Source organism: Couchioplanes caeruleus, assembly GCF_003751945.1.
In the GTDB taxonomy this organism is placed as follows: Bacteria; Actinomycetota; Actinomycetes; order Mycobacteriales; family Micromonosporaceae; genus Actinoplanes; species Actinoplanes caeruleus.
Genome location: NZ_RJKL01000001.1, coordinates 5,078,772 through 5,192,213, shown reverse-complemented (window position 1 = coordinate 5,192,213; position 113,442 = coordinate 5,078,772). Strand labels below are relative to the sequence as shown.

Sequence of the window (113,442 nt, the reverse complement as noted above, 5' to 3'; positions counted from 1 at the left end):
CCGGCCGAACCCGACGACCCCGTCGACGCAGCCCCGCTCTTCCCGCCCGGAGCCGGGCCTGAAGACGAAGCCGACCCCGGCCCCGAGCCGGCCGCCGGCCCCGAGCCAGCCGCCGGCCTGGAGGCGGAGGCGGAATCGGAGGCGGAGGCGGAGGCGGAGGCGGAATCGGAATCGGAGGCGGAATCGGAATCGGAGGCGGAATCAGCGCCGGAGGAGGAAGCGGCGCCGGAGGCCGGGTCCGAAGCGGGGGCCTCACTCGAGGACGAGGTCGATGCCGAGCCAGAAGCGGAAGACGAAGCCGCACCTGAAGCGGCAGGCGAGGCCGGGCCGGAAGCCGATGAATCCGCTGGCGAAACGGCGGAAGCAGGCTCAGCACCCTCCGCGGCCGGATCATCGGGAACCGGGTCCGGCGGCGGCGGTGGCGCCACGGCCGCCTCCCGGGCGCGCTTCAGCACGTCGGCGTCCGCCGTCCGCCCCTCGCGCAGCGCGGTGACCTCCGCCTCCAGGACCCCGATCAGCTCACTCTTGTAACCGATGTCGTAGGCCGCGCGCTGCAGCGCCTGATCGACCTGCGACATCCGGTAGCCGCGGAACGCGGTGTCGAAGCGGGTCCGGACCATGTCCTCCTCGGCCAACGGCCGGTCACTCGGCAGGGGCAGCGCGCGCCCGTCCGGCTCCACCGGCGTCAACCCGGAGTCTCCGCCGCTCACCATCACGGTCACGCCGAAGACGATGGCCGCCACCACGAGCGCGACGACCACGAAGAGCAGAAGCTGACCCATGGGCACGATCGTGGCACGAGCGCTACGGCGTGGCGAGCTCGCCACCCCGCCTGTGGACAAACCTCGGAACCCGTAACCCTGCCTGGTGGGCGGGCGGAGTGCCCGCCACCCCGCCCGGTGGACAAGCTTTCCGGTCCGCAACCCTGCCTGTGGACAACGCCGGCCTGTCACCCCGTCTGTGGACAAACCTCGACGATCAGGTCCAGGTGAGTATCTTCTTACGCCATGCGTACACGATTCCGAGGGCGAGAACCCCTACGAATATGCCCATCTCAGCCACGGTCACCGCACCGAACCCCGGACGGTCGAAGACGACCGCCCATGGGAAGAGGAAGACCGCCTCCACGGCGAAGAGCACATACAGGTACGCGTACACGTAATAGCGAATCTGTGCCTGTGCCCAGTCGGTGCCGACCGGGTCGATGCCACTCTCGTACGCGATGCGCTTGCCCGCCGGCTCCGCAGGATTTGCCGGACGGAGCAACTTGTTCGCCCCGAAGGCACCGACGAAGACGAGGACGCCGGCGGCCAGCACCAGGCCCAGCGTGGCGTACGAACCCAGATACCCGTCCACGGGCGCAGCGTAGCGAACCATCACAGGAACTGGGGTGGCTCAGGCAAGCCTTGCCTGGCTACTGTGGTCGTCGGTCTGTGATCGGACAGCAACCCTTACCGACGGCGGTAAGGGGCGCCGACGTAGGCTGGAAGTGACGAATGCGGGCCGGCTCATTGACGTGCGTACCCGCCGGCCGGCTCCCTCAGGAGGTTGGAACGTGGCCGCTCCCGCGAAGCGTGTCGAGCAGCTAGACCGCGTGGTCATCCGGTTCGCCGGCGACTCCGGTGACGGTATGCAGCTCACCGGCGATCGGTTCACGTCGGAGACCGCTCAACTCGGCAACGACATCTCGACGTTACCCAACTTCCCGGCTGAGATCCGGGCACCCGCAGGCACCCTGCCGGGCGTGTCGAGCTTCCAGGTGCACTTCGCCGACTACGACATCCTCACGCCCGGCGACGCGCCGAACGTGCTGGTCGCGATGAACCCGGCCGCGCTCAAGGCCAACCTCGCCGACCTGCCGGCCGGCGCGGACATCATCGTGAACACCGACGAGTTCTCCAAGCGCAACCTGGCCAAGGTCGGGTATGCGGTGAGTCCGCTCGAGGACGGCTCGCTGGACGAGTGGTCGGTGCACCCGGTGGCCCTGACATCGATGACGGTGGCGGCGCTCGCGGACTCCGGCGTACCGAAGAAAGACGCCGAGCGCGCCAAGAACATGTTCGCTCTGGGCCTGCTGAGCTGGATGTATTCTCGGCCTCATCAGTCGACGCTGCGGTTCCTGGAGCGCAAGTTCGCCAAGCGGCCCGAGCTGGTGGCGGCCAACAAGGCCGCCTTCCAGGCGGGGTGGAACTTCGGCGAGACCACCGAGACCTTCTCGGTCCGGTACGAGGTCAAGCCCGCGAAGATGGCCGCCGGCACCTACCGCAACATCACCGGCAACGCCGCGCTCGCCCTCGGTCTCGTGGCGGCCGGTGTACGCGCGAAGCTGCCGGTGTTCCTGGGCGCGTACCCGATCACCCCGGCCTCGGACATCCTGCACGAGCTGAGCAAGCACAAGCGGTTCGGCATCACCACCATGCAGGCAGAGGACGAGATCGCCGCGATCGGCGCCGCTCTCGGTGCCTCGTACGGTGGCGCGCTCGGCGTGACCACCACCTCCGGCCCGGGCGTGGCGCTCAAGGGAGAGACGATCTCCCTGGCCGTCGCGCTGGAGCTGCCGCTGGTCATCGTCGACGTGCAGCGCGCGGGCCCGTCGACGGGCATGCCGACCAAGACCGAGCAGGCCGACCTCAACATGGCGCTGTACGGCCGCCACGGCGAGGCCCCGCTGGCCGTCATCGCGCCGAAGTCACCCTCGGACTGCTTCCACGCGGCGATCGAGGCGGCCCGGATCGCGCTGACCTACCGCACGCCGGTGATCCTGCTCTCGGACAACTACGTGGCGAACGGCTCGGAGCCGTGGCTGCTGCCGGAGGTTTCCGAGCTGCCGGATCTGCGCGTCGAGTTCGCCACCGCGCCGAACGGCGAGGACGGGCGCTTCCTGCCGTACCTGCGCGATCCGCACACCATGGCCCGCCCGTGGGCGGTGCCCGGCACGCCGGGCCTGGAGCACCGGATCGGCGGCCTGGAGAAGGCCGACAAGACCGGTGACATCTCCTACGACCCGGCCAATCACGAGTTCATGGTCCGCACCCGAGCGGCGCGGATCGAGGCTATCCCCGTGCCCGACATCGACGTCGAGGACCCGGACGAGAACGCACGCGTGCTCGTGCTGGGCTGGGGTTCGACGTACGGACCGATCGGAGCCGCCTGCCGGGCCCTGCGCCAGCGCGGCCTGCCGATCGCCCAGGCGCACCTGCGGCACCTGGCGCCGTTGCCGGCGAATCTCGGCGAGGTGCTGAAGGCGTACGACAAGGTGATCGTCCCGGAGATGAACCTGGGCCAGCTTGCCCATGTGATCCGGGCCCGCTACCTGGTCGACGCCGTTCCCTTCAACCAGGTCAGCGGCCTGCCGTTCACGGCCGCCACGCTGGAGAACATGCTCGAGGACGTGGTCAAGAATGGCTAGCCCGACGATCCCCCTGAAGCTGACGGCCAAGGACTTCAAGTCCGACCAGGAGGTCCGCTGGTGCCCGGGCTGCGGTGACTACGCGATCCTCGCGGCCGTGCAGGGCTTCATGCCCGAGCTCGGCATCCCGCGGGAGAACATCGTCTTCGTCTCCGGCATCGGATGCTCGTCGCGCTTCCCGTACTACATGAACACGTACGGGATGCACTCGATCCACGGCCGCGCCCCGGCGATCGCCTCGGGCCTGTCGGCCTCGCGCCCCGACCTGTCGGTGTGGGTGGTGACCGGCGACGGCGACGCGCTCTCGATCGGCGGCAACCACCTGATCCACGCGCTGCGGCGCAACGTCAACCTGAAGATCCTGCTCTTCAACAACCGGATCTACGGGCTGACCAAGGGCCAGTACAGCCCGACCTCGGAGCTCGGCAAGATCACGAAGTCGACGCCGGCGGGCTCGGCGGACTCGCCGTTCAACCCGCTGTCGTTGGCGCTGGGCGCGGAGGCGACCTTCGTGGCCCGCACCATCGACTCGGACCGCAAGCACCTGCAGTCGGTGCTGCGCGCGGCGGCCGAGCACGAGGGTTCGGCCTTCGTGGAGATCTACCAGAACTGCAACATCTTCAACGACGGCGCCTTCGAGCTGATCAAGGACCCGTCCACCCGGGACGACCACCTCATCCGCCTCGAACAGGGTCAGCCGATCACCTTCGGTCCGGAGGGCCGCTTCTCGGTCGTGCACCCCGAAGGCAGCTTCGGCCTGCAGGTGCAGGAGGGCGGCACGCCGATCGTGCACGATGCGACCGTCGACGACCCGGCGTACGCGTTCGCTCTGACCCGGCTGTCCGGATCGGACCTCGGCACGACCCCGATCGGGGTGTTCCGCAACGTCCGGCGTCCGTCCTACGACGAGCTCATCCAGAAGCAGTTGCAGGACGCGCAGGCTCAGACGACGGGTACGCCCGAGGAGATGCTCGGCGACCTGCTCAATGCCGGGGACACCTGGACGATCATGTAACCGCCGGCGGCGCTCAGTGCACCGCGACGCTGTTGTTCTCGTCGCGGATGTAGATGAGCATGTCGCCGGTCTCGATGGTCTCCGCGTGCTCGCCACCAAGCGCGACCACCTTGCCGCGCCGGATCAGGGCCACCACGAGCGTGTGCAGCTCGCGCGGGTTCCGGCCGACCTCGGCGCGTTCGGCCGACCGCATGGCCAGCGCCATGCCCTGACCGGGCGTGAGGAGATCCTCGACCACGTCGATCAGCGGCGGCGTCGTGGTGGTGAGCCCGAGCAGGCGGCCGGCGGTCGAGGACGAGACGATGACGTGGTGGGCGCCGCTCTGCTTGAGCAGCGCGGCGTTCTCCTGTTCGCGGACGGCGGCGATGATGCGCACCTGGCCGGCGGTGAGCTGCCGTACGGTCAATGAGATCAGGACCGACGCCTCGTCGCTGTCGGTGGCGATGATGACCGACTTGCAGTTCTTGACGTCGGCTTGCAGCAGCACGGCCGAGCGGGTGGCGTTGCCCTCGATGGCGACCAGCCCGTTGGCCGCTGCCTGCCGCAGGGCGACCTCGCGGCTCTCCACCACGACGATCCGCGACTTGTCGTAGCCGGTCTCGAGCAGGGCGCTGATCGCCGCGCGGCCCTTGGTGCCGTAGCCGCAGACGATGATGTGGTCCTTCAACTTTCGCCTCCACCGGCTCACCCGCAGGCTGTTGCGGTACTGATCGGTCAGCACCTCAAGGGTCGTGCCGACCAGAATGATCAGGAAGAGCACCCGCGCCGGGGTGATGAACAGGATGTTGATCAGACGCGCGTCCGGCGTGACCGGGGTGATGTCGCCGTAGCCGGTGGTCGACAGCGACACGACCGCGTAATAGAAGCAGTCGAGCATCGTCAGACCGTCCTCGTTGACGTCCCGGTAACCGTCCCGGTCCGCGTAGATCACGAAGGCGGCGAGCAGCACGAGGACGACCGCGGCCACCATCCGGACGGCGAGGGCACGCAGCGGTCCCTGCCGGACCAGCGGTAGATGGATCACGGGACGTCCGCCTGCACGTTCACACCATAGCGGCCTGAAACCACCGTCCTTTCCAGGACGTGGCAGCCGGGCCGGGCTTTCTGTCCCGCGCGGACCGCGGCGGCGCCAGACGCTCGGCTCCGGCCCGACTTTCCGACGTCGGGCGCTCAGCTCAGCGTCTGGGCGAAGCGGGCCGAGCCGTGTTCGAGGTCCGGGTGCTCGACGGCCAGCGCGGCCGCGACGGCCCGGGTGAACCCCATCTCGGCGCCGTCCGCATAGGCCGCGTCGAAGGTCGCGTCGCCTAGCCGACGCCGCAGGACGGCCTGCTGGGCGGACCAGAACCCGCCGAACTGCGCGGCCCGCCGCGCCCCCCGCACCGACTCCGCACCGCCGAACAGCACCGCCCCGGTGATCGGATCGTCGCCCTGCACGCAACGCACCGCGATGGCCGCCACGGCGTCGGCGGCTGCGCCCCGGAACCCGTGCCGCAGCCGGGACCGCAGGGCGACCACGAGATGGTCGTGCGCGGCGACCAGGTCGCCGCGGCGAAGCGCGACCATCCCGAGAAGCCAGTCGACGGTACGGCGGCCACGTTCGTCCGGGCGTCCCGCCTCGATGAGCCGCGCCCCGCCGAGCAGCTCGGCCGCCTCGTCCAGGGCGTCGCGGTGCCAGAGCAGCTCCGCCAGCGCGACGATCGCGGACAGGGCCGCGGCCGGCACGCCATTTCGCTCCGCGCGAGCGATGACCTCCCGGCAGATCTCCTCCGCCTCCCCGTTGCGCCCGGCCTCGATCAACGACACCCGGTGCCCGGCCAGCGCGCGAACGAGCAGAGACGGATCGCCGGCCCGCCGCGCGATCGCCTCGGCCCGTCCCAGGAACCGCGTCCGCTCGTCCCGATCGGCCGACAACCCCGCGTGCACCAGATAGGCGGATGCCATGTCGGCGGGCGGGACGCGTACGGACTCAAGGCTGCCGTAGAGCCGGTACAGCAGTTCCCGGCCTTCCCGGTCACCGCCGTGCTCCCGCCACCACGGGTCGAGGGCGCCGGCCAACCGCAGCCCGGCACGCGGATCGCCGTCGGAGACGGACCAACGCAGGGCCGACTCCCACTCCTTCACGTACGGGGAGAGCTCGGTGAGCGACACGGTCCGCGGCTGGCCATCGGTGTCGACGGCGACCCCGTCCAGGGTGTGCAGCGACCAGGCGACGTGCCGGTCCCGCGCCTGCCGCTCCTCCCCCGCGGCGGCGAGCCGGCGCGCGGCGTACGCCTTGACCTGCTCGGACATCCGGTATCGCGGCCCGGGCACGACCTCGACGAGCGACCGATCGGCAAGCTCGGAGAGCGCGCCGAAGGCGTCGTCGCCGGACCACTCGACGGTGGCCAGCTCGACCGGCCCGGCGAAGACGGCGAGGCGGCGCAGGAGAGCGGCGGCCGCCGGGCTGAGGCCGCGATAGGACCAGTCGAGATTGCGGGTCAGGCTGCTGTGCCGGTCCCTGGCGTCGACCACCGTGAAGCCGGCGGCGACCAGGCCGAGCCCGCCGGAGAACCCACCGGCGAACATGTCGGCGAAGCCGCGGGTGGCGAGTGTCGTGCGGCCCCCCGCTTCGAGACCGACGGCCTCCCGCCCGAAGCCACCGCCGACGGCGGCTCCGTCACCGGGGCCTCCGCCGCACCACGCATCGCCCCCCAAGACCCGGCTGCCCGGAGCTGCACCGCCCATACCTCCGTTGGCCGCTCCGCCCACGCCCCCGATGGCCAGGAGGTGACTGGCCAGGACCTGGTTGGCCAGGGCTACCTCGACCAAGGCCTGCGCGGCCGGGACTCTCCCGTCGGAGACTTCGCGGCCGGGGTCGAGGGCGGCGACCGGGTCGTCGAGGCGGGCGGCGAGCTGGTCGGCGGAGACGAGGCGGAGCCGGTCGGCGGCGAGTTCGACGGCCAGCGGATGACCGTCCAGCTTCGACGCCACCCGCCCGAGATCGGCGGCCTCACCGTCCGCGACGGGCCGCCCGCCACGTGCCGCGACCACCCGATCCGCGAGCAGGGCGTAGGCATCGCCCGGCGCCATCGGCGGCAGCCGCCAGACCAGCTCGCCCGGCAACCCCAGCGGCGCCCGCGACGTCGCGAGCACGTCCAGCCGCGGGCACACGGTCAGCAACCGCCGGACGAAATGCTTGGCCTCGCCGGGAAGGGCGTCGCACGTGTCGAGGAGCAGCAGCATGCGACCGTGCCGGCAACGGTCGACAATCGATTCCAGGATCGGTCGGCCCGGCTCGGTGCGCACCCCCATCGCGGCGGCCAGCGCCGTCTCGGGCCGCCCCTCGGCAAGATCGGCAACCCAGATCCCTTCCGGGTACGACGGCAGCACCTGCTCCGCGACCGCGAGGGCGATCCGCGTCTTGCCGCATCCGCCGGAGCCGGCCACCGTGACGATCCGATGGCTGCCGACCAGTTCCCGCAGCTCGGCGGCCTCGCTCTGCCTGCCGACGAAGGGCGTCACGGGGGCGGGAAGGTTGTGCGAGGGTGCCTCCGCGGTGCGCGGCGGCGGAAAGGAGTGTTCCAGCCCGGGAACGACGATCTGGAAGAGCCGCTCCGCGTCGTCGAAGCCACGAAGCCGGTGCAGCCCGAGGTCGATCAGGTCGAGCCCCGCCAGGGTCTCGCCCAGATCAGGCCGTACGTCGTCGGCGTCGGCGTCGGCGTCTTCGGTCGTGGCGAGAGCGGTGGCCCCGGAGCACAGAATCTGGCCACCGTGGGCAGCGGCGGCCACCCGGGCGGCCCGGTGCACTTCCGTGCTCGTGTACTCGCCGCCGACCGGCGTGGCCCATCCCGTGTGGAGTCCCATGCGGACCCGAGGTGCGGCCTCCTGGCTCGGCCACGGATGTGCGGCGAGTGCGCGCTGTGACGCGACGCACGCCGCCACGGCGGCCGCGGCGTCGCCGAAAGCAACGAAGAAGGAATCACCCTCTGTAAATAGCTCGATGCCCGAGTGATTACGCAACGCACGGCGAACCAACTCACGGTGAGCGTTCAATACACTGCGATACGTCTCGCCGAGCATGCGGGCCAACCGCGTCGAGCCTTCGATGTCGGTGAACACGAAGGTCACCAGCCCACTCGGCAGCTCGGCCCGTCCCGACACGGTAAGAACCTCCGCCCCCTTGGGAAGTCGCGATCCATGCTGCCGCACCGCGATCACTCGGCACATCGTAGAAACGGTCGGTAACCGTCCACCCGCCACGGACGACCCCGGAAGGACGACCCCCGGAGGAGTCATTGACGCCTTCGCGCGGCACTACGGGTGACGTAACGACGCGGTTCATGTTCGGGTCACGCGGTGAATGGTCATTTCCACCGAGCCGAACGGACGTACCCGCAAGAGTCACCCTGTGCGATAAGCAGTGCGACTCCATCAAGTAAGCGCCCGACCACCAGCCGACACCCCTCATCGGACGGTCGCCCGTCGCCGCAGCTCATGGACATCCCAGCCACCGGCGCCGCACCTCGCCGGAGCCTGTCGCATCCGCGCGCCACTCTCCGGCCACGGTCAACGCCGGCGTGGATGCGGACGCGAACGTGTCGCCCGCGCGCCCCCTAGCCGCCATCGACTCTCCCGTGAGCTAACGGATCCGCCCCGCCCACGGTGGCGGCCATTTCCACCCCGATACCGATGGCGGCGGACCTTGGGCTGCGAGACCCTCGTCGCCGTCGAACTGGATGCACACCTCGGTCGCCACGCGCCCGGCTGATCGCCCGGCCCGGGAGCTGATCCACCGCCACGCCCCCGGGCACGGCCGAGCCGGGGCCGTGGCGGCACCGCGCAAGGCGGCCACGGTCGTCTCCGGGTTGCGGTGCCCACGCCGATCGTCATCCCCAGGCGATCAACAGCCACACCCTCCGCCGCAGCACCCGCCGGCACCGGCCCCGCTGGGCGGCATCGAGAGCGTCGCGCCACCTCGGCCGGTGAAGGCGACCGTGGAGAGAAGCTTCACGGTGTCCGTATGACCCTGAGGGCAGGTCGCCGGGGCCGAGGCCTCGGCCATCGGACGGTTCAGTTCGAACGTGTCACCGCACGCGCGGCATCGAAAGTCGTATCGCGGCATCCGCACAGGGTAGGGGCAGGACGGCCCGGTTCGCTGCATCGCAGGTGCGTGGTTGTGGCACGTGCCATCGGCCCGGGCACATGGGTCCGACGGTGGCCCACGCCCGGTAATCTCTTGCGGGTGGTAGACGGGCAAGAGACACCTTCGAAGCGTCCGGCGGCACCGCACCTCGGTGACCCACTCGGCGGCTCGGGTGCGGCGCCCGAGGAGGCTGCTGCGGCCGTCGGGACAAAGCCATCCGGATCGGCCACGCCGGCGGAGGAGAAGACGCCCTCCCGGGCGGAGAAGCCCGACCAGGCCGAGAAGTCCATCCGAACGGAAAACACCGGCCGAGTCGACAAGCCCACCAAGACGGAGGCGGGCCCGGCCGACGACTTGAAGGACAAGGACGCCGAAGGGTCGGCGAAAGAAGAGGCCGGGAAGCAGGGCAAGGACAAGACCGGCCCGAGGCCGGCCGAGGAAAAGACCGGCAAGAAGGAAGCAGACCAGGGCGACAAGCCCTCCGCTGCGGCAGGCGACAAGGAGCCGGCAGGCGACAAGGCGGCGCCGGCCGACAGCAAGACGCAGCCGGCCGACGGCGAGGCGGAGTCGGCCGACGGCGAGGCGGAGTCGGCGACCCGTACGAAGGCTGCCGACTCGGACGGCTTGCCGGCGCCGTCGCCGACCGCCGTCGCACTCGCTTCTCGCACTCGCGCCGGCCGTGCCCTCCGCAAGGCCAGTCCCGCTCGCATGGCCCGCAGCACCTTCGACTGGGCCCGGCGCCCCTCCGGCCGGGTCATCCTGCCGGCGATCGTCGCCGTGCTGCTGCTCGGCGCCGCCGGGACGGCCGGGGCCTACCTCGTACCCCAGGCCCTCGAGGCGAAGCCGGCGCCCAGCGCGACGCCCGCGTTCGGCGTCGAATCCGGGGCGCCGGTGGCGCCGCTGCCGAACGTCAGCCTGCCGCCGACCCTGCCCGGCACAAGTTCCGCGCCGGCGGTGGGAGGCGGCTTGCCCGCGGCACCCGTCGGCGTTCCCGGAAACCGGCCCGCCGATGTGCTGTCCGGCTGGGCGCAACAGGCCGGCACCCGCGTCGGCATCCCCGTGGTCGCCGTCCAGGCATACGGGTACGCGGAACTGGTCGTCGCCAGAACGGCCCCGAGCTGCCATCTGAGCTGGACGACGATCGCCGCCATCGCGAAGGTCGAGTCGGCGCACGGCAGCGCGAACGGCGCGGTGCTCGGCGTGGACGGTTCCGTGTCGCCGGCGATCTTCGGGTTGCCGCTCGACGGCAAGGGCGGCCGTCAGCTCATCCGCGACACCGATCAGGGCGTGCTCGACAAGGACACTCAGTACGACCGGGCGATGGGACCGCTGCAGTTCATCCCCACGACCTGGAACGAGATCTCGGTCGGCAACGCGGTGGACGCCGACAACAACGGGGTGTCGGATCCGAACGACATTGATGACGCGTCCCTCGCCGCGGCCGTCTACCTGTGCAAGGGTGGCCGGGACCTGTCCAAGGCGGACGCCTGGTGGGACGCCATCCTCACCTACAACGCCGTCCGCCCGTATGCGCAGAAGGTCTTCGACGCGGCCAACGAGTACGGCGTGCGCAGCCGGACCTGAGCAACAACCCACAGTGACGGGCCGCATACATTTGTGGACCCAAGGCTTCCCTGAAGGTCGAGATACCGGCAAGCTGTACGCGTGAGGGTGCGTGAGTGGGATCCCCGGTCCGCGTCGGACGCGGAGATCCGGTCGCTCGTGGAGACGCTGAACCACGTGCTGGCCGCGGACGTCCCGAACGATCCACCATGGCAGGACGTGCAGGTCAGAGAGTATTTCGCCGAGACGATGCCGGGTGAGCGCCGGATTAGCTGGGTCGTCGAGGACGATCGGCTTCCCGACGGCGAGAGCACGGTGTTCGGCCACGTCACCCTGCTGCTGCTCGGCGACATCGGCGTGCTCGAAGTGGCCGTTCACCCCAAGCTGCGCCGTCGCGGCCTGGGTCAGCAGCTCGTCGCCGTCGCCGCCCGGCGGGCCTACCTGGAGGGTTTCTCGTCGCTGGGCGTCGAGGCGATCGGCGACACCCCCGCCATCGCGTTCTACGAGTCCCTCGGCTTCGAGCGGGAGTATGTGGAGACCCGCAGCGTGCTGACGCTGTCCAGCGTGGATTGGAGCGCCCTCGGCACGATGGCGAACGGCATCAGCGCGGGCTACCGGGTCGAGTACCACCCGGGCGGTCCGCCGGAGGTGCTGCTGGAGGCCTACGCGCAGGCGAAGCTCGTGGGCCAGGACGGCGACGACAACGACCTGGACCTGCGGCCGAGCTCGTCCGATCCGCAGCGGCTGCGGGACAGCCTCGACACGCTGCACCGGCGCGGCCTCAAGCCGTACATCGTGCTGGCCATCCACGAGGCGAGCGGCGCGGTCGCCGGCCTCACCGAGGTCGTCGTCCCGGCGCAGCATCCCGAGCGCGCCGATCAGTACGACACCATCGTCGTGCGGGAGCATCGCGGCTACGGGATCGACCGGGCGATCAAAGCCCGGATGCTATTCGAACTGCGCCAGGCGGAGCCCGGCCTGCGCGAGGTGCAGACGTGGAATGCGCAACATAACGAATCGATGCTCAAGGTTAACGCCGAATTAGGGTTCCAATCCGACCGAGACTGGTATGAATACGGCGCCGACGTTGCGCAACTGGTACAGAGGCTGGAACCCACCGATTGACCTGGGGCTTTAGGGTCGGCGTACCCCTTATTCAGCTCCGCTGTGGAGGCTTTGTGCGCACCACCCGAATATTGAACATACTTGCCATTTCCGCATTGACGGCAGCCCTTCTGCCCGGAGTCGCGCACGCGGCCGACGAGCCGCTGTCCGTTGGTGCGGTGCAGGGCAACACCGAATCCGCGCCGCGAACCCACCGATCGCCGCTGGCGAATACGTCGGGTAACGGCGCAAGCACCGCCCAGTACGAGGTGCGTGGCGTCGTCACGCAGCGCACGCTCGCGCGGACGGCCGCCGGCGCGGACCAGCACGGCTTCTTCCTGCAGAGCCGCAAGGGCACCGAGGACGGCAACCCGGCGAGCTCGGACGGCATCTTCGTCTTCATGGGCACCTTCACCTCGTTGATCGGCGGCTACGTGCCCACCGTGGGCGACGAGATCGTGATCAAGGCCAAGGTCGTCGAGTACTTCTCGATGACCCAGCTCTCCAGCGCCTCGCTGGTCACCAAGCTCGCCTCGGATGTGCCGATGAACGAGGTCCAGATCGACGAGGCGGCCCCGCCGGCCAACGCGGCCGAGGCCGACCTGTTCTGGGAGCGTCACGAGGGCATGCAACTGCGGGTGCCCACCGGTGCCGGCGTCGTGTCGGGACGCAACGTGTTCAGCGGCACCGCCGACTCGGAGATCTGGGTCGTGGACGCCGACGACGCGCTGCTCGACCGCGCCGACCCGTACGCACGGCGGCTCTTCCGCGACTCGCACCCGCTGGACGACGACCCGGCGCGCTTCGACAACGGCAACGGCAACCGCATCCTGATCGGCCCGATGGGTGTGAAGGCGGCCGCCGCCGACAACAGCGCCCTGCTCCCTGCCGCGAAGACCTTCGACACGCTGTCCACCGACGCGGTCGGTGGCGTCTCCTACGGCTTCAACAAGTACAGCGTCCAGCCCGCCGCGGCGGCCTTCACGGCGGGCGCCGACCCGTCGAAGAACAACCCGCCGAAGCCCGCGAAGCGCAGCACCGAGTTCGCCGTGTCGACGTACAACGTGGAGAACCTCTACGACTTCCGCGACGACCCGTTCGACGGCTGTGACTTCACCGGCAACTCCGGATGTCCCGGCGTGCGGCCGCCGTTCGACTACGTGCCGGCGAGTGAGGCGGAGTACACCGGGAAGCTCGGCAACCTCGCCGACCAGATCGTGAACAGCCTGCACTCCCCGGATGTCATCCTCGCCCAAGAGGCCGAGGACCAGGACATCTGCACGATCTCGGGTGACGCGCTGAGCTGCGGCTCCACCGACAACGCCGACGGCCAGCCGGACACGCTGCAGGACCTGGCGCTGACGGTCAAGAAGGCCGGCGGCCCTGCCTACGCGGCCGCCTACGACCGCACCGGCGCCGACGCCCGCGGCATCACGGCGGCCTTCCTCTACCGCACGGACCGGCTGTCGCTGGCCACGGCGGCGGCCGACCACCCGATCCTGGGCTCGGCCCCGCAGGTCGAATACCGTGGCGCCGCGCTGGCGGGCAACGCCGACGTCTCCAACCCGAAGGCGCTGAACGCGGTGCTGCCGGCCGACGTCGACCGCTCCACCGGCGTCGACGGCTCCAACGTCTACACCCGGGCGCCGCAGGTCGCGCTCTTCGACGTGAAGGTCGCCCCCGGCGCCACGGACCACTTCCGGCTCTGGGCGATCAGCAACCACTTCAGCTCCGGCCCGGACGGCCGCGTGGGCCAGCGCCGGGAGCAGGCCGCCTACGGTGCCGCGATCGCCACCGCGATCGAGAAGAGCGACGAGCACGCCCGCATCGCCCTCGGCGGTGACCTGAACGTGTTCCCCCGGCCCGACGAGCCGACCCCGGCGAAGCCCGCCGACCAGCTCGGCCCGCTCTACGACGCCGGTCTGCACAGCCTGTGGGACAACCTGGTGGCGGACGCCCCGGCCTCGGCCTACTCCTACGTCTTCGACGGACAGGCGCAGACGCTGGACCACCTCTTCGTCAACGACGCGCTGCACGGCGACCTGATCGAGATGCGCGCCGCGCACATCAACGCGGACTGGGCGGCCGATGACGAGGCCAACGGCTCGAAGGGCTCGAGCGACCACGACCCGCAGGTCGCCCGCTTCCAGTCGAAGGCGGCTCTGACGCTGGCCGACGCGAGCGTGGCCGAGGGCAACAGCGGCACCACGGCGCTGGCCTTCCCGGTCAAGCTGTCGCGCCCGCTGAGCCAGCCGCTCACCGTCTGCGCCACGGCGGTGCCGGGCACGGCGTGGCCGATCATCGACTTCGACCCCTACCTGGGTTGCAAGACGATCGCCGCGGGCGCGAGCGGCGTCAAGTTCACGGTGAAGGTTCGCGGCGACCGCATCAAGGAAGCCAACGAGGCCTTCACGCTCGTGTTCGCGGGCCTGGGCGACGTGCGGCAGGCCGACCTGTCGGCCACGGGCACGATCAAGAACGACGACTGATCGGCACGGTTCCTCGCTGCCGGGTCCGCGTTGCGCGGGCCCGGCAGTTCCCTTTTCCGGTACGGCTGAGAGCACGCGGCCAGAGTGCCGAAAACCGCCGACGGGCGGGCGGCCCCTGTGGATAAGCACGCATTGTGGATAACCCGATTCGGACCCGGAAGCCGGGGTAGGTTCGCCGCATGACAGACGAACCGATCGAAGTCGAGGAGCCCGGCGAGAAGTCGGGCGAGCGGGAGAACAAGGGCTCGGCGGATCAGCCGTGGGAGCCGGGCGAGCAGCGCTACAGCGACCGACCGGAGCAGGGCGGGGAAGCACCCGGCCCGGTCAATGTCGAGCCACCGGACTGATCAGCGGCCGCGCCGACGCCCAAGCAGTCGAGGCCGGGCACGTCCGGGCGGACCGGGCGAGCCGGGGCCGGGGCCGGGCCAGGACGGCCAGGACCGGCGCCGACGGGCCGGGCTCGAGTCGCGGCCAGGGCCAGGCCAGGGCTAAGGCGCCACGGCTGCGGCCAGGGCTGAGGCGCCAGGGCTGAGGCGCCAGGGCTGAGGCGCCAGGGCTGAGGCGGGGCCGGGGCGGAGAAGGCGCTCAGTACCGGTCGCGGAGGAGCTGGGCGGCTTCGGTCGCCCAGTAGGTCAGGATGATCTGGGCGCCCGCACGCTTGATCGACGTCAGGGTCTCCAGCATCACGCCCTGCCGGTCGAGCCAGCCGTTGGCCGCGGCGGCCTCCACCATCGCGTACTCGCCGGAGACCTGGTAGGCGGCGACCGGGACGTCCACCCGCTCCCGGACCGCGGCCACCACGTCGAGGTAGGGCAGGGCCGGCTTCACCATGACCATGTCCGCCCCCTCGGCCACGTCCAGGTCCACCTCACGCAGCGCCTCGCGGATGTTGCCGGGGCTCTGCTGGTAGGTGCGGCGGTCGCCCTGCAACGTCGATTCCACGGCCTCGCGGAACGGGCCGTAGAAGGCGCCGGCGTACTTTGCCGCGTACGCGAGGACCGCGACGTCGGAGTGCCCGGCCTGGTCGAGGGCTCGGCGGATGACGCCGACCTGGCCGTCCATCATTCCGGACGGGCCGACGACGTGAGCTCCGGCCTCGGCCTGGGCGACGCCCATCCGGGCGTAGAGGGCGAGCGTCGCGTCGTTGTCCACCGTGCCGTCGGCGGCGAGCACGCCGCAGTGACCGTGGGAGGTGAACTCGTCCAGGCACAGGTCGCCCATGACGACCGTCGAGTCGCCTACCTCGGCGATGACGTCCCGGATCGCGACGTTGAGGATGCCGTCAGGGTCGATACCGCCGGAGCCGGTCTCGTCCTTGTGCTCGCTCGTGGGTACGCCGAAGAGCATGAGACCGCCGACGCCCGCGCGGACCGCCTCGTGGGCGGCCTTGCGCAGCGACTCCCGGGAGTGCTGCACCACGCCCGGCAGCGACGAGATCGGCCGCGGGTCGGTCAGCCCTTCCTTGACGAACAGGGGCAGCACCAGTTCGGCGGGCGCCACCCTGGTCTCCTCGACCAACCGGCGCATGGCGGCCGAGCGCCGCAGCCTACGCGGGCGGATGTCGGGGTACGCCATGCTCACTCCCTGAGCCGGGCCGGCCCCCACCGGGCCGGCGAACGAGAACCAGGCGAACGGTAACCCACAGCGATCCGGTACGGCCGCCCGAAGGCACCCGGCCCGAAAGGCGATCCAGCCCGGCCGCACAAGGCACCCGGCCCGGAAAGCGCTCCGGGCCGGTCACCTTGAGGCGTCCGGCCCGGAAAGACCTGCTAGCGGAACCGCAGAGCCGTCGGTCCCTGCACCTTCGACCCGCGCCGCTGCTTCGCGGGCATTGCGGCCAGCTTCTCGCGGAGCTCGACCGCGTAGGACGCGAGCGCCTCGACGAGGTCCGGTACCGAGGCGTGCTGCGGCTGGACGTCGACCCGGAGGCCGAACTCCGTCGCCGTCTCGGCCGTCTTGGGGCCGATCACCGCGACCACCGTGCGGGCGTGCGGCTTGCCCGCGATGCCCACCAGGTTGCGGACCGTCGAGGACGAGGTGAACAGCACCGCGTCGAAGCCGCCCGACTTGATCGCGTCGCGGATCTCGGCCGGCGGCGGGGCCGCGCGGACGGTCCGGTAGGCCGTGACGTCGTCGACCTCCCAGCCACGCTCGATGAGGCCGGCGGCCAGCGTCTCGGTGGCGATGTCGGCGCGCGGCAGCAGCACCCGGCCGACCGGGTCGAGGATCTCGTCGTGCGGCGAGAACTCCGCCAGCAGGCCCTCGCTGGACTGGTCGCCCGCCGGGATCAGCTCGGGCTGGATGCCGAAGGCGCGGACCGCGTCGGCCGTCGCCTCGCCGATGCAGGCGATCTTCACGCCGCCGAAGTGGCGGGCGTCGAGGCCGTGCTCGGCGAACTTCTCCCAGACCGCGCGGACCGCGTTGACCGAGGTGAAGACCACCCAGGCGTAGCGGCCGTCGACGAGGCCCTTGACCGCCCGTTCCATCTGGGCCGGGGTGCGCGGGGGCTCGACGGCGATCGTGGGGACCTCGCACGGGATGGCCCCGTACGCCCGCAGCCGGGCGCTCATCGCCCCGGCCTGTTCCTTGGTCCGCGGCACGAGGACCTTCCAGCCGTACAGCGGGCGGTTCTCCCACCAGCTCAGCTTGTCGCGTTCGGCGACGTCCGCGCCGACCGTGAGCACGACGCGCCCGGTGAAGCCCAGCGCCGCCGCGACGAAGCTGTCGACGGTCGACGTGGTCGTGTACTGCGTCTCGCCGGTGCCGTCGCCGGTCACGCCGACGGCGGTGCCCGGCTCGACGCCCGCGGCCAGCAGGCCGTCTCGGACCGCGGCCAGGTCGCCGGCGTCGACCGCCACGGCGAACGAGCCCTTCTTGGCCGCGCCGGCGAGCGCGTCGAAGTCCACCGCGGTCACGTCGTCGATGTCGGCGACCGTGCGGACGCCGGGCAGCGGGACGCCCGCGTACGTGGCGACGCCCTCCGCCTGGCCGAGACCGGGCACGACCTCGAAGTGCACCGCCGTGCGCGCCACGGCCTGCACCTCGCGAACCACGACCTCGTGCCCGAACGGGTCGCCGGCCACGAGATGCACGGCGGACAGGCCGGACTTGGCGGCGGAGAGCAGCACCTTGGCGACGTCGCCGGGCGCGCCCTCGGCCGGGCTGAACTGGGTGTCTTCCTTGGCCTCCGCCTTGATCGCCGCAAGCAGCGACTCGGGGACGCCGCGGTCGTAGACGACCTGGTCGGCGTCGGCGAGGGTGTCGTGGGCCCGGCGCGTCAGCAGCCCCGGGTCGCCGGGTCCGGCGCCGACGAACGCGATGCGTCCCGCGCTCTTGCGGGCGGTGCGGGTGGTCATTCTGTGCTCCCCATCAGGGTGTCGGCGCCGGCTTCGAGGAGATCGGCGGCTAGCGCTTTGCCGATCTCCGCCGCGTCGGCGGGCGTTCCGGTGCGCGACAGCCGGACAGCTCGGGCCCCGTCCGGGCTGATCACCGCACCGCGCAGGTAGATCTCGTCGCCGTCGTCGCCTTCGGCGAGTTCGGCATGTGCCGCAACCGGGGCGGAGCACCCGGCCTCGAGCGTGGCAAGCATCGCCCGTTCCGCCGTGACGGCGGCGCGGGACGGTGCATGATCGAGTGCTCCCAGCAGCTCGACCAGGTCTGCGTCGCCGGACCGGCACTCCACCGCCAGCGCGCCCTGGGCCGGGGCGGGCAGCATGAGCATCGGGTCCAGCGTCTCCGTGATCTCGGCGGTCCGGCCGAGACGCGCCACGCCGGCCCGCGCGAGGACGACCGCGTCGAGGTCGGCCTCGGGGCCGAGCACCCGCGCGATGCGGCTGTCGACGTTGCCGCGAATCGGCGTGACCTGCAACTGTAGGCCCAAAGCATGCAGTTGCGCGATTCGGCGCACCGCGCCCGTGCCGATGGTGGCACCCGGCGGCAGCTCCGCGAGGGTCTTCCCGTCGCGGGCGACGAGCGCGTCGCGCGGGTCCTCGCGCTGGGGCACGGCGGCGATGTGCAACCCGCCATGCGAACCGGTGGGCAGGTCCTTATACGAGTGCACCGCAAAGTCGATCTCGTCCGCCAGCAGCGCGTCGCGCAGTGCGGAGACGAAAACGCCGACGCCGAGCTGGGTGACGGGGGCGGCCGAACGGTCTCCCGGGGTCACGATACGAACGAGCTCGACCGGCACGCCACAAGAGGCGGTCAGCGAGTCGGCGACCATCCGGGACTGGGCGAGCGCCAGCGCGCTGCCGCGGGTGCCGAGGCGCAGCGGACTCCTCACGCTTGTCCTCCGATCTCGGGCACGGCGTCGGCCTGGGTGGCGTGCGGAACGTCGAGGTCGAAGAGTTCGCGCAACAGGGCCGCATACTGGTCGCCGCCGGGCTCCGCCGCAAGTTGGCGAACCCGTACGGTGGGCGAATGCAGCAGTTGCTGCACGACCCGGTGCAGGGTACGGGAAATGTCCGCCCGCTGCTCCTCGCTGAATTCCGGCCGCCGGGCGGAGAGTTTGCGCAGCTCAGCCGTGACGACCTCGTCCGCGCGCGTGCGCAGGGCCGCGACCGTCGGGGCGATGTCGGCGCCGCGCAACCAGCCCAGGAAGTTTTCGACCTCGGTGGCGACGATCTGCTCGACGGCGGCGGTCTCCGCGGCGGCCGGCATGGTGCGCCGGCTCGTGGCCAGACCGTCGATGTCGACGACCGTGACGTTCGGCAGGCCGGCGACGTCGGGGGCGACATCGCGCGGGACGGCCAGATCGAGCACGACCAGCGGGCGCTCGCGGCCGGCCAGCCGGGCGGCGGTGAGCACGGGCTCGGTCGAGGCGGTGGCGCAGACCACCACGTCGGCGTCGCGCAGGGCGGCGTCGAGGTCGGCGAACTCGACCGCGGTGGCCCCGTACGCCTCGGCGAGCCGGGCGGCCCGCTCGGCGCCGCGGTTGGTGATGCGTAGCGGCCCGACGCCGGTGCGGGTGAGGGTGGCCACGGAGAGCGCGCCCATCGCACCGGCGCCGATCACCAGGCCCGGCCGTCCGCTGAGGTCGCCGCCGAACGCGTCGGCCGCGACGTCGAGGGCGGCGGAAACCACGCTCTGCCCGGCGCGGTCGATGCCGGTCTCGGCGTGTGCGCGCTTGCCGACCCGCAGCGCCTGCTGCATCAGCTCGTGCAGGAGGCGGCCGGCCGAGTCGGCCTCCGTGGCGGCGTGGTACGCATCACGGAGCTGCCCGAGGATCTGCGCCTCGCCCACGACCATCGAGTCGAGACCCGAGGACACCCGGAACGAGTGACGCACGGCCGCCTCGTCGTAGTGCACGTAGAGATGGCCGGCGAGCTCGTTGGCCCCGATGCCGGACTGCTCGGCTAGCACGTTGCAGACGTCGCCGAGGCCGCCGTGGAAGCCGGAGACCGCCGCGTACACCTCGACGCGGTTGCAGGTGGAGAGGACGACCGCCTCGCCGATGTACGGCTGGGCTACGAGCTTGTGGAGCACGGCGGGAATGTCGGGGCCGGCGATGGTGAGGCGCTCGAGGGTGCCGACCCCGGCGGTGCGGTACGACGCGCCGACGCTGAGCAGGTTCACGACCCGACCGCCTCCTGGTTACCGCCCACGCGCCCGCCGGGCAAGGCCGTCAGGGAGGCCTTGCGGTGCTCGTGGAAGGAGAGGATCTGCAACTCGATGGCGAGGTCGACCTTGCGGACGTCGACGCCGGCCGGCACCGACAGCACGCAGGGCGCGAAGTTGAGGATGCTGGTGACACCCGCGGCCACGAGCTCGTCGGCGACGCCCTGGGCGGCGCCGGCCGGGGTGGCGATCACGCCGATGGTGATGCCCTCCTCGACGACGGCGCGGCCGAGCTCGTCGATGTGCCGCACCGGCAGGCCGTTTATCGTCTTGCCGACCCGCTCGACGTCGGCGTCGAAGAGGCCGACGATGCGGAATCCGCGGCTGGCGAAGCCGTCGTATCCGGCGAGGGCGTGGCCGAGGTTACCGACACCCACCAGCGCGACGGCGCGGCGCTGGTCGAGGCCCAGGATGTACTCGATCTGGTCGATGAGCAGGGCGACGTCGTAGCCGACGCCGCGGGTGCCGTACGAGCCGAGGTGGGAGAGGTCCTTGCGGAGCTTGGCGGAGTTGACCCCGGCCGCGGTGGCGAGGCCTTCGCTGGAGACCGTCTCCGAGCCGGACTCGGCGAGGTGGTGCAGGGCGCGAAGGTATTCCGGTAGCCGCGCGATCGTCGCTTCCGGGAGGTCCGGGAAGGCGGGCACCGCACCGGCGTTGCCGGGCGTGTTTCCTTGACGCTGCTGACTCATCTGACTCCGTGCCGACAAGGTGGCGAACCTGCGGTGAGCCCTCTGTGGCCTGGATGGACCGGCTGTGGTAGCAGGGCTCGTCGGAGTCACAGAGTAGGCGCTTGTGAAGGCGTGCACAAATCGCGATCTTGATAGCGGAACTGGACAAAGATCGAGTCAACGTGCTATCCGCACGCCGACACCCGTCCGAGTATTACCGGTTCGACCCCCTGCCGGCCACCACCGTCGAAATACCGACGAGCGTCACAGGGACTTGGCGAGGGCCACCGCGTCGAGGAGGGTGTCGGCAACCGGCGTACCGGAGGCGCGGAGCCGGGCCGGATCGGTGAAGCCGCCGCTGTAGAGCACGCAGCGGGCACCGACCGAGGCGGCCGCGTCGGCGTCGTCGATCGAGTCGCCGATCAGCACGGCCTGCTCGCCACCGATGCCGAGCTCGGCGAGGTGCCGGGCCAGGTGGCCGGCCTTGAGGCCGCCGTCGATCTCGGTGGGCCGGCCGTCGATGCGGGCGAAGACGCCGGCCAGGCCGCGGGACTCCACCGCCGGGATGAGCTCGTCGTGGAACCACATGGAGAGCAGCGACTGGGTGCCGGACCAGGACTTGATGGCGGCCTCGGCGTCGGCGACGAGCGGGATGGTGGTCAGGCCCATCCGGTACGCCTCGTGGAAGATCCGGTCGAGCTCCTCGAACTCCTCCTCGGTGATCGCCCGCTCGAGGATTTCCGCATAGAAATCCGACACCGGGCGCCGGAAGCGCTGCCGGTGCTCGTCGGAGTCCACGCTGCGCCCGCCGACCGAGGCGAACGTGTGGTTCGAGGAGGAGACGACGAGCGAGAGGTCGTCGAGAAGGGTGCCGTTCCAGTCCCAGACAAGATGAGTACGCGCCACGGCCGAGAGGCTACAGGCGAGGGGCCCCCGGCGGTCGAGCCATATCCCGCAGCAGTCGCTCCTCCTCGACCCGCCAGTAGCCGTGCTCCTTGCCGTCGAGGATGACCACCGGCACCCGATCGCCGTAGTCACGCTCCAGTTCCACCGAGTCGGAGACCTCCACCCGCGTCCACTGGCCGGCGGCGATGCGGTCCAGCACCTGCTCGGCCTCCTCGCACAGATGGCAGCCGGTGCGGCTGATCAGGGTCAGGCGGGTCATCGGAGGGCTCCCTTGCGTACCTTGCCGATCGCGGAGTGCGGCAGCTCGCCGACCAGCTCGATGCCGGCCGGCAGTTTGAAGCGGGCAAGCTGCGCGGCGCAGAAGACCTGCAGCTCGGCGGGGGTCGGGGCGGGGTCGAGGGCGGGAACCACGAATGCGTACGGCGCCTGGCCGGTCTGCGCGTCCGGCACGGCGATCACGGCCGACTCGGCGACGCCGGGATGCGCATCAAGCACCCGCTCGATCTCGGCCGGATAGACGTTGAACCCGTTGACCAGGATCAGCTCGCCGATCCGGTCGACCAGCACCAGGTCTCCGGCGGCGTCGGCGTAGGCGACGTCACCGGTGCCCCACCAGCCGTCCGCGTCCGGGCCACCGTGCCCGTCGGGCCAGTATCCCGAGAACAGGTTGTCCCCGCGGACGACGATCTCGCCCGGATCGGTCCCGTCGGCCTCTTCCAGGTCGATCTCGAGGTCGTCGGCGGGCGCGGCGGTGGGAGCGCCGTCGCGCCACAGCACGGTCCCGTCCGCGGCGCGCAGGAGCAGCGAGACGCCGGGCAGCGGACGACCGATCGAGCCGACCTTGTCGCGGTCACTCACCGCAGTCGTGGTGACGACGGGTGCGGCTTCGGTGAGGCCGTATCCGATCAGCAGCGTCCGGCCGGTGGCAGCGGCGAAGCGGGCGGCGGTGTCGGGGTCCAGCGGCGCCGCGCCGCACACCGCGGTGCACACCGAGGCGAAGCCGGGCCGCTCTTCCCGCGACCACGCGGTATACATCGACGGCACGCCGACCACGGTGGTGACCTGGTGTTCCGCGATCAAGGCAAGGGTCTCGGCCGGGTCGAACCGGTCGACGAGCACGCCGCACGCGCCGTGATGGGCGACGGCACCGAGGCCGGTGTTGAGCCCGTACGCGTGGAAGAACGGTATCGCCAGCAGCACGACGTCGTCGGGCCCGAGCACCGGCGGATCGATTCGCTGCAACTGCTCGTGATTGGCTGCGAGAGCACGGTGCGTGAGCATGGCGCCCTTCGGCCGCCCGCTCGTCCCCGACGTGTAGAGCAGGACCGCGAGCTCCGTCGCGGCCGGCGGATCTGCCGCGGCTTCCGGGCCGTCATCGACGAGAAGCGACGGCGACGGTACGGCTACCCCCTCGGCCAACCGCAACCGACCCAGCACCTCGTCGTCGGCGACCACCCGCACCGCCCCACTGTCGGCCAGCGCGAACGTCACCTCGTCCGGGGTGTAGCCGGGGTTGAGTGGCACGGCGACGCGACCCGCCCGCAGCGCCCCGAAGTAGGCGGCGGCGAAGTCCGGCGTGTTGCCGAGAATGATCGCCACCCGGTCACCCGGCCTGGTGCCGGCGGCGAGCCGGCGCGCCGCCCGCTCGACCCGGCGGTCCAGGTCGGACCAGGTCAGCACGGTGTCGCCGGCGATCAGAGCGGCGGCGCCGGGACGTTGCCGCGCGGCCTCGCGCACCGGGTCACGGGCCGGCTCCTCGGTGAGATCTCCCACGAGGCCCGAGTCTGACACAAAGGACACCCGAACGGGTGGGCGCGGACAGCCTGTCCGCGCCCGATGCGAGGGTGCCCTACATCGTGGCAGAAGTAACCGATGTCGCGTCTGCGCCACTTCGGCATAATTTCGCGCGGCGCACACAGTGTGCGACTCGCTGTGTGCGGACTCCGCAATACTTCCGATCTGTGTAACGGAGTCCACATCTGTGGGTGAGGTCGGCCACTCCACTGGGGCCGCTTCACCCCGTTTTGTTGTGGACCCCTTTCGGGACCTCTACTCATCGACGGCCCGCCGGGTCAAGGAGGCGCAGTGAGTCATGTGTACGCCGGCGACCCGTACGGCCGCGACATCTTCGCGGCATACGCACACGTGCCGCAGAGGCTGAACGCCCTGCGCGAGGGCGTCGCCAACGCGATCCGTGGCGACGGACCCAAGCGGACCCGGAACCGGCCGCACATCAATGAGTCGCCGAGCCGGCACCTCCCCCCGACCGGGAACGTCAAGGGGGGCCGGGTCGTCGTACCCGGCCGGCCGCAGCCTCCGCAGCAGGCCGGCCCCGAGCGCCGGACCGGCGCGGCGGACGGTGACCAGGCCGTGGTGGTGCCGACCCAGAGCACCACCGGCCCGCCCAGCGAGTCCGAGCCGCCCAAATATCCGGCGCGCCCCGACCCGGGCGACGCCGCCGCCGAGGTCTGGGCGCTGGTCGAGCGCGCGCAGGGCGGCGACTCCGCCGCCTTCGGCCTGATCTACGACCGGTACGTGGACACCGTCTTCCGCTTCGTCTACTTCCGCGTCGGCAACCGCCAGCTCGCCGAGGATCTGACCTCCGACACGTTCCTGCGCGCCCTCAAGCGCATCGGCAGCTTCACCTGGCAGGGCCGCGACCTGGGCGCCTGGCTCGTGACGATCGCCCGCAACCTGGTCGCCGACCACTTCAAGTCGGGCCGCTACCGGCTCGAGGTCACCACCGGCGACGTCCTCGACGCCGACCGCGAGGACCGCGGCCCCGAGGGCAGTCCCGAGGCCGCCGTGGTGGATCACATCACCAACGTCGCGCTGCTGACCGCGGTCAAGCAGCTCAACCCAGAGCAGCAGGAATGCATCGTTCTCCGCTTCCTGCAGGGCTTCTCCGTCGCCGAGACCGCCAGGACCATGGGCAAGAACGAGGGCGCGATCAAGGCCCTCCAGTACCGGGCCGTCCGGGCCCTCGCCCGGCTCCTGCCCGAAGGCTTCCAGTGGTGACGGCAATTTCCCCTATGTCGATCTCTCCCACCGCTGTGGCGCAGGTCGCACCCGTAACCGGCCCCGCCCGTCAAGCGTTTGTCCGGGTGCGACCCGTGGTGGACCAACGGTCCGCCGGTTCCGTCGCGCTCGCCGGCACAGCCGCCGGCGAGTCACTCACGAGCGAAGGGAGGTGCCCGCGATGAAGTTCGACTTCTTCGATCGCCGGAGCGCCGAGCGCTTCGCGGAGCTCCTCGACGAGACCCACCGTCGCCACCACGTCCGGGGCCAGGTCGACGACGAGCAACTCGCCGAGCTGGTCGCCATCGGGCACAGCCTCTCCGCGGCACGGACCGGCGCTCACGTCGACCCCGAGTTCCGGATGGGGCTACGGGCGATGCTCGTCGCCACCGCCGAGCGCGACGGCATCGGATCGACGGCCACCGCGCCCGAACCGGAGCCGGACATCACCGAGCCCGCCCGCAAGCTGTTCGGCCAGGCCGGCCGGCGGATCCGCGCCCGCGGCGCCATCGTCATCGGCGTCGCCGCCGGCGCGATGGCGGTCTCCGGGATCTCCGCGGCGAGCGAGAACGCCGCACCGGGCGACGCCCTCTACGGGGTCAAGCGCTCGACCGAGCGCGCCCAGCTCGCCATGGCCGGATCCGACGTCACCCGCGGGCAGCTCTCGCTGACGTTCGCCCGCAACCGCCTCACCGAGGCGGCGGAGATGGACGGCGACGACCCCAAGTTCCGCGACGCGCTGGACGACATGGACGCCGACACCAAGCAGGGCGTCAAGCTGCTGCACTCGGCGGCGGTCACCCGCCGCGAGGCGGCCGGTCTGGCCTCCGTCGACTCGTTCGTCGACCGCCAGCGCCGGGTCCTGACCTCGGCCCAGGGGCGGCTCGACCCGGCCAACCGGGCGCGCGCCACGGAGTCACTGACTCTGCTCGACGCGGTGGAGCAGCGCACCGAGAACCTGCGCGACGGGCTGGCCTGCGACTCGGTCACCCCGTCGGGCAGCGACGCGCTCGGCCCCAAGCTGAAGTCCTGCCGGGCGGGCGCCTCGGCCTCGGAGCGTCGGCAGGGCCAGGCGCAGGGCGACAAGACGCCGGACTCCGATGACAAGAAGTCGGCGAAGTCCCAGTCCGGCGACGAAACGCCGGCGACGCCGGGATCAGGCGACAAGGTCGGCGTGCCGAGCACCGGCGGCCCGTCCGCCCCGTCCGGAAACGGCGTCCTGGTCGACCCGGCGCCGGTGATCTCCGACGACCCGCTGAACCCGGCCACCGGGGACAAGGGGCTGCTCGGCGGCCTGCTCGGCGGCATCTTCGACAACGACTGATCCCGGGCCACGAGGCTTCATACATGGCGAGGGGCGGTGCCGACTCAAGAGTCGGGGCCGCCCCTCACCGCGTACTGTAGCGTCTGTCTGTCCGGTTCTCTGTCGGCCTTCGTCACCGCATCTCCGGGCCGAGACTCACCGCTTCTCCGGACCGAGAGTCAGCGGCCGAACGGGTCCGGACGCTTCTCCAGCAGCGAGTAGAGCGTTACCTGAATGGTCTCGCGCACCTGGTCGGCGAGGTTGTAGACCACCATCGGATCGTCCGCGTACTCGGTGAGGTGCGCCGTCGGGATGGGCGGGCAGAACTCGATCATCCACTTGCTCGGCAACGGCACCAGGCCGAGCGGGCCCAGCCACGGGAAGGTCGGCGTCACCGGGAAGTACGGGATGCCGAGCAGCCGGGCGAGCGGCTTGAGATCGGCCAGGATCGGATAGATCTCCTCGGCGCCGACGATCGCCACGGGCACGATGGGGGTGCCGGTCCGCAGGGCCGCCGACACGAACCCGCCTCTGCCGAACCGTTGCAGTTTGTAACGCTCCGAGTAGCGCTTGCCGATTCCCTTGAAGCCCTCGGGGAAGACGCCCACCAGCTCGCCACTGCTCATCAGCCGCTCGGCATCCGGATTGCAGGCGACGGTCGCACCGGCCTTGCGGGCGAGTTCGGACAGCACCGGCATCCGGAACACAAGGTCCGCCCCGAGCAGGCGCAGGTGCCGCACCACCGGATGCTTGTCCCGCAACGCCGTGGTGAGCATCAGGGCGTCCAGCGCCACGGTGCCGGAGTGGTTGCCGACGACGAGACCGCCACCGGCCTCCGGAACGTTCTCGATGCCGAAGACCTCGGTGCGGAACCAATCGCGGTAGAGCACGCGCAGCATCGGGTGGAAGAGCGCATCGGTCAGCTCGGGGTCGAACCCGAACTCGTCGATCTCGTAGGCACCCGCGAGCCGGCGCCGCAGGAACGAGAGCCCCCGGGCGATCCGCTGGTCCCACACATCCACCGTGCTCCGGGGCTCGGTCGCGCGAGGCCCGGGCGAGCCGGACCCGGAGATCTCCGTTCCGGCCGTGGCGACCGGCGCGGGTGGGACAGCACTTTCCCGAGAGGGCGTCTCTGGCGGATTCGGCGACCTGGGCGGCCGGGCCGCTGGGCGGCGGCCGGACGTGCCGCTCGCGGGTTTGCCGCTGGCGGATGCGCCACTGGCGGATGCGCCACTGGCGGGCGCGCCACTAGCGGGCCTGCCGGTGGCGGGAGTGCCGGTGGCGGGAGTGCCGGTGGCGGGCGTGCCGGTGGCGGGTTTGCCACGTCCACCAGGCGCCTTGCGCCTCCGCGGCTTCGGACCGGCGTCCTGTCCGTCGTCGCCGGCCGGCTCCGCGGTCTCGTGATTCTCTGACTTTTCAGCCGCCGAAGCGGTCGAAGCCGCCGAAGCGGCAGTGGGCCGGCGACGGGAGCGGCGGGCCGCCGGTGGCGGGTCCGGAATCGGGATGGGCCGCTTGCCGTTCACCGGCTTGGGCGGGGACGCCTGCGGCAGCGTGAAGTCGGCGTGGCCCGGCAGCGACGCGTGGTATTCGTCCTGGCTCATGATGTGACGGCCTCACGGTGATCGACCGGTGCACCGGCCCTGGCACGGTCGTCGCCCGACCCGCCGGTGGCGTCCGAGTCATCGACCGGCCCGCCGGCGGCGTCCGAGTCGTCGGCCGGCTCTCCGGCAGCGGCGGCGCGGACCCGGCGGATCCCGTCGAGGATGGCCCGCTCGGCCGCGGCCAGCCGGTCCGCCGTGAGCGAGGAACCGTCGCGGTGGCCCTTGATGAAGTCGTCGAACGCGGCCGCCGTGCTTCGCGGCGTGAACCCGAACTCCTTGACCAGCCGGGCGGTGTCCACCACGCGGCCGTGCACGAAGAGGTCGATCTGGTCCAGGCCGATCTCGCCGACACCCACGTTGCGCGCCAGGGCGGCGACGGCGGACAGCGTCCCCTCCGGCAACGGTACGGCGACCCGACCGGCCCTCCGCACGGCCTGCGAGAGCATCAGCACCCCCGCGCCGGCCACGTTGAAGGTGCCGGGATGGTCCTCGACCACCGAGCGGTGCAGGATCTCCAGCGCGTCGTCGACGTGCACGAACTGGAGGCGGGCGTCGCGGCCCAGCACGGTCGGCACCACGGGCTGGGCGAAGTAGCGGGTCAGCGACGTCTCGGCGGTCTCGCTGAGGAACGGCGCGAAGCGCAGCACGGTCGCCGACACCCCGGGACGACGGCGGCGGAAGCCCCGCACGTAGCCCTCGATGTCGAGGATGTCACGAGCGAAGGAGCCTCGCGGGACGGCGCGGGGCTCGGTGTCCTCGGTGAAGACGGCCGGGTCGCGGAACGAGGCGCCGTACGCCGCCGTGGACGAGCGCACCACGAGCTTGCGCAGCCGGCCGGCGCCCTGGGCGGCGGCCAGGAGCTGCATCGTCCCGATGACGTTCTGCTCTTTCATCGCCGCGCGGCCGCCATGGTGCGGGTCCGGCGCGCTGGTGATCGCGAGGTGGACGACCGCCTCGGCGCCGAGTTCGGCGATGGCGCCGGTGGCCGCACGCGCGTCGGCCCGGATCAGCTCGACGTCCGTCAGCAGGCCCGTGAGGGCCGGCGGCGGATCATGCGGATCCAGGCCGATGACACGCTCGATCCGGGGATCGGAGGCGAGGCGGGACGCCACCCGGGCGCCGAGGAAGCGGCTCACCCCGGTGACCACGACGACCCGCGGTGGGGCCGCGGCTTCGGACGACACCACAGGCGCGCCTCTCACGTGCGGCTTGGGGGGAAGGCAGGTGAGCGGGCCGGGTCAGTGACCCGGCCGGGCGTCACTTGCCGAGACGGCGACGCTGGACGCGGGTCTTGCGCAGCAGCTTACGGTGCTTCTTCTTCGCCATACGCTTGCGGCGCTTCTTGACCACGGAGCCCATACGTCATGCCTCTCGAACCATGTGGGCCGGTCGCTGCGCACGCAGTGGCGCGCCGACCGGACTGACAACGGTTTGCCCCTCGGCCGTGGCGCCCAAACGCACACGGGTATCACGGGGCGAACCGCTCCAGCGTAGCGGCCCGGCCTCCGGGGGACCAACACGGCCCCTCGCGCGAACGCCCGGACCGCACCGGCCCGGACGCCCACGGCCGGCCGTCACCAGCTCCGCCGAACCCTCCGCTCCGTCACGCGGTCTGCGAGAAGGCTCCTCGCAGATAGGTGTGCACGGCGTGCTCGGGCACCCGGAACGAGCGGCCCACCCGTACGGCGCTCAGCTCGCCGCCGTGCACCAGCCGGTAGACGGTCATCTTGGAGACCCGCATGAGCGCGGCAACCTCGGCCACGGTCAGGAAGCGCACCTCGGCAAGGCGCTCCTCCGTCTGGGCTGCTGGACCCGTCATCTCCTCGCACCGATCCTTTCGCAGGCGCCTCCGCCGCGGCCGGACAGGCCTTGCGCCGCGGCGGTGGGCGCGCGTGTCATCAGTACGGTATCGAGACGTCTGTTACCAGGGCGATGCGTTCCGTGAAATGGCTACAAAAAGTCAAGGCGACACGCGGGTTTTATCCCGGAAGGTGACCTACTTCTTGCTCGTGAGTGCTTTGCCGAAGAACGCCAGGTTTGCCGGGCGCTCGGCGATGCGGCGCATCAGGTAGCCGTACCACTCGTCGCCGTACGGGACGTAGACGCGCACGGTGTGGCCGGCGGCCGCCAGCCGGGCCTGCTCCTCCGGGCGGATGCCGTAGAGCATCTGGAACTCGAACTCGTCGGGGCGCCGGTCGAACCAGCGGGCCCGGTCCTCGGCGATGGCGATGATCCGCGGGTCGTGCGAGGCGATCATCGGATAGCCCTCGCCCGACATCAGGATGTTGAGGCAGCGCACGTATGCCTTGTCCACGTCGAGCGCAGACTGGTACGCAACCGACTCCGGCTCGGCGTACGCGCCCTTGCAGAGGCGCACCCGCGACCCGGCGGCGGACAGCTCCCGGCAGTCGCCCTCGGTGCGCCGCAGGTAGGCCTGCAGCACCGCACCCGTGCTCGGGTAGTCCTTGCGCAGCTCGGCGAGGATCTCCAGCGTCGAGTCCGTGGTGGTGTGGTCCTCCATGTCGAGGGTCACCGTGGTGCCCGCCTCGACCGCCGCGGCGCAGATCGCGCGCGCGTGCTCGTACGCCATCCGGTCGTCGATCTTCTGACCCATGGCCGAGAGCTTCAGGCTGACCTCGGCCGCCGGCGTCAGCCCGGCGCCCTTGAGCTCCTTGAGCAGGGTGAGGTACTGATCCTTGGTGGCCGTCGCCTGCTCCGCCGTCAGCGTGTCCTCGCCGAGGTAGTCCAGAGTGATTGCCAGGCCGTCGCCGGCCAGCGTGCTAGTGACGCGCAGAGCGTCGTCGACACCCGTGCCGGCGACGAACCGCGTGACGATCCCCTTGGTGACGGGGGCGGTCGAAATCAGCCGCTCCATCCGGGATGACCGGGCGGCGGCGAGGAAGACGGATCGGAGCATGAGGCGAGCGTATCGCCCGTGTCCCAGCAGGATGCGGCGGAGCCGCCACCGCCAATGGTGCCCGGCCCGGCACGCCGACCATGTCGGTCCGGGACCCGGGCGGTTACCGTTGTCGGGTGAACTTCGATGCGTACGCACGCACGGCGGTGGAGCTTGTCAACGCGAGGCTCGACGACCTCGCCGGGTTGCGGGCGCTCTTCGGCGGCGAGCTCGGCTGGATGGGCGACGAGGTCACCGAGAAGGATCTCGCGGCATTCCGCCGTGCCCAGCGCCGGCTCCGCGAAGTCTTCGAGTACGGCACCTCCGGCCGCGACACGGACGCCGTCGCCGAGCTGAACGCGCTCCTGGAGGTGCATCCGGTGCAGCCGCGCATCTCCGGCCACGACGCCAACGACTGGCACATGCACGTCACCAGCCGGGGAGCGTCGGTGAGCGCCGAGTTCCTGGCGGGCGCGGTCTGGGGCCTGTCGGTCTGGCTGTGCGAGTACGGCAGCGCGCGCTTCGGCATCTGCGCCGACGAGCGCTGCGGCAACGTCTACCTGGACACGTCGTCGAACAACTGCCGCCGCTTCTGCTCCGAGCGCTGCGCCACCCGCTCGCATGTGGCGGCACACCGCGCCCGCAAGCGCGCCGCCACCCTCACCCCCGCCTGACGTCGGAGGTGACGGCCGGGGCCGCCGAGCCTGCCGGGGCGAGGTGACGGCGGGCGAACTCCAGCGACTCCCGCAGGTCCTGCACCCGCTTCTCGCGGCTGGTCACCTTGCGGGTCGACACCTCCAGCGCGACGGAACCCCGGAATCCGCGGCTGGACAGTGACCGCAGCAGCTCGGCGCACGGCTGGTTGCCCCGGCCGGGCACTAGATGCTCGTCCCGGCCCTCCCCGGTGCCGTCGCCCAGATGGACGTGCTTGAGCCCGGAACCCATCCGGTCGGCCATCTCCAGCGAGTCGGTCCGCGCGGCCGCGCAATGCGAAAGATCCAGCGTGTACGCGTCGTAGCCGGCCTCGGTCGGGTCCCACCCCGGCACGTACGGGACGAAGGTGCGCCCCGCCATCCGCACCGGGTACATGTTCTCGATCGCGAAGGTCGTGTCCGGATGCCGGGCCTGCACCTTGGCCAGCCCCTGGGCGAAGTTGCGGGCGTAGTCGCGCTGCCAGGTGAACGGCGGATGCACGACCACGGTCGGCGCGCCGAGCGCCTCGGCGAGCTGGGCGGCCCGGCCGAGCCGCTCCCACGGGTCGGGGCTCCACACCCGCTGGGTCACCAGCAGGCACGGCGCGTGCACCGACAGGACCGGCACGCCGTAGTGCTTCGCCAGGCCCTGCAAAGCGCCGGCGTCCTGGCTGACGGCGTCCGTCCAGACCATGACCTCGACGCCGTCGTAGCCCACCGTCGCCGCCATCTCGAACGTGGCCGCGGTGGGCTCGGGAAAGACGGAGGAGCTGGAAAGGATCACGGGGACATGGGAAGCCACGCGTCAAGGGTAGACCCGTCCGGCACGGCTGCCAGTTCCTCGGTCGGTATACATGAGGACAAACCGGCCCGCTGAGCGCGGTTGGCCGGCGGGCGCGCGTACGCTGTCGCAGGTGAGTCGCCGCACCCAGCTCCGCATCATCATGGACGACGCGGCAGCAGCCCGCGCCCGCGAGGTCGAGCCCGATTTCCCTCGCGAGTGGATCGAGTTCGTCGACCCCGCCGACGGGCAGCACGTCGTCCGCGCCGACCTGACCTGGCTGTTGTCCCGGTGGACGTGCGTGTTCGGCTCCGCCTGCCACGGCATCATCGCCGGGCGCGCGCAGGACGGATGCTGTTCGCACGGCGCGTTCTTCACCGACGCCGACGACGAGAACAGGACCAAGCAGGCGGCTGCCAAGCTGACGCCCGAGAACTGGCAGCACTACCGGCGCGGGTTCAAGAACTACACGGAGATGGACACCATCGACGGCGCCAAGCCGGCCCGACGTACGGCCACCCAGCCCGACGACGGCCCCTGCGTCTTCCTCAACGACGCCGGCTTCCCGGGCGGCGGCGGTTGCGCCCTGCACGCCCAGGCGCTGCGCGACGGCGTCCACCCGCTGACCTACAAGCCCGACGTGTGCTGGCAACTGCCGGTACGCCGGGAACAGGACTGGACCAAGCGCGCGGACGGCACCAAGTATCTGCTCTCCACGCTGACCGAGTTCGACCGCCGCGGCTGGGGCCCGGGCGGCCACGACCTGGACTGGTGGTGCACCTCCTCGCCGGACGCGCACGTGGGCACCGAGCCGATGTACCGCTCGTACGGTCCGGAGCTGGCCGCGCTCATCGGCCAGGAGGCTTACACCGAGCTGGCCCGGCTCTGCGACGCCCGGGTCGCCTCACGCATGGTCGCGCCGCACCCGGCCACCGTCGCCGCGGAGGCGTCCCGGGCCCCGAAGAAGCGCGGCGGGCGCGAACCCGCGACACCCCCCGCCGCCGAGACGCAGTAGTAGCGGTGGCAGCCGGGCGCAGCCGGGCCGGAGCATGCCCGCGCAGAGCGACCACAACGGCTTCGGGGAAGGGGATGGCCCGCGCAGGGATCAAGCCTGACCGCCCGGAGTGGGTCGTCCCCAGCCCCGAAGCCCCACGGTGACCAACCCGAAACCGTCACGGCTCGAACTTGTAGCCGAGGCCCCGCACGGTGACGATGTAGCGCGGCGCGCTCGGCTCCGGCTCCACCTTCGACCGCAACCGCTTCACGTGCACGTCCAGGGTCTTGGTGTCGCCTACGTAGTCCGCGCCCCAGACCCGGTCGATGAGCTGGCCGCGGGTCAGCACCCGGCCGGCGTTGCGCAGCAGCAGCTCGAGCAGCTCGAACTCCTTCAGCGGCAACTGGACCCCGGCCCCGTCGACCGTCACGACGTGGCGTTCCACGTCCATCCGGACCGGACCGGCCGCCAGCGTCGGCGTCGTCACCTCGGCCGCCTCGGCGCCCTGGCGCCGCAGCACGGCGCGGATGCGGGCGACCAGCTCACGCGGCGAGTACGGCTTGGTGACGTAGTCGTCGGCGCCGATCTCCAGGCCGACCACCTTGTCGATCTCGCTGTCCCGGGCGGTGACCATGATGATGGGTACGGCGGAGCGCTGCCGCAGTTGCCGGCACACCTCCGTGCCGGACATCTCGGGCAACATGAGGTCGAGCAGGACGATGTCGGCGCCGGTCCGGTCGAACTGGGTCAGCGCCGAGGTGCCGGTCGGTGCGACCGAGACCTCGAAGCCCTCCTTGCGGAGCATGTACGACAGGGCGTCGGAGAACGACTCCTCATCCTCGACCACGAGCACGCGAGCCAATGGGGATTCCTTTCCTACTCCGCCGGCCGTCAGGCCGAGGGGAGCCCGGCCGCGCCGGACTCGATCTCAATCGCCGCCGGTAACGGCAGCGGGGACTCCGGGGGTCGCGCCGGTAGGCGCAGGGTGAACGTCGAACCACCGCCGAGCGTGCTGGACACGTCGACGCGGCCACCGTGGTTCGTGGCGATGTGTTTGACGATCGCCAGGCCCAGGCCGGTGCCGCCGGTGGACCGGGAACGGGCCTGGTCGGCACGGTAGAACCGCTCGAAGATCCGGTCGACGTCGTGCGGGGCGATCCCGATGCCCTGGTCGGTGACGTCGATCTCGATCCAGTCGTCGTCCTGGCGCATGCTCAGCGCGACGCGGGTGTTCTCGCCCGAGTAGGCGATCGCGTTCTCCACGAGGTTGGTCACCGCGGTGGCGACCTGGCTGTCGCTGCCGTACACCGTGGCGCCCTTGGGCCCGGTGTAGACGACCTCGATGTGCTTCGCCGCCGCCGTCGTCCGGGTCCGGTCGACGACCTCGGCGATGACCCAGTCGACGGCGACCGGCTCCGGCGTGGGCAGCGGCTCGGCGCCCTGCAGGCGGGTGAGCTCGAGCAGTTCGTTGACGAGCCGGCCCATCCGGGCGGACTCGTGGTGGATGCGTTCGGCGAAGCGGCGGGCGGCGATCAAGTCCTCGGACTGCGCCTCCGGGGAGGTCTCGGGCATGGCGGTCGCGTCGAGCAGCGCCTCGGCGAGCAGTTGCAGCGCACCGATGGGGGTCTTGAGCTCATGGCTCACGTTGGCGACGAAGTCGCGCCGCACCCGGGCGAGGCGGTGCGACTCGGTGACGTCGGCGGCCTCGATCGCGACGTGGGTGGAGTTGAGCGCCACCGCGCGCAGGTGCAGGCCCAGAGGCGCGTGGGCACTGCCGGCGCGTCCTCGGGGCAGATCGAGCTCGACCTCCCGGCGTACGCCCGTACGGCGCACCTGACCGGCCAGCGTGCGCAGGATCGGATGCGCCGCGAGGGTGCCGGGGGCGCCACCGGAGCGGAGCAGCCCCATCGCCCGCGCCGCCGGGTTGACGAGTGCGGGGTGGTCCTCCGCGTCCAGCACCACCACGCCCACCCGCAGCGAGTCGAGGCTCTTGCGGCCGAGACCCTTGAGACCGTGCTTGCCGCTCGGCTCCTCGTCGGTGTCGATCTTTCGTCCCCCCTTGGTCGGGACGGCCGGAAGGTCGGCCGTCCTCGGCGCGGCCTGGCCGGGCCTGCGGGCGCGGGACAGCAGCCACCCGGCCGCCCCGCCGCCGGCGAGCGCGGCCAGGAGGAGAGCGATGCCGTTTGCCGTGTCCACGCAGCGATCGTAGGGTCATTGTTTACCTGGACCGCGCGGATAATCGGACAAATCCGGCGCGCTTCGAGGAATGTTCACCATCCGGCCCGGCGTCGTTCACCGCCGTTCATGTCCGCGCAGCCGGATCCTCTTAGCGTTGCTCCGGCAAGCCCTGCACACCCGGCTCTCCGGCCTCTGAGGCCGAGGCAGCCCACGAACATCGGGACGGAACATGCGCGAGGAGTTTCAAGCCGACCTCAACGAGGTCAGTCGCCTGCTGGTGACGATGGCGGAGGCCGTACGCGCCGCGCTGCGGAAGGCGACCACCGCCCTGCTGACCGCCGACCGCGAAGCCGCCGAGTCCGTCGTGACCCGCGACGCCGAGGTCGACGAGATCTACCGCCAGGTCGAGACGAAGGTCGCCGACACCATCGCCCGGCAGGCGCCGGTCGCCTCCGACCTGCGCATGGTGATCACCGCCCTGCACATCTCCGCCGACCTCGAACGCATGGGCGACCTGGCCGAGCACGTGGCCAAGACCGCGCTGCGCCGCCACCCCTCGCCGGCCGTACCGGCGGAGCTGCGCCCGGTCTTTCGGCAGATGGCCGAGGTGGCCGACCGCATGGCCGACAAGATCACCAACGTTCTCGCCAATCCCGACGCCGACCTCGCGGCCGAGCTCGAGAAGGACGACGACGCCATGGACGACCTGGAGCGTGACCTGTTCAAGGTCCTGCTCCACGACGACTGGCCCTACGGCGCGGAGACGGCGATCGACGGCGCCCTGCTCGGCCGCTTCTACGAGCGCTACGCCGACCACGCGGTCAACTCGGGCCAGCACATGATCTACCTGATCACCGGCGAGCAGGCCCAGGACTGACCTTTCATCGGCGAGGCCGGGGCATGCGCCCCGGCCTCGAGCCAGTTCGGGACCGCCCACCAGGTGCGTGACCGACCCACGCGGAGCGGCCACGACGGCTTCGCCGGGAGGCATGGCCCACGCAGGGATCAAGCCTGACCGCCCGGAGTGGGTCATCCCCTCCCCCGAGCCCACCGTGACGTGATCACCCGCGGCGGGCCACCACCGGAGGGGGAATCAGCGACCCTGGTTCGCGACGGCGGCGGCCGCCTCCTTCGCGGTTTCCGGGTCGAGGTAGGCGCCGCCGGCCGTGACCGGGCGCAGCGTGTCGTCCAGGTCGTAGCGCAGCGGGATGCCGGTGGGGATGTTGAGCTTGGCGATCGCCTCGTCGGAGATCTGGTCGAGGTGCTTCACGATGGCGCGCAGCGAGTTGCCGTGCGCGGCGACGAGCACCGTCTTGCCCGCCCGCAGGTCCGGGACGACCGCGTCGTACCAGTACGGCAGGGCGCGCAGCAGCACGTCCTTCAGGCACTCGGAGCGTGGCTTCAGCTCCGGCGGCAGGTCCGCGTAGCGCGGGTCGGCGATCTGCGAATACTCGTCGCCGTCCTCGATCGGGGGCGGCGGGACGTCGTACGACCGGCGCCAGAGCATGAACTGCTCCTCGCCGTACGCCTCCAGGGTCTGCTTCTTGTCCTTGCCCTGCAGCGCGCCGTAGTGCCGCTCGTTGAGCCGCCAGTGGCGCTTCACCGGGATCCAATGCCGGTCCGCCGTGTGCAGGGCGATCTCGCTGGTGCGGATCGCGCGGCGCAGCACGCTGGTGTGCACCACGTCGGGCAGCAGCCCGTGCTCCTTCAGCAACTCGCCGCCACGGCGGGCCTCGGTCTCACCCTTGGCGTTCAGGTCGACGTCGACCCAGCCGGTGAAGAGGTTCTTGGCGTTCCACTCGCTCTCGCCGTGGCGCAGCAGCACAAGGGTCCCAGTCATGCCCTCCATCCTGCCGCAGGCCGGGCGACGATGTGACGCCACCCTCAGTGGCGACCACCACGTGGAAATCGTGCTGCGCGGGCCGTGGGAGATCACTAAGTTGTAAGTCCTGAGGTCTCTTACCGGTGCTTACATGGGGGGTACGAAGCGTGCGCGGGTGGTTGCGGGAAGCGGCGGGTGGGCTGCCCCGGCAGTTCTGGTTCCTCTGGACCGGCACACTGATCAACCGGCTGGGCGCCTTCGCCGTCATCTACCTCGCCATCTACCTCACCCAGGAGCAGCACTTCACGCAGAGCCAGGCCGGGCTCGTGCTGGGCGCCTACGGCGTCGGCGGCGGGATCGGCACCATGACCGGCGGCGTGCTCACCGACCGCTGGGGCCGGCGCCCCACGATGCTGACCGCCCAGTTCGGCACCGCCGCGCTGATGCTCGCCCTCGGCTTCGCCGACGGCTTCTGGCAGCTCATGCTCGGCGCGTGGTTGCTGGGCCTGTTCGCCGAGGGGGTACGGCCCGCGTTCCAGGCGATGATGGTCGACGTCGTGCCGGACAAGGACCGCGTACGGGCGTACTCGCTGAACTACTGGGCGGTCAACCTGGGCTTCGCCGGCGCCGCGATCCTGGCCGGTTTCGCCGCCAAGTTCGACTACCTGCTGCTCTTCGTGGTCGATGCGGGAACCACCCTCGTCACGGCCCTGATCAGCCTGATCTTCCTGGCCGAGACCCGGCCGGCGCGCGCGGCGACCCGCCGGACCGGGGGCGGCCCCGGGCTCGGCACGGTGTTCCGCGACCGGGTCTTCCTGGTCTTCCTCGGGCTCAACTTCGTCGTCGTGCTGGTGATCATGCAGCACATGTCGACGCTGCCGATCGCGATGAGCGCGGACGGGCTGAGCCCGGCCACGTTCGGCTGGGTGATCGCGGCGAACGGCATCATGATCGTCGCCGGCCAGCTCTTCGTGCCGAAGCTGATCGACGGCCGCAACCGCTCCCGGGTACTGGCCCTCGCCACCGTCATCATGGGCGTCGGGTTCGGCCTGACCGCCTTCGCGGGCTCGCCCGCCTTCTACGCGGTCACGGTGGTCATCTGGACGCTGGGCGAGATGCTGCAGAGCCCCTCGAACTCCGCCCTGGTCGCGGAGCTGTCGCCGTCCCTGCTGCGCGGGCGCTACCAGGGCGTCAGCTCGCTCTCGTGGTCGGCGGGCTCCGCGCTGGCGCCGGTAGTCGGCGGCTTCGTCCAGCAGCACGCGGGCAACACGGTGCTGTGGCTGAGCTGCGCGGTGATCGGCGTGCTGGTGGCGGCCGGTCAGATTTTCTCCGGGCCGGCCCGGGAACGCCGCGCCGCGGAACTCCGGGTCTCCGAGCACCGGCCGGCGGGTCCCTCGCCTGCCGGACCTTCGCCTGCCGGACCTTCGCCTGCCGGCCCCTCGCCTGCCGGACCTTCGCCTGCCGGCCCCTCGCCGGCCGCGACGGAGACCCCGCACGCGGAGGACGTCACCCCGCCTCAGGCGGTCCGGGTCCCGGCCGACGGCTGAGCCGGGTCGCGGGCAAGGCTCGAACCGGGCCGTGGGCAATTGGCCTTCCGGGCGAGTCGGCCATCATCCGTGAGGGCGAAGTTGCCACGTGTGACCGTCCCGACAGATGGCGGAGCGCCAACTCGCTTGTGAGCCTTGCCCAGCCCAACTAGCGTGGTCGATGGACGCCGAGCCGTCAGTTCGGGGAACGGGTCGACCTTTCGGGGTCACCGCGGTGCGGCGTTCGGGGACGGGTGGCATCAGCCGTTGGGGGACGGCGCGACCCGAGACCGGCGGTTAGTGCGGGCGACGCCTATGGGGATGGGTGTCGTCCGCCGCCGCCGGCGCCATCAACAAGAGGTCATCAAAAGGGGTCGGAGCCCGGTCAGCTCTTCTTGGCGTCCGGGTCGGCGAAGTGGGCGAAGGCCTGCAGGTTGGCCAGCGACTCGCCGCGCTTGACGCGCCACTCCCACTCGCGGCGGATGGCCGTGCCGAAGCCGATCTCCAGCATCGAGTCGAAGGACTCGTCCGCGTAGGTGAGCACCGCGCCCAGCAACCGGTCCAGCTCGTCCTCGTCGATGCCGTGCAGACTCGTCCGGCCGGTCAGATAGACGTCGCCGGCCTGGTCGATGGAGAAGGCGACACCGTACATCCGGGCGTTGCGGCGCAGCAGCCAGGCCCACAACTGCTCGTGGTTCTCGTCGGGGTGCCGCATGACGAAGGCCTCGATGCGCAGGGCGTGCTCCCCCACGATCAGGTTGCAGGCGGTCTTGAGCTTGTGCGTCCCCGGCATCGTGACGACCCACGACGATTCGCCGGTCGGCTCGCACGGCAGCTCGCGCTCCGCGCACACGCGCTCGATGAGGGCCCCGATGTCGTTCACCACGACAGTGAGCCTGCCAGACGGGCGGCGATCAGCGCACGGTGCTCCGCCACCGCCTCGCGGTAGACCCGAAGCAGTCCGTTGGCCGTACGGTCCCAGGAGAAGTTCGACGCGTGCCGCACCGCGCCCATCGACAGCCGCAGGCGCCGCGCGGGCTCCCGCAGCAGGCCGCCCAGCACGCCCGACCAGGCGGCCGGCTCGTGCCCGTCGACGAGGACGCCGCTGACGCCGTCGGTGACCGCGGTGACCAGGCCTCCGACGGCCGCCGCGACCACCGGCGTGCCACAGGCCTGCGCCTCCAGGGCGACGAGGCCGAACGACTCGTTGTGGGAGGGCACCGCGACCAGATCGGCCGCCCGGTAGAGGGCGGCGAGCGCCTCCCCCGTCTGCGGCGCCAGGAAGCGCACCTTGTGCGAGACGCCGAGCCTGGCGGCCAGCTCGATCAGCGAGGTCGGCCGGTCGAGGCCGCTACCGCTGGGGCCGCCGCAGATGACGACGGTGAGTTCCTGGTCCCGCAGCGGTTGCTGGGCCAGCGCCCGGATGAGGACCTCGGGACCCTTGAGCGGCTGGATGCGGCCGACGAAGGCCACCACGTGCCCCCGCTCGGGCAGGCCGAGGCGGCGGCGGTCGGCCGCCTGGTCGCCGGGGCGGAACCGGGCCAGGTCGACGCCCGGCTGCACCACGCTGAGCCGGGTGGGCTCGGCGTCGTAGCAGGTCACCAGGTCCTGGGCCTCGAAGCGGGTGTTGGCCACCAGCCGGTCGGACTCGGCGATGACCTGCTCCTCGCCGATCACCCGGGCCTTGGGCTCCGGGCGGTCACCGGACGCGATGAACCTGTTCTTGACCTTGGCAAGGGTGTGCGCGGTGTGCACGTGCGGCACGCCCCAGCGCTCCCGGGCGAGCCAGCCGACCTGGCCCGACATCCAGTAGTGCGAGTGGATCAGGTCGTAGTGGCCGGGCGGGTTGGCGGCCTCGGCCCGGAGCACGCCGTTGGTGAACGCGCAGAGCTGCGACGGCAGCTCCTCCTTCGACAGGCCCTCGAACGGCCCTGCCGTGACGTGCCGGACGGTGACGCCCGGGGCCATCTCGACGACCGGCGGCAGCTCGCTCGACGTGGCCCGGGTGAAGATCTCGACCTCGACGCCGAGGGCGGCGAGCCGCTTGGAGACCTCGACGATGTAGACGTTCATGCCGCCCGCGTCGCCCGTGCCCGGCTGTGCCAGCGGGGACGTGTGCACCGAGAGGGTGGCGATACGTCGGGGAGTCGGCCAGTCGCGACCTGCGGCCCGCGGATCAGCCACGTCGTGTCCCTTCCAGGCGCAGGAGTCAGCCGCACACCCGAAAGGAGGCGGCTCAAACGTAACGGGCAACTGTTACGGCGCCGTTCATCTTCCCCGCCCGGACGTGCTGAACGTCACTCCCGGTGGCGCGAGGTGACCCAGGTCATGAGGCAGGATCGGGGCATGGTGCAGAAGAAGATCGCCGTTGTCACCGGCGCGTCCAGCGGCATCGGCGCGGCGACCGCCCGCCGCCTGGCCGCGGAGGGCTTTCACGTGGTGGCCGCGGCCCGCCGGGCCGAACGGCTCGAGGCGCTCGCCGCCGACCTCGGCCCCGCTTGCGCCACCGCGGTGACCTGCGACGTGACCTCGGACGAGTCGGTGGCCGCCCTGGCCGCGGCGGTGGACCGGCTCGGCGGGAGCCTCACGCTGCTCGTCAACAACGCCGGTGGCGCCCGGGGGGCGGATCCGGTCGCCGAGGGGTCGGTCGACGACTGGCAGTGGATGTACGACGTCAATGTGCTGGGGACCCTGCGGGTCACGAAGGCGCTGCTGCCCGCCCTCGAGGCGAGCGGCGCCGGCACGGTGGTCACGGTCGGTTCCACGGCGGGATTCGTCGTCTACGAGGGTGGTGGCGGATACACGGCCGCCAAGCACGGCCTGGCCGCGCTGGTCGGCACCCTACGGCTGGAGCTGGCCGGCAAGCCGGTCCGGGTCGTCGAGATCGCCCCGGGCATGGTGCGGACCGACGAGTTCGCCCTCAACCGCCTCGGCGACCAGGCCAAGGCCGACGCCGTCTACGCCGGGGTACGGGAACCGCTGATCGCCGACGACATCGCGGATTGCATCGCCTGGGCCGCCACCCGGCCGCAGCACGTCAATGTCGACCGACTGGTGGTCCGCCCGCTCGCCCAGGCCGCCCAGCACAAGGTCGTCCGCGAGTAGCGGTGGCGACGAGACCGCTCGGGGCCGTCACCCGGGGCACCACGAACCCCAACCGGCTGCGCCGGGTGGACAACTTCATCGCGTACCGGTGCGGGGACCTGCTGGCGGCCGCGGACGCGCCCATGGTGGTCGACCTCGGCTATGGCGCGACGCCCATCACGGCGATCGAGCTGCGGGCCCGGCTGGCCGCGGCGGTCCGCCCGGACCTCGCGGTGGTCGGTCTGGAGATCGATCCCGCACGGGTGGCAGCCGCGCAGCCGTTCGCCGACCCGCCCCGGCTCGAGTTCCGCCGCGGCGGCTTCGAACTCGCCGGCCTGCGCCCGACCGTGGTGCGGGCGTTCAACGTGCTGCGTCAGTACGCCGAGGAAGAGGTCGCCGCCGCGTGGCGGACGATGACAGCGACCGGGGCGCTCCTGGTCGAGGGGACCTGCGACGAGCTCGGCCGGATCGCCACCTGGGCGGTCGTCGAGGCGGGGGTGCCGCACAGCCTCACCCTGTCGGCCCGGCTGTCCGATCTGGACCATCCGGCGACGTTCGCCGAGCGGCTGCCGAAGGCACTGATCCACCACAATGTGCCCGGCCATGCCGTGCACGATCTCATCACGACGCTCGGGGCGGCGTGGGAGGCGAGCGCCACCCCGTTCGGAGCACGGCAGCGCTGGCTCGCGACCGTCGAGCGGTTCCGCTCGTCGTGGCCGGTGCTGGACGGGCCGGCGCGCTGGCGTCGGGGCGAGCTGACCGTCGCCTGGCCCGGCGACTGAACGACGAACGGGCCGGCCTCCACAGGGAGACCGGCCCGTTTCATCGGGGGGACGGGTAACGCCTACTTGGTGATGGTCACGTCGAACATCGGGTCGGCGGCGACCGTCTTGAACGCGGCCAGGCCGGACGCGGTGGAGTTCACCGAGATGTCGCGGTCGCCCTCGTCGTCCTTCGCGGTGTCGAAGTAGACGACCGCCTTGACCTTCGGGTGCGCCTTCAGCTCCGGGATCACCGAGTTGAACGCCGCCGCCTTGTCCACCTTCACCGAGGTGCGGTGGTACATGCCCCACTCCGCGACCATGATGGGCTTGGCCGGGTGGTTGGTGACGGCCCAGTCGTACCAGCCGAGGCCGCCGCCGGTGGGCTTGCGGTCGAGGATGTCGCCCATGTCGCCGTAGTGGTAGTAGCCCTTCTCGACGCTCACGTAGGAGTCGAGACCGATCCAGTCGACGACGTCGTCACCGGGGTACAGGTCCTTCCACCAGGACTGCGCCATCCACTTCTCGTTGCCCATGTATGCCAGCACGTTGATCGCGTTGGTGACGCCCTTGGCGCGCAGGCGGGTGATGACGTGGCGGTACATGTTCGCGTAGTCCTTGGCCGTCATGCCCGAGCCGGCGGCCGGGTTGACGTCGTTCTCCGGCTCGTGGTGCAGGGCGAGGAAGAACTTCTCCGGGTACGTCGCCTTGACGTAGGCGGCCCAGTTGTCGATGCGGGCGTTCTTCTCACCGGCGGCGACCTTCGCCCAGGTGGTCCCGTAGGCGATCTTCCAGTTGAGCAGCAGGACCCGCGGCTTGGCCGGGTCCCGGGTCATGGCGATCTCGGCCTTGGTGGGGAACTTCTCGTCGCCCTTGTGGTACTGGTGGAAGATCGACGCGGTCCGCCCGGTCAGCGCCTCCCACTCCTTCAGCGCCTGGTCGCGCGGGGTGTCGGTGAAGCCGCCGGCGGCCGCGCCCCAGAGCACGCCGCACGAGGGCACCAGCAGCGCGTCGGTGGTGCAGCCGGCCGTCGGCGCGGTGGTGGCAGGAGCGGGAGTGACGGGCGCGGTCGTCGCCGGCGGCACCGTCGTCGGCGCGGTCGTCGGAGCCGTCGTCGGCGCGGTGGTGGGAGCCGTCGTCGGCGTCGTGGCCTTCTTCACGACGGTCAGCCGCAGCTCCGGTCCGCCGGCGGTGGCGTTGCCGTACTCCAGGGCGCGCAGCCGGGTGACGCCGGTCGTGGCGGCCGACTTGAGGGCGAACGCGTACGTGCCGGACCCGGTGACCACCTTGGACAGATCGAAGCTCAGGGTGGTGTCGGTGACCTTCGGCTTGATCGAGGCGAGGGCCTTGCCGAGGCCCGGCGCGTTCGCCGCGGTGATGCCCTTCTCGGTCCAGGAGGTCGACACCGGGTAGACGGTCAGCGTGGCCGCGATCGGCTTGCTCTCCAGCGGAAGCTTCAGCTCCGCGCCGGTCACCGTGACACCGGAGGCCAGCTTCGGCGCGAACTTCAGGTACGAGAGCCGGGTCTCGCCGCCGGACCTGCCCACGACGAGCTTGTCGGCCTGGCCGAAGTTCGCGGTCCGGCGCGTGCTCGACGTGTACGAGTCGTCGGTGGTGAACACGCTGACGGTCTCGGTGGTCGTCGCGGCGTTGGCCGTACCGGCCAGCCCGAGGGCCGCCCCCGTGGCAACAACGCCCGTCACGGCGACGCCGATGATCCCCCGCCTGGCAGTCACGTAAGTCCCCCTGTATGTCAATCAATTGCTGTCTGACATCAGGTTCGGAACGGGAGGGTGCCACCGCGGAGTGCGTTCGGGTGCAGCCCAGGTGCCTGTTGGCCCGAGCGTGGGCAGGCGGCAGGCGGTCGCCGGAATGAAGCGCTTTTCGGGCGGAATCCACGGCCGGGAAAACGAAAGCGCCGCCGGACCTTCAGGTCCGGCGGCGCTGGTTCGCTGGTACGTCGCTTACGTGGTGGGCGCCTTCTCGGCCAGCATCGACCTCAGCGCACCGAGCAGCAGCTCGGAGGTGAACGGCTTCTTGACGAGCACCGAGTCCTCGTCGATTAAACCCTTGGCGACGGCCATGTCCTTGGGCAGGCCCGAGATGAAGACCACGCCCATGCCGGGTCGCATCTGCGTGCAGTCCCGGGCCACGTCTCCGCCCGGCACGTCGGGCAGGGTGAGGTCGGTGACGAGCACGTCGATGTCGCCCGGGTGATCCCGGCAGACCGCGAGCGCCTGGTCGGCGTCGCCGGCGATCAGGGTGGCGAAGCCGCGCCGCTCCAGCATCCGCCGCATGATGTCGCGGAGGTCGTCCTCGTCGTCGACGACGAGGACGGTCGGACGCTCCTGCGTACTTTCGGACATGAGAGCCTCCAGGCAACCGTGTGCGGTTCACGCTAACCGCGGGTCAGTGGCCCGGGTGCCGCTTTCCGGCAATCAGAGCGTGAGCTTCCACTTGTCCAGGATGCCGGTCGTGGTGCCGTAGGTGTCCTTGACCTGAAGCGACCACTTGCCGTTGCGGGAGGTGCCGGACAGGTCAATCGTGTACGTCTGCACGATGTTTGCCGCTTTATCCGTCTTGTCCGCCGCCTTCAGGGTGTACTTCACGCCGCTCGGGCTGGTCAGCGTGACGACCAGGGACCCGCGGTACGCGTGCTGCACCGTCACCGCCACGGTCGAGGCGGACGAGGCAGTGCCGGAGCAGGTCGTCACCGTCTTGCTGCTGGTGGCGGTCGACAGCTTGCCGATCCGCACGTCCGTACCCATGACGAAGGGTCCGCATTCCGGCGTGGCGACCGGCCCGGCGGCCTGAACCGTGTTGAGGAAGCCGGTGTGGAGCAGCTTGTTCACCGAGCCGCTGCCCGGGTTCAGCACCCGGCCGGCGCTGGCCTGGTCCACCAGCGCGGCCCGGACCTGCGCCGGCGACCAGGCCGGGTTCGCCGCGACCGCCAGCGCCGCCGCGCCCGCCACGTGCGGTGCGGCCATCGAGGTGCCGCTCATGATCGCGGTGCCGGTGTCGGACGAGTGGGAGGCCGAGGTGATGCGTACGCCGGGCGCGAAGATGTCCAGGCACGAGCCGTAGTTCGAGAACGTGGCGCGGGTGTCGGCGCCGTCCGTGGCTCCGACCGTGATCGCGTCGGGCGCGGAGGCCGGCGAGTAGTTGCAGGAGTTCTTGTTGTCGTTGCCGGCCGACACGGAGTAGGTGACACCCGCAGCGATCGACCTCGCGACCGCAGTGTTCAGCGCGGAGCTGACCGTTCCCCCGATGCTCATGTTGGCCACGGCCGGCTTGACGGCGTTCTTGGTCACCCAGTCCACGCCCGCGATGATCGCCGAGTAGGAGCCCGAGCCCCCGCAGTCGAGCACCCGTACGCCGACGAGCTTGACGTCCTTCGCGACGCCGTAGGTCCTGCCGCCGATCGTGCCGGCTACGTGGGTGCCGTGGCCGTTGCAGTCCTGCGCCACCGCGTCGTTGTCGATGAAGTCACGGCCGTTGCTGGCCCGGCCGCCGAACTCGCTGTGCCCGACCCGCAGGCCGGTGTCCAGCACGTACGCCGTCACGTTCGACGCCGAGCGGTAGGTGTAGCTCTTCGACAGCGGCAGCGCCGTCTGGTCGATCCGGTCGAGCCCCCAGACCGGGTTCGCCTGCGTGCCGAGGTCCGCGAGGCGCACCGTCGCGTCCTGCTCCACGTACTCGACGGCGGGGTTCGCGGCGAGGCGGCGGGCCTCGAGCGCCGTCATGTCGGCCTGGAAGCCGCGGACGGCCGTCGAGTAGCTGGCGAGCACCTCGCCGCCGTAGCGCCGGGCGAGCGACCGCGAGACCGACGGCACCTCCGCGGCGTCGGCGGAGGCCGCCTTCAGCACCACGATGTAGCTGTCCTTGATCGCGCCGTGGGCCGCCGCGCGGACCGTGCCGAGCGGCAGGGCGCCGGGCGTGGCGGCGATGGCGGTGCCGGCCGTACCGGTCACCACCGCGGCGGTGGCGATGCCGGCGGTCAGCGCAAGGCGCGCGACACCGCGCCGGCCGTCGTGACGAATCATGCTGTGTTCCCCCCGATTTCTGCCACCGGCGTCGGACATCACCTGACGTGGACAGGCATGCCGGCGGCACTTGAGGGAAAATGCTGCTCAGAGGGCGGAGTCGCCCCGGGACCTCGGAGGTTGCCGCTGAGGTGTAGCCGTTTCGTCCGGAGCCCATTGACTAAGTCGCTCCCCAGGGGGGCCGAACTACTCGCTGTCAGGACCGCTGCACCGCCACCGAGCAAGGAGAGCGCTATGACCACCGTGCTGTCGCCCGAGATCGTCGTCGTCGACTCGCTGGCCGAGCGCTGCGACCGCTGCGGCGCCGCCGCCAAGCTCGAGCTCAGCCTGGCCGGCGGCGGAAGCCTGGCATTCTGCGGCCACCACGCCAACCGGTACGCCGACCGGCTCGTGCCGATGGCCGCGAAGGCGGCGGTCGAGGACGGCTTCGAGTGGGCGGGGCGGTCTCACAGCGTGTGAACCCTTGATCCCATCCGCCGCGATATGATCACTCCCTCACTATTGGGTCGAAAAGCCCATATTTAGAGGGGTTCATCGGTGCAGTTCGCGGCGCACGACGTGGGCAGGCTGTCCCGGCTCGCGGCCGGGAGCACCGGTGTCGCCGTGGCGATCTCCGGCGGCCTGAGCCTGGTCCTGCCTTCCGCGGGGGCGGACAACACACTGACGCAGAGCCCGGCGGCCGCACTCCTGGCCGCCGGGCTCGCGCTGTCTCTGCTCTCCCTGCCGCGCGCGGGCCGCGTGCTGCGGGTCGCCGCCTACGTGCCGGCCCTGCTCGCCACCGTCCTCGGCGCCGCCGCCGTGCCCGGACATCCGGCCGCCGGCGTCGCCACGCTGCTGGCCGGCCTGGCGCTGATCTGCCTCGACCTGTACGTCCACCGCCGCCAGGGCGATCCCGTGCGGTACCGGGTGGCCGATCCGCTCCTGGCGGGAAGCGCAATCATCTCCCTCGTGGCCCTGGTGCCGCGGATGTTCGCGCCCGCCTTTCCGGAGGGCCGCGGGCCGGACAGCCTGATGTCGCCGTACCACGCGGGCGCCCTGTTCGCGCTGGCCGTCGGCATGGTGCTGGCCCGGCCCGAGGCGGGGCCGCTGCGGACCGACGCGACCGCCGGTCCCGGCACGAAGATCCGCCGGATGCTGCCCGCCGTCGTCGCCGTTCCGGTCATCGCCGCCCTGGTGAGCGCGCTCGCGGTGCGCACCGGGATCAGCCGGCCCGCGGCCGCGATCAGCACCGGGGCGATCCTCGCCACGCTCGCCCTCGTGGCCCTGGTCGGCTACCTCGTCCGGTCCCTGGAGGGGGCGGACCAGCGGCAGCGGCGCCTGGTCACGGAACTGCACGAGCGGCGCGACTTCGCCGACACCCTGCTGCAGTCGATGAACGAGGCGGTGATGGTGCTCGACGCCAACCACCGGGTCATCGACGTGAACCGGCGCTGGCGAGAACTGACCGGCAACGGCGACGATCCGGACGGCACGCCGTCGTCGCCGCCACCGCCGTCCCTGCCTCCGGCCGGCACCCAGGACTGGCTGATCCGGCGCACCGACGGCACCGAGGTGCCCGTGCTCGCCACCATGGCGGCCATCCCGGACGCCGCCGGACAGCCGCGCGGCTACGTGGCCACGTACGTGGACATCACCGACCGCAAGCGGGCCGAGGACGAGCTGAGCAGCCACGCCGCGGAGCTCGAGAGCAGCAACGACCTGCTCAGGGAGGCGAACGCGAAGCTCGCGGCGGCGCTGGCCTTCAAGAACGACCTGACCTCGATGCTGACCCACGACGTGGCCCAGCCGATCAGCTCCATCGCCAGCCTGGCCGAGCTGCTGCACGCCGACTGGGCGGACCTGCCGGACGACATCCGGCTCGAGCTCGCCACGAAGATCAACAAGAACACCCACCGGCTCATCAAGATGATGAACGACCTGCAGTTGCTCTTCCGGCTGGACACCGGCGCCGTCACCGCGCAGCGTACGCCGGTGCAGATGCGCGAGGTCGTCACGTCGGTGATCGACGAGCTGGAGGGCGCCGACGGCGTCGTCGTGGAGGTCGAGGACGATGTCGCCGCCCTCGCCGACCGCCAGCACGTCTGGCACGTCGTGCGGAATCTGGTGACCAACGCCCTCAGCTACGGCGAGAGCCCGGTCGAGGTCCGGGCCGGTCGCGACGCCGAGTCGGTCGTGCTGATCGTGCAGGACCGGGGCCCCGGCATCCCGGAGGAGCTCGTGCCGAAGCTCTTCGACCGCTTCATGCGCGGTGCGGGCCTGGGCCTGTTCATCGTCCGCCATCTCGTGGAAGCGAACGGGGGCTCGGTCCGCTATGAGCGGGCCGAGCCCCGGGGCGCGCGTCTGGTGGTGACCTGGGAGGCCGCCGCCGTCTGAGGCTCACCAGTCGTGAGCGCTGCCGCGTTCCTCTTCGTGGATCATCCCGTCGCCGCGGCCGTCCCGGGTGCCCATGGCCTTGCCGCCCATCTGCGCCGACGCCGAGCCCTGGCCGGCCTTACGGGTGCCGGCCGCGTCGCGGACGGCGGGGCGGGTGCCCGCCGCGCCGCCGCGAACGGTCGGGGAGCCGACGATCCGGCGTCCGGGAGCGAGGATCTCGTCGAGGTCGTGCGGGTCGTCGATGCCGGGCGCGGAGGTGATGTCCACGGGCGGCCCGGCCGTCGGCATGCCCAGCGGAGCCGTGGCGGCGTTCGGGCGCAGGGTGCCGAGGCTGTCCGAGCGGGCGTTGCTGAACTCTCCGGCGCTCGTCCCCCAGCCTGCACCCGGCCGTGCCCGGCCGCCGCGCGCGCGGGCCGCGACCGAGGCCGGCGAGGCGAACGCGCTGCCCGCCATGTTCTTGGAGCTGGCTCCGCCCAGATTCCCGGCGTCGCCCAGCTTGCCGGCCTCGATCAGGCCCTTGAAGGCGTTCAGGTCAGCCTTCAGACGCCGGCTCAGCGTCTCCTGCCCGTGCCGGTCGCTGGGCAGCAGGAACGCGACGTCGGCCTCGAGCTGGGCGACGATCTGCGTCCGCGTCTCGCCCATCGGCCGCAGGGTGATGGTCTCGGCGAGCAGCGGGCCGTCGACGGCCGACCACGACACCCGCTCGTCGAGGGAGCACTCGGTGATCTGCGCGTCGAACTCCCGGCGCTGTCCGTCGACGTCCATGATCCAGTGCGTCTGATCGTTACCCATCGGGGTGACCCGTTCGACGCCGGTCATGAAGCGCGGGTAGTTCTCGAACGTCGCGAGCTGCTCGTACACGGTGTGCAGCGGTGCGCTGATCTCGACGGCCTGCTGAACCAAACTCATCGCATCTCTCCCATGCTGAAGTGCTGGCATGACAGAGAGTACGTAGGAGATTACGTATAGCGTTCGGTTTCCGGTCAGACCCGGCGCAGGTACTGCCAGTTGCCGACCTCGGCGGCGTACCGTGCGTCACTCGCGGGCACCAGCGTCACATCCGCCCCACGCAGCATCGCCACCACGCGAGGCGACGGGCTGCGCCAGGCCTCGCTGATCTCGACCACCGTGCCGCTCGACCGGCAGGCCGACGCGAGCGCGGCGAGCAGCTCCGGGGTGACGGCGGCATCGTCGATGCCCACCTGGGCGAGCAGGTTCAACGGGCGGGCGAGCTGCGACGGCGCGTAGCGCGAGGCGCGCTCCACACCCTTGATCGTGGCGGTCACGACGGTCTCGGCCACCCGGTCGGCGGTGAGGATGCCGGCGGCCAGCATGGAGCGGACCTCGCGGGCACCGACGGGCCCCTCCGGGAGCGGCAGGCGGGAAACGGCCACGGAGACGGCCTCAAGGTGCCCGATGTCGGCCGGCAGGGCCAGCCATCCGTCGGGCTGGACGACCTCGACCTCCGCGGCGACGCGCAGGGTGATCTCCGTACGCTGCCGCGCCCGGCGCACCGCGTCGGCGTACGCCGGCAGCCACGCCGTGTCGGGCCCCACCTGGTCGGCGAAGGTCAGGCCGGTGAGCCCGGCGCGGTCGGCCGCCGACACGACGACCCCCACGCTGTCCCGCCCCGCGGCGAAGCCGGTGTGCACGTGCGCGTCGGCACGCAGATCGAGGGCCGCGGCGGCGAGTGTGCCGCCGTCCATGACCGATTCGCGCTCTGCACCCACGATGACTCCCCGCGACTGGCGTACGGACGAGCTCCTCTCGTCCTGGGAAGTACTCTGCGGCTCCGGTGTTGTGGACCGGGGCCGCGCCAGGTGCATTCCGGGTGCGTGGCCGGCGGTGGGAGATCTGCGGCGAACCGGACCCGTGCGCCCCCGCTCGCCGTCACCATGTTGCCGTGCGGCCGGCGGCGAGAGAGCGCCGGCAACCGTTCTGCACTCGCGGTGCACCGTGGTCGCATCTCCCGCTCGGCAGCCTGTGCCGGTAAGCGCCGTCCGCCTTTCGAGAGGAAGTCAATGAAGCGCCGACATCAGCGCACCGCCGCCCTCGCCCTGCTCGCCGCGGGCACGCTCGGCGGCACCGCGCTCGCCGGCACCCCGGCCGCCGCGTCACCTCTGCGGTTCCCCGCCGACGCGGCCGAGGCGGTCACCCTGAAGGCCGCCGCCGTCACCACGTCGAAGGCCGCCGGCGCCGCCCCGACGAAGATCGCCGCCACCGGCAAGGTGGTCACCGGCGGCACGGCCCTCAACACGCGCAGCGCCCCGTCCGCCGGGAGCCTCCGGACGGGCACGATCGCCGACGGCGCGACCGTCTCCATCGTCTGCAAGACCGCGGGGCAGTTCATCAGCGGCACGGTCAAGAACACCGGATTCTGGGACCGCCTGAGTGACAACAGCTTCATCTCCGACGCGTACGTCCAGCGAGGCGACGCCGAGATCCCCAAGTGCACCTCGACAGCGCCACTGCCCGCCGCCTCCGGCGCGTGGATGCTGCCGGTGACCGCGGGCCTGGTGAGCGACTTCCGCACCGAGCAGCGTCCGGCCCACGACGGCGTGGACCTCGCCGCGGCGCGCAACACCCCGATCCGCGCGGCCAGCTCCGGCACGGTCATCCGGGTGGTCTGCAACGTCTCCCAGGGCAGCTGCGACGTGGACGGCAGCCCAGCCTTGAAGGGTTGCGGCTGGTACGTCGAGGTACTGCACGCGGGTAACATCGTCACCCGTTACTGCCACATGGTCCGGCGCCCGTCGGTGACCCTCGGCCAGACCGTCGCCCGCGGCACGATCCTCGGCTACGTCGGCACGTCCGGCTCCTCCTCCGGCCCGCACCTGCACTTCGAGGTGCACCTGGGCGCGCCGGCGACCCGCGAGAACGCGTTCAGCCCGATCGCCTTCATGCAGGTCCGGGGCCTGACGATCAGGTAGACGCCGCAGGGCCGGTCCTCGATGGAGGATCGGCCCTGGCGGTCATGGAACGTACCTACTCTGTCGGGTCATTCGTCCGGCGGGCTCGCCGCGGCGGGGCGGTCGAGCAGCTCGGTCAGGGCGCGGACCGCGGCATCGGTCGGCGAGGCCGCCTCCCGGTTGGCGTTCCGGAGCTCCTGATAGACCTCCTCCCGGTGCACCTGCACGTCGCGCGGCGCCTGGATGCCGATTCGGATGACGTCACCGCGCGCCTCGAGCACGGTGACGACGACATCGTCGCCGATCATCACGCTCTCGCCGGCCTTCCTGGTCAGCACGAGCATCGTGGTAGCCCCTCACTCCATCCGTGGACAGGACACCGGTGCCGGCTGTGGTCAGAACGCCCGGCGCATGACCGCCCGGACGGGCAGGTTGCTCCCGGTGAGGACGACCTGCATGGCGCGGCGGGAGTCACGGTCGACGATGATCGGGGCGAGGAGGTTGGCCGTGGTCTCGTTGACGCCGGCCGTGATGACCACCATGACCAACAGCCGGTCGGGGTCCTGGGTGTTCAGCGCGGCGAAGACCTCGTTCTCGATCTCCGGCGCGTAGTCCGGGAAGAACGGTTCCGGAGGCGCGACGAGGAAACGGAGCTCCGGGTCGTCGATCGAGGTGAAAGCGTACAGCAGTCCCTCGTCGTTCAGCCGGACCAGCACGAACTGCCGGTGAGCCGGGAAACCGGGCATGGGGACAGCCATGTCGATGATCGGCATGTCCAGTTCGGTGTCGGTCAAGGTTGCCCCAATCGGTCGGGACGCGGTGCGAGTACTCATGGTCACCTCAGGAAGTCGATGAGCGAGGGCTGGATCACCTTTGCCGAGGCGGCCAGTGCCGCCTGGTACGAGGTCTGCTGGAGTTGCATCTCCATGATGGTTTTCGGCAGATCGATGTCCTCAATCTCGGACAACTGCGCCGACACGGACAACATCCGGTCCTGTGCGGAATCCTTCATCTGCTGAATCCGATTGTATCGGGATCCCACCTCCGAGATGGCGGATTTCAGCTTATTTCCGGCTGTGTCAAGGCTATTCAGGTTGGCCGTCAAGGCGGTGTTGTCGCCGGCCTTGAGATTGGCGGAAATGTCCGCCAGCACTTTGAAGAGCCCGGTGGTGTTGTCCCCGAACGCCTCCGGGCCGGTCAGGTCCACCCGCACTTTGACGCCCGAGCCGACGGTGCGTGACACGCTTGTTCTGGCGGCCTGCTCCGGATCGTAGGGGTCGCCGGGGGCGTAAGGGTTGCCCGTGAAGGCGCCGGTGGTCTTGTCATAGGCCTCCGAGTTGGGCGTGTTGCCGCCGAAGACCGGGCGGTCCAGATACCTGACGTTCGCATGGGTGATCAGCGCATCGCGGATCTGATCGATCTCGCTGGCCAGCGCCGCGTTGGCCAGGGCCCCGTTCGAGTTGGCGTTCAGGCCCTGCACGGTGAGGTCACGGGCTCGGTTGACCAGAGCAGAGGCGCTGCCCAGCGTGTCCTCCACCGTGCCCAGCCAGCCCAGGCCGTCGTCGGCGTTGCGCACGTACTGCGTGCTCGTGCGGGTCTCGGCGCGCAGCTGCAGGGCGGAGACCGTCCCGGCCGGGGAATCCGACGGCCGGTTGAGCTGCTTGCCGCTCGACAACTGATCCTGAATCTGCGCGCCCTTGGCGAGGTTGCGCTGGAGATTGGCCAGCACTCGGGTGTGGATGCTGCCCTCGGTGACTCTGCCGCCGCCGATCATGATGTACTCCTTACCTTCCGACCAGGCCGGTGCGGTTGATGAGCTGGTCGAGCATCGAATCGATCGTGGTCAGGACCCGGGATGCGGCCTCGTAGCCGCGCTGATACGTGAGCAGGTTGGTCATCTCCTCGTCGAGATTGACCCCGGCCTCACCCTCGCGTGCCGCGTCGACCTGTTCGGTCACGACGGACTGAATCTCGGAGCGGCGGGCGATGCCCTGCGCGGAGACCCCGAGCCGCCCGATCATCCCCTGGTACTCCCGATCCGGGCCGTCGGGCGATTCACCGATGTCGGCGATCTTGTCGGCGATCGAGTTGTCCAGAGTGCCGTTGGTCGCCGCAATCGCCACCTTGTCCGGATCTGTGATCAGGACCGCGACCGAGCCGTCCGCCTCACGACCGAAGAAGTCGCTGCCGGTGCTGCCGTCGACGCTGTAACCGGTGCGGTGCAGGTCGTTCACCGTGGTGATCAGGTTGTTGGCGACCGAGTCGAGCTCGGCCGAGAGGTTCGGGATGATGTTGGTCATCGTGTCGACCATCCCGCCCATCGTGCCGCCGGCATCGACCTTCTGCGGCGGTACCACGTTGTCCTTCCAGATCAGGCTCACGGCGTTGGTGGCCTGGTCCTCCAGCCGTGTAGCGCCGATGAAGTCGACTTCACGGACCGTGGTCCCGGTGACCAGTGTGGAACCGCCGATGAAGACGTCCATGCCGCCGTTGGGCCGCTTGGCCGCGGTGGCGCCGGTGAGCTCGGCGAGCTTCATCGCCAACTGATCACGCCGGTCCTCGAGCTCGTTCACCGGCAGCGAGGAGGCGTTCGCCTTGATGATGCTGTCGTTGAGCTGGGCGATCGAGCGGGCGGTGCCGTTGACCTCGTCGACGTAGCCGGACATCTGAGCCTCGTTCTGCTTCCATTGCCGGGCGAGCGACTCATGGGCGGCGTTCAACTGGTCGGCGACCGTGGCGCTCTGCTGGATCAGGGCGGACCGGGGGGCCTCCAGCTGCGGGTTGTTCGCCACGTCGTTCCAACTGCCCCACATGTCGCGCAGCTGCGCGGCCAGCGCGGTCTCGCCCGGCTCGGCGAACGCGTCCTCGATCGAGGTGTACGTCGTGGCCTGGGTCGCCAGAAGCGCGTTCGCGCCGTGCTCGGTCCGGCCCCGGTTCTCCAGAAACTCGTCGCGCAGGCGCTGCACGTCGGACACGGCGACCCCGGTGCCGAGGCCGTCGGTCTTCGCGTACATGGCCGCCCTCAACGAGCCGACCTGAGACTGCATGCTGACGCGCTGCCGGGAGTATCCCTCGGTGTTGGCGTTCGCGATGTTCTGCCCGGTCACGTCCAGTCCACGACGTTGCGCGTAGAGCGCGCTCAGCGCGGTGTTGATGCCACCGAAGCTGCTTGCCATCAGATCGCCTCATCCACCAGGCTGGGGCGGCGCACGCCGCCGGTGACGGTTTGGCCTTGCCGGCCATACGTTTCCACGGTTCCGGCGAACGCGAGCATCGTTTCGCGAGCTGCCCGCTGACCGGCGGTGAGCAGTTCCCGGTTGCTTTCCGCGATGGCGCTGATCTCCGAGGTCAGGGTCAGGAACGCCCGCCGGTGCTGGTGCAAAAGGTCGGACCACGGGGCCGGGGCCGCATCCGCCAGCTCGCCCAGCGACGCCTCCGCGTTCAGTCCCAGCTCGATCGCGACGCCCTGGGCGTACGCCGCCCGCGCGACCTCGGTCTGCCGGATCTGGTCCAGCACCACCTCCACCTCGCGGGTGGCGTGGGCGAGCCAGCGGGACCGGTTCGAGGCGAGCAACAATTGCTCCTCCTCGAGCTTGAACAGGAGAAGCTCCAACAGCTCACGGGCGCGCCACAGCACGCTGGACAGGTCGGTCAGGCTCACCGGCTCCTCCGTCTCCGCGGGAGGCTTTACCTCCGCTCACCGGACAAGTCGGCACCCGTACTGCGTCTCTGAGGACTTGAGGCCGTTCCGGTTGCGATCCGGTGCTGCCGGGTTTCAGCGCTCCCGGCACCGGCGCGAAGAATCTCCTCAAGACCGGCGTGAGGAAATCTCAAATACTCCTCAAGACCGGGGGACCCCCGGCCGACATTTTGCGGCGTCAGCACAACGGCTCACGGACGGGCCGGTCAGGGACCCCCCTTCAAGGAGGAACTTCACATGGGTCTTCGTATCAACCAGAACATCGCCGCCCAGAACGCCTACCGCAGCCTCTCGGTCTCCGACAACCAGACGTCGAAGTCGCTCGAGAAGCTGTCGTCGGGCTTCCGGATCAACCGGGCCGCCGACGACGCCGCCGGTCTGGCGATCAGCGAGGGCCTGCGCAGCCAGGTCGGTGGCCTCAAGGTCGCCGTCCGCAACGCGCAGGACGGCGTCTCGGTCGTGCAGACCGCCGAGGGCGCGCTCAACGAGGTGCACTCGATCCTGCAGCGCATGCGGGACCTGGGCGTGCAGGCGGGTAACGACTCCAACAACGCCGAGGCCCGCGCCAACATCGCCACCGAGGTGCGCAGCCTCAACGACGAATTGAAGCGGATCGGCAACTCGACCAACTTCAACGGCACGAACCTGCTCGACGGCACCGCCGGCGCCGCCGGCGACGGCAAGATGAAGTTCCAGGTCGGCGCCGACGGCGACGCCAACAGCCAGATCGAGGTGGACCTCTCGGGCGCCAACGTCAAGGCCATCGCCGACAGCCTCACCCGCACGACGACGATCGACTCTGGCGACCTTCCCGCCATGGGTGACGTGCTGGAGTTCACCGACGGCACCAACAACGCGTCGGTCACCTTCGCCGCCGCACCCGCCGACGTGGCCGCGACGGTGACGGCGCTGAATCTGGACTCCGACTTCACCGCCAACTTCATCGCGACTGAGGACGCCAACGGAGATCTTGCGATCACGTCGAGGTCCGGCAAGGAGGTGACCGGTGGCACCTCAACGGTGCCGGACGCCACGTTCGGCATCACCGGCGGCGCGGCCACTACCTTCACCGGCCTGAGCTTCACGGATGCCACGGAGTCGCAGTCGGCCATCACCGACCTGGACGCCAAGATCTCTCAGGTGTCGACCGCTCGGGCGCAGCTCGGTGCCTACCAGAACCGGCTCGAGCACACCATCAACAACTCCAACGTCGCCGTGGAGAACCTGTCCGCGTCGGAGAGCCGCATCCGCGACACCGACATGGCGCAGGAGATGATGTCCTTCACCCGCGCGCAGATCCTGACCCAGGCCGGCACCGCGATGCTGTCCCAGGCGAACCAGTCGCAGCAGGGCGTCCTGTCCCTCCTGCGCTGACCCGACACGGTGAGAACCGCCTAGCGACGATCACCGCGGAATAGCTCAGACAACCGAATAGACGGGCGGCCGGCGACATCGCCGGCCGCTCGTCGGTTCGGCGTTCCGGGACCCGGCGGGCAAGGAGTTTTCAGACACTCCTCAAGACCGGCGTGAGGAAATCTCAAATACTCCTCAAGATCGGCGCAGTCCCGTCGACATTGATGGCGTAAGCACCACGGTCCACGGACGGGCCGGTCAAGGACCCCACTCAAGGAGGAACTTCACATGGGTCTTCGTATCAACCAGAACATCGCCGCCCAGAACGCCTACCGCAGCCTCTCGGTCTCCGACAACCAGATGTCGAAGTCGCTCGAGAAGCTGTCGTCGGGCTTCCGGATCAACCGGGCCGCCGACGACGCCGCCGGTCTGGCGATCAGCGAGGGCCTGCGCAGCCAGGTCGGTGGCCTCAAGGTCGCCGTCCGCAACGCGCAGGACGGCGTCTCGGTCGTGCAGACCGCCGAGGGCGCGCTCAACGAGGTGCACTCGATCCTGCAGCGCATGCGGGACCTGGGCGTGCAGGCGGGTAACGACTCCAACAACGACGAGGCCCGCGCCAACATCGCCACCGAGGTCAGCAGCCTCAACGACGAATTGAAGCGGATCGGCAACTCGACCAACTTCAACGGCACGAACCTGCTCGACGGCACCGCCGGCGCCGCCGGCGACGGCAAGATGAAGTTCCAGGTCGGCGCCGACGGCGACGCCAACAGCCAGATCGAGGTCGACCTGTCCTCCGCCAACGTCAAGGACATCGCCGACAGCCTGAGCGCCAAGACGGTTTTCGCCGCGGCCGACCTTCCCGCCATGGGTAACATCATGACGTTCACCGACGGCACCAACAATGCCTCGGTGACCTTCGCCGCCGCGCCCGCCGACGTGCCCGCGACGGTAGCGGCGCTGAATCTGGACGCCGACTTCACCGCCAACTTCGTGGCGGCTGAGGACGCCGACGGAAATCTGGAAATCACGTCGAGGACCGGCAAGGAGGTGACTGGCGGCACCGCGGCAGTCCCAGACGACACGTTCGGAAACACCAACGTCGCTGCCGGAGACGTTACCTACTCTGGCATGCACTTCAGGAATGCAGATCGCGCGCAGGACGCCATCACCGCCCTGGACGGCAAGATCTCTCAGGTGTCGACCGCTCGGGCGCAGCTCGGTGCCTACCAGAACCGGCTCGAGCACACCATCAACAACGCCAACGTCGCCGTGGAGAACCTGTCCGCGTCGGAGAGCCGCATCCGCGACACCGACATGGCGCAGGAGATGATGTCCTTCACCCGCTCGCAGATCCTCACCCAGGCCGGCACCGCGATGCTGTCCCAGGCGAACCAGTCGCAGCAGGGCGTCCTGTCCCTCCTGCGCTGACCCGACACGGTGAGAACCGCCTAGCGACGATCACCGCGGAATAGCTCAGACAACCGAATAGACGGGCGGCCGGCGACATCGCCGGCCGCCCGTCACGTTACAGCCCGACCGACGGCACTCCTCCTGCCTCTTTGAGGACTTGAGGCCGCCGGGTTTCGGCGTTTCCAGGACCGGCGGGGATGGAATCTCAGACACTCCTCAAGACCGGCGTGAAGAAATCTCAAATACTCCTCAAGATCGGCGCAGTCCCGTCGACATTGATGGCGTAAGCACCACGGTCCACGGACGGGCCGGTCAAGGACCCCACTCAAGGAGGAACTTCACATGGGTCTTCGTATCAACCAGAACATCGCCGCCCAGAACGCCTACCGCAGCCTCTCGGTCTCCGACAACCAGATGTCGAAGTCGCTCGAGAAGCTGTCGTCGGGCTTCCGGATCAACCGGGCCGCCGACGACGCCGCCGGTCTGGCGATCAGCGAGGGCCTGCGCAGCCAGGTCGGTGGCCTCAAGGTCGCCGTCCGCAACGCGCAGGACGGCGTCTCGGTCGTGCAGACCGCCGAGGGCGCGCTCAACGAGGTGCACTCGATCCTGCAGCGCATGCGGGACCTGGGCGTGCAGGCGGGTAACGACTCCAACAACGACGAGGCCCGCGCCAACATCGCCACCGAGGTCAGCAGCCTCAACGACGAATTGAAGCGGATCGGCAACTCGACCAACTTCAACGGCACGAACCTGCTCGACGGCACCGCCGGCGCCGCCGGCGACGGCAAGATGAAGTTCCAGGTCGGCGCCGACGGCGACGCCAACAGCCAGATCGAGGTCGACCTGGCCTCCGCCAACGTCAAGGACATCGCCGACACCCTCACGAACAAGACCACGATCACCGGCGCCCTTCCCGGCATGGGTAGCACGATGACCTTCACCGACGGCACCAACGACGCGTCGGTGGCCTTCGCCGCCGCGCCTGCTGACGTGGCCGCCCAGGTGGTGGTGTTGAACAATGACGACGACTTCAACAACCACTTCGTGGCGTCCACGGACGACACCGGAAATCTGGTGGTGTCGTCCAAGACCGGCAAGGACGTGAGTGGCGGCACCGCGGCAACCGCGGATGCCACGTTCGGCATCGCCGGCAACAGCGGCGTCCGGAGCGGCCTGAGCTTCACGGATGCAACGAGCGCTCAGTCGGCCATCACCGCCCTGGACGGCAAGATCTCTCAGGTGTCGACCGCTCGGGCGCAGCTCGGTGCCTACCAGAACCGGCTCGAGCACACCATCAACAACGCCAACGTCGCCGTGGAGAACCTGTCCGCGTCGGAGAGCCGCATCCGCGACACCGACATGGCGCAGGAGATGATGTCCTTCACCCGCTCGCAGATCCTCACCCAGGCCGGCACCGCGATGCTGTCCCAGGCGAACCAGTCGCAGCAGGGCGTCCTGTCCCTCCTGCGCTGACCCGACACGGTGAGAACCGCCTAGCGACGATCACCGTGGAACAGCTCAGTCAACCGCACAGACAACCGAATAGACGGGCGGTCGGCGACATCGCCGGCCGCCCGTCACGTACAGCCCGACCGACGGAGGGATCAGCCTCATGGCCAGTGTTGACGGCCTTGTTACCGGCATGAGCACGACCGACACGATCGCACAGCTCATGAAGATCGAGGCGCTCCCGCAGACGGCGCTGAAGACCAAGATCTCCACCACGAACAAGGTGGTCGCCGCCTACCAGAGCGTGAACAGCAGGCTGTCCAGCCTGGTGTCCGCGGCCAACGCCCTGGGGAGCTCCACCACCTGGGGCGGCATGAAGGCCACCTCGAACTCCACCGCCGCCGTGGTCTCGGCGGCGGCGGGGGCCGGCGCGGGCTCGCTCAGCTTCCATGTCGACAAGCTCGCGTCGACGCACGTCCTGACCTTCTCCGCCGCTTCGGCGGTCAGCTCTGCCAGCGATGCCACAGGATCGCCGGTCCTGGCGGGCAGCACGTTCGACGTGAAGCTCAAGGACGGCACCACCAAGACGCTCAACCCGGCGGACAAGTCGCTCCAGTCTGTGGTTGCCGCAATCAACGCTGAGGCCAACGTCGCCTACAAGGCCGCAGCCGTGCAGATCGGAGCGGGTAAGTACACACTGCAGCTCACCGCCAAGGACAGCGGAGCCGCCGGTGCCGCCGCGATGACCGCCGCAGGAACGCCGACCGGCCTCAGCCTGACCGACCCCACAGTCACGGTCAACGGCACCGATGCTCAGATCACGGTCGGCGACCCCAGCGATCTCACCACCACCGCGTACTCCATCACGTCCGCGACGAACACTTTCGCCGATGTGCTGCCGGGTGTCACCGTGACTGCCGTCAGGGCGCAGGCGGCCACCGACCCGGCGGTGACCATCGACGTCGCCGCCGACGCCGAGGGCATCGCCGCCAAGGTGCAGGCCCTGATCGACAACGCCAACGTGGCGCTGACCGAGATCGCCTCCCAGAGCAAGATCAAGTCTGGTCAGACAGCGGCCGGCCCACTGGTCGGCGACAGCGCGATGCGCAAGCTCACCCAGGACATCCTCGGCGCCGTCTCGGGGGGCATCCCCGGGCTCGGCGCGAACGGCGGCGTCGCCAGTTACAGCGATGTCGGGGTCGCGGTCGACCGCAGCGGCAAGCTCACCTTCGACAAGCAGAAGTTCATCGACGCGTACCAGGCCGATCCGGCCAAGACGCAGGCGTATTTCGACACGTACACGGAAAAGACCGGCGGGACCGACGGGAAGTTCGACCCGGGTTTCGACACTGCCGCCGGACTGGGCCGCAAGATGGAGGCGCTCGGGCTGATCGCCAGCGTGGGCGTCGTCGACCCCACCAACCCCACCAAGCCCACAAAGGGCACCATGCAGGCGCTCATCGAGCGCAACAACAACACCATCAGTCGACTCAACGATCAAGTAAGCGAATGGGACGTCCGGCTGGAGATGCGTAAGTTGGCGTTGCAGAAGCAGTTCTCCGGTCTCGAGGTCGCCCTCGGCAAGATGCAGCAACAGTCCTCCTGGCTGGCGAGTCAGCTCGCCGGCCTCGGCTGAGCGGAGCTCACCCCATGACCAACCTTTCACCGGCCATGCGCGAGCGCTATCTCGCCGACTCCACCGCGACGGCCTCGCCGGCCAAGCTGCTGCTGATGCTCTTCGACCGCCTGGTCATGGACCTCGTCCGCGGCGAGGAGGCGCTGGTCGCCGGCGACCGGCCCGAGGCCAATACGCACCTGAAGCACGCTCAGGACATCGTCACCGAGCTTCAGGTGACGCTGAACGTAGACGCCTGGGAGGGTGCCAAGGACCTGGCCGCGCTCTACACCTTCGCGCAGACGGAGCTGGTCAACGCGAACGTGCGCGGCGACGCGGAGAAGGTCTCGTCGATCAAGAGCCTGATGGAGCCCTTGCGGGACACCTGGCGCGAGGCGGCACTGGCCGTCGCGGCGGCAGAGGGCTGATCCGCCATGGCCGACCAGTGGCGGCAAGCCTGGATCGCGGCGCTCGACGAGCTGGAAGCGGACGTCGAGGACGTCGAGCGGATGATCTCGAACGACCATCGCACCCAGGAACTGCCGCTCGCGAAGCCGTGGGAACCGCCGGCGGGACTCGGACCTCTCCCGCTGGACCTGAAGCCCCGCGCAGACTTCATCCTGACCCGCCAGCTCGAGGCGGCGAAGGCGGCGGCCCTGGCGATCACCGCCAACCGCCGGCAGACGGCCTTCGCCTCACGGGTGGAGGTCGGCACTCCGGGCAAGCAGGTGCCCACCTACATCGACTGCGCCATGTGACCCAGCAGCATCATCGACACCGGAACCCGGTGCCCCCTCGAGGGCGCCGGGTTCCTTTCGTGTGCAACCGGTCAGCAACCGTTCCATGCTCAGCGGATCGCAGGACGGGCCGAAGCAAAAGGTACGAGCAAAGGACTGCTCGGCCAGCAAGCCAAGGACCGGCGCCCCGCACCACTGGGAAGGAACACATCCGTGTTCGATGACGTCGCATCGTCCTCGCTCCGCGTCGCAGTAGCGGGCTTGTCCGCCCGGCAGAACGCCATCGCCAACAACATCGCCAATATCGAGACCCCCGGCTATCGGGCTCGTAAGGTCAAGTTCGAGGAGGCGCTCAGCAGCGCCGTCGCTCACGGCCAGTCGCCCTCGACGGTCGCGCCGAGCGTGCACAACTCGCTTGAGCCGACGCGCCTCAACGGCAACAACGTCAACCTGGACGAGGAGACGCTCTCGCACATCGACACCACGATGCGCTACCAGCTCACCATCCGCGCTCTCGACGGCAAGTACAGCCTGATCCGCGACGCCATCAAGGGGGCCTGACTTAGATGAGCACCTTCAACGCGATCGGTACGGCCGCAACCGGCGTGACCGTGTACCGCAAGTGGCTCGACGCCGTGTCGGACAACATCGCCAACATCGACAATGTCAGCCGGACGTCCGAGAACGCCTTCCAGGCCCGCTACGTCGTGGCCCAGGAGGCGCAGGACGGCAACGGCGCCCAGGTCGGCGGCATCGCCCTGGGCAGCGCCGAGGGCCGGCTCTCCTACGAGCCCGACAACCCGCTGGCCGACACCGAGGGCTACGTGCGCCGCCCGGACATCGACCTCGGCAGCCAGATGGCTCAGATGATGATGGCGCAGCGCTCGTACCAGGCGAACCTGTCGGTCGTCGACCGGGCGCGGGAGTCATACCAGGCCGCGATCAACCTCGGGAAGGGCTGATCATGACCTCCCCGATCGGTGCGCTCGGCGCCGTCGGCGGCCTGACCGGCGTCGGCGGGGTCAGCGGCGTGAGCGGGGTCTCGGGTGCCGGCGGGCTCGCCGGCACCGAGCAGGTCAGCGGACCGAACTCCGACTTCGCCAGCATGTTGTCCAAGGGTCTGGAGAGCGTGCAGGAATCCCAGACCAAGGCGGGCGACCTGGCCGTGCAGGTAGCCAACGGCACGCTCCAGGACCCCGCGCAGTACACCATGGCGTCCACCGAGGCCGCCCTCGGCCTCCAGCTCACCATGGCGATCCGGAACAAGGCCGTCGAGGCCTTCCAGGAAATCATGAGAATGCAGGCCTAAAATGACGGACCGTCTCCCCGCGCCCGTACGCAAGGTCGGCGACACCTTCAAGTCCTTCACCCCGGGACAGAAGGCCGTCACGATCGCGACGGTGCTCGCCCTCGCCATCGGCGGCTACTTCTTCGCCACCTGGGCCTCGAAGCCGTCGTACTCCGCACTGTTCAGCAACCTGTCGAGCAAGGACGCCAGCGCGATCGTCGAGTCGCTGCAGAAGTCCAGCACGCCGTACGAACTGGCCAACGGCGGCACCACCATCATGGTGCCGCAGGACCAGGTGTACGACCTGCGCCTGCAGTTGTCCGGCGAGGGCCTGCCCGGGGAATCGGAGACCGGCTACGCGCTGCTCGACCAACAGGGCATCACCACCAGCGACTTCATGCAGCACACGAATTACCAGCGGGCCCTGCAAGGCGAGCTGGCGAACACCATCAAGGCGATTGACGGCGTCGAAGCGGCGACCGTCAATTTGGTGATTCCGCAGAAGGACGTCTTCGCCGACGACGAGAACAAGACCACCGCCTCGGTGCTGGTGCAGTCGTCTGCCAGCAAACCGCTGTCGAACCAGACCGTCCAGGCGATCGTGCACCTCGTCGCCTCGAGCGTGGAGGGCCTCGACCCGACCAACGTCACCGTGGCCGGCGCGGACGGCAAGATCCTCTCGACCGGCGGCGGCCAGGCCGTGGCCACCGGCGGGGACAGCGGCGCCGACTCGCAGACCGTCGCCTTCCAGAACCGTCTGAACCAGTCGTTGCAGAACATGCTCGACGCCGTGGTCGGGCCGGGCCACGCCGTGGTCACCACCACCGCCGAGCTGGACTTCGACCAGACCCAGACCACCACGGAGACGTACTCCTCGGACCCGAACGTGGCCGCGCTGTCGGAGAGCATCAGCCGCGAGGCGTACAACGGCAACGGCACCGGCACCGGTGGCGTGCTCGGCCCGGACAACATCCAGGTGCCCAACGCCGGTACCGCGAGCGGCGGTCAGTACGAGAACAGCAACGTCGTGCGCAACAACGCCGTCAACAAGACCACCGAGGCCCGCAACAGCGCCCCCGGCGGCATCAAGCGGCTCAACGTCGCCGTGCTGCTTGACGCCACCACCGCGGGTGCGGTGAACCAGGCAGACGTGCAGCAGCTCGTCAGCGCCGCGGCCGGCATCGACCCGACCCGGGGCGACACGATCGCGGTCAGCGCGATGGCTTTCGACACCAGCGCCGCCACCGCCGCCAAGGATGCCCTGGCCGCCTCGGCCGCCGCGGAGCAGAGCGCGAAGCAGAGCTCGCTGATCAAGACGGCGGCGATGGCCCTGGCCGTCCTCTTCCTGATCTTCCTCGCCTGGCGCTGGAGCCGGAAGCAGAAGAAGCGCAAGGCGCTGACCCCGGCCGAGCTCAAGCACCTCGAGGACATGCAGGCCGCCCTGGAGGCACAGCGCCTGGCCGAGCTGAACGCGGCGATCCCGTCGCCAGCGATCGAGGCCGCGAACGTCAGCTACGAGGAGCTCGAGGGCCGCCAGCGCGAGATCGAGCAGATGGTCCAGGACCAGCCGGAGGAGATGGCCGCACTGCTGCGCGGATGGCTGGGCGCCGGGCGCTGACTGATCCGACGAGCCCCACCCCCTGGTTCAAGGAGGAACCGCATTGTCCACACCCGCGCTGAGTACGGCGTCGATGACCGGTCTGCGCAAGGCAGCCATCCTGCTGGTGCGCATGGGCAAGGAAGCCTCGGCCAAGGTCCTGGCCAACATGAAGGAGAACGAGGTCGAGGAGCTCTCGGCCGAGATCGCCCGGCTCGGCAAGCTCGAACCCGACGTGGTCAGCGACGTCATCGACGAGTTCTACGCCATGGCCACGACCAAGCACGCCGGCGCGGGCGGCATGGCCTACGCCCGGGAGCTGCTCGAGGCGTCGCTCGGCAGTGAGCGGGCCGCGCTCATCCTGGACCGGCTCCAGGCGTCGATGACCGACATGCCGTTCAACTTCCTCAGCCACGCCGATCCCCGGCAGTTGCTCTCGTATGTCCAGCACGAGCACCCGCAGACCATCGCCCTGGTGCTGGCGCACATCCCCTCGGCGCTGGCCTCCTCGATCCTGTCCGGCCTCGCGCCCGAGGTGCAGTCGGACGTGGCTCACCGGATCGCGGTCATGGACCGGACCAGTCCGGACGTGATCCGTCAGGTCGAGATGGCCCTGCAGCGCAAGCTCTCCACGGTGCTGCAGCCCGACCAGCTGTCCACGGTCGGCGGCCTGGGGCCACTGGTCGACATCATCAACCGCGCCGACCGCACCACCGAGCGGCTCATCCTCGAGGCGCTGGAGGCCCGCAGCCCGGAGATCGCCGAGGAGATCCGCCGGCGGATGTTCATGTTCGAGGACATCGTCAACCTCGACGACCGGTCGGTGCAGCTCGTGCTGCGCCAGGTCGAGCCCTCCGACCTCGCCACCGCCCTCAAGGGCGTCAACGACGAGGTCCGCAACAAGGTCACCAGCAACCTGTCCGAGCGCGGCCGGGACAACCTCCTGGAGGAGATGGACCTCATGGGCCCGGTCAAGGTGCGGATGGTCGAGGAGTCGCAGCAGAAGATCGTCTCGGTGATCCGCTCGCTCGAGGACTCCGGCCAGATCGAGATCCAGCGTGGCGGCGAGGCCGATGAGCTCGTCGTCTGAGGACCGGCCGGTGCTGCGCGGTTCGGTGGCCGAGTCCGCCGCCGCCGTCCGCTTCGGCGTGGACCTGCGCCGCGACGTACCCGTCGACAGCGCTCCGGTGGAGCGGGCGAAGCAGGAGGCCCGGACCGCCGGCTACGCCGCGGGCTGGGCGCAGGGGCAGCGGGCCGCCGCGGTCGAGGCCGAGACCGTCGTCGAACGGGCCCGGGCGCGCGAGCACGCGCACGAGCAGCGCAGGGCCGCCGCGCTGGCACAGGCGGTCAACGCCCTCGGCCGGGCGGTAACGGGGCTGGAAACCCAGCTCATGCCGACCCTGCACGAGTTGCAGGAGGCCGTGCTGGCGCACGCCTTCGAGCTCGCCGAGGCGATCGTCGGCCGGGCGATGGACGACCCGGAGGGGCGTGCCGCGGCCGCGCTGCGCCGGGCCATGAACGCCGCACCGGACCAGGGCGACATCGTGGTCAGCCTCCATCCCGAGGATTTCCGCAATCTCGTCGGCACGGCAACCGACGCCGACTACAACTACGAGGGCCGGCCGGTGCACCTGCGCCCCGACCCGGCGCTGCGACCCGGCGACGCCGTGGCCGAGACCGGAACCACCACGGTGGACGCGTCGATCGCCGCCGCGGTCGCCAGAGCGAAGGAAGCCCTGCGCCTGTGACCGATGTCTTCCGCAACCGCATCAACGCCGCCCTCACCGCCGCGCGGCCGCTGAGCCGCGGAAAGGTGACCGGCGCCGTCGGCCTCCGGGTCACGGTGAGCGGGCTCGACGCCCGCGTCGGCGACCTGCTCCAGATCGGCGAGGGCGACGAGATGGTCCTCGCGGAGGTCGCGGCCCTCGACGGCGACCGCCTGTCCTGCCTGCCCCTCGGGCCCATCGCCGGCCTCGGCACCGGCAACCCGGTGGTGTCGACCGGCGGCCCGCTGCGCGTGGCGGTCGGTCCCGACCTGCGCGGGCGGATCCTGGACGGGCTGGGCCGGCCGATGGACGGCGGCCCGCCGCTGCTGGGCGACCTGGTGAGCATCGAGGCGGCGCCGCCGTCGGCGATGGAACGCCAGCTCGTCGACGCCCCGATGCCGCTGGGCGTGCGGGTGCTCGACACCCTCGTGCCCTGCGGCCGGGGCCAGCGCATCGGCATCTTCGCCGGTTCCGGCGTCGGCAAGTCCACGCTGATGTCGATGATCACGCGGGGCACCACCGCCGAGCTCAACGTCGTCGCCCTGGTCGGCGAGCGCGGCCGCGAGGTGCGCGAGTTCATCGAGCACGACCTGGGCCCGGAGGGACTGGCCCGCTCGGTAGTGGTGATCGCGACCTCGGACACCCCGCCGCTCGTGCGGCTGCGCGCCCCCCTCGTGGCGACCCGGATCGCCGAGTACTTCCGCGACGAGGGCCAGGACGTCCTCATGCTCATGGACAGCGTCACCCGCGCGGCGATGGCCCAGCGCGAGGTCGGCCTCTCGGTCGGCGAGCCGCCGGCGACCCGCGGCTATCCGCCGTCGGTCTTCGCGATGCTGGCATCGCTGCTGGAGCGGGCCGGCCCGGGCGCACGCGGCAGCATCACCGGCCTCTACACGGTGCTGGTGGAGGGAGACGACCACAACGAGCCGATCGCCGACGCGGCCCGCTCGATCCTGGACGGGCACATCGTGCTGGACCGCAAGCTGGCGACGGCCGGGCACTTCCCGAGCATCCAGGCGCTCGACTCCATCTCCCGGGTGGCCAACAAGATCACCACCCCGGAGCAGAGGAGCGACGCCACCGAGCTGCGCCGGATGATGGCCGCGCACCGCGACGTCCGGGAGCTGGTGGAGATCGGCGCCTACGTGCCCGGCACAAACCCGGACGCGGACCGCGCCACGGCGATCTGGCCGCACATCACCGCGTTCCTGCGTCAGGGACTGGACGAGAAGGTCTCCGCGGAGCAGGCCTGGGCGCAACTGCGCCAGCTCATCGCGGCCTCCTGATCGGTGCAGGTCGGGTGCAGGCGCTCAGCGCGCCGCCGGGAGGGCCGACCGGGACTGTGTACGGCTCTTTCTGGGAGGTCTCGTGAATCGCATGTTCCGGCTCGGCCCCGTGCTGCGTGCCCGCAAGGCCCAGGAGGACGCCGCCCGCGGCGCGGTGATCCAGTCACGCCAGGAGATCCGGGACGCCCAGGCGCTGGTCAAGCGCCGGCAGCTCGACCTCGCCGGTGCGGACGCGCCGTCCGAGGGCACCGCGCGGGCGATGGTCGCCTCGATGGTGGCCCGGCAGTCGCTGGCCGCCAGCCTCTCCGGCGCCCACCGGATGGTCGGCGAGGCCGAGGAACGGACCAAGGAGAAGGTCGCCGAGCTGGCGGACGCGGCGAAGCGCCGCCGCGCCGTGGAGATGCTGTCCGAGCGGCACGCCGAGACCGTCCGCAAGCACGACCTCACCGTCGAGCAGAACAACATCGACGAGATGGCGGTGACCTCGAAGGCGCGCAACGCCGCCCGGGGCATCGACGCGACGACCGAGGAGCGCGCCAACGCCCTGCGCACCGGCGCCGGCTCGATCGCCGACCGGGCCGCCGCGGCCGCCGCCCGCGAGGAGGTCGCCCGCGAGACGGCGTTGGGGGTAGCCGCCCAGCGTCCCTTCATCGACCTCGCCGACGCGCGCGTCGCGATCGAACGGACCCGCAGTCAGTTGCACCTTGCCGCTAAGCGCTCCCCGGAACCCGCCGAACTCGAAGACGAAGGCAACGCCGACGACGACCACGGGAGCCGCGCATGATGGGTGTTCAGGGTGTTCTGTCCCGCATCTCCGAGCTGCAGGCGCAGCTCGGCGTCGCACCGACCACCACTGGCACCGCCGCCGCTTCCGGCGCATCGTTCGCAGGAGCTCTCGCCAGCGCCACGGGCACCACGACCACCACCGCCGCCTCCGGGGTCACCGGGCAGGCCGTGGTCGACGCCGCCAAGAAGTACCTCGGCACCCCGTACGTGTTCGGCAGCACCAACCCGGACAAGGGCCTCGACTGCTCCGCGCTGGTGCAGCGGGCGTACAAGGACCTCGGCATCGAACTGCCCCGTACCTCGGGTCAGCAGGCCAAGGTCGGCACGAAGGTGGACAGCCTCGCCCAGGCCAAGCCGGGCGACATCCTCGCGTTCAACTCGCCGGTCGACCACGTCGCCATCTACCTCGGCGACAACAAGATGATCGCGGCGCCCAAGCCGGGCGACCAGGTCAAGATCCAGTCGGTGTACGAGAAGCCGACCCACATCCGGCGCGTGCTCGGCACCGCCGACGCCAACGCCGCCTCGGCCGCCACGGGCGCCGCCGCCATCCGCCCGGCGAGCCTGCAGAACTCCTCGTCGTTGTCCGGCGTCCCGTACGCGGACATGTTCATCAGGGCCGGCGCCAAGTACGGCGTCTCCCCCAAGCTGCTGGCCGCCGTGGCCAAGGTCGAGTCGGGCTACAACCCGAAGGCGGTCAGTCCCGCCGGTGCGCAGGGCCTCATGCAGCTCATGCCGGGCACGGCCCGTGGTCTCGGGGTGAAGAACTCGTTCGACCCCGAGCAGGCCATCAACGGCGCCGCGAAGCTCCTGCGCAACAACCTGAAGGAGTTCAAGTCGGTGGAGCTCGCGCTGGCCGCGTACAACGCGGGCGGTGGCAGCGTGCACAAGTACGGCGGCATCCCGCCGTTCGCCGAGACCCAGAAGTACGTCCCGAAGGTGCAGAAGGCTCTGGCCGCCCTCGGCTGAGCTTCGGTCCCGACGAGAGGAGGCACTCCGTGACGAGCTCCGTCACCGGTCCGGACCGCAGACCCGCGGTCGACGCCGGAAGCCGTGCGGGTTCCCGCGCCGGCGACGGGGGCGAGGCGTTCGGATCCGCCCTCTCCGCCGAGCTCGACCGCGCCCCGGACGACGACGATCCCGGGCAGCTCCGGGAGCGTGCCCGCGCCGGACAGGCCCGCGAGCACGCGGCCGAGACCCGCCTGCAGAATCGCGCCGCCGACGATCGGGCGGCCGATCGGGCCTCCTCCGCACGGTCGGCCCTGGCCCGCCTCGCCGCGGACCGGGTCGCCGCGGAACGGTCGGTCGAGGTGGCCGTCGCCAAGGGCTTTCAGCTCCGCGCGGCCCAGGACCGGGTCGCCCAGCAGCAGCGACTGTCGCAGGACCGAGCCGACGCGAAGCGAGCGGCACAGCGGCCCGAGACCTCCCGCCCGGACGACGCGTCGGGGACCCGGTCGGAGTACGCGCGCCCCGAGAACTCGCGCCCGGAGAACGCCCGTCCCGACAACGCCCGCCCCGACAACGCCCGCCCCGACAACGTCCGTCCGGAGAGCCGCCGGCCCGCCGAGGCTCGTCCCGAGGCCACCGCCGCACCGGCCGAGTCCGCGGCCGCGCCGGCGGAGGAAGCGGTGACCGACGAGGCCGCCGTCACCACCGAGACCTCCGCGACCGCGGCGGCACATGCCGCGTCGATCGCCCTGGCCGCCGGCGCCATTGCGGCACCGCAGGCCTCCGCCGCCCCGGCGACCGCTCCTGCCACGGCGACGACCGCGCAGAGCGGGGCCGTCGCCCCGGCGGCCACCGCGGCATCCGCGGCGCTGACGGCCGCTGAGGCGGCGGCCGACACCGCCCTGGCGGCGACATCGGGCGCGCAGGCCGCCGCCGCGACCGCCCAGGCCGCCACGGCGAGCCTGCAAGCCGCGTCGCCTGTGACCCAGCCGGGCGCCCCGTTGCCGACCGCCACGCCACTCGCTCCGGACGGCGTGCAGACGGCCGCCGCGCCCGCCGACGCCGCCGCTCAGGCCGCGGCGGCGCTCTCCGGCACCACGACGGCACCGGTGTCCGGCCAGGCGGCGAGCGCCCCGATGGCGACCCCCGCCGTGGCGACCATGCCGCAGCCGCCGACCGCACCGGCCGGGACCGCGAACCTGCCCGGAGCGCCGGAAACGGGCGCAGCGACCACGTCGCCCACGGTTCCGGCCGCTGCCCCACAGACCACTCCAGCTCCGACGGCACCGCCGGCCACTCTGGCTCCCACGACCCCAGGCATCGCGGCTTCAACGACCGGACTCGTCCCCGGGGCCGTCGGCGCGGCCGCCGCCGCGACGGCCGAGAGTGCCGCGGCCCTCCCTGACCCCAATGGCGCGCCCACCACCGACACCGTGGCCACCGGTCCGGCCCCGGCCGACACGTCCGGCACGGCCGGCGGCTCAGCCGGCGGCGAGCACGGCGGGAACGCCGGCGGAGCGGGCAGCGGCGGGGCGGGCACCGGTCAGGGTGCTTTCACGCCGGCGACGAGCTTCGGTGTGCCCGGTCAGGAGACGCCGGTGGGTATCACCGGCGTCGCACCGACCGCACCCACGGCACCGGCAGCCCCCTTGGCACCCACCGCGCCGGCCGCGGCGGCGCCTCCGCTGCCGGGTCCGGTGGCCATGCAGTTGGCGACCCGGATCACCCCGCTGCGCCTGGACGCCGACGGCGTGCACCGGCTCACCGTCAACCTGCACCCGGTCGACCTCGGCCCGGTCCAGATCGTGGCGGAGATCCGCAACGGCGAGATCAACCTCCAGCTCTCCAGCTCGACCGATGCCGGGCACGAGTCGCTGCGGGACGCGATGGACGACCTGCGACGTGAGTTGCAGCAGTCCGGTTTCGGCAACGCGTCGCTGGATCTGCGGCAGGGCCCGAACCAGGAGCAGGCGCGGCAGCAGTTCGCCTTCATGAACGACGGCAACGCTCGCACCGGGAACGGGCGGGAAGCCACGGCACCGGAGTCCGCCGAGACCGCCACACCGGTGCCCTCTCGTCCCAGCGACACCAGCCGTCTCGACGTACAGGCATAAGCTCGTCCGACCGGAAAATTGGGGCTAAGCGAATCGCCGTGCCCGCCGAACCTGAGTGCGAGGGTCACCGAGCGACTTCAGGAGGTCCGGCCGCATGACTTCGCCGATCAACGGGTTCGTCAGCAACACGTACGACGACAAGAAGGCTTCTTCGACGTCGTTCTACACCAACAAGACGACCACGGACGCCGGCAGCAGCAGGTCGGTCGCCGACCAGGACACGTTCCTGAAGCTGCTGGTGGCACAGCTCAAGTACCAGGACCCGTCGAACCCGGCGGACTCCACCCAGTTCCTGGCGCAGACCGCGCAGTTCACGCAGGTCGAGAAGCTCGGTCAGATCGCCGAGATGATGCAGGCCCAGCAGCTGATCGGCGCCAGCGCGCTGGTCGGCCGCACGGTCACGTACCAGGACGCCAACGGCGCCACGCAGACCGGCGTCGTCACGAAGACCAAGCTCAACGGAGACAGCGAACCGACGCTCGTGGTCGGGAACATGGATGTGCAGCTGTCGAAGGTCACGGAAGTCCAGCAGATGCCGGCCGCGCAGCCCGCGACCGGTACCACCAGCCCGACCGGCACGGACGCCGGTGCCACGGGCGCCGCTGGACAGACCGCTACCGAGAACATTGCCTCCGATTCCGCTACCACGAAGGACAACTGACCTATGCTGCGTTCTCTCTTCTCCGGCATCAGCGGCCTGCGCGCGCACCAGCAGATGATGGATGTGACCGGAAACAACATCTCCAACGTGAACACCACCGGTTACAAGTCCAGCCAGACCGTGTTCCAGGACACGCTGTCGCAGATGGTCAACGCCGCCGGCGCGCCGCAGAACGACTCGGGTGGTACCAACCCCGCGCAGGTCGGTCTCGGTGTGCGTACCGCGAGCGTCAACGCGAACTTCAGCCAGGGCGCCGCGCAGACCACCGGTAAGTCCGGCGACATGATGATCCAGGGTGACGGCTTCTTCATGGTCAAGGGTGGCGGCGAGACGCTGTACACCCGGGCAGGCTCGTTCACCTTCGACGCGAACGGCAACCTGACCACGCCCAACGGGCAGATGGTGCAGGGCTGGTCCGCCGACACCGACGGCGTGGTCAACTCGGCGGGTGCGCCGGAGCCGATCAAGCTGCCGATCGGCATCAGCCTCCAGCCGGAGGCGACCGAGAGCATGACCTTCACCGGCAACCTCTCCTACGAGGCCGCCCTGAATGACTTCAAGGTCATCCCTGTGCCGGTCATCGACGCGACCGGCGCCTCCAGCACACTCAATGTGCGCCTGGAGAAGACGGTCATGCCGGCCGCCGGCCCGCCGGCAGTGGCCGCGCAGTGGACGTTGCAGCTGCCGGACGGTCCGAACCCGGCGACCCCCTACGCCGGCGGCACCAGCCAACCCCTCAACTTCCCCAACGGCAGGCCGGTCGACCCGGGCAACCCGGCCCTGCCGGCCACCACGGTGGCCCTCGGGCCCTACACCATCGACGTCCGCGACCTCACCCATTACAGCGGTGAGACCGAGGCCCGGGTGAGCGCGTCGGACGGTGCGGCGGCGGGCATCCTGGCCTCGTACACCGTGTCGAACACCGGGCAGATCGTGGGTGTGTTCTCGAACGGCCTGAAGCAGACCCTCGGCCAGCTCGCCCTGGCGAACTTCAACAACGTCAACGGCCTGGAGAAGATCGGCGACTCGATGTTCCGCAGCACGGTGAACTCGGGCCTCGCCCAGGTCGGCGCCGCAGGCTCGGCCGGGCTCGGCCTGATCAACAACGGCGCGCTGGAGATGTCGAACGTCGACCTGGCGCAGGAGTTCACCAACCTGGTGATCGCCCAGCGCGGCTTCCAGGCGAACAGCCGGATCATCACCACCTCCGACGAGATCCTCCAGGAACTCGTCAACCTCAAGCGCTGATAACCGCACAACTCCGGCGGAAGCCGGGACGGGCCACACGGCTCGCCCCGGCTTCTTCATTTCCGGCGTAGCTCGCACCCGTAAAGAGACCGGAGCGCGCTTATCAGCAACCGTCGCTCCGCCGAATGGTGATGTGAACGGGCCACGGATGGCCCCACCAGCCGCTAAAACGCCCCAAGGACGGACGTCGTGATCCTCGTAACCCGCCTCAACGGAACCGTTTTCGCCCTCAACCCGGACCTCGTCGAGCGTGCCGACTGCACGCCAGACACGGTCATCACGCTGGTGGACGGCACCAAGTACGTCATCGCCGAATCCGTGCCCGAGTTCATCGACTCGGTGCGCCACTACCGCGCCTCGCTGATCGCCCAGGCGAGCCGCGTCGAGACCGAGCCCGCCCTGACCCAACCCGAAGACGAGCAGGCGCCGCAGGCCACTGCGACCGTGCTGCCGCTGCACCGGAAGGACCGCTGATGGACCTCGCCGCCATCATTGGGGTCGTCGTAGCCCTGATCATCGTCTTCGTTGTGCAGATCCTGGAGGGCGGTACCCCGGCCTCCATCCTCCTGCTCCCGGCGATGCTGCTGGTCTTCGGCGGTGCCTTCTGTGCCGCCATGGCCGGCGGTGTGCTGAAGGACGCCCTCGGCATCGGCGGCCTGCTGCAGAAGGCCTTCATGGCCAAGGTGGCCCCGCCGAGCAAGCTGGTCGACGACATCGTCAAGCTCGCCGAGCGGGCCCGCCGCGAGGGCCTGCTGGCCCTCGAGGACGCGGTCAAGACGGTCGAGCACCCGTTCCTGAAGCGCGGCCTCCAGCTCGCGATCGACGGTACGGACCCGGAGGAGCTGCACGACATCCTCCACGCCGAGATCGCGGCGAAGAAGAAGGCCGACAAGGCCGGCATGAAGATCCTCGAGAACATGGGCGGCTACGCACCGACCATCGGCATCATCGGTACGGTCATGGGCCTCGTGCACGTGCTCGAGAACCTGGACAAGCCCGAGACGCTGGGTCACTCCATCGCCGCGGCGTTCGTCGCGACCCTCTGGGGTGTGCTCTCCGCCAACGTGATCTTCCTGCCCCTCGCCTCCCGTCTGACCCGTCTCTCCGGCATCGAGGTGGACGAGATGGAGCTGGTCATCGACGGCGTGCTGGCCATCCAGGCCGGCTCGAACCCCCGCCTGGTCGCGCAGAAGCTCCGCAGTCTGCTGCCGCCGGACGCCGCCAAGGCCGCCGAGGCCGCCGCCACGACGAAGAAGGCCGCTTAATCATGAGTTCCGGGGGAGGAGCCCGCCGCAAGAAGGGCGGGCACGAGGAGCACGAGGAGCACGTCAACCACGAGCGCTGGCTCGTGTCGTACGCCGACATGCTCACGCTGCTGTTCGTGTTGTTCGTCGTGCTGTTCAGCATGAGCAACGTCGACAAGGCCAAGTTCGCCGAGCTGGCGGCCGGCCTGTCCGAGGGCTTCGGGGCGAGCAGCGCGGCCTTCCAGGGCAGTCCGCAGGTGCTCGAGGGCGCGGGCGAGGCCACGAACGTGGTGGCCATCGACCCCGGCGTCAACCCGGGTGACGGCGGCAGCGGCACGGCCGGCATGAGCAAGGAGCAGGCCGAGGCCGTGAAGCGGGCGGTGCTCGCGGAGAGCCGCAAGGAGGCCTCGGCGAACGCCAAGGAGGCGGCGAAGGAGGCGGAGAACCTCAAGGAGATCGAGCGCCGCATCGCCGACGCACTGGCCAAGGCGAAGCTGCTCGACCAGGTCAAGTTCATGATCGACCGGCGTGGTCTGGTGATCACCGTGGTGACCAACGAGGTGGTCTTCGCGGGCAACCGTGCCGAGCTGAGGCCGGGCGGCCGCAAGATCCTCGATGCCATCGCGCCGACGCTCGCCAAGCTGCCCAACAACATCGAGGTCGACGGCAACACCAACCAGCTCAAGGCGGCGGTCACGTACTACCCCAGCGGGTGGGAGCTGTCCGCGGCACGCGCCTCGACGACCGTGCGGTACCTGGTGGAGCGCGGGCTGGCCAAGGACCGGATGAGCGCGGTCGGATTCTCCGACACCAAGCCGCTGATCGACCCGAAGGACCCGCGGTCCATCACGATGAACCGCCGCGTCGACGTGGTCGTCCTGACCATGCTCAACGCGGAGCAGGCGGTGCTGCTGCCGTCCGCGGCGGGCCCGGACAGCAAGTTGCACACCGGTGAGACCACGGCCGAGGCGGCCGCGAAGGCTAAAGCCACGGCCGCCACGTCCGAATCGAGCAGCGGGTCCCCGGCCACGGCCGAGACCGGCACCACCACTACCCACGACTGACACGACAGGAGGAGTTCCGATGGCAGAAAAGAAGGACGCTACGGCCGAGGCGCCCAAGAAGTCCAAGAAGCTACTGATGGTCATCATGCTCGTCGTCGTGCTGCTCGCCGGTGGCGGTGCGGGCGCGTACTTCATGTTCCTGAGGAGTCAGCCCGCCGAGGCCAAAGAGCTGGTCAAGGGCGCGGTCGTGACGATCGAGAACCCGCTGACGATCAACCTCGCCGAGGGCCACTACCTCAAGATGGGCTTCGCGCTCCAGATGACCGAGGAGGCCGGCGAGGAGGAGATCAACACCGCCGAGGCGATCAACCTGGCGATCGACCAGTACACGGGCAAGAAGATCGGCGAGCTCGAGACGGAAAAGGGTCGCGAGGCGGCGAAGAACGAACTGCTCGAGAAGATCGAGAAGGCGTACAACGTCGAGGACAAGCACCTCGTCATGGGGATCTACTTCACCTCGTTCGTCACGCAGTAGCTCAGCGATTCCGATGGGCGGGTCCGCGACGTGCGGATCCGCCCATTAGTCGTATAGCACCTCAAAGCACGCCCTACGCCTCAGCGGCTGCGCAACCGAGCCGATGAGGACGACGTGACCACGTCCCCGTCCCGACCCCCCGGAAGAATGTCCCGCCGCGGCGCGAGCGCGGGGCCCACGCAGTACGACTTCCGGCGGCCGATCAAGCTGTCCCGCGACCACGTCCGGACCCTGCAGATCGCCTTCGAGACATACGCCCGTAGCTGCGGCACCCTGCTCACCACTCGCCTCCGGACGGTCAGCAGTGTCTCGCTGATCTCGATCGAGCAGCTCACCTACGACGAGTACGTCGCCACCCTCGCCAACCCCACCCTGATCGCGGTGGTGTCGATCGACCCACTGCCCGGCACGGTGCTGATGGAGATGGCCAGCTCCGCGGTGATGACCGCCATCGACCACATGCTCGGCGGCCCGGGCGGGCCCCAGCCGGAACGGCCGCTGACCGAGGTCGAGATGCCCCTGCTGCGCGGGCTGCTCGAGCGCATGCTGGGCGAGCTGCGATACGGCTTCGAGACCCTGGTCGACATCCAGCCCAAGCTGCGCGAGATCGAGTACAACGCCCAGTTCCTGCGCACGCACCAGCCGGGCGACGCGGTGGTGGTCGCCACCTTCGAGATGAAGGTCGGCACCGAGGAGTGCATGGCCAGCATCTGCCTGCCGTTCAACACCATCCTCCCGGTCCTGGAGAAGCAGGAGGCGATCGAGCTCTCGCCGGCCGAGCGGATGGCCCGCGAGACCGCACACCGCAACCTGACGGCCGGACTTTCCGCGGCGCCGATTGACGTAGCTGTCCGATTCCAGCCCATCCGGATGCGTACCGATGACATCGTGGATCTACGTCCCGGAGACGTCGTGCCGCTGGCGCACCCGACCAGTCTGCCGCTCGAGGTAACCGTCAACGAGGCCGTCTTCGCACATGCAGTTCCCGGTAACCAGGGTGCCCGGCTCGCGTGTCTCGTCGTGCCGTCGCCGCCCAAGGAGGAAAAACGCAGATGACCGCGCCCACGATCACCGACCCGCAGCTGGCGCTGGTCAGGACCGCCGCGCAGGCGGCCCTGGCGGTGCTCCCGACGAGCCGTGAGCTGTCGGTCGGCGCGCCCGTGGCCGCGAGCGGCGACATGCTGACCTCCGGGCAGGCGATCACCGCGAAGTTCAGCGGTGCGGCCACCGGCGAGGTCGTCGTCGTGGTCGGCCAGGACCTGGCCGACGCGCTCAAGGAGAGCCCGCTCGGCGAGCTGGACCTGACCGCCGCCGTACGCCCGGCGCTGGAAGCCGCCGCCCGCTCGTTCGGTCCCGTCGTGCTCGACCCGGGTCAGCTCATGGAACCGGGTGTCGCGCTCAGCGCGGTGGCCGCGAAGTCCGATGCGGTGGCCGTTCCCCTGCTCGACGGCGGCGACATCCGGGCCGTGCTGGCGTTGTCGCTCAGCCCCTGGCCGGCCGACCCGGGAGCCGGCGGGGTGGCCCGGCGCGGCGGCGGCGATGCGGCGGTGATGCGCGGCGGCCTGGACATGCTGCACGACGTCGAGATGGAGGTCTCCGCCGAGCTGGGCCGCACCCGGATGAGCGTGCGTGAGCTCCTGTCGCTGAGCCCGGGCGCGATCGTGGAGCTCGACCGCGCCGCCGGCAGCCCCGCGGACCTGCTGGTGAACGGGCGGCTGATCGCGCGCGGCGAGGTCGTGGTCATCGACGAGAACTTCGGCATCCGGATCACGGAGATCCTCTCCCCCGGGAGCGGGGAGTAGACGTTGTTCGAGCTCGTCCTGCGCATCGGCTTCTCACTGCTGGTCGTCTTCGGCCTGATGTGGGGGCTTGCCCGGGTCGCCCGCCGGGGCGGCGTCGGCAGGCGCGGGCACGGCAACCTCTCCATCCTCAACCGGCAGTCGCTCAGCCGCGGATCCTCGGTGGCGGTCGTCCGGGTGGCGGACAAGGCGCTGATCCTGGGCGTCACCGACAACCAGGTCAGCCTGCTCGGCGAGACGGAGCTGGCGGCCTTCGCGCACGAGCCGCACGCCGTGCCGGCGACGAACCGCACGCATGACGCGGTGACGGTGGGGCCGAACGACGTCCTACCGTCGGCGCATCCCACGGTGCTGCCGCACCACGGCGGCAAGCTGGAGGGCTCGATCCTCTCCCCGCGGACCTGGACGTCGACTCTCGACTTCCTGCGCGACCGGACAGCGAGGCACTGACATGTGGCGGCGGGCAAGCGTGAAGCCTTCAGTCCGGTCGCGGGCGGCGGGGAGGTTGGCAGGGATCCTCTTCTTGGCGTTGGGTGCGTTGTTGCCCATCGCCGCGACGCAGGCCGCGGCCGCCGCGCCTGCGCCCGCACCCGCGGCGGTGGTGGTGGCGCAATACCAGGTGCCGCAGGCGCCCGCGCCGACCCCGCCCGTGGCGCCGACCGTGCGGCCGACCGGCGGCGGTTCGATCGACTTCAACATCAACGGTACGAACCCGGACGGCAGCAAACCGGCCACGTCCCTGGTCATCGTGCTGGGCCTGACCCTGCTCTCGGTGGCTCCGGCGGTCCTGCTGCTCTGCACGGCGTTCACCAAGGTCTTCATGGTCCTCGGGATCACCCGCAACGCCCTCGGTCTGACCAGCATGCCGCCCAACCAGGTCCTCGCCGGGCTGGCGCTGTTCATCAGCCTCTTCATCATGAGCCCGGTGCTGTCGCAGGTGAACGAGCAGGGCGTGCAGCCGTACCTGGCCGGGGACAAGTCTCAGTCGGTGGCGTTCCGCGACGGCGTGGAACCGCTGCGGCAGTTCATGCTCAAGAACACCCGCCAGGACGAGCTCGCCCTGCTGATCAAGGTCTCCGGTCAGGAGAAGCCGGCCAACGCCGACGACGTGGAGCTGACCACGCTGATCCCGGCGTTCGTCCTGTCCGAGCTGCGGGCCGCCTTCATCATCGGCTTCGTCATCTTCATCCCGTTCCTCATCATCGACATGGTGGTCTCCGCATCACTGATGTCGCTGGGCATGATGATGCTGCCGCCGGTGACCGTGGCGATGCCGTTCAAACTCCTGCTGTTCGTGCTCGTGAACGGCTGGGGGCTGATCATCACCGCGCTCGTGGGTTCGTATCCGAAATGAACTGGGACCTGCCCATCGCGCAGCTCTTGGCGATCTTCCTCGGTGCGGCCCGCGCGGGCGCCTGGCTGATGCTCTGCCCGCCGTTCAACTCGCGCCTGATCCCGGGCCAGATCAAGGTGCTGCTCTCGATCGGCCTGGCGCTGCCGATGGCGCCCCACCTTCAGGCGACCCTGCCGTCGATCGAGACTTCGGCGATCCTCGCCGCAACCCTGTTGCAGGTCTTCGTCGGGGCGGCGCTGGGCTTCATCACGTACCTGTTCTTCGCCGCGATCCAGGCCGCCGGCGACATGATCGACGTCTTCGGCGGCTTCGCACTGGCGGCCGCCTACGACCCGCTGTCGCAGAACCAGAGCTCGGTCTTCGGCCGCTTCTACAACCTCGTGGCGGCCACCCTGCTGTTCGCCAGCGAAGGGCATCAGCTCGTGCTCCGCGGGTTCCTGGAGTCCTACAAGACGCTGCCGCTCAACTCGAGCTTCTCGATGGCGACGTTCAACCGCGTGTTGACCGAGGGCATCGACGACATGTTCGTCGCGGCGGTACAGATCGCCGGGCCGCTGATCGCCGTCCTGTTCCTCACCGACGTCGCGTTCGGCCTGCTGAACCGGGTGGCGCCCGCGCTCAACGCGTTCCAGCTCGGTTTCCCGGCCAAGATCTTCCTGGTGCTCACGCTCTCCGGCACGGCGATCACGATCCTGCCCCAGGCCCTGGACGGGCTGATCGACAAGGCGGTCAGCGCGGTCGTCCACCTCAGCGGCGGGGGGTGAGCCGTGGCCGGTGAGAAGACCGAACAGCCGACACCACAGAAGCTCAAGAAGGCCAAGCAGGAGGGCCAGATCGGGCGCAGCCAGGACGTCGGCGCCTGGTTCGGCATGCTGGCCGCCAGCATCATGCTGCCGCGCACTCTGAAGTCGGCGATGGAGCACTCTCAGGAGCTGATGGCCAAGATTCCGGACGTCATCGCCAACCCCGATCCGCAGGTCGCGCTCGGCATCCTGAAGGACGGCCTGATGAGTGCCGGCTGGGCGGTGCTGCCGCTGGCAGTGACCATGATGGCCATCGGCATCGCGGCGGCCGGGGCGCAGGGTGGCATCCGGGTGGCCACGAAGCTGTTCATTCCGAAGTTCAACCGGCTGAACCCGTGGCCCGGCATCAAGAAGATGCTGGGCCCGCAGGCGATGTGGGAAGGCAGCAAGGCCCTGATCAAGACCTGCGTGCTGGCGGGTGTGCTCTACGCCACCACGAAGGACATCGTGCCGGTGCTCATGACGGCGGGTCGGTTGCAGGTCCTTGCGCTGCTCGGCGTGGTGAACGACGCCGCACTGGGGCTGATCCGAGCCGCCTCCATCGCCGGCATCGTGATGGCCGCCGCCGACTATTTCGTCGTCCGCCGCCGCACCAACAAGCAGTTGCGGATGACGAAGGAGGAGGTCAAGCAGGAGAACAAGAACTCGGAGGGCGACCCGCACCTCAAGGGCCACATCCGGGCCAAGCAGATGGCGATGGCCCGCAGCCGGCAGATGGCCGACGTGCCGACCTCGGACCTGGTGCTGATCAATCCCACCCACGTGGCGGTCGCGCTGCGCTACGACCCGGAGAAGGGGGCGCCCCGGGTGCTGGCGAAGGGGCAGGGTGCCATCGCGCAGAAGATCCGGGAGCTCGCCTCCGAGCACCGGATCCCCCTGGTGCAGGACGTCGCGCTGGCCCGGGCGCTGGAAAAAGGCGTGGAGGTGGGGCAGGAGATCCCCGCCGAGTTCTACGGGGCGGTGGCAAAGGTTCTGGCGTTCGTGATGAGCATGAAGGCGCGTGGGTCGGTCGCAGGTGTGCACCGCAACCCGAACGCTGCCGAGACCGCTGCTTGATGTCGTTTCGGTTTTCCGCCGCGGTTTAAAGGAGCATAGTCATGATCTGGGAGATTTCCTCACATCATGGCCCTCGCTGCGGGACTATCAGCAGGTGGAAGGGGGGCCGTGAAGAACCGCAACCTCAGTAAGTTCGCCGTACCCATCGGGGTCATCGGCATCATCGTCATGATGGTCGTGCCCCTGCCGACCTTCCTGCTCGACCTCCTGATCGCCACCAACATCACGGGCGCCCTGCTGATCCTGCTGGTCGCGATGTTCGTGCAGCGGCCACTCGACTTCTCCGTCTTTCCGGCCCTGCTGCTGGTCATGACGCTGTTCCGGCTCGCGCTCAACATCAGCGCCACCCGGCTCGTGCTGCGCGACGGCGACGCCGGCAAGGTCATCCACGCGTTCGGCGACTTCGTCGTCGGTGGCTCGCTGGTCATCGGCCTGGTGATCTTCCTGATCCTGATCATCGTCCAGATGGTCGTGGTCACCAAGGGTGCCGAGCGGGTCGCCGAGGTCGGCGCCCGCTTCACCCTCGACGCGATGCCCGGCAAGCAGATGGCGATCGACGCCGACCTCAACGCCGGCCTGATCGACGAGGCCGAGGCGAAGAAGCGCCGCGCGGACGTGGCCGCCGAGGCCGACTTCTACGGCGCCATGGACGGTGGCTCCAAGTTCGTCAAGGGTGACGCGATCGCGGCCATCATCATCACGGTGATCAACCTGGTCGGCGGGTTCGGGGTCGGCATCCTCCAGCACGGCATGGCCCCCGCCGAGGCGATGAACCAGTACAGCCTGCTGACCGTCGGCGACGGCCTGGTCTCGCAGATCCCCGCGCTGCTGCTGTCGGTCGCCACCGGTCTGATCACGACCCGCTCGGCGACCTCCGGCGACATGGGCAGCAGCGTCACCGCCCAGCTCGGGCAGAACAAGCTCGCCCTGCGGATCGCCGGCGGCGCGGCGCTCGGGCTCTGCGTCATCCCCGGCCTGCCGAAGGTGCCCTTCCTCATCATCGGCGCCATCACGCTCCTCATCGCCCAGCGGATCAAGGACCCCGAACCCGAGGCCGAGGCCGCCGCCGCGGCCGCGGCCGCCGCCGGGGAGGCCGAGCGGCCCGCGCCGGACTCACCCGAGCAGTTGCTCGGCGAGATGCGGGTCGACCCTCTGGAGCTCGCGCTCTCGCCCGACCTGGTGGACCTGGTCGACTCCAACGGCGGCGACCTGCTCGACCGGGTCCGGGCGCTGCGCCGCAAGATGGCCCTCGAACTGGGCATCATCATGCCGCCGGTACGGACCCGCGACGACCTGGACCTGCCGCTGTCGTCGTACGCGATCCGCATCTCCGGCGTCGACGCCGGCAGCGGGCAGGCGCCGCCCGGCACGGTGCTGGCCATCGGCGACGGGCTGCAGGCCCTGCCCGGCCGGGCCGGCATCGAGCCGGTCTTCGGCCTCGCCGGCAAGTGGGTGCCGGCCGAGCTGCACTACCAGGCCGAGCTCTCCGGCGCGACCGTCGTGGACCGGGCCTCCGTGATCATCACCCACCTCGCCGAGATCGTCCGGCAGAACGCCAGCCGCCTGCTCGGCCGCGAGGACGTCCGGTCGCTGACCGAGATGGTCAAGCGCACGCACCCCGTGGTGGTCGAGGAGCTGACTCCGACCCTGCTCAGCCTCGGCCAGATCCAGCGGGTGCTGCAGGCGCTGCTCGACGAGGGAGTGCCGATCCGCGACCTGGTCCGGATCTTCGAATCCCTCTCCCTGCGCGCCAAGGTCTCCGTCGACCACGACGGCCTGGTCGAGGCCGCCCGGGCCGCGCTCGGGCCGGCCATCGCCGCCCAGTACGCCGCCGACGGCCGCCTCACGGTCATCACCCTCGAGCCGATGCTCGAGCAGAGTCTGCTCGAGTCGCTGCGCCCCAGCGAGACCGGCGCCTTCATGGCGATCGACGGACTGCGGGCCGAGGCGATCGTGACCGAGGCCGGCCGGCTCGTCGAGGCCGCCGAGCAGTCCGGCATCACGCCGGTCCTGGCCTGCTCACCGCAGTTGCGACTGCCACTGATGCGTCTCCTGCGCGCCGGCTCCCGCCGGGTGCAGGTGCTGTCCTACTCGGAGATTTCAGGTTCCACCGCACAGATTGAGACCATGGGGGTGGTGAACGGTGCCTACGCGGGTGCTGCTTGAGGGTCCGGCCATCGAGCCGTTGCTGGCGCAGGTGCGCGACGAGTACGGCTCCTCGGTGCGGATCATCTCGGCGGACAAGGTCCGGACCGGGGGCTTCGGCGGGTTCTTCGCCAAGCAACACTACGAGCTGTCCGTCGAGGTCCCCGACCCCGGCGAGCGCACCGACGCCCCGCCGCGGCGGGCGCCGGCAGCTTCCGACGAGGGTCCGCAGACGCTGGAGCAACTGCTGGCCCGAGCCGAGTCACGGGACCGGATCGCGCCCGGTGGCCCGCCCGGCGACCGCACCGCGGGACGGGACGCCGGCTTCGGCGACGTCGACGCGGTGGTGGGCGGTCGCGGCCCGGGGCTCGATGCTCCGCCGAACCGGGGCCTGTCCGACCCGGGCTCCGCCTTCGCCGAGCTGATGGCGAACCTGGACAAGGCGGAGGCGTACAACCGGCCGTCGATCCCGCCCCGGGAAGCGGAGCCGGAGCAACCGGAGAGCCCCGCGGTACGGCCGTTCCGTCCCGCGCAGGCGACCGGCTCCCCGGTGAACGGCGGCGCGAACGCGGGGGTGAAGCCGCTGCCGACCGTACCGTCGCTCGCGGAGCTGATGGGTGGGCTCGGAGTGAACGACCACCCGCCCTTCACGCCGAGCCCGGCGGCCAACCTGGCCGCGCAGAATCCGGCGCCGCCCCGCACGCCGGCCGCCGCGTACGGCCTGGCGCCGACCTCCCCCGCGCCCGCACCGGTCTCCCTGGCGGAGTCGCTCGGCGGGCTGGGTCTCGGGCCCACCTCCTCGGTCCCGGCGACGACGGCACACGTGACCACGGCGATGCCCACGCCCGTCCGGCCGCAGCACTTCGACACCGTGCAGCAGAACCTGATGCGGGTCGGCATGCCCGAGGAGATGGCCGCGGAGATCACCGGCGGGGACACGTACGCGGGCGTGCTCGGCGTCCTGGCCGCGCGCCCGTCCGCACCGGCCGTGCCGGACGCGCCGGGCGAGATCCTGGTCCTCGCCGGCGACCTCGACCACGCCGTGCCGATGGGCCGCAAGCTCTGCGAGCAGGCCGGTCTCGACCAGGCGCACCTGATGCTGGGCGGCCCGTCGGCCGCGGGCACCGGCATGCACTCGTCGCGGATCCTGGGCGACCCGGCCGCCGCGGTGACCAAGGCCGAGAAGCTGCACAACGCCGATCACGCCTGGATCGTGGTGGTCGACGCGGTGGTCGGGCGTACGGACCCGATCTGGGTCAACGACATGTGCGAGGCGCTCAAGGCGACCGCGGTCTGGGCGGTCGTCGACGCCACCCGCAAGACCGCGGACACCGCCCGGCACCTGCGGGCGCTCGGCGACGTGGAGGCGCTGGTGGTGCACAACGTGGACATCACCTCCGACCCGGCCACCGTGCTCGGCCTCGACGTGCCGATCGTCTCGCTGGACGGCAAGCCCGCCACCCCGCACTCGTGGGCGGCGTTGCTCTGCGCCCGGATCGCCGCCGACGTGGTCCCGATGGCCGCCCTGCCCCGCCGGCCCGCCCGCCGGGGGTGAGCCGTGATCCGGCCCTCCGTCCTGCTGTTCGCGCTGCTGATGAGCGCGCCGGCGCTGTATCGCTATGTGCTCGACGAGATCGACGTGACCGAGGTGCTGATCCGGTTCCTCATCGCCGTGCCGATCGCCGCGATACTGCTCGCCGGTCTGCGCTTCGTCACGGCGGGATACGGCCGGAAGGAGGAGCCGGGCACCCGGGTCACGCCCACCCCGGATGCCGGGACGCCTGAGCCGCGTCCCGAAACCTGAGGCGCGACACGCCTGGCAGTTCGTTAACAATCGCCCGTTTTGGCCGTATGTTACCTCTGGTGAGCGACTGCCCACCGGAGGTGCACGGTGCCGACTGACCGGCCGATCATCGTCGTCGGTTGCCCGCGTTCGGGCACGACGATGCTGCAGCTCATGCTGCACGCCCATCCACGGATCGCGATTCCGCCCGAGACCCGGTTCGTGCTAGCCGCATACCGCGAGCGCCGGGAGTTCGGCGACCTGCGGGTGGCGGAGAACCGGCGCGCGCTCGCCCGGCGCATCGTCGACCGGCGCGAGACCCGCTTCTGCGACCTCGGCCTCGACGCCGAGGAGACCGTCGAGCTCATCACCGCCGGCCAGGGCACGCTCGGCTCGGCGCTGGGCACGATCTTCCAGCGGTACGCGGCCCGCTTCGGCAAGCCGCGGTGGGGCGACAAGCGGCCGGCGTACCTGCACAACGTCGACATCCTGCTGCGGCTCTTCCCGGACGCCCAGTTCGTCAACATCGTCCGCGACGGCCGGGACTGCGTGGCGTCGCTCAAGGAGATGTCCTGGCACCGCAAGGACATCTACGCGACGGTGGCCGCCTGGGCCCGCGCCGTGGACGACGCCCGGCGTGCCGCGCGCCGGCTCGGCCCCTCGCAGTGGTACGAGCTGCGCTACGAGGACCTCGTCGCCGACCCGCAGGGGCGGCTCGGCGAGCTGTGCGCGTACCTCGGGGAGGACTACCACCCGGCCATGGCGGAACCGTCCGCGGTGGCCGATGTCGCCGTGCCCTCGTTCAAGACCTGGCACGCGCGGACGCACTCACCGGTGACCACCCAGCGGGTGCAGAGCTGGCAGAGCCGGCTGACGGCGGAGGAGATCGCGCTCTGCGAGGCGGCGCTGGGCAGCCGCCTGGTGGCCCACGGCTACGAGGTGACGGGCGCGGTCCGCCCGGCCGCCGCCGAGCTGCTGCGCTACGGCTGGACGGCGGCGCCGCAGCGGCTCGTCCCGGCCCGCCGCGGGCTGAGCCGGGCGGCCAGCCGCCTGCGTCGCGACCACGACCTGGCCCACCTTCCGGCCGCGACCCTGCACCGTCAGGCCACCTCGCCCGTGGCGCAGGCGGATCGCCGGGTGGACGTCGCCCAGTCCTGACGTTCGACGGCGTGTAGCGGCGGACCGGGGAACAAACCCCGGTCCGCCGCTACACGCCGTGCCCGTCAGACCATCGACAACGAGAATTTGCCCTTGCCGTACCGCGACACCTCGATCAGCAGGTCCAGCCGCTTGCCCAGCGCCAGCAACTGCGCCCGCGCGTCGTTGGGCAGGTTCTGGCCGGGGTAGATGACCTGATAGAGCTTCACGTGCGGCGCGCCCTCGCGGTTGAGCAGGCTGGTGAAGATGTTGAAGAGCTCGAAGACATTCTCGGCGAGGTTCGGAAAGAGCTGCTTCTCCTCGATGCTGTCCTCGGCGGCACCGACCGGGAGCAGGCCGAGTGCGGCCCCCGCGTTGGCCGCCAGACTGAGCGTCATGCCGCAGACCGCGCAGAGCTGCTGCGACGGATCGGTATAGATGGCAATCGTGCCGGTGGGCAGATCATCGGCGGTCATGGGGTCGCCGGAAGCGACGTTGACGTCCCGGCCGAGGAGGTCTTCGAAGAGGTTGCGGACGGCGAGCGAAGCGGGGATAACCGAGGTGTCAGACATGGCTATATCATCCCAAAATAGGAGAGAAGACCTCATCGAATTGCTCAGCAGTGAAGGGCTTCACGATGAAGAAGGCTGATCCGGCACTCTCCGCCGCGCTCTTCATCTCGTCGGTGCACTCGGAGGTCACGAAGCCGAACTTGACGTTGTTACCCGCCGCCCGCAGCTTGCGCAGCACGTCGATGCCGGTCATCTCGGGCATGTTCCAGTCCGAGATGATGAGGTCGGGCTTCTCCGAGTCGGCCATCGCCGCGGCCTGGGCGCCGTCCGAGGCCTCCACGAGCTCGTGGCCGTCGAAGCCGGCCTGGCGCAGGGTGCGGGTCACGATCTGGCGCATGACCCTGCTGTCGTCCGCAATGAGGATCTTCATGCCGACCCCTCCTGCTGCTTGATGCTCTGATACATCGTGATGGAGATCGGTTCACCGTCCCAGATCCCGTACAGGCCGCTGAGGTGCTCGGCCGCCGGGTAGTACGACGCGGTTGCGGGCGCCAGTACGACGGTCGGCAGCGACAGGAAGCAGCCCGCCGGCAGCATCGCCTTGACGTTGCCGCCGACGATGTTCGCCAGCTCGCCGAGGACGTCGGAGATGTCCTCCTGTCCGACCTCGTCCATCTCCATCGCCAGGAACGCCGCGGCGGACTTCCTCGCGGCCTGCAGGGAGCAGGCGTAGACCAGGTGACCGTGCCAGCTGCCGGTGATCGACACCGTCGAGTGCACCTCGGTCGTCTGCTCCTTGTCGCCCGTCACCACCAGCGGATTGATGCCCTCGGGATCCAGGTACGACACCCAGACCTGTTCCACCATCTCGGCGAGATCGTCCTCGCTCACCACGGTTTCGACGCTCATGAGTTCGCTCCGGTCGGTACCAGGCCCAGCAGGGCCAACTTTTCGATCATCGCGCCCTCGGTGAAGGGCTTGATCACGTATTCGTGTGCGCCCGCGGCGAGCGCCCGGACGATCTGGCTCTGTTCGCTCTCGGTCGTGACCATGACCAGCGTCATCTCGCGCAGGCGTGGCTCCGCGCGGACCTTGGTCACGAACTCGAGCCCGTTCATGTTGGGCATGTTCCAGTCGATGAGGGCCAGTTCCGGCACCTCGGTCATCGTGGAGAGCAGGTCCAGAGCCTCCTGGCCGTCACCCGCCTCGATCGCCTCGAAGTTCAGTTTCGCGACGATGCGCTTGAGAATCATCCGCATCGCCCGCGAGTCGTCGATCACCATGGCGCGCACCGCAGCTCACCCCTTCCTTGCGGCGCCCGCAGGCACCGCGCTTCGCACTCGGTAGGCAGAGGTCCGGCCGGCCGCCACCCGTTCGTAGTTGTCGTCGATCCCGATGGTCGTTTCCGCCGCACCGAGGAAGAGCCAGCCGTCCGGCCGCAGCAGTCGGGCGACGTTGCGCAGCACCGACTTCTTCGTCGCGACGTCGAAGTAGATCAGCACGTTCCGCAGGAAGATCACGTCGAATGGAGGAATGTTGGGCAGCGGCGCCGTCAGGTTCATGTGCTTGAAGGTGACGTTGCGCCGCAGGTGCGGCGCGATCCGCCAGTGCGCGCCTGCCCGTTCGAAGTACTGCACAAGCTGAGTGGCCGGCAGGCCCCGGTTGACCTCCACCTGGCTGTACTCGGCGGCCTCGGCCCGCTTGACCATCTCGGTCGAGATGTCACTACCCATGATCTCGTATCCCCAGCCGGCGGGCAGCGATTCCTGCAGGGTGATCGCCAGGCTGTACGCCTCCTGCCCGCTCGAGCTCGCCGCGGACCAGAGCCGCAGCTTGCGGGTCGAACCGCGGCTCTTGACGAGCTCGGGGAGCACGACGTCGGTCATCGCCGTGAAGGGCTCCCGGTCGCGGAACCACGACGTCTCGTTCGTGGTCAGCGCGTCGATGATCCGGCGCTGGTCGGCCGGGTTGGGTTTGCGCTGGAGGTTGGCCAGGAACTCGCTGACGCTGGCCGCACCGACCTGCCGGGCCACCGGTATCAGCCGGGCCTCCACCAGGTACTCCTTGCCGGGCGCCAGCACGATCGCCGCCTCCCGCCGGACCAGCGTCGAGACGAAGGCGAAGTCGGCCTGAGAGAGGGTCATCGGGTCACCGCCGTCGCTCGAGGCGCGCGGCCCACCTGAACCCGCTGGATCAAAGCCGAAGCGATCTTGTCCAGCGGCGACACGTCGTCGGCCAATCCCGCGCCGACCACGGCGCCGGGCATGCCCCAGACCACCGAACTCGCCTCGTCCTGCGCCAGAATTTCGGCGCCTGCGTCACGCAGCACCTTCGCACCACCTCGTCCGTCGTATCCCATGCCGGTGAGCACCGCCGCGTACGCCGACGCCCCGTAGAGCGCCGCCACCGAGCGGAACATCACGTCGACCGCCGGACGGCACGAGTTCTCCGGCGGCGCGCCGCTGAGCTGGGTCAGCGTCGCGGTGTTCCGGCGTTGCAGCACCAGGTGCTTGTCGCCGGGAGCGATATAGACCGTGCCGGGTAGGAGCTCCATCCCCTCGCCGGCCTCGACCACGCGCAGCGGCGTGCTGCGGTCGAGGCGCTCGGCGAACATGCGGGTGAAGACCGGCGGCATGTGCTGCGTCACCACGATCGGCACCGGCAGGTCCGACGGCAGTGCCTGCAACACCTTGGTCAGCGCGTCCGGGCCGCCGGTCGACGACCCGATCGCGAGAATGTCGACGCGCGCGTGCGGGCCGCGCCGGACCGGCCGGGCCGGTGCGGCCTTCGCCGGTCCCGGGGGACGGCCGGCGAGCACGCCGGGTCGTCCCGGCGCGCCGGGACGCAGACCCGGAGGCGGGGTGAGGCCGGGCCGGGCCGGCGCCGGGCCCGCTCCCGGCCGGGACGGTCCGGCCGGGCGGCGGCCGGCCAGCGCGTGGATCTTCGGTACGAGCTGCTCGCGGACGGCCGCGATGGACTCGGCGATCGACCCGACGTTGCTCGGCTTCGTCACGTAGTCCGTGGCGCCCGCGGCGAGCGCCTCGAGCGTGGCGCTGGCCCCGGCCGCGGACAGCGTGCTGAACATGATCACCGGGATGTGCCGGTGCCGCTTGCGCAGCTCGCGCACCGCCGCGATGCCGTCCATCTGCGGCATCTCGATGTCCATCGTGATCGCGTCCGGCTTGAGCTGGTCGATCTTCGCCTGGGCCAGCAGGCCGTTCGCGGCGGTGCCGACCACCTCGATGCCCGCCGCACCGGTCAGCGAGTCCACGATGAGCCGGCGGACCACCACGGAGTCGTCGACGACGAGAACTCTGATCATCGCTCTCCTCCGCCTCTCATCCGAGCCATGCCGGGCCGAGTGCCGCGACGACCGGCGCGAGCAGCCGATGCGCCGTGGCGGTGTCCAGCAGGTCCCGGACGACGAGCGCCTGGACCGCACCGCTGAGCATGTTCCAGACGCCACCGGCCCGCTCCGCGAGCGGAATGGCGGCCGTGTCGATCGCCTGCACGAGCAGCATCTGCGCGGCCGCGGCCGTACGGACCCGGTCCGACAGGTACGCCGCCCACGACGCCGAGTGCACCGCCGGCGACCAGCCTCCGGCGTTGCGGCGCGCGTCCTCCGCCGACTGGGTCAGCCGGGCCAGGTCCTTCGACGTGATCGAGCGCAGCCGGTCGAGCAGGGCCGACACCGCGTAGTGGTGCGGCCCCAGGTCGATCGGCTTGCCGGCGGGCAGCTTGCGCAGCGCCGCCACCCAGCCCGCGCCCAGCATCCGGCGGGTCGATTCGTCGAGGACCTCGCGCAGATAGCTGGCCACCGCGGCGTCGCAGAGCAGGGCGGTCGCCGCGGCGGCCGTCTCACTCTGCGTGGCGTCGCGGCCGGCGCCCTGCCAGGTCCACGCCATGACGTCGTAACGCAGGCACGTCAGCAGGGCGTCGACCGAGCCGATCGGCGCCCGCTCGACCAGAGCCAGCGAGCTGGCCGGGTCGTCCGCCTTCATGCCCTTGAGCGTCGGCAGCTTGCGCGCGGCGCTCTCCACCTCCACCCAGAGCGGGCCTCGAACTCCCTCGTCGGGCAGCCTCTCCGCGAGGATCGGCAGGTCCCCGACGCTGAGGCGCAGGGCGCGCAACAGCACCTCGGCGGTGGCCGACCCGCCACCGAGGCGGGTCAGGTCGAAGCCGAGGACGGGGGCGCTGACAAGGCTGTACATCAGGTGGTGGCTCGAGAGGTGTCGACGGCCTGGTTGACGTCCAGGGCCAGCATCAGCCGGCCATCCATCTTGAAGGTTCCGGTCACCAGCTCGCGGGTGGGACCGGCGAGCGTGTCCGGCGGCGGCTCGAACGCGTCGTCTTCCAGGTCGACCACCTCGCCGATGCGATCCACGAGCAGGCTGACCGGCTCGCCGTCACCGCGCAGGATCACATTCATCACCGGGCCCTGCAGGGCCTGGCGGACGAGGCCGAGCTGCACCCGCAGGTCGACCGCCGCGATCACCTGGCCGCGCAGGTTGAAGAGCCCGCCGACCGCCGGAGGCGCCAGCGGCACCGGGGTGTACTCGTTGTAGGAGAGCACTTCCTGGACGGTGTCGACCTCGACCCCGAACAACTGGTCTGCCACCTCGAAGGTAGCGAACTGCCGGCTCGCCATCTCAGGCCTCCACCAGCATCTCGGAGTCGGACATCTCGTTGTAGAAGTTCGGGTCGGCGGCGAGGATCGCGCGGCGCACGTCGAGCAGCTCGGTCACTCGCTGTTGGATGACCGCCGTACCGACGAGACCGTCCTCTTCCGCGTCGCGCCGGGCGGTGGTCGAGTTCTCGGCGATGTCGACGATCCGGTCCACGACCAGCGCCACGCTGCGGCCCCCCTCGCTGTAGACGACCACCGAGACGGTGTCGCCCTCTTCCATCTCGCTGTACGCCCCCAGGAGGTGGGACAGTCGCACCAGCGGCAGGATCTGGCCGCGGTACTGCACCACCTCGCGGGAGCCGGCGTGCTCGATGCGGTCCCGCGGGAATTCCTCCAGGCGGGTCACCGTGTCGAGCGGGATCGCCACCCGGCGCTCCCCGACCGCGGTGATCAGCAGGCGTTCGCCGGTGCCGGCACCGCCGGCCGCCCGGGACGTGCCGACGAGGTTCTCCCGCCCGGCGTCGACCGCGAGGTGCGAGCGACGCGCCAGCGCGGAGGCGTCGAGGATCAGGCCGACCTTGCCGTCGCCGAGGATCGTGGCGCCGGCGTACAGGCCGATGTCCTTGAACCGGGTGTTGAGCGCCTTGACCACGACCTCCTCGGTGTTGAGGACGCGGTCCACGACGAGGCCGAAGCGGCGCCCGTCGGCCTGCAGCACCATGATGTAGACGCCCTGGTCGCCGCCGGGGTCGAGGCCGAGGGCCCGGTCCAGGCGGACGAGCGGCAGGAGCTTGCCGCGCAGGCGGTAGACGGGCGCGCCGGAGGCGTACTCGATCTTCGTGGACTGGCCGTCGATGAAGACCAGCTCCAGGACCGCGACCTGCGGCACCACGTAGCGCTGGTCGCCACAGTCGACGGTCAGCGCCTGGATGATCGCCAGCGTCAGCGGGATCGTGAGGCGCCAGACCGTGCCCTGGCCCAGCGTCGAGTCGACGCTGACCGCGCCGCCGATCCGCTCGATGTTGGTCTTGACGACGTCCATGCCGACGCCGCGGCCGGACACGTTGGTCACCTTTGCCGCGGTGGAGAAGCCGGGCTGGAAGACCATCGCCATGATCTCGCGCTTGTCCATGTTCGGAATCTGGTCGGCACGCAGCAGGCCCTTCTCCACGGCCTTCTGCGCGATCCGGTTGACGTCCATGCCGGCGCCGTCGTCGGCGACCTCGACCGCGACGTGCCCACCCTCGTGGTACGCGCGCAGCGTCAGCGTTCCCTGCGGGTTCTTGCCCGCGGCGATCCGCCGGTCGGCCTCCTCGATGCCGTGGTCGACGGCGTTGCGGACCAGGTGGGTCAACGGGTCCTTGACGGCCTCGAGCAGGCTGCGGTCGAGCTCCGTCTCCTTGCCCTCCATGACCAGCTCGACCTTCTTGCCGAGCGAGTTGGACAGGTCCCGGATGACCCGGGGCAGCTTGGACCAGATGTGCTCGATGGGCTGCATCCGGGTCTTCATGATCCCCTCCTGCAGTTCGGAGGTGATCATGCCGAGCCGCTGGGCGCTGCGGACCAGGCCGGAGTCGCCGATCTCCATCACGCCGCGGACGAGCTGGTTACGGGCGAGCACGAGCTCACCGACCATGTTCATGAGGGTGTCGAGCAGGTCGACGTCCACCCGGATCGCGCTGTCGGCGACGCTGCGCTTCGGCGCCTGCGCCTGCAGCGCGTCGTTGACCGCGCCGGGCTGGGTCTTGCCTTCCTCCAGCAGGATCGTGCCGAGTTTGCGCTCGTCGCCCTCGAGCTGCGCCTGCAGCGCGGAGCCGACGTCCGTGGCCTCCGCCGCGCCGGTCTCGACGAGGATCTCGCCGAGCGGGCGGCGCTGACCCTCGACGGGTTCGGGCGCCGGGCGGACCGGCTTCTCCTCGAGGGGCTCGGGCTTCTCGGCAGCTTTCGCCGCCGGGGCTTCGGCCGCCGGGGCTTCCGCGGCCGGCGCGGCGGGTGCGGCCGGCGCGGCGGGCGCGGCCGGTGCGGCGGGCGCGGCGGGAGCCGCCGGTGCAGCGTCGCCGGGTGCGTTCATCTGCGCGTGGACGGCGGTGATGATGTTGTCGACGTCGACCTCACCCTCGCTGCCGTTCTGCTCGATGGCCTCCAGCAGCGACCGGACGCCGTCGATCGTGGCCAGCAGCGTGGTGATCGTGGTCGGCGTGACCGGCTGGACGCCGTCGCGCAGCCGCGACAGCAGGGACTCGCCCGCGTGCGCGAGCGTCTCCAACCGGGTGAAGGCCAGGAAGCCACTGGTGCCCTTGATCGTGTGGATCGCCCGGAAGATGCGGGCGATCAGGTCACGCGAGGCCGGGTTCTGCTCCAGCGCGACGAGATCCCGGTCGATCTGGTCCAGGTTCTCGTGGCTCTCCATGAGGAATTCGCCGACGATCTCGCCAAGGTCTTCCAACGCCCTACCTCCTGCTCGTTTCCCAAATCCCTCATCGACCCACCGGAGCCCCACCTGAGGACACCCGGACCGCTACCGGTTGCGGCTCAGGTGTCACCGCCCGGGCGCCGGTAGCGGTAGCCGAATCCGCGTACGGACTCGATCGGGGACTCGTCGGGATCCGACCAGCCGAGCTTGCGGCGCAGCCGGAGCACGGCGAACTTGACGCGCTCCTGGCCGATGCCCGTGGGGTCGTCCCACGCCTGGGTGAGGAGCTGGTTGGGGCTCAGCACGGCGCCCGCGTGCCGAACCAGGGCGTTGAGCAACCGGAACTCGGTCGGCGTGAGGCGCTTCTCGTCGCCCTTGACGTAGACCCGGCGCTTCGTCGGGTCCAGGTGCACCAGGCCGTCGTCGTAGATCTGGCTGGCCCAACTGTTCTGGCCGCTGGACGAGCGGCGCAGCAACGCCTCCACCCGGGCCAGCAGCTCGTTGTTCGCGAACGGCTTGGTCAGGTAGTCGTCGGCACCGCCGCGCAGGCCGCGGACCTTCTCCGCCTCCTGTCCGTGTGCCGTCAGCACCAGCACGGGCACGTCGGACACGTCCCGGAGCCGCTCGAGCACCTGCCAGCCGTCCATCTCCGGGAGACCGACGTCGAGCACCACCAGGTCCGGGTGCTCCGCGTACGCCTCCTTCAAGCCGGTGCGCCCGTCGCCCGCGTGCGCCACCTCGTACCCGGCGCGGCTGAAGAGCAGCCGCAGGGCCAGGGCGATGTCCGGGTCGTCCTCGACCACGAGCAGTCTGCTCATGCGCTCGTCACCATGCCCTCCGCCTCCGCCCCGGCGCGTCGCCAGACGCGGCTGCCCGCCGGGCGCGGCACGCGCTCGGTCCGGGTCAGCGTCTTGCTCACGCCCCCCGCGGGCGCGGGCGGCGAAGATGAAATGTCCAAAACCACGATAGCGTGACGTGTCTGTTCATATACGGAAAGTTATAGTTCAGCGTGCGAACCCCCACGAACGTCTTCGCGCTGCAGGCTCGCTTCCTCGCGGTCGTCTCCCACGAGCTGCGGACGCCGCTGACCACGATCGCGTCGTTCACCGAGAGCCTCGACACCGACGATCTCGCCCCGGCCGAGCGGTCGGTGGCGCTGGCGGCCGTACGGCGCAACACCGACCGGATGCTGGCGCTGGTCGAAGATCTCATGGTGGTCAGCAGGCTGCAGACCGGCGATCTCGAGCTGTGGCCCACGACGGTGGACCCGGGTGCGGTGATCCGCGAGGTGGCGGAACTGCTGGCGAGCCAGGAGCCCTACACCGCCGCGACCGTGCGGACCTCGGACGGGCCGCCGCTGTCCGCCGACGCCCCGCTGCTGCGGGACCTCTTCTATGCCGTGGTCGGCACCGTCGCGAGCGGGGCCGCCGACCGGTCCGCCGCAGTAAGCACCGAGGCCGGCGACGCGGGGTGGCGGATCACGGTGACCGCGCGACAGTCGGAGAAGCTCACCGACGAGCACCTCATGGCCGGCATGCTGGCCGACCCCGATCCGCCGCACCGGCGCCGCAGCACGGCCCTGTGGATGCTGCTCGCGGACGCGATCGCCAACCGGCACGGCGGCTCGGTGGAGCTCACCTTCGATCCGGCGACGGGCGCGGGGGCCGAGATCCGACTACCCCTGACCATCCCCACAGAGTGACACGGCAGGCGCGTGAGACAGCCGGAAAATACCAAAGATAGGACGTAACTACAGAAATCCGGTCCGATAGGGCTGGCCGGGCGAACAGGAGCCCGGTCGTGGACCGGGAGGAAAGTCCGTGTTCAAAGCCGTACGACGTATCGCCCTCGCCGCGGCCGCGCCGGCCGCCCTGCTCGCGTGCACGACGACGCCCGCGCACGCCGAGACGGGCGGACCCGCCGCGGTGGCCGCCGCGGGTCCCACCACCTCGGAGATGCTGATGGACGAGGTGATCGTGCGGACCAACGAGGAGCGGATGCTCGCGGGCTGTGCCCCGCTGACCGTGGACGACGAACTGATGGTCGCGGCCGTACGCCAGAGCCACTACATGGCGACCACCGGCGACTTCGGGCACATCGGCTGGCGGGGCTCGACGTTCGAGACCCGCTCGCGCGCCGCCGGCTACTCCGACGTGGCCGCGGAGAACATCGCCTGGGGCTTCTCCACCGCCGCCGAGGTGATGGACGCCTGGATGGCCAGCCCCGAGCACCGCGTGAACATCCTCAACTGTGAGGCCAGGTCCTTCGGGGCGGGCGTACGCAACTCGCAGGACGGCACCTTCTACTGGACGCAGGTCTTCGGCTGGCGCTGAGCGGCTAGAGGACGCAGTTCACGAGGACCGGTTCGGGGTGCAGCACCACGCCGAACCGGTCGTGCACGCCGTCGCGGATCTCGCGGGCCAGCTCCAGCAGGGCGGTCGTCGTACCGCCGCCGCGGTGCGTCAGGGCCAGCGTGTGCTTCGACGAGATCGCGACGCCGCCGCGGCGGCCGTACCCCTTGGCGAACCCCGCCTTCTCGATCAGCCAGGCCGCCGGCACCTTGACCGTGCCGTTCGGCGCCGGCCAGCTCGGCGGCTCGCCCGCGTCGGCGAGCCGGTCCTGCACCCCGGCCCACTCCTGCGCGGAGAGCACCGGGTTGGTGAAGAACGAGCCGACCGAGCGGGTGTCGAGGTCCTCGGGATCCAGGACCATGCCCTTGCCGGCCCGCAGCTTCAGCACGGTGTCGCGCACCTGCTTCGCCGGGACCCGCTCGCCGGCCTCGACGCCCAGGTTGCGGGCGAGCTCGGCGTACCGGATAGGGGCCGAGTCCGTGGCGACGGCGAGCCGGAAGTCGACCTCCAGGACCAGCCACCGGTCGTTGCGCTTGAACACACTGGACCTGTACGCGAACCGGCACTCCGGCAGCGACAGCGTCTTCACCTGGTCGTCCAGCCGGTCGTAGACGTGCACCGCCTCGACGGTGTGTGCGACCTCCTGACCGTACGCGCCGACGTTCTGGATCGGCGTCGCGCCGGCGGAGCCGGGGATGCCCGACAGCGCCTCCAGGCCGGAGAGCCCGTCGGCGAGCGTCGCGGCGACGAACCCGTCCCACGGCTCCCCCGCCGCAACCCGCACCAGCACGCCTCGCGAGTCGCGGTCCACCACACGGGTCCCCCGGGTGCGCAACAGCATCACCTGTCCGGGGAAGCCCTCATCCGCGATCACGACGTTGCTGCCGCCGGCGAGAACCAGGACCCGTTCCCCCTTGCGCGCCGCCCCGCGCATGATTTCTACCGCTTCGTCGGTTTCTGACGCCGGGGTCAGCGTGCCCGCGGGACCCCCGAGGCGTAGCGTCGTGTACGCCGCCAGCGAACTGGCATGCGCAGCAGGTGCGGTGGCGGGTGGATCAGCACTAACGTCAGGCACGACGTTCACCCTAGGCCGACGGGCCGCGGGGAACGCACAGGTGGTCCTCCTCGAGCGGGAGAAGCTGATGAACAGGCTCAACGCGACGAAGGACTTCTGGCTGGCGGCGCTACGCGCCGACGGCCCGGCGCTCCAGGACGCGGTCGCCGAGACCGGCCCCGATGCCGCCGTGCCCGCGTGCCCGGGCTGGACGGTCGCGGATCTCACCGAGCACCTCACCGTGCTCCTGCGCTGGGTGCGCGAGTCGGTGCCCCGCGGTGTGGTCGACAGGCCCGCCGACCGGGTGACCCCCGAGCCCCGCCCCGCATGGCCCGACGCGCTGGACGGGCTCCGCCGGGAGATGACCGGCACCATTGAGACGCTCGACGCGCTCGACCCGGACCTCCCGGCCTGGACGTGGCCGGCGCAGGCCAAGAAGGCCGGCTTCTGGCACCGGCGGATGGCCCACGAGATCTCGGTGCACCGCTGGGACGCCGAGACGGCCGCCGGCCGGCCCACCCCGATCGAGACGAAGCTCGCAGCCGACGGCGTCAACGAGGTGCTCGACACCTGGCTGCCCGCCGGCCGCCGCCAGGGCCCGACCGACCTGCACGGCGTCGTGCATCTCGTGGCCACGGACGCGAGCTACGAGTGGTTCGTCCGCCTGCGCGGCGCGGGGCTCGCCCTGCTCGACACCGGCACGATCCTGGACTCCGACGATCACCATCCGCGGGCCGAGGCCCGGGGCAACGCCAGCGACCTGCTCCTGACGCTCATGGGCCGCTCGGCACCGGACCTGCTGACCATCACCGGCGACCCCCGCCTGTTCAGCGCCCTCCGAGCGGGTTGATCCCGCGGCCGTAGGCTGTACCGGTCAGGTATGCAACGGCCGCGGTCCGGCAGGCGGCGGCCGGCAGGCAGGGAGCGGTGAGACGCATGACGGCAACCGTCGAGGTGGAACCGGGCGGCGAACCACTGGCGCCGGGGGGCGCGTTCCCGGAGGGCTTCGTCTGGGGCGCGGCGACGGCGTCGTACCAGATCGAGGGCGCGGTGCGCGAGGACGGCCGGGGCCTGTCCATCTGGGACACCTTCAGCCGTACGCCGGGACGGGTGCACGCTGGACACACCGGCGACGTGGCCTGCGACCACTACCACCGCTACGTCGAGGACGTGGCGCTCATGGCGGAGCTCGGGCTCACCTCGTACCGCTACTCCATCGCGTGGCCGCGCGTGCAGCCCGATGGCACCGGCCCGGTCAACACCCGCGGCCTGGACTTCTACGACCGCCTCACCGACGAGCTGATCGGCAAGGGCATCGACCCCGTCGTCACCCTGTACCACTGGGACCTGCCGCAGACACTGCAGGACCGTGGCGGCTGGACCGTACGGGAGACCGCCGAGGCCTTCGCCGAGTACGCCGCCATCGTCCACGCCCGCCTCGGCGACCGCGTCGGCACCTGGACCACGCTGAACGAGCCGTGGTGCTCGGCCTACCTGGGCCACGCGAGCGGCCGGCACGCACCCGGCATCCAGGACCCGGCCGCGGCCTTCCGGGCCGTGCATCACCTCCTGCTCGGGCACGGACTCGCCGCCCGGGCCCTGCGCTCGGCCGGCGCCCGGAGCGTGAGCATCACCCTGAACCCGGCGGCGGTCTTCCCGCTCGACCCGGAGAACGCGGCCGATGCGGAGGCCGCCCGGATCGTCGACGGGCTGCACAACCGGATCTTCCTCGACCCGCTGCTGCGCGGCGCGTACCCCGATGACATGCGCGAGCACATGACCCGCTTCACCGACTTGAGCCACATCCGCGACGGGGACGAGACGATCATCAACGTCCCGATCGACGTGCTCGGCGTCAACTTCTACACGCCGGTGTACGTGTCGGCGCGGCCCGGCGAGCCCGCCGCGCCGGACAACCCGGGCACCGAGGGCATCGCCTTCCGCGCGCCGGTCGGCCCGATCACCGACATCGGATGGCAGATCGAGCCCGCCGCCCTCACCAAGCTGCTCGACCGCCTCCACGCCGACTACGGCGTGCCGCTGCTGATCACCGAGAACGGCGCCGCGTACCCGGACGGCCCGTCGGCCGACGGCGAGGTCCACGACGCCGACCGCATCGACTATCTCGACGGACACCTGCGCGCCTGCCTGGATGCCATTTCCCACGGCGTTGACCTTCGGGGATACTTCGCCTGGTCGCTGATGGACAATTTCGAATGGTCCGAGGGCTACCGGATGCGCTTCGGTCTCGTGCACGTGGACTACACCACGCAGCGGCGGGTGCCGAAGGACAGCGCGAAGTGGTACCGGGAGGTGATCCGGCGCAACGGTCTCGACGACCGGGCGCGGATCGGGGAGTGAGCCGATGGTGACGCGGGAGCGGCCGACCCTCGAAGCGGTGGCCAGACGGGCCGGCGTTTCGCGCGCGACGGTCTCCCGCGTGGTGAACGGCTCGACGACGGTCGCGGTCGCGATCCGCGACGCGGTGCACCAGGCCGTCGAGGAGCTCGGGTACGTCCCCAACCAGGCGGCCCGGAGCCTGGTGACCCAGCGGACGGAGTCGATCGCGCTGATCCTGCCGGAGACGGCCAGCCGGGTGTTCTCCGACGACCTGTTCTTCCCGGCGGTGATCCGCGGCGTGAGCATGGAGCTCGAGGCCGCCGACAAGCAGCTCGTGCTGATGATGGCGGGGTCGACGGCGGGCCACGGCCGCGTCGAGCGCTATGCGATGGCGGGCCATGTCGACGGCGTCATGTTCGCCTCCATGCACGGCACGGACCCGCTGCCGGGCACGCTCGCCCGGCTCGGCATCCCGGTGGTGTGCAGCGGCCGGCCGATGCACCCGGCGCCGGTGCCGGTCCCGTACGTGGACGTGGACCACATCGGCGGGGTGGCCGCCGCCGTGCGCCACCTGCTCACCCACGGCCGGCGCCGGATCGCCACCATCGCCGGCCCGCAGGACATGGTCGCGGGAATAGACCGGCTGACCGGATACCGTACGGCGCTGGCCGAGGCGGGCCTGAGCGAGCACGTGGCGGTGGGCGACTTCACCCGCGAGTCGGGCATCCAGGCGATGCGCCGCCTGCTCGCCGGCGACCCGGCCCTCGACGCGGTCTTCGTGGCATCGGACATGATGGCGCACGGCGCGCTGCAGGCACTGAAGGAGGCCGGCCGGCGCATCCCCGCGGACGTGGCGGTGATCGGCTTCGACGACGTCGAGATCAGCCGGCTCAGCGATCCGCCGCTGACGACCGTACGCCAGCCGATCGTCGACATGGGCCGCACGATGGCCCGTCAGATGCTCGGGCTGGTCGACGGCCGCGCCGACGTGCCGACCGCCGTGGTCCTCCCCACGGAACTCGTCGTGCGCGCCTCGGCCTGACCCTTAGAACTCGGCCGCAACCCGCCGCGCCGTCTCGGCGGTCTCGGCGCTGAACAGCACCAGCCGGATGGTTCGCACCCCCGCCGGTTGCGCCGTCCGCAGGACGGTCAGCGCCTGGCGCACCGCGTCCTCCACCGGCCACCGGTAGACCCCGGCCGAGATCAGCGGGAACGCCACCGACGCGGCGCCCAGCTCGTCCGCGACCCGCAGCGAGTTCTGATAGCAGGCCCGCAGCAGCGCCGACCGGTCCTCGGCGTAGTCGAAGACCGGCCCCACCGTGTGCACCACCCACCGGGCGGACAGCCGGCCCGCCGTTGTCGCCACCGCCTGCCCGGTCGGCAGTCCGCCGCCGTAGTGGCCGGCACGCAGCGCCCGGGTCGCGGCGAGGATCTCCGGGCCGCCCTTGCGGTGGATCGCGCCGTCGACGCCGCCTCCGCCGAGCAACGACGAGTTCGCCGCGTTGACGATCGCGTCGACCTCCTGGGCGGTGATGTCGCCCTCGACGAGTTCGACGTCCATCACAGAGGCTTCGTGGTGATCGTGTCGGCCGGAAGGCCGAGCACCTTGCGGGACAGCAGCGTCCCGCCCGCCACGGCCGCCGGCATGAGCAGAACTGCGCCCAGCGGAATCAGGAAGCAGACGAAGACGGCGACGCCGAAGCCGAGCGCGAGCGGACGCCGGGTGCGCAGCGCGGCCCTGCGGTCGCGCAGGCGTTTGTCCCGCCGCTGGAACGGCACGCCGGTGAGCTCGACGGCGAGCAGCCAGCCGGCGACCGCGCCACCGACCACGGGCACCACGGTCTGACCCACCACCGGGAGGAAGCCCGCCGCGAGCAGCGGGATGCCGACCAGGATGGAGAGGCCGATCAGCCGCAGCGAATCCCGCAGGCTGCGGCCGAGCGAGGTCCACAGTGGCACCTCGACCTCGTCCGGGACGCCGCCGTAGCGGTTCTCGACGAGGCTGGAGATCTTCTCGTAGAACGGGTCCCCGATCAGCAGCGTCACCGCGGTGAAGGTGAGCACGCCGAGCAGGCCGCCGACGCCCAGCAGGGCCACGCCGGCGAAAAGCCGGATCAGATCGCGCCAGAGCCGGGACCAGTCGTCGGCGAACCAGGTCACCGCCGCGGACAGGTCCCCGATGAAGGCGACGAGGGTGATCAGGGCGGCGCCGTACAGCAGGCCGGCGATCACGGCCGGCACCAGCCCCAGCCCCAGCAGTCTCGGGCTTTTCAGCACCAGGCCCAGGCCGCGGCCCAGCAGGGCGGCGCCGGTGAGGAACTCACGCAGGGCACCGCCGGTCGCGCTCGCACCGCGGGCGGCGGTGGAGCGCAGCGAAGGGTTGCTCACAGTCGGCCAGCTTAGGACCTCTCGGCCAGCCACCTCCGCCGGAAGGACTCGGTGCTCGGCTCGGGGCTGGGCGAGGCGCTCGTCGCGACGGGGCTCGACGGCGGCTGGAAGATCGAGGTGGGCGTCGGCACGGGCGGCAGCGTCAGCGTCGGCACCGGGGATCCGGACGACGACGGTACGGCGGAGCTCGCCGCGACGCCCGGTGGCGCACTCGGCGCGACCGACTGCACGACGGACACCGGCTCCGGCGCGCGCGGCACCCACGTCGTGCCCGACCCGGACGCCGGGGTGGTGGCCTTCACCGGTGCGGTGCCGAAGCCGCCCGCCCCGCCGGGTGCGTTCGCGGACGGCGGGGCAGCGTCCGGCGTACCGAGGGTCCAGCCGACGGCGACCGAGAACGGCAGACCGAGCGCGACGATGCCGAAAAAGACAGATCTGGGGGATAGCCGCACGCCATGAACACCGGTCGAAGGGCCGGAAAGGTTACGGCGTGAGACCTGTCATCCCGAACTGACCGCAAGTTCGCTTGATCACGATCGCCCCAAACCGGTACGGTCCACCGGCTCGCCTCCATTGCGGGCACCTTCCTGGGGAGAGAGATGACCACCGGACGACCGCGCATCCTCGCCGCACTGCTGACCCTCGCCCTTGGCGCCGGCACGGTCGCCGGTGCCGGCATGCCGGGCTCTGCGGCCCGGGCGGAGGGCGCCATCTCGGGCACCTACCGCCTCGACAGCACGAGCATCTGGGCCGGGCAGCAGGTCACGCTCACCCAGGCCGCCCTCGAGGACGGCACCCCGGAGACGGCGCCGCGGATCACGGTCGACTGGGGCGACTCCACCTCCTCGGACCTCGAGGGCGCCAAGGCCACCCACAGCTACGCGGCGGCCGGCAGCTACACCGTCAGGGTGACGCTGACCGACGACGGCGCCACGACGCCGGGCACGCTTCTCAATGCCACCTCGGTCGTGACCGTCGCCGCCGCGGGCGGCACGTTCAAGTTCAACCCGGCGTGGAACTGGACCTGGCCGGGCGGCGGCCACGAGGCCACCCTCCAGCTCTCGGGCGTGCCCGCCGAGACCACCCGGCTCTGGGTGAACTGGGGCGACGGCAACACCAGCCTGGTCCAGCGCACGCGGACGTCGGTCAAGCACCATTACGCGTTCGGGACGTACACCGCCAGCGTCACCCTGGAGAACGCGCAGGGCCGCGTCACCAAGCCGGCCGGCACCTACTCGCTGCGCGCGGACACGGCCAAGCCCAGCTCCAGCCTGAAGGTGCCGATCAGCCCGACGAAGGCCTCCTCCTGGAAGACCGTCCAGGGCACCGCCAAGGACGCCCAGACCGGCATGGACGCGGTCGGCGTCCAGCTCTGGAAGTGGAAGGGTGCGAAGGAGTACTACTACCACTTCTCGAGGTCCGAGTGGATCAGGTACACCGAGGGCGCCACGAGGATCCCGGCGGCCGCCATCAAATGGGTACCGGTGAGCTCGGCCGGCGTGTGGAAGGTCAAGGTCGCCGGCCTGTCCAAGGGCTACTACCTCGAGGTCGACTACACGGCCCTGGACCGGGCCGGGAACGCCAACGGCCCCAAGTACCGGGTGCAGAGGCTCACCAGGTAGCGGGTCACTCCTCGTTCAGAAACTCGGAGATCCGCTCCCGCAGCTCGCGGCGGTGGGTCCACAGCACCGCCGGGCTGTCGTACACGTGCAGCCGCGCCCCGGGCAGGAGGTCGGCCAGGCGTTGCGCCCAGGCCGCCGGGTGCAGCGCGTCGCCGACGCAGCCGATCACCAGCGCCCTTCCCTCCCACGCCCGCAGCAGCCCCTCGTCGGCGACCGCGGGCTCCCGCCACACCGTCTCGAGCTCCGGGGCCAACCCGTCGCGGAGCAACTGCTCGACGCGCTGGCGCAGGTAGCTCCAGCCTGCCGGGGTGTCCCGTACGGCTCGGGGGAGCTCCGGCTCGACGGCCTCCGCCACCGCGGCGGCCTCCCCCGACTCCACCGCGGCGAGCAGGCGTGCGAGCCGCTCCTCGGCCGCCCGGGGACGCACGCCGTCCAGCGGCGCGGGCAGGTAGAAGACGGCCCGCTCGAACCGGCCGGGATCGGCGGCGAGCAGCCGGCACAGCGCGGCGGCACCCATGCTGACTCCGAGCGCCCGGCTCGCCCCGGCCTGATCGGCGACGGCGCGCAGGTCGTCGGCGAGGTCGGCGAAGCTCCACGGCCCGGGCGGTGCGCCGGAACGGCCGTGGCCGCGGAAGTGGAAGAAGACCTTGCGGCCGGTCACCCCGCCGCCCAGCGGGCGGGTGCCGGTCAGGTCGCCGGCGATGCCATGGGCGAACACGGTGACCGGGTCGCCGACGCCGGTGACGAGCTGCTCCAGGCGTACGCCGTGCGGGGTGTCGACGAGCTCGGTGCGCGGGGCGGGCAGCGTGGGCCGGCCGGTGCGCGGCGCGGTCGGACCCGGCCCCGGGGTCCGCGGGCCGCCTTGGGGAGGGGGCGGCCGGCGGAGTCTCACCAGAAGCCCTTGCCGTCCGACAGGTCGCGCAGGCCGGGCCGGACGTCGAGCAGATAGATCAGGGCGGCCGCGACCCCGATGAGGCTGAACAGGCCGGTAGCGCCCCGGTATCCGCCCAGCAGGGTGAGCACGATGCACACGGCGAGGATGGCCAGCCACGCGCCCTTGGGCAGGGTGCCGATCGCCTGGAAGCCGTCACCGCGCTGGGTGACGCAATGGATGAGCGCGACGGCCTGCACCACGAGCGAGAAGATCATGACCACGAAGGCGATCAGGAACTCGACGTCGTCGTAGAAAATCGGGGGCGCGCTGTAAACCATGATTGCCAGTCTATGCCGCAGGCCCCGGCTTTCACCGGGGCCTGCGGATCATTCGGATGTCGTGGTGCGCGTCAGTTGCCGGCCGGACGGGCGGCGGCCCGCTTGCGGGGCTTCGGCGCGGGAGCGGAGGCGGCGTCGGCGGCCTCGGCGGCCTCGACGGCCTTCGGCTCCTCGGTGGTCTCGATGTCGGCGTTGACCACCTCGGCGGCCTCCACGACACCGGTGCCGACGACCCGCTCGCCGCGCGCGACGAGCGAGGTGTAGACGGCGACGGCCCGCTCCTGCGCGAGCTGGGCGAAGTGCACCGCGCTCGCCGTGGCGGTGCTGCGGAGCTTGTCGAAGTCGGTGGTGGCGGCCTTGTCCTTCAAGGACGTGGCGGTGCTGCCGGCGGTGTCGTTCGCCACCTTCAGCGAGGCGACGGCGCGGTCGCTGAGCTCGCTGACCACGGCGGGGAGCTTGCGCAGCTCCTGCCAGGCGAGGTCACCGGCGCCGGCGGCGGCGTAGAGCGGCGCGGGAATGCGGGTCTTGGTCTGCTCGGTCATGTCCTACTCCTCGGGCTGAGTGGTCGGGGTCTTCGCGGTCTCCGGAGCAGGTGCCCGGCCGCCCTCGGCGACGGCGATGTCGCGCACGACGGCCTGGAGCGCCTCGTCCTCGTCGGGGACCTCCGCCTCGCCCTGCTCCGGCGTCGGGTCGCCGGCCGCGTCGGCCGCGGGGGCGTGGCGGGCGTTCTCGTTGCGGAACGTCTCGTAGATCTGCGACAGCGACTGCTTCTGCGCGATCGTCAGATCGGGATCGACCGCGATGGCGGCCAGCACTCCCTGCTGGCCCTCACCGTCAAGCAGGCCGGCGCGCAGGTACATCGCGGGCGTCGACACCCGCAGCGCGCTGGCCAGTTGCTGCAGCACCTCGGCGCTGGGCTTGCGCAGGCCCCGCTCGATCTGGCTCAGGTACGGGTTGCTCACGCCCGCCTTGTCGGCGAGCTGCCGGAGCGAGATCTTCGCGGTCTGCCGCAGGTCTCGGATGAACGAGCCGATGTCCTGGGGCAGATCCTTGGGTGTGGCCACGCCTACGAAGGTAGCCCGAGGTGCTAACTGTTGCAAGCAAAACGCTTGCAAGAGTTAGCGTGAACCGGGTCACCAGGCCGCGCGCACCTCGCCGACCCGGACGCCGCCACCCAGCAGCGGCACGGTGGCCAGCTCGTCCAGGACGGGAGCATCGACGCCGAGCCGGCGCAGCGCCGAGACCAGCACCGGCGTCCGCGCCCGCATCCCGCCGTCGGCGATCTTGATGGCCACCGCGCCGGCACCCGGCACCGCCACGGCCACGACCCCCTCGGCGCCACCCTTGGCCAGCAGGCCGGGCACGCCGCGCATCAACAGCGTGTCGTCCTGACCGGTCCCGGCCACCAGCTCCGGATGCGCCCGGATGGCGTCGGCCACCGCGCGCTCGGGCCCGTCCGGCGCCGCGGCCAGCCGGTGGAAACCCCGGGCCAGCGCGGTCAGGGAGAAACCGAAGACCGGCGCGCCGCAGCCGTCGATGCCGGTCGCGGCGATCGGCTCGCCGGCCAGGTCCGTCACGGCCTCGGCCAGGACGCCCTGCAGCGGGTGCTTGGCGTCCCGGTAGTCGTCCAGCGGCCAGCCGTTGACCACGCAGGTGGCCAGCATGCCGGCGTGCTTGCCGGAGCAGTTCATGTAGACCCGCTTCCCGGCACCGCCCGCGACGATCACGGCATGCCGGGCACTCTCGGCGAGCGGCAGGTCCTCCGGGCAGAGCAGGGCGTCCTCGGTGAGGCCGGCCGTACGCAGGATCGAGCGGACCCGGTCGACGTGGAACGGCTCGCCGGAATGGCTGCCGCTGATCAGCGCGAGGTCCGCGGGGTCGTCGGTGCGCAGCCCCGCCCGCAGCATGCCCACGGTCTGCATCGGCTTGTTCGAGGAACGGGGGAACATCGGGCCCGTCACGTCGCCCGCCGAGGAGACCACCGCACCGGAGGCGTCGAGCACTACCACCGAACCGTGATGGATGCCCTCCACGAAGCCCGAACGCACGACCTCCGCGAGGATCATCGAGCCGGTACGCCGAGCAGCGCGCGCGCCTCCGCGGTGCTCAGCGGCGGGCGCTGGGCGAGCTGGGCGAACCCGACCGCCCGCGCGACGAGCTGCATGTTCGACTCGACCGCCTGGCCCCTGGCGTACGTGATGGTGTCCTCCATGCCGACCCGCAGGTGACCGCCGGCCGACAGCGACGCGAGCATGACCGCGATCGTGCTGCGCCCGATGCCGGTGGCGGAGAACGTCGTGCCCTCGGGCAGGTCCCGGATCGCGCGGTGGCAGGCGACCAGCGCCTCCGCGGTGCCCGGCATGCCGCCCGGCACGCCCATCACGAGGTCCACGTGCACATGCCCGCCGAACGGCAGGCCGTGCTTGTCGAGCAGGCGCTGCAGGCTGGTGAGTTGGCCCAGGTCGAAGATCTCGTACTCGGGGACGATGCCCCGCTCCTGCATCCGGGTGTGCAGGTCGACGATGAACCCCGCGCGGTTCATGAAGACGCCGTCGCCGAAGTTGACCGTGCCCATCGTGCAGGAGGCCATCTCCGGGCGCGCGTCGAGCACGGCCAGCCGGTCCGACTCGGGATCGGTGACGGCCCCGCCCGAGGAGAGCTGGATGATCAGGTCGGTGGACTGCCGCAGCGCGGCCACGGTGTCCCGAAGCCGGCCCTGGTCGAGGGTCGGCTCGGCCGCGTCGTCCCGGATGTGGACGTGGATGATCGCCGCGCCCAGCGCCTCGCACTCCTTGGCGGTCGCCACAAGCTCATCGATCGTCACAGGCAGCGCTGGTACGTCCGCCTTGCTGCTCTCCGCGCCGGTGGGCGCGACAGTGATCAAAGTCCCGGTCATAACCGAGATCCTGCCATGCGGAATCGCTCACGGAGCAGCGACGGCCATCCGCGACCAGGTCGATCAGCCGGCGTCGATGGCCGCGGCCGACTCGCCTACGGTGAGCCGCGCGTCGTCGGCGACGTTGCGCTTCACCACCGCGAGCGCGATCATGCCGAGCTCGTGGTGGCGGACCGCCGTGCCGACGAAGCCGACCTGGCGTCCGTCGAGCGTGACCGGCGTGCCCTGCACCGGCGGCTGGTCGGTCGCCACCCCGTCGAGGTGCACCAGCACGAGCCGGCGTGGCGGACGCCCGAGGTGATGCACCCGCGCGACCGTCTCCTGTCCGCGATAACACCCCTTGTCGAGGTGGACGGCTGGCCCCACGAACCCTGCCTCGGCCGGAATCGTCCGATGGTCGGTCTCCCAGCCGAGCCGCGGGATCCGACGCGCGACCCGCACCGCCTCATAGGCCCACAATCCCGCCTTGGGTACGCCGGCCAGCCGCGCCACCACGGCATCGAGGCCCGTCCGGGGCACGAGCAGATCGACGCCGAGCGGCACCCGCCGGGCCAGCCCGCCCTCGAAGAGCCGTACGTCATAGAGCGCGGTGGGCTCGGGCGGCACGGATCCCGCGGCGAACTTGGGCCCCGGCACTTCCCGGACCCGCGGCTCGGCCAGGTCGGCGCCGAGCATCCGGGCGGCCGTCGCGGCGGCCTCCGGCCCCACCAGGGACAGCACGGCCATCTCCGCGGTGGCGTCCCGGGGCTCGACGCGCGTGAAGAAGCGCATCATCTCCAGATATCTCAGCAGGCCCGCGCCGGCGCCCGGCTCGGTGTCCAGCCAGGCCGTCGTGCCGTCCTCGGCGACGAGGGCGTGGTGCTCGACGTGGCCGTGCGGGGAGAGCACGAGCATTTCGGTGCCCTGCCCCGCTCGCAGGCCGCTGAGGTGCTGGGTTGTCAGCGTGTGCAGCCAGCCCGCTCGTTCCTCGCCGGGCACGGCGATCACGTCGCGGTGGGAACGGTCGACGAGGCCGACGGCGGTCTCCAGAGTGCGCTGCTCACGCATCGGGTCGCCGTAGTGCGCCGCGACACCGGCGTCGGCCGACTCCGGCTCGAGCTCCTCGATGAGGACGGTGGTCATACCCGCTCCTGCCGGTAGCCGAAGATGAGGACGGTGGTCATAGCCGCTCCTGCCGATAGCCGGCGATGCGGACCGTGGTCATGCGCGCTCCTTGCAGTCTCCGCAGACTCCGAAGAGCGACACGTGGCCCACGTCGACCCGGAAGTTCCGCTCGTCGCGCAGCCGTACGGTGACCGGTTCCATGATCGCGGGGTCGACCTCGCCGACCGAGCCGCAGGTCCGGCAGACGAGGTGCACGTGCTGGTCCTCACCCGCCCGGTGATAGGTCGGCGAGCCGTGCGAAAGGTGGGTGTGGTTGACCAGGCCGAGCTCTTCGAGCAGCTCGAGAGTGCGGTAGACGGTCGTGATGTTGACCCCGGCGGCACGCTCGCGCACCGCCTGGTGGATCTGCTCGGGCGTGGCGTGGCCGAGTTCGTGGACCGCCTCCAGGATGAGCTGGCGCTGCGGGGTCAGTCGCAGGCCGCGTTCCCGGAGCATCTCGGCGAGGGAGGGGGCGGACACGCTACGAGCATAGTTCCCGTGGCGATACCCTCCGCGACGTGAGCATGCCTCTGATGATTCCAGGCTCGGGCGAACTGACCCACACGGATCGCGGCCTCCTCTACGGCGAGGGAGTCTTCGAGACGGTGCACGTACGGCCTGCGGGCCCCTGGCTGCTCGACGCGCACCTCGCCCGCCTGGCCCGCTCCGCGGCGGCCCTGGGCATCGACGTGCCGAGCGGCCTCGCCGAGCTGGTGAGCGGGATCACCCACACCGACGGCGCCCTCCGGCTGGTGGTGACCCCGTCGACCTCGTTCGCCACCGTCGACGCGGTGCCGGAGACGATCCGCGCCGAGCGCCGCGACGGCATCCGCCTGATCACCCACGATGTGGGTCTCACCCGCCGGCCGCCCTGGTCCCTGGCGGGCGCCAAGACGCTGTCCTACGCGGAGAACCTGGCGGCGAAGCGCTGGGCGGTCGCCCAGGGTGCGGACGACCTGCTCTGGCTCGACAGCCACGGCCAGGCCCTGGAGGGGCCGACGGCGAGCCTGGTCTGGCTCGACGGCGACACGCTGTGCACGGTCGCGCCGGACCGGACCGGCATCCTGCCCGGCACCACGGCGGCGCATCTGCTCGCGCGCTCGGCCGAGGTGGGTCTGCGGGCCGAGGAACGGATGATCACCGCCGCCGAGCTGCCCGGCGTCGACGCCATCTGGCTGGCCAGCTCGCTGCGGGGACTCGCCGAGGCGCGAACCCTCGACGGGCAGGAACGCGCGGCGTCGCCGTGGACGCCGCGCCTGCTCGATCTGCTCGGCTTCAGCCCTTCGTGAGAAGCGGCGTTCAGCCGCTCTTCTGAAGAAGCGCCGTTCAGCCGCTCTCCTTGAGGGAGCGCCGTTCAGCCGCTCTCCTTGAGGGAGCGCCGTTCAGCCGCCGACCCGGATCAGCCGGGCCGAGAGGTGGGGCTTGAGCTTCTCGCCGTTCGCCGACATCTCGTGGGCGTAGAGCAGCGCGCCCTCGACGATGCCGAAGAGCCGGTGTCCTCCGGTGACCGCGAGACCCGAGGCGGTGTGCCCGACGCCGGCGGTGGCCATCTCCAGCCGGGTGCCGGTCGCCTCGCCCTCGTAGATCTCGATCACGCCGTGCTGCGTGGTCAGCGTGGCTTCCATCTCGTCCGTGGGGCGGCCGTCCGCGTTGAGCACCGGACGCCAGAAGCCGACCTCGCGATCGGCCTGCCCGATCGGCTCGGAGGCGTCGTCCAGCAGCCAGATGCGCGACTCGTACGCCAGGAAGGGCCGCCCGTCGTGGCTGATCCTGATCTCCTGGGCGAAGTTGTAGTCCTCCGGCTGGGGGAACCCGCCCTGTCCCCGGCCCCGCCACAGCCCGACGAACGGCAGCAGGCCGAGCAGCGCGGGGTGCAGATCCGGCCCCTGCCGCAGGTCGTGGGTGTCCTCGTAGGGGTACTCCGCGACCGGCGGGGCGTTCAACCAGGGCGGCGGGCCCAGCGGGTTCTCGGTCTCACTGCTCACCAGCGTCCCCTTGCAATGCGCATCGCCAGATAGCCCAAACCGCCGGCCAGCCCGCCCAAACCGGCGACCAGCAGGCTCACGTACCCGATCTCCGTAACCATGACGGAGTCATCCTATGCTGACCGGCATGGCCCGCCTTCTCGTCGTCAAGACCACCGCCGGCGCCGACGCCCCGGAACGCTGCTCCCAGGCGTTCACCGTGGCAAGCACGGCGGCGTCCGCCGGCGTGCCGGTGTCCTTCTGGCTCACCGGCGAGTCGGCGTGGTTCGCCCTGCCCGGCCGGGCGGAGCAGTTCGAGCTCCCGCACGCCGCTCCCCTGCCCGATCTGCTCGGCCTGCTGCTCGAGGCCGGCACGGTCACGCTGTGCACCCAGTGCGCGGCCCGCCGGAGCATCGGGCCGGACGCCGTGCTTCCCGGCATCCGCATCGCGGGTGCCGCGGTCTTCGTCGAGGAGATCATGGGCGAGGGCGCCCAGGCGGTCGTCTACTAGCGAAGGCCCTAGCGGCACGCGGTGGTGGCGCTGACGCGGGTCTCGCCGTCGCCGGTGGTGACGAGGACCGAGACCTCTCCGGCCCGGTACGCCCATTCGTCCGGCTCGGCCTGCACCACGAGCCCGCCGCCCACGACATCGCGCAGGGCCCGGCCCAGGTCGCCCGGCAGCGCCGGGCCGGTGGCCGACACCGTTGCCGCCGTCTTTCCGTTCGGGCAGGCCACTTCGACGGTCGTGGCGGGGCCGGTCGCTCCGACGGCCTTCGTCGCGGCCGAGAAGGCGGGCGGCGTGGTCGTGGCGGGGCGGGATGCGGGCGCGGAGTCCACGCCGGAGGCGGTGGGGCGGCAGCCGGTCGAGATCCACAGGGAGAAGACCGGAGCGGAGTTCGTGGCCGTGGCCTCCACCCCGACGAACTCGCCGGCGTCGGCGCGCAGCACGTGCCGCGTGTCGCCGGCGAGGTGCCGGACCGCCGGTGCGTACTCCTTCGGCAGCGCCTCGGCGATCGCGTCGAGCGCGCCGGGCGCCTGATCCGCCCGGACCCGGACGGTGATCTCCTGGCTGGCCTCGACCCCGGCTCGCACCGGGGTCAGCGCGCACTCGGGGTCGAACCGCAGCGGTCCGATCTCGACGGCCCGGTCCGGGCCGTCGGCCGCCGCGACGACCGCCCCGGTGGCCTGCCGCAGCACGGGCAGGGCGGCGGCGATGTCCCGCTGTTCGGCGACCGTCGGCGGATCGTGGCGCACCGACCAGAGTGCGGCGCCGGTGAGGCCGACGGCCCAGACCGCGACGAGCGCGACCAGCCACCACCGCGTCCTCCGGGGCTGCGCGACGGGAGGCGAAGGACGGGCGGGCTCGGTCACGGAAGCCATGCTCGCACGCCCTCACCCGCGCAAAAGCGAGACCCGGCCTTCGCACGCGCACAGGCGAGACCCGGCCCGCAGGCGCAAACGCGGGACCCGGCCCCCGCACGCGGAAAGGGCGGGACCCCGGGGTCCCGCCCTTCAGCAACAGAGCGTGGGTCAGGCGGCGACGCTGAGGCCGACCTCGTTCACCCCGCGGGTGGCGTCCACGGCGAGGTCGCCGTTGCCCGCGCGGGAGAGAGCACGCAGCGTCCACGAGCCCGGGGCCGCGAAGAAGCGGAAGACGCCACCCGGGGACGTCACCACCTCCGCGGTGAACTCGCCGGTGGAGTCGAGCAGGCGGACGTACGCACCGCCCACCGCCGCGCCCTCGGCGTCGGTGAGGACGCCCGTGATGACCGTTTCCTTCTCGAGGTCCACGCCGGCGGGGAGGGGTGCCGACTGGTCGGGTGCGGCGCAGCCGTCCGCGATGTTCGAGGTGGTCATGCGCTCACGCCTTTCCGGGCTCGTCGCCGAGCGCGATCGGCACGCCGATGAGCGAGCCGTACTCGGTCCAGGATCCGTCGTAGTTCTTCACGTTCTCGTGGCCGAGCAGCTCCCGGAGCACGAACCAGGTGTGCGAGGAGCGCTCGCCGATGCGGCAGTACGCGATCGTGTCCTTACCGCCGTCCAGCCCCGCCTCGCCGTAGATCTTGGTGAGCTCGGCGTCCGACTTGAACGTGCCGTCCTCGTTGGCGGCCTTGCTCCACGGCACGTTGATCGCCGTGGGGATGTGGCCGGCGCGCTGCGACTGCTCCTGCGGCAGATGAGCGGGCGCGAGCAGACGACCGGCGAACTCGTCCGGGCTGCGGACGT

The 113,442-nt window shown here is 70.8% G+C and carries 113 protein-coding genes and 5 pseudogenes (1 of these 118 cut by a window edge); 58 read left to right on the top strand and 60 right to left on the bottom strand.

What is annotated here, in order from left to right:
* Positions 1–421: 421 nt before the first annotated feature.
* Together EDD30_RS40850 and ndhC are read right to left on the bottom strand one after the other, a co-directional pair.
* A pseudogene (locus EDD30_RS40850) lies at positions 422–782 on the bottom strand (DivIVA domain-containing protein); the annotation flags it as partial.
* A gap of 196 nt (positions 783–978) precedes the next feature.
* Positions 979–1,356: an NADH-quinone oxidoreductase subunit A gene (gene ndhC, locus EDD30_RS23155; RefSeq protein ID WP_071805971.1), complete on the bottom strand. Its 378-nt coding sequence runs from the start codon at positions 1,354–1,356 to the stop codon at positions 979–981.
* A 199-nt stretch (positions 1,357–1,555) separates the two neighbouring features.
* Between ndhC and EDD30_RS23150 the strand changes: the two genes are divergently transcribed.
* Positions 1,556–3,409 (top strand): 2-oxoacid:acceptor oxidoreductase subunit alpha, encoded by a 1,854-nt coding sequence (locus EDD30_RS23150; protein WP_071805972.1) that lies wholly within the window; start codon positions 1,556–1,558, stop codon positions 3,407–3,409.
* Complete coding sequence (locus tag EDD30_RS23145; protein WP_071805973.1) at positions 3,402–4,424, top strand: 2-oxoacid:ferredoxin oxidoreductase subunit beta; 1,023 nt, start codon at positions 3,402–3,404, stop codon at positions 4,422–4,424. Before EDD30_RS23150 ends, EDD30_RS23145 begins: the two co-directional genes overlap by 8 nt.
* 13 nt (positions 4,425–4,437) lie before the next feature.
* Here the strand turns inward: EDD30_RS23145 and EDD30_RS23140 are convergent, their stop codons facing one another.
* The 3 genes from EDD30_RS23140 to EDD30_RS23125 form a co-directional block, all read right to left on the bottom strand.
* Positions 4,438–5,448 carry a potassium channel family protein gene (locus EDD30_RS23140; protein ID WP_071805974.1) on the bottom strand — a complete coding sequence of 337 codons (1,011 nt, stop codon included), beginning with the start codon at positions 5,446–5,448 and terminating at the stop codon, positions 4,438–4,440.
* A 146-nt stretch (positions 5,449–5,594) separates the two neighbouring features.
* Positions 5,595–8,564 carry a winged helix-turn-helix domain-containing protein gene (locus tag EDD30_RS40845; protein ID WP_244945638.1) on the bottom strand — a complete coding sequence of 990 codons (2,970 nt, stop codon included), beginning with the start codon at positions 8,562–8,564 and terminating at the stop codon, positions 5,595–5,597.
* A 739-nt stretch (positions 8,565–9,303) separates the two neighbouring features.
* Positions 9,304–9,525 (bottom strand): FmdB family zinc ribbon protein, encoded by a 222-nt coding sequence (locus EDD30_RS23125; RefSeq protein ID WP_071805979.1) that lies wholly within the window; start codon positions 9,523–9,525, stop codon positions 9,304–9,306.
* Between the two features lie 120 nt (positions 9,526–9,645).
* Here EDD30_RS23125 and EDD30_RS23120 point away from each other — a divergent pair, with 120 nt between their 5' ends.
* The 4 genes and pseudogenes from EDD30_RS23120 to EDD30_RS39300 all read left to right on the top strand — a co-directional run bounded on the left by EDD30_RS23120 (position 9,646) and on the right by EDD30_RS39300 (position 15,049).
* Entirely contained in the window at positions 9,646–11,130 is a 1,485-nt protein-coding gene (locus EDD30_RS23120) for a hypothetical protein (RefSeq protein ID WP_084556439.1), read from the top strand.
* A gap of 81 nt (positions 11,131–11,211) precedes the next feature.
* Entirely contained in the window at positions 11,212–12,234 is a 1,023-nt protein-coding gene (locus EDD30_RS23115) for a GNAT family N-acetyltransferase (protein WP_071805975.1), read from the top strand.
* Positions 12,235–12,365: 131 nt separating this feature from the next.
* Positions 12,366–14,702 (top strand): annotated as a pseudogene (locus EDD30_RS23110) (lamin tail domain-containing protein); the annotation flags it as partial.
* Between the two features lie 179 nt (positions 14,703–14,881).
* Positions 14,882–15,049, top strand: coding sequence for a hypothetical protein (locus EDD30_RS39300; protein WP_170047292.1), 168 nt, complete (start codon positions 14,882–14,884; stop codon positions 15,047–15,049).
* A 238-nt stretch (positions 15,050–15,287) separates the two neighbouring features.
* Here EDD30_RS39300 and hemB read toward each other — a convergent pair whose 3' ends face one another.
* From hemB to EDD30_RS23070, 8 genes are all read right to left on the bottom strand, one after another.
* Positions 15,288–16,277 carry a porphobilinogen synthase gene (gene hemB / locus EDD30_RS23105; protein ID WP_071805977.1) on the bottom strand — a complete coding sequence of 330 codons (990 nt, stop codon included), beginning with the start codon at positions 16,275–16,277 and terminating at the stop codon, positions 15,288–15,290.
* Between the two features lie 194 nt (positions 16,278–16,471).
* On the bottom strand, positions 16,472–18,058 hold the full coding sequence (locus EDD30_RS23100) for a bifunctional uroporphyrinogen-III C-methyltransferase/uroporphyrinogen-III synthase (protein WP_123678473.1): 1,587 nt from the start codon (positions 18,056–18,058) through the stop codon (positions 16,472–16,474).
* On the bottom strand, positions 18,055–18,984 hold the full coding sequence (gene hemC, locus EDD30_RS23095; protein ID WP_071809852.1) for a hydroxymethylbilane synthase: 930 nt from the start codon (positions 18,982–18,984) through the stop codon (positions 18,055–18,057). The genes EDD30_RS23100 and hemC overlap by 4 nt, the downstream gene beginning before the upstream one ends.
* Positions 18,981–20,276 (bottom strand): glutamyl-tRNA reductase, encoded by a 1,296-nt coding sequence (locus tag EDD30_RS23090; RefSeq protein WP_071809854.1) that lies wholly within the window; start codon positions 20,274–20,276, stop codon positions 18,981–18,983. The genes hemC and EDD30_RS23090 overlap by 4 nt, the downstream gene beginning before the upstream one ends.
* Complete coding sequence (locus tag EDD30_RS23085; RefSeq protein WP_071809856.1) at positions 20,273–21,007, bottom strand: redox-sensing transcriptional repressor Rex; 735 nt, start codon at positions 21,005–21,007, stop codon at positions 20,273–20,275. Before EDD30_RS23085 ends, EDD30_RS23090 begins: the two co-directional genes overlap by 4 nt.
* A gap of 243 nt (positions 21,008–21,250) precedes the next feature.
* Positions 21,251–21,892, bottom strand: a complete 642-nt coding sequence (locus EDD30_RS23080; protein ID WP_071809858.1) for an HAD family hydrolase — start codon at positions 21,890–21,892, stop codon at positions 21,251–21,253.
* Between the two features lie 10 nt (positions 21,893–21,902).
* Positions 21,903–22,151, bottom strand: a complete 249-nt coding sequence (locus EDD30_RS23075; protein WP_071809860.1) for a glutaredoxin family protein — start codon at positions 22,149–22,151, stop codon at positions 21,903–21,905.
* A complete protein-coding gene (locus EDD30_RS23070; protein ID WP_071809867.1) occupies positions 22,148–23,665 on the bottom strand; it encodes an AMP-binding protein in 1,518 nt (505 codons plus the stop codon). The genes EDD30_RS23075 and EDD30_RS23070 overlap by 4 nt, the downstream gene beginning before the upstream one ends.
* A gap of 657 nt (positions 23,666–24,322) precedes the next feature.
* Between EDD30_RS23070 and EDD30_RS23065 the strand changes: the two are divergent.
* Positions 24,323–24,910 (top strand): annotated as a pseudogene (locus EDD30_RS23065) (ECF subfamily RNA polymerase sigma factor, BldN family); the annotation flags it as partial.
* Between the two features lie 181 nt (positions 24,911–25,091).
* Entirely contained in the window at positions 25,092–26,234 is a 1,143-nt protein-coding gene (locus EDD30_RS23060) for a DUF5667 domain-containing protein (RefSeq protein ID WP_071809864.1), read from the top strand.
* Positions 26,235–26,398: 164 nt separating this feature from the next.
* Here the strand turns inward: EDD30_RS23060 and EDD30_RS23055 are convergent.
* The 5 genes and pseudogenes from EDD30_RS23055 to EDD30_RS23030 all read right to left on the bottom strand — a co-directional run.
* Positions 26,399–27,235, bottom strand: a pseudogene (locus tag EDD30_RS23055) (lysophospholipid acyltransferase family protein); the annotation flags it as partial.
* A gap of 698 nt (positions 27,236–27,933) precedes the next feature.
* Positions 27,934–29,001 (bottom strand): annotated as a pseudogene (locus EDD30_RS23045) (NAD-dependent epimerase/dehydratase family protein); the annotation flags it as partial.
* Positions 29,002–29,071: 70 nt separating this feature from the next.
* Positions 29,072–29,173, bottom strand: a complete 102-nt coding sequence (locus EDD30_RS23040) for a 30S ribosomal protein bS22 (RefSeq protein WP_007465623.1) — start codon at positions 29,171–29,173, stop codon at positions 29,072–29,074.
* Positions 29,174–29,417: 244 nt separating this feature from the next.
* A complete protein-coding gene (locus EDD30_RS23035; protein ID WP_071810037.1) occupies positions 29,418–29,633 on the bottom strand; it encodes a helix-turn-helix domain-containing protein in 216 nt (71 codons plus the stop codon).
* 177 nt (positions 29,634–29,810) lie between these two features.
* A complete protein-coding gene (locus EDD30_RS23030; protein ID WP_071810036.1) occupies positions 29,811–30,731 on the bottom strand; it encodes a proline dehydrogenase family protein in 921 nt (306 codons plus the stop codon).
* 116 nt (positions 30,732–30,847) lie between these two features.
* On the opposite strand from EDD30_RS23030, the gene EDD30_RS23025 reads away from it, so the two are divergent.
* Positions 30,848–31,384, top strand: a complete 537-nt coding sequence (locus EDD30_RS23025; RefSeq protein WP_071810035.1) for a CGNR zinc finger domain-containing protein — start codon at positions 30,848–30,850, stop codon at positions 31,382–31,384.
* On the opposite strand, the gene EDD30_RS23020 is transcribed toward EDD30_RS23025, so the two are convergent.
* Positions 31,371–32,204, bottom strand: a complete 834-nt coding sequence (locus EDD30_RS23020) for a sugar phosphate isomerase/epimerase family protein (protein WP_071810034.1) — start codon at positions 32,202–32,204, stop codon at positions 31,371–31,373. The genes EDD30_RS23025 and EDD30_RS23020 overlap by 14 nt on opposite strands.
* A gap of 142 nt (positions 32,205–32,346) precedes the next feature.
* On the opposite strand from EDD30_RS23020, the gene EDD30_RS23015 reads away from it, so the two are divergent.
* Complete coding sequence (locus tag EDD30_RS23015) at positions 32,347–33,198, top strand: DUF3109 family protein (protein ID WP_071810040.1); 852 nt, start codon at positions 32,347–32,349, stop codon at positions 33,196–33,198.
* Positions 33,199–33,355: 157 nt separating this feature from the next.
* Here EDD30_RS23015 and EDD30_RS23010 read toward each other — a convergent pair whose 3' ends face one another.
* Complete coding sequence (locus EDD30_RS23010) at positions 33,356–34,039, bottom strand: response regulator transcription factor (RefSeq protein WP_041832944.1); 684 nt, start codon at positions 34,037–34,039, stop codon at positions 33,356–33,358.
* Between the two features lie 29 nt (positions 34,040–34,068).
* Positions 34,069–35,373: a sensor histidine kinase gene (locus EDD30_RS23005; RefSeq protein ID WP_211278071.1), complete on the bottom strand. Its 1,305-nt coding sequence runs from the start codon at positions 35,371–35,373 to the stop codon at positions 34,069–34,071.
* A 211-nt stretch (positions 35,374–35,584) separates the two neighbouring features.
* Between EDD30_RS23005 and phoU the strand changes: the two genes are divergently transcribed.
* Positions 35,585–36,232: a phosphate signaling complex protein PhoU gene (phoU, locus tag EDD30_RS23000; protein WP_071810033.1), complete on the top strand. Its 648-nt coding sequence runs from the start codon at positions 35,585–35,587 to the stop codon at positions 36,230–36,232.
* Between the two features lie 216 nt (positions 36,233–36,448).
* On the opposite strand, the gene EDD30_RS22995 is transcribed toward phoU, so the two are convergent.
* Complete coding sequence (locus EDD30_RS22995; RefSeq protein ID WP_071810032.1) at positions 36,449–37,204, bottom strand: phosphoglyceromutase; 756 nt, start codon at positions 37,202–37,204, stop codon at positions 36,449–36,451.
* A gap of 140 nt (positions 37,205–37,344) precedes the next feature.
* Here EDD30_RS22995 and EDD30_RS22990 point away from each other — a divergent pair, with 140 nt between their 5' ends.
* Positions 37,345–38,724 carry an MDR family MFS transporter gene (locus EDD30_RS22990; protein WP_084557956.1) on the top strand — a complete coding sequence of 460 codons (1,380 nt, stop codon included), beginning with the start codon at positions 37,345–37,347 and terminating at the stop codon, positions 38,722–38,724.
* A gap of 364 nt (positions 38,725–39,088) precedes the next feature.
* On the opposite strand, the gene EDD30_RS22985 is transcribed toward EDD30_RS22990, so the two are convergent.
* Positions 39,089–39,586, bottom strand: a complete 498-nt coding sequence (locus tag EDD30_RS22985) for a type III secretion system chaperone family protein (RefSeq protein WP_071810038.1) — start codon at positions 39,584–39,586, stop codon at positions 39,089–39,091.
* Positions 39,583–40,887: a D-inositol-3-phosphate glycosyltransferase gene (mshA, locus tag EDD30_RS22980; protein ID WP_071810031.1), complete on the bottom strand. Its 1,305-nt coding sequence runs from the start codon at positions 40,885–40,887 to the stop codon at positions 39,583–39,585. Before mshA ends, EDD30_RS22985 begins: the two co-directional genes overlap by 4 nt.
* 144 nt (positions 40,888–41,031) lie before the next feature.
* Here mshA and EDD30_RS22975 point away from each other — a divergent pair, with 144 nt between their 5' ends.
* The gene (locus EDD30_RS22975; protein WP_244945370.1) at positions 41,032–41,808 is read left to right on the top strand and encodes an SDR family oxidoreductase; all 777 of its coding nucleotides are present in this window, start codon (positions 41,032–41,034) and stop codon (positions 41,806–41,808) included.
* Positions 41,809–41,810: 2 nt separating this feature from the next.
* Positions 41,811–42,569 (top strand): SAM-dependent methyltransferase, encoded by a 759-nt coding sequence (locus EDD30_RS22970; RefSeq protein WP_071810029.1) that lies wholly within the window; start codon positions 41,811–41,813, stop codon positions 42,567–42,569.
* A 62-nt stretch (positions 42,570–42,631) separates the two neighbouring features.
* Here EDD30_RS22970 and EDD30_RS22965 read toward each other — a convergent pair whose 3' ends face one another.
* The 3 genes from EDD30_RS22965 to EDD30_RS22955 form a co-directional block, all read right to left on the bottom strand.
* Entirely contained in the window at positions 42,632–44,284 is a 1,653-nt protein-coding gene (locus tag EDD30_RS22965; protein WP_071810028.1) for a CBM96 family carbohydrate-binding protein, read from the bottom strand.
* A 228-nt stretch (positions 44,285–44,512) separates the two neighbouring features.
* Positions 44,513–44,914: a response regulator gene (locus EDD30_RS22960; protein WP_071810027.1), complete on the bottom strand. Its 402-nt coding sequence runs from the start codon at positions 44,912–44,914 to the stop codon at positions 44,513–44,515.
* Positions 44,915–44,986: 72 nt separating this feature from the next.
* Positions 44,987–46,591 (bottom strand): S8 family peptidase, encoded by a 1,605-nt coding sequence (locus EDD30_RS22955; protein ID WP_071810026.1) that lies wholly within the window; start codon positions 46,589–46,591, stop codon positions 44,987–44,989.
* A 234-nt stretch (positions 46,592–46,825) separates the two neighbouring features.
* Here EDD30_RS22955 and EDD30_RS22950 point away from each other — a divergent pair, with 234 nt between their 5' ends.
* A complete protein-coding gene (locus tag EDD30_RS22950) occupies positions 46,826–47,050 on the top strand; it encodes a DUF7455 domain-containing protein (protein WP_071810025.1) in 225 nt (74 codons plus the stop codon).
* Between the two features lie 78 nt (positions 47,051–47,128).
* The gene (locus tag EDD30_RS22945) at positions 47,129–48,964 is read left to right on the top strand and encodes a sensor histidine kinase (RefSeq protein WP_123678470.1); all 1,836 of its coding nucleotides are present in this window, start codon (positions 47,129–47,131) and stop codon (positions 48,962–48,964) included.
* 3 nt (positions 48,965–48,967) lie between these two features.
* Here the strand turns inward: EDD30_RS22945 and EDD30_RS22940 are convergent, their stop codons facing one another.
* Positions 48,968–49,873, bottom strand: a complete 906-nt coding sequence (locus EDD30_RS22940; RefSeq protein WP_123678469.1) for an SRPBCC family protein — start codon at positions 49,871–49,873, stop codon at positions 48,968–48,970.
* A 74-nt stretch (positions 49,874–49,947) separates the two neighbouring features.
* On the bottom strand, positions 49,948–50,694 hold the full coding sequence (locus EDD30_RS22935; RefSeq protein WP_071807614.1) for a hydrolase: 747 nt from the start codon (positions 50,692–50,694) through the stop codon (positions 49,948–49,950).
* Between the two features lie 291 nt (positions 50,695–50,985).
* On the opposite strand from EDD30_RS22935, the gene EDD30_RS22930 reads away from it, so the two are divergent.
* Complete coding sequence (locus tag EDD30_RS22930) at positions 50,986–51,894, top strand: M23 family metallopeptidase (RefSeq protein ID WP_084556814.1); 909 nt, start codon at positions 50,986–50,988, stop codon at positions 51,892–51,894.
* Positions 51,895–51,962: 68 nt separating this feature from the next.
* On the opposite strand, the gene csrA is transcribed toward EDD30_RS22930, so the two are convergent.
* From csrA to flgN, 5 genes are read right to left on the bottom strand one after another with little or no spacing between them, the layout of a single operon-like run.
* Positions 51,963–52,217 (bottom strand): carbon storage regulator CsrA, encoded by a 255-nt coding sequence (gene csrA / locus EDD30_RS41535; RefSeq protein ID WP_071807613.1) that lies wholly within the window; start codon positions 52,215–52,217, stop codon positions 51,963–51,965.
* A gap of 51 nt (positions 52,218–52,268) precedes the next feature.
* Positions 52,269–52,667: a flagellar assembly protein FliW gene (gene fliW, locus EDD30_RS22920; protein ID WP_244945369.1), complete on the bottom strand. Its 399-nt coding sequence runs from the start codon at positions 52,665–52,667 to the stop codon at positions 52,269–52,271.
* Between the two features lie 41 nt (positions 52,668–52,708).
* Positions 52,709–53,647 carry a flagellin N-terminal helical domain-containing protein gene (locus EDD30_RS22915; RefSeq protein ID WP_071807611.1) on the bottom strand — a complete coding sequence of 313 codons (939 nt, stop codon included), beginning with the start codon at positions 53,645–53,647 and terminating at the stop codon, positions 52,709–52,711.
* 10 nt (positions 53,648–53,657) lie between these two features.
* Positions 53,658–55,049, bottom strand: a complete 1,392-nt coding sequence (gene flgK, locus EDD30_RS22910; protein ID WP_071807610.1) for a flagellar hook-associated protein FlgK — start codon at positions 55,047–55,049, stop codon at positions 53,658–53,660.
* Positions 55,049–55,534 carry a flagellar export chaperone FlgN gene (gene flgN, locus EDD30_RS22905; RefSeq protein ID WP_071807609.1) on the bottom strand — a complete coding sequence of 162 codons (486 nt, stop codon included), beginning with the start codon at positions 55,532–55,534 and terminating at the stop codon, positions 55,049–55,051. The genes flgK and flgN overlap by 1 nt, the downstream gene beginning before the upstream one ends.
* A 276-nt stretch (positions 55,535–55,810) precedes the next feature.
* On the opposite strand from flgN, the gene EDD30_RS41530 reads away from it, so the two are divergent.
* The 32 genes from EDD30_RS41530 to EDD30_RS22740 all read left to right on the top strand — a co-directional run bounded on the left by EDD30_RS41530 (position 55,811) and on the right by EDD30_RS22740 (position 86,715).
* Positions 55,811–56,947, top strand: a complete 1,137-nt coding sequence (locus tag EDD30_RS41530; protein ID WP_123678468.1) for a flagellin N-terminal helical domain-containing protein — start codon at positions 55,811–55,813, stop codon at positions 56,945–56,947.
* A 267-nt stretch (positions 56,948–57,214) separates the two neighbouring features.
* Positions 57,215–58,357 carry a flagellin N-terminal helical domain-containing protein gene (locus EDD30_RS41525; protein WP_123678467.1) on the top strand — a complete coding sequence of 381 codons (1,143 nt, stop codon included), beginning with the start codon at positions 57,215–57,217 and terminating at the stop codon, positions 58,355–58,357.
* A gap of 324 nt (positions 58,358–58,681) precedes the next feature.
* Entirely contained in the window at positions 58,682–59,812 is a 1,131-nt protein-coding gene (locus tag EDD30_RS41520; RefSeq protein ID WP_123678466.1) for a flagellin N-terminal helical domain-containing protein, read from the top strand.
* Between the two features lie 169 nt (positions 59,813–59,981).
* Positions 59,982–61,424, top strand: coding sequence for a flagellar filament capping protein FliD (gene fliD / locus EDD30_RS22885; protein WP_071807812.1), 1,443 nt, complete (start codon positions 59,982–59,984; stop codon positions 61,422–61,424).
* A 14-nt stretch (positions 61,425–61,438) separates the two neighbouring features.
* Positions 61,439–61,831, top strand: coding sequence for a flagellar export chaperone FliS (gene fliS, locus EDD30_RS22880; protein WP_071807811.1), 393 nt, complete (start codon positions 61,439–61,441; stop codon positions 61,829–61,831).
* 6 nt (positions 61,832–61,837) lie between these two features.
* A complete protein-coding gene (locus EDD30_RS22875) occupies positions 61,838–62,161 on the top strand; it encodes a hypothetical protein (protein WP_071807810.1) in 324 nt (107 codons plus the stop codon).
* 192 nt (positions 62,162–62,353) lie between these two features.
* Positions 62,354–62,701, top strand: a complete 348-nt coding sequence (locus EDD30_RS22870; RefSeq protein ID WP_071807809.1) for a flagellar basal body rod protein FlgB — start codon at positions 62,354–62,356, stop codon at positions 62,699–62,701.
* Positions 62,702–62,706: 5 nt separating this feature from the next.
* Positions 62,707–63,102, top strand: a complete 396-nt coding sequence (locus tag EDD30_RS22865) for a flagellar basal body rod protein FlgC (RefSeq protein WP_071807808.1) — start codon at positions 62,707–62,709, stop codon at positions 63,100–63,102.
* A 2-nt stretch (positions 63,103–63,104) separates the two neighbouring features.
* A complete protein-coding gene (gene fliE / locus EDD30_RS22860) occupies positions 63,105–63,449 on the top strand; it encodes a flagellar hook-basal body complex protein FliE (protein ID WP_071807807.1) in 345 nt (114 codons plus the stop codon).
* 1 nt (position 63,450) lies between these two features.
* Positions 63,451–65,046, top strand: coding sequence for a flagellar basal-body MS-ring/collar protein FliF (gene fliF / locus EDD30_RS22855; RefSeq protein ID WP_071807806.1), 1,596 nt, complete (start codon positions 63,451–63,453; stop codon positions 65,044–65,046).
* A gap of 43 nt (positions 65,047–65,089) precedes the next feature.
* Positions 65,090–66,115, top strand: a complete 1,026-nt coding sequence (gene fliG / locus EDD30_RS22850) for a flagellar motor switch protein FliG (protein ID WP_071807805.1) — start codon at positions 65,090–65,092, stop codon at positions 66,113–66,115.
* The gene (locus EDD30_RS22845) at positions 66,099–66,773 is read left to right on the top strand and encodes a FliH/SctL family protein (protein ID WP_244945368.1); all 675 of its coding nucleotides are present in this window, start codon (positions 66,099–66,101) and stop codon (positions 66,771–66,773) included. Before fliG ends, EDD30_RS22845 begins: the two co-directional genes overlap by 17 nt.
* On the top strand, positions 66,770–68,077 hold the full coding sequence (locus EDD30_RS22840) for a FliI/YscN family ATPase (RefSeq protein ID WP_071807804.1): 1,308 nt from the start codon (positions 66,770–66,772) through the stop codon (positions 68,075–68,077). Before EDD30_RS22845 ends, EDD30_RS22840 begins: the two co-directional genes overlap by 4 nt.
* An 82-nt stretch (positions 68,078–68,159) precedes the next feature.
* A complete protein-coding gene (locus tag EDD30_RS40805; RefSeq protein WP_244945367.1) occupies positions 68,160–68,861 on the top strand; it encodes a flagellar export protein FliJ in 702 nt (233 codons plus the stop codon).
* Positions 68,858–69,832: a transglycosylase SLT domain-containing protein gene (locus EDD30_RS41515; RefSeq protein WP_071807803.1), complete on the top strand. Its 975-nt coding sequence runs from the start codon at positions 68,858–68,860 to the stop codon at positions 69,830–69,832. Before EDD30_RS40805 ends, EDD30_RS41515 begins: the two co-directional genes overlap by 4 nt.
* A 29-nt stretch (positions 69,833–69,861) precedes the next feature.
* A complete protein-coding gene (locus tag EDD30_RS39295; protein ID WP_170208285.1) occupies positions 69,862–71,925 on the top strand; it encodes a flagellar hook-length control protein FliK in 2,064 nt (687 codons plus the stop codon).
* A 94-nt stretch (positions 71,926–72,019) separates the two neighbouring features.
* A complete protein-coding gene (locus tag EDD30_RS22815; RefSeq protein WP_071809742.1) occupies positions 72,020–72,586 on the top strand; it encodes a flagellar hook assembly protein FlgD in 567 nt (188 codons plus the stop codon).
* A gap of 3 nt (positions 72,587–72,589) precedes the next feature.
* The gene (locus EDD30_RS22810) at positions 72,590–73,834 is read left to right on the top strand and encodes a flagellar hook protein FlgE (RefSeq protein ID WP_071809743.1); all 1,245 of its coding nucleotides are present in this window, start codon (positions 72,590–72,592) and stop codon (positions 73,832–73,834) included.
* Positions 73,835–74,023: 189 nt separating this feature from the next.
* Complete coding sequence (locus EDD30_RS22805; protein WP_071809744.1) at positions 74,024–74,308, top strand: flagellar FlbD family protein; 285 nt, start codon at positions 74,024–74,026, stop codon at positions 74,306–74,308.
* Positions 74,308–75,099 (top strand): motility protein A, encoded by a 792-nt coding sequence (locus EDD30_RS22800; RefSeq protein ID WP_071809745.1) that lies wholly within the window; start codon positions 74,308–74,310, stop codon positions 75,097–75,099. Before EDD30_RS22805 ends, EDD30_RS22800 begins: the two co-directional genes overlap by 1 nt.
* A 2-nt stretch (positions 75,100–75,101) precedes the next feature.
* Positions 75,102–76,142, top strand: coding sequence for an OmpA/MotB family protein (locus EDD30_RS22795; protein WP_071809746.1), 1,041 nt, complete (start codon positions 75,102–75,104; stop codon positions 76,140–76,142).
* A gap of 19 nt (positions 76,143–76,161) precedes the next feature.
* Positions 76,162–76,617, top strand: a complete 456-nt coding sequence (locus EDD30_RS22790; protein ID WP_071809747.1) for a flagellar basal body-associated FliL family protein — start codon at positions 76,162–76,164, stop codon at positions 76,615–76,617.
* Between the two features lie 114 nt (positions 76,618–76,731).
* Positions 76,732–77,673 carry a flagellar motor switch protein FliM gene (locus tag EDD30_RS22785; RefSeq protein ID WP_244945366.1) on the top strand — a complete coding sequence of 314 codons (942 nt, stop codon included), beginning with the start codon at positions 76,732–76,734 and terminating at the stop codon, positions 77,671–77,673.
* Positions 77,670–78,419, top strand: a complete 750-nt coding sequence (gene fliN / locus EDD30_RS22780) for a flagellar motor switch protein FliN (protein ID WP_071809749.1) — start codon at positions 77,670–77,672, stop codon at positions 78,417–78,419. Before EDD30_RS22785 ends, fliN begins: the two co-directional genes overlap by 4 nt.
* Before the next feature lie 3 nt (positions 78,420–78,422).
* Entirely contained in the window at positions 78,423–78,866 is a 444-nt protein-coding gene (gene fliO / locus EDD30_RS22775; RefSeq protein ID WP_071809750.1) for a flagellar biosynthetic protein FliO, read from the top strand.
* Between the two features lie 73 nt (positions 78,867–78,939).
* The gene (gene fliP / locus EDD30_RS22770; protein WP_244945365.1) at positions 78,940–79,770 is read left to right on the top strand and encodes a flagellar type III secretion system pore protein FliP; all 831 of its coding nucleotides are present in this window, start codon (positions 78,940–78,942) and stop codon (positions 79,768–79,770) included.
* Positions 79,767–80,534 carry a flagellar biosynthetic protein FliR gene (gene fliR / locus EDD30_RS22765; RefSeq protein ID WP_071809752.1) on the top strand — a complete coding sequence of 256 codons (768 nt, stop codon included), beginning with the start codon at positions 79,767–79,769 and terminating at the stop codon, positions 80,532–80,534. Before fliP ends, fliR begins: the two co-directional genes overlap by 4 nt.
* 3 nt (positions 80,535–80,537) lie before the next feature.
* Entirely contained in the window at positions 80,538–81,629 is a 1,092-nt protein-coding gene (locus tag EDD30_RS22760) for an EscU/YscU/HrcU family type III secretion system export apparatus switch protein (RefSeq protein ID WP_071809753.1), read from the top strand.
* A 108-nt stretch (positions 81,630–81,737) separates the two neighbouring features.
* Positions 81,738–83,795: a flagellar biosynthesis protein FlhA gene (gene flhA / locus EDD30_RS22755; RefSeq protein ID WP_071809754.1), complete on the top strand. Its 2,058-nt coding sequence runs from the start codon at positions 81,738–81,740 to the stop codon at positions 83,793–83,795.
* On the top strand, positions 83,785–85,329 hold the full coding sequence (locus EDD30_RS22750; RefSeq protein ID WP_244945364.1) for a hypothetical protein: 1,545 nt from the start codon (positions 83,785–83,787) through the stop codon (positions 85,327–85,329). The genes flhA and EDD30_RS22750 overlap by 11 nt, the downstream gene beginning before the upstream one ends.
* Positions 85,330–85,332: 3 nt before the next feature.
* The gene (locus EDD30_RS22745; RefSeq protein WP_071809756.1) at positions 85,333–85,578 is read left to right on the top strand and encodes a hypothetical protein; all 246 of its coding nucleotides are present in this window, start codon (positions 85,333–85,335) and stop codon (positions 85,576–85,578) included.
* An 87-nt stretch (positions 85,579–85,665) separates the two neighbouring features.
* Positions 85,666–86,715: a sulfotransferase family protein gene (locus tag EDD30_RS22740; protein ID WP_071809757.1), complete on the top strand. Its 1,050-nt coding sequence runs from the start codon at positions 85,666–85,668 to the stop codon at positions 86,713–86,715.
* A 65-nt stretch (positions 86,716–86,780) separates the two neighbouring features.
* Here EDD30_RS22740 and EDD30_RS22735 read toward each other — a convergent pair whose 3' ends face one another.
* From EDD30_RS22735 to EDD30_RS22690, 10 genes are all read right to left on the bottom strand, one after another.
* Positions 86,781–87,266, bottom strand: coding sequence for a hypothetical protein (locus tag EDD30_RS22735; RefSeq protein ID WP_071810259.1), 486 nt, complete (start codon positions 87,264–87,266; stop codon positions 86,781–86,783).
* Between the two features lie 7 nt (positions 87,267–87,273).
* Positions 87,274–87,636 (bottom strand): response regulator, encoded by a 363-nt coding sequence (locus EDD30_RS22730; RefSeq protein ID WP_071810258.1) that lies wholly within the window; start codon positions 87,634–87,636, stop codon positions 87,274–87,276.
* Positions 87,633–88,115: a chemotaxis protein CheX gene (locus tag EDD30_RS22725; protein WP_071810257.1), complete on the bottom strand. Its 483-nt coding sequence runs from the start codon at positions 88,113–88,115 to the stop codon at positions 87,633–87,635. The genes EDD30_RS22730 and EDD30_RS22725 overlap by 4 nt, the downstream gene beginning before the upstream one ends.
* Entirely contained in the window at positions 88,112–88,489 is a 378-nt protein-coding gene (locus EDD30_RS22720; protein WP_229798083.1) for a response regulator, read from the bottom strand. Before EDD30_RS22720 ends, EDD30_RS22725 begins: the two co-directional genes overlap by 4 nt.
* Before the next feature lie 15 nt (positions 88,490–88,504).
* Positions 88,505–89,350: a CheR family methyltransferase gene (locus tag EDD30_RS22715; protein WP_071810255.1), complete on the bottom strand. Its 846-nt coding sequence runs from the start codon at positions 89,348–89,350 to the stop codon at positions 88,505–88,507.
* On the bottom strand, positions 89,347–90,528 hold the full coding sequence (locus EDD30_RS22710; protein WP_071810254.1) for a protein-glutamate methylesterase/protein-glutamine glutaminase: 1,182 nt from the start codon (positions 90,526–90,528) through the stop codon (positions 89,347–89,349). Before EDD30_RS22710 ends, EDD30_RS22715 begins: the two co-directional genes overlap by 4 nt.
* A gap of 16 nt (positions 90,529–90,544) precedes the next feature.
* Positions 90,545–91,417, bottom strand: coding sequence for a hypothetical protein (locus tag EDD30_RS22705; RefSeq protein WP_071810253.1), 873 nt, complete (start codon positions 91,415–91,417; stop codon positions 90,545–90,547).
* Positions 91,417–91,854 (bottom strand): chemotaxis protein CheW, encoded by a 438-nt coding sequence (locus EDD30_RS22700; RefSeq protein WP_071810252.1) that lies wholly within the window; start codon positions 91,852–91,854, stop codon positions 91,417–91,419. The genes EDD30_RS22705 and EDD30_RS22700 overlap by 1 nt, the downstream gene beginning before the upstream one ends.
* Position 91,855: 1 nt before the next feature.
* A complete protein-coding gene (locus EDD30_RS22695; RefSeq protein WP_123678463.1) occupies positions 91,856–94,279 on the bottom strand; it encodes a chemotaxis protein CheW in 2,424 nt (807 codons plus the stop codon).
* A gap of 86 nt (positions 94,280–94,365) precedes the next feature.
* Positions 94,366–95,064 carry a response regulator transcription factor gene (locus EDD30_RS22690; protein WP_067508902.1) on the bottom strand — a complete coding sequence of 233 codons (699 nt, stop codon included), beginning with the start codon at positions 95,062–95,064 and terminating at the stop codon, positions 94,366–94,368.
* Positions 95,065–95,255: 191 nt separating this feature from the next.
* Between EDD30_RS22690 and EDD30_RS22685 the strand changes: the two genes are divergently transcribed.
* Positions 95,256–95,948, top strand: a complete 693-nt coding sequence (locus EDD30_RS22685; protein WP_071809572.1) for a sensor histidine kinase — start codon at positions 95,256–95,258, stop codon at positions 95,946–95,948.
* Positions 95,949–96,066: 118 nt separating this feature from the next.
* Complete coding sequence (locus EDD30_RS22680) at positions 96,067–96,579, top strand: CAP domain-containing protein (protein WP_071809573.1); 513 nt, start codon at positions 96,067–96,069, stop codon at positions 96,577–96,579.
* Between the two features lie 4 nt (positions 96,580–96,583).
* On the opposite strand, the gene EDD30_RS22675 is transcribed toward EDD30_RS22680, so the two are convergent.
* Positions 96,584–97,672 carry a UDP-N-acetylmuramate dehydrogenase gene (locus tag EDD30_RS22675; RefSeq protein WP_123678853.1) on the bottom strand — a complete coding sequence of 363 codons (1,089 nt, stop codon included), beginning with the start codon at positions 97,670–97,672 and terminating at the stop codon, positions 96,584–96,586.
* A 67-nt stretch (positions 97,673–97,739) separates the two neighbouring features.
* Between EDD30_RS22675 and EDD30_RS22670 the strand changes: the two genes are divergently transcribed.
* The 3 genes from EDD30_RS22670 (at position 97,740) to EDD30_RS22660 (ending at position 101,033) form a co-directional block, all read left to right on the top strand.
* Positions 97,740–98,501, top strand: coding sequence for a maleylpyruvate isomerase family mycothiol-dependent enzyme (locus EDD30_RS22670; RefSeq protein ID WP_071809638.1), 762 nt, complete (start codon positions 97,740–97,742; stop codon positions 98,499–98,501).
* Between the two features lie 86 nt (positions 98,502–98,587).
* On the top strand, positions 98,588–100,012 hold the full coding sequence (locus EDD30_RS22665; protein WP_071809575.1) for a GH1 family beta-glucosidase: 1,425 nt from the start codon (positions 98,588–98,590) through the stop codon (positions 100,010–100,012).
* Positions 100,013–100,016: 4 nt separating this feature from the next.
* Positions 100,017–101,033 carry a LacI family DNA-binding transcriptional regulator gene (locus EDD30_RS22660; protein ID WP_071809576.1) on the top strand — a complete coding sequence of 339 codons (1,017 nt, stop codon included), beginning with the start codon at positions 100,017–100,019 and terminating at the stop codon, positions 101,031–101,033.
* 3 nt (positions 101,034–101,036) lie between these two features.
* Here the strand turns inward: EDD30_RS22660 and EDD30_RS22655 are convergent, their stop codons facing one another.
* Both EDD30_RS22655 and EDD30_RS22650 read right to left on the bottom strand, forming a co-directional pair.
* Positions 101,037–101,552, bottom strand: coding sequence for an O-acetyl-ADP-ribose deacetylase (locus EDD30_RS22655; protein WP_071809577.1), 516 nt, complete (start codon positions 101,550–101,552; stop codon positions 101,037–101,039).
* Positions 101,552–102,379, bottom strand: coding sequence for an EI24 domain-containing protein (locus EDD30_RS22650; RefSeq protein ID WP_244945363.1), 828 nt, complete (start codon positions 102,377–102,379; stop codon positions 101,552–101,554). The genes EDD30_RS22655 and EDD30_RS22650 overlap by 1 nt, the downstream gene beginning before the upstream one ends.
* A gap of 51 nt (positions 102,380–102,430) precedes the next feature.
* Between EDD30_RS22650 and EDD30_RS22645 the strand changes: the two genes are divergently transcribed.
* Together EDD30_RS22645 and EDD30_RS22640 are read left to right on the top strand one after the other, a co-directional pair.
* Positions 102,431–102,838 carry a hypothetical protein gene (locus EDD30_RS22645; RefSeq protein ID WP_071809578.1) on the top strand — a complete coding sequence of 136 codons (408 nt, stop codon included), beginning with the start codon at positions 102,431–102,433 and terminating at the stop codon, positions 102,836–102,838.
* A 140-nt stretch (positions 102,839–102,978) separates the two neighbouring features.
* Positions 102,979–104,001: a PKD domain-containing protein gene (locus EDD30_RS22640; RefSeq protein WP_071809579.1), complete on the top strand. Its 1,023-nt coding sequence runs from the start codon at positions 102,979–102,981 to the stop codon at positions 103,999–104,001.
* Between the two features lie 4 nt (positions 104,002–104,005).
* Here EDD30_RS22640 and EDD30_RS22635 read toward each other — a convergent pair whose 3' ends face one another.
* The 8 genes from EDD30_RS22635 to EDD30_RS22600 form a co-directional block, all read right to left on the bottom strand.
* Complete coding sequence (locus EDD30_RS22635; RefSeq protein WP_071809580.1) at positions 104,006–104,893, bottom strand: alpha/beta fold hydrolase; 888 nt, start codon at positions 104,891–104,893, stop codon at positions 104,006–104,008.
* Entirely contained in the window at positions 104,890–105,213 is a 324-nt protein-coding gene (locus EDD30_RS22630) for a DUF2516 family protein (protein WP_071809581.1), read from the bottom strand. The genes EDD30_RS22635 and EDD30_RS22630 overlap by 4 nt, the downstream gene beginning before the upstream one ends.
* 71 nt (positions 105,214–105,284) lie before the next feature.
* Positions 105,285–105,755, bottom strand: a complete 471-nt coding sequence (locus EDD30_RS22625) for a hypothetical protein (protein ID WP_071809582.1) — start codon at positions 105,753–105,755, stop codon at positions 105,285–105,287.
* A gap of 3 nt (positions 105,756–105,758) precedes the next feature.
* Entirely contained in the window at positions 105,759–106,277 is a 519-nt protein-coding gene (locus tag EDD30_RS22620; protein ID WP_071809583.1) for a helix-turn-helix domain-containing protein, read from the bottom strand.
* Positions 106,278–106,346: 69 nt separating this feature from the next.
* Positions 106,347–107,279: an asparaginase gene (locus EDD30_RS22615; protein ID WP_071809584.1), complete on the bottom strand. Its 933-nt coding sequence runs from the start codon at positions 107,277–107,279 to the stop codon at positions 106,347–106,349.
* Positions 107,276–108,109 carry a beta-keto acid cleavage family enzyme gene (locus EDD30_RS22610; RefSeq protein ID WP_071809585.1) on the bottom strand — a complete coding sequence of 278 codons (834 nt, stop codon included), beginning with the start codon at positions 108,107–108,109 and terminating at the stop codon, positions 107,276–107,278. The genes EDD30_RS22615 and EDD30_RS22610 overlap by 4 nt, the downstream gene beginning before the upstream one ends.
* Before the next feature lie 63 nt (positions 108,110–108,172).
* Complete coding sequence (ygfZ, locus tag EDD30_RS22605) at positions 108,173–109,231, bottom strand: CAF17-like 4Fe-4S cluster assembly/insertion protein YgfZ (RefSeq protein ID WP_071809586.1); 1,059 nt, start codon at positions 109,229–109,231, stop codon at positions 108,173–108,175.
* A gap of 78 nt (positions 109,232–109,309) precedes the next feature.
* Positions 109,310–109,708 (bottom strand): Fur family transcriptional regulator, encoded by a 399-nt coding sequence (locus EDD30_RS22600; protein WP_123678850.1) that lies wholly within the window; start codon positions 109,706–109,708, stop codon positions 109,310–109,312.
* Between the two features lie 68 nt (positions 109,709–109,776).
* Between EDD30_RS22600 and EDD30_RS22595 the strand changes: the two genes are divergently transcribed.
* Positions 109,777–110,541, top strand: coding sequence for an aminotransferase class IV (locus EDD30_RS22595; RefSeq protein ID WP_244945635.1), 765 nt, complete (start codon positions 109,777–109,779; stop codon positions 110,539–110,541).
* Between the two features lie 93 nt (positions 110,542–110,634).
* On the opposite strand, the gene EDD30_RS22590 is transcribed toward EDD30_RS22595, so the two are convergent.
* Both EDD30_RS22590 and mtfM read right to left on the bottom strand, forming a co-directional pair.
* Complete coding sequence (locus EDD30_RS22590) at positions 110,635–111,237, bottom strand: heme-binding beta-barrel domain-containing protein (protein ID WP_071809588.1); 603 nt, start codon at positions 111,235–111,237, stop codon at positions 110,635–110,637.
* Complete coding sequence (mtfM, locus tag EDD30_RS41510) at positions 111,234–111,338, bottom strand: small membrane protein MtfM (protein ID WP_267909931.1); 105 nt, start codon at positions 111,336–111,338, stop codon at positions 111,234–111,236. The genes EDD30_RS22590 and mtfM overlap by 4 nt, the downstream gene beginning before the upstream one ends.
* A 14-nt stretch (positions 111,339–111,352) precedes the next feature.
* Here mtfM and EDD30_RS22585 point away from each other — a divergent pair, with 14 nt between their 5' ends.
* Positions 111,353–111,727 carry a DsrE family protein gene (locus tag EDD30_RS22585; RefSeq protein WP_071809589.1) on the top strand — a complete coding sequence of 125 codons (375 nt, stop codon included), beginning with the start codon at positions 111,353–111,355 and terminating at the stop codon, positions 111,725–111,727.
* Between the two features lie 8 nt (positions 111,728–111,735).
* Here the strand turns inward: EDD30_RS22585 and EDD30_RS22580 are convergent, their stop codons facing one another.
* From EDD30_RS22580 to EDD30_RS22570, 3 genes are all read right to left on the bottom strand, one after another.
* Positions 111,736–112,587 (bottom strand): hypothetical protein, encoded by an 852-nt coding sequence (locus EDD30_RS22580; RefSeq protein ID WP_143163046.1) that lies wholly within the window; start codon positions 112,585–112,587, stop codon positions 111,736–111,738.
* Between the two features lie 159 nt (positions 112,588–112,746).
* On the bottom strand, positions 112,747–113,073 hold the full coding sequence (locus EDD30_RS22575) for a DUF1416 domain-containing protein (protein WP_071809591.1): 327 nt from the start codon (positions 113,071–113,073) through the stop codon (positions 112,747–112,749).
* Positions 113,074–113,077: 4 nt separating this feature from the next.
* Positions 113,078–113,442, bottom strand: the final stretch of a protein-coding gene (locus tag EDD30_RS22570) for a sulfurtransferase (RefSeq protein WP_071809592.1). Its footprint extends 484 nt past the window's final position; the window shows 365 of its 849 coding nt (coding positions 485–849); its start codon lies off the right edge, out of view; the stop codon is at positions 113,078–113,080.

What these genes read in the sequence shown, in the direction of transcription:
- hemB (WP_071805977.1), bottom strand. Translation starts at nt 16,277, where the DNA reads ATGGCGTACCCCGACATCCGCCCGCGTAGGCTGCGGCGCTCGGCCGCC.
- EDD30_RS41530 (WP_123678468.1), top strand. Translation starts at nt 55,811, where the DNA reads ATGGGTCTTCGTATCAACCAGAACATCGCCGCCCAGAACGCCTACCGC.
- csrA (WP_071807613.1), bottom strand. Translation starts at nt 52,217, where the DNA reads ATGCTCGTGCTGACCAGGAAGGCCGGCGAGAGCGTGATGATCGGCGAC.
- EDD30_RS39300 (WP_170047292.1), top strand. Translation starts at nt 14,882, where the DNA reads ATGACAGACGAACCGATCGAAGTCGAGGAGCCCGGCGAGAAGTCGGGC.
- EDD30_RS22875 (WP_071807810.1), top strand. Translation starts at nt 61,838, where the DNA reads ATGGCCGACCAGTGGCGGCAAGCCTGGATCGCGGCGCTCGACGAGCTG.
- EDD30_RS41525 (WP_123678467.1), top strand. Translation starts at nt 57,215, where the DNA reads ATGGGTCTTCGTATCAACCAGAACATCGCCGCCCAGAACGCCTACCGC.
- EDD30_RS22975 (WP_244945370.1), top strand. Translation starts at nt 41,032, where the DNA reads ATGAGGCAGGATCGGGGCATGGTGCAGAAGAAGATCGCCGTTGTCACC.
- EDD30_RS22795 (WP_071809746.1), top strand. Translation starts at nt 75,102, where the DNA reads ATGAGTTCCGGGGGAGGAGCCCGCCGCAAGAAGGGCGGGCACGAGGAG.
- EDD30_RS22640 (WP_071809579.1), top strand. Translation starts at nt 102,979, where the DNA reads ATGACCACCGGACGACCGCGCATCCTCGCCGCACTGCTGACCCTCGCC.
- EDD30_RS22670 (WP_071809638.1), top strand. Translation starts at nt 97,740, where the DNA reads ATGAACAGGCTCAACGCGACGAAGGACTTCTGGCTGGCGGCGCTACGC.
- EDD30_RS22690 (WP_067508902.1), bottom strand. Translation starts at nt 95,064, where the DNA reads ATGAGCAGACTGCTCGTGGTCGAGGACGACCCGGACATCGCCCTGGCC.
- EDD30_RS22700 (WP_071810252.1), bottom strand. Translation starts at nt 91,854, where the DNA reads ATGGCGAGCCGGCAGTTCGCTACCTTCGAGGTGGCAGACCAGTTGTTC.
- fliN (WP_071809749.1), top strand. Translation starts at nt 77,670, where the DNA reads ATGACCGCGCCCACGATCACCGACCCGCAGCTGGCGCTGGTCAGGACC.
- EDD30_RS41520 (WP_123678466.1), top strand. Translation starts at nt 58,682, where the DNA reads ATGGGTCTTCGTATCAACCAGAACATCGCCGCCCAGAACGCCTACCGC.
- EDD30_RS23035 (WP_071810037.1), bottom strand. Translation starts at nt 29,633, where the DNA reads ATGACGGGTCCAGCAGCCCAGACGGAGGAGCGCCTTGCCGAGGTGCGC.
- EDD30_RS22725 (WP_071810257.1), bottom strand. Translation starts at nt 88,115, where the DNA reads ATGAGCGTCGAAACCGTGGTGAGCGAGGACGATCTCGCCGAGATGGTG.
- fliR (WP_071809752.1), top strand. Translation starts at nt 79,767, where the DNA reads ATGAACTGGGACCTGCCCATCGCGCAGCTCTTGGCGATCTTCCTCGGT.
- EDD30_RS23040 (WP_007465623.1), bottom strand. Translation starts at nt 29,173, where the DNA reads ATGGGCTCCGTGGTCAAGAAGCGCCGCAAGCGTATGGCGAAGAAGAAG.
- EDD30_RS22930 (WP_084556814.1), top strand. Translation starts at nt 50,986, where the DNA reads ATGAAGCGCCGACATCAGCGCACCGCCGCCCTCGCCCTGCTCGCCGCG.
- EDD30_RS23100 (WP_123678473.1), bottom strand. Translation starts at nt 18,058, where the DNA reads ATGACCACCCGCACCGCCCGCAAGAGCGCGGGACGCATCGCGTTCGTC.
- EDD30_RS22810 (WP_071809743.1), top strand. Translation starts at nt 72,590, where the DNA reads ATGCTGCGTTCTCTCTTCTCCGGCATCAGCGGCCTGCGCGCGCACCAG.
- mtfM (WP_267909931.1), bottom strand. Translation starts at nt 111,338, where the DNA reads ATGGTTACGGAGATCGGGTACGTGAGCCTGCTGGTCGCCGGTTTGGGC.
- EDD30_RS23125 (WP_071805979.1), bottom strand. Translation starts at nt 9,525, where the DNA reads ATGCCGCGATACGACTTTCGATGCCGCGCGTGCGGTGACACGTTCGAA.
- EDD30_RS22610 (WP_071809585.1), bottom strand. Translation starts at nt 108,109, where the DNA reads ATGACCGGGACTTTGATCACTGTCGCGCCCACCGGCGCGGAGAGCAGC.
- fliS (WP_071807811.1), top strand. Translation starts at nt 61,439, where the DNA reads ATGACCAACCTTTCACCGGCCATGCGCGAGCGCTATCTCGCCGACTCC.
- EDD30_RS23015 (WP_071810040.1), top strand. Translation starts at nt 32,347, where the DNA reads ATGGACGACGCGGCAGCAGCCCGCGCCCGCGAGGTCGAGCCCGATTTC.
- EDD30_RS23085 (WP_071809856.1), bottom strand. Translation starts at nt 21,007, where the DNA reads ATGAGTCAGCAGCGTCAAGGAAACACGCCCGGCAACGCCGGTGCGGTG.
- EDD30_RS22845 (WP_244945368.1), top strand. Translation starts at nt 66,099, where the DNA reads ATGAGCTCGTCGTCTGAGGACCGGCCGGTGCTGCGCGGTTCGGTGGCC.
- flgK (WP_071807610.1), bottom strand. Translation starts at nt 55,049, where the DNA reads ATGGCAAGCAGCTTCGGTGGCATCAACACCGCGCTGAGCGCGCTCTAC.
- EDD30_RS22915 (WP_071807611.1), bottom strand. Translation starts at nt 53,647, where the DNA reads ATGATCGGCGGCGGCAGAGTCACCGAGGGCAGCATCCACACCCGAGTG.
- EDD30_RS22790 (WP_071809747.1), top strand. Translation starts at nt 76,162, where the DNA reads ATGGCAGAAAAGAAGGACGCTACGGCCGAGGCGCCCAAGAAGTCCAAG.
- EDD30_RS23030 (WP_071810036.1), bottom strand. Translation starts at nt 30,731, where the DNA reads ATGCTCCGATCCGTCTTCCTCGCCGCCGCCCGGTCATCCCGGATGGAG.
- EDD30_RS22595 (WP_244945635.1), top strand. Translation starts at nt 109,777, where the DNA reads ATGCCTCTGATGATTCCAGGCTCGGGCGAACTGACCCACACGGATCGC.
- EDD30_RS22615 (WP_071809584.1), bottom strand. Translation starts at nt 107,279, where the DNA reads ATGATCCTCGCGGAGGTCGTGCGTTCGGGCTTCGTGGAGGGCATCCAT.
- EDD30_RS22600 (WP_123678850.1), bottom strand. Translation starts at nt 109,708, where the DNA reads ATGCTCCGGGAACGCGGCCTGCGACTGACCCCGCAGCGCCAGCTCATC.
- EDD30_RS23075 (WP_071809860.1), bottom strand. Translation starts at nt 22,151, where the DNA reads ATGACCCGCCTGACCCTGATCAGCCGCACCGGCTGCCATCTGTGCGAG.
- EDD30_RS22705 (WP_071810253.1), bottom strand. Translation starts at nt 91,417, where the DNA reads ATGTACAGCCTTGTCAGCGCCCCCGTCCTCGGCTTCGACCTGACCCGC.
- EDD30_RS22720 (WP_229798083.1), bottom strand. Translation starts at nt 88,489, where the DNA reads ATGGTGATCGACGACTCGCGGGCGATGCGGATGATTCTCAAGCGCATC.
- EDD30_RS22800 (WP_071809745.1), top strand. Translation starts at nt 74,308, where the DNA reads ATGGACCTCGCCGCCATCATTGGGGTCGTCGTAGCCCTGATCATCGTC.
- EDD30_RS22730 (WP_071810258.1), bottom strand. Translation starts at nt 87,636, where the DNA reads ATGAAGATCCTCATTGCGGACGACAGCAGGGTCATGCGCCAGATCGTG.
- fliD (WP_071807812.1), top strand. Translation starts at nt 59,982, where the DNA reads ATGAGCACGACCGACACGATCGCACAGCTCATGAAGATCGAGGCGCTC.
- fliF (WP_071807806.1), top strand. Translation starts at nt 63,451, where the DNA reads ATGACGGACCGTCTCCCCGCGCCCGTACGCAAGGTCGGCGACACCTTC.
- EDD30_RS22715 (WP_071810255.1), bottom strand. Translation starts at nt 89,350, where the DNA reads ATGACCCTCTCTCAGGCCGACTTCGCCTTCGTCTCGACGCTGGTCCGG.
- ygfZ (WP_071809586.1), bottom strand. Translation starts at nt 109,231, where the DNA reads ATGACCACCGTCCTCATCGAGGAGCTCGAGCCGGAGTCGGCCGACGCC.
- EDD30_RS22665 (WP_071809575.1), top strand. Translation starts at nt 98,588, where the DNA reads ATGACGGCAACCGTCGAGGTGGAACCGGGCGGCGAACCACTGGCGCCG.
- EDD30_RS22815 (WP_071809742.1), top strand. Translation starts at nt 72,020, where the DNA reads ATGACTTCGCCGATCAACGGGTTCGTCAGCAACACGTACGACGACAAG.
- EDD30_RS22660 (WP_071809576.1), top strand. Translation starts at nt 100,017, where the DNA reads ATGGTGACGCGGGAGCGGCCGACCCTCGAAGCGGTGGCCAGACGGGCC.
- EDD30_RS22630 (WP_071809581.1), bottom strand. Translation starts at nt 105,213, where the DNA reads ATGGTTTACAGCGCGCCCCCGATTTTCTACGACGACGTCGAGTTCCTG.
- fliE (WP_071807807.1), top strand. Translation starts at nt 63,105, where the DNA reads ATGACCTCCCCGATCGGTGCGCTCGGCGCCGTCGGCGGCCTGACCGGC.
- EDD30_RS22575 (WP_071809591.1), bottom strand. Translation starts at nt 113,073, where the DNA reads ATGACCACCTCGAACATCGCGGACGGCTGCGCCGCACCCGACCAGTCG.
- EDD30_RS22655 (WP_071809577.1), bottom strand. Translation starts at nt 101,552, where the DNA reads ATGGACGTCGAACTCGTCGAGGGCGACATCACCGCCCAGGAGGTCGAC.
- EDD30_RS22940 (WP_123678469.1), bottom strand. Translation starts at nt 49,873, where the DNA reads ATGAGTTTGGTTCAGCAGGCCGTCGAGATCAGCGCACCGCTGCACACC.
- EDD30_RS22995 (WP_071810032.1), bottom strand. Translation starts at nt 37,204, where the DNA reads ATGGAGGGCATGACTGGGACCCTTGTGCTGCTGCGCCACGGCGAGAGC.
- phoU (WP_071810033.1), top strand. Translation starts at nt 35,585, where the DNA reads ATGCGCGAGGAGTTTCAAGCCGACCTCAACGAGGTCAGTCGCCTGCTG.
- EDD30_RS22950 (WP_071810025.1), top strand. Translation starts at nt 46,826, where the DNA reads ATGACCACCGTGCTGTCGCCCGAGATCGTCGTCGTCGACTCGCTGGCC.
- EDD30_RS22710 (WP_071810254.1), bottom strand. Translation starts at nt 90,528, where the DNA reads ATGATCAGAGTTCTCGTCGTCGACGACTCCGTGGTGGTCCGCCGGCTC.
- EDD30_RS22955 (WP_071810026.1), bottom strand. Translation starts at nt 46,591, where the DNA reads ATGATTCGTCACGACGGCCGGCGCGGTGTCGCGCGCCTTGCGCTGACC.
- EDD30_RS23145 (WP_071805973.1), top strand. Translation starts at nt 3,402, where the DNA reads ATGGCTAGCCCGACGATCCCCCTGAAGCTGACGGCCAAGGACTTCAAG.
- EDD30_RS22865 (WP_071807808.1), top strand. Translation starts at nt 62,707, where the DNA reads ATGAGCACCTTCAACGCGATCGGTACGGCCGCAACCGGCGTGACCGTG.
- EDD30_RS41515 (WP_071807803.1), top strand. Translation starts at nt 68,858, where the DNA reads ATGATGGGTGTTCAGGGTGTTCTGTCCCGCATCTCCGAGCTGCAGGCG.
- EDD30_RS22960 (WP_071810027.1), bottom strand. Translation starts at nt 44,914, where the DNA reads ATGTCCGAAAGTACGCAGGAGCGTCCGACCGTCCTCGTCGTCGACGAC.
- EDD30_RS23060 (WP_071809864.1), top strand. Translation starts at nt 25,092, where the DNA reads ATGAAGTTCGACTTCTTCGATCGCCGGAGCGCCGAGCGCTTCGCGGAG.
- EDD30_RS22585 (WP_071809589.1), top strand. Translation starts at nt 111,353, where the DNA reads ATGCTGACCGGCATGGCCCGCCTTCTCGTCGTCAAGACCACCGCCGGC.
- EDD30_RS22735 (WP_071810259.1), bottom strand. Translation starts at nt 87,266, where the DNA reads ATGTCTGACACCTCGGTTATCCCCGCTTCGCTCGCCGTCCGCAACCTC.
- EDD30_RS22625 (WP_071809582.1), bottom strand. Translation starts at nt 105,755, where the DNA reads ATGACCGAGCAGACCAAGACCCGCATTCCCGCGCCGCTCTACGCCGCC.